Source organism: Mesorhizobium newzealandense (assembly GCF_042682145.1).
Lineage (GTDB): Bacteria > Pseudomonadota > Alphaproteobacteria > Rhizobiales > Rhizobiaceae > Mesorhizobium > Mesorhizobium newzealandense.
Genome location: NZ_JBHUGZ010000001.1, coordinates 57,672 through 169,449, shown reverse-complemented (window position 1 = coordinate 169,449; position 111,778 = coordinate 57,672). Strand labels below are relative to the sequence as shown.

Annotated in this window: 107 protein-coding genes and 5 pseudogenes (2 of these 112 only partly in view); 66 read left to right on the top strand and 46 right to left on the bottom strand. The window is 63.8% G+C overall.

The window, feature by feature from the left end:
* The 4 genes from kdgD to ACFSOZ_RS00785 all read right to left on the bottom strand — a co-directional run.
* Positions 1-782, bottom strand: the 5' portion of a protein-coding gene (kdgD, locus tag ACFSOZ_RS00800) for a 5-dehydro-4-deoxyglucarate dehydratase (RefSeq protein ID WP_379092335.1). The gene continues 151 nt to the left of window position 1, outside the view; the window shows 782 of its 933 coding nt (coding positions 1-782); the start codon lies at positions 780-782; its stop codon lies off the left edge, out of view.
* Positions 783-861: 79 nt separating this feature from the next.
* Positions 862-1,689 (bottom strand): ATP-binding cassette domain-containing protein, encoded by an 828-nt coding sequence (locus ACFSOZ_RS00795; protein WP_379092332.1) that lies wholly within the window; start codon positions 1,687-1,689, stop codon positions 862-864.
* Positions 1,686-2,759, bottom strand: a complete 1,074-nt coding sequence (locus tag ACFSOZ_RS00790) for an ABC transporter permease (RefSeq protein ID WP_379092329.1) — start codon at positions 2,757-2,759, stop codon at positions 1,686-1,688. The genes ACFSOZ_RS00795 and ACFSOZ_RS00790 overlap by 4 nt, the downstream gene beginning before the upstream one ends.
* Before the next feature lie 145 nt (positions 2,760-2,904).
* Complete coding sequence (locus tag ACFSOZ_RS00785) at positions 2,905-3,996, bottom strand: sugar ABC transporter substrate-binding protein (protein WP_379092326.1); 1,092 nt, start codon at positions 3,994-3,996, stop codon at positions 2,905-2,907.
* A gap of 185 nt (positions 3,997-4,181) precedes the next feature.
* Here ACFSOZ_RS00785 and ACFSOZ_RS00780 point away from each other — a divergent pair, with 185 nt between their 5' ends.
* Positions 4,182-5,216, top strand: coding sequence for an aldo/keto reductase (locus ACFSOZ_RS00780; RefSeq protein WP_379092324.1), 1,035 nt, complete (start codon positions 4,182-4,184; stop codon positions 5,214-5,216).
* Between the two features lie 31 nt (positions 5,217-5,247).
* Here ACFSOZ_RS00780 and ACFSOZ_RS00775 read toward each other — a convergent pair whose 3' ends face one another.
* Positions 5,248-6,117: a LysR family transcriptional regulator gene (locus ACFSOZ_RS00775; RefSeq protein WP_379092321.1), complete on the bottom strand. Its 870-nt coding sequence runs from the start codon at positions 6,115-6,117 to the stop codon at positions 5,248-5,250.
* Positions 6,118-6,350: 233 nt separating this feature from the next.
* Here ACFSOZ_RS00775 and ACFSOZ_RS00770 point away from each other — a divergent pair, with 233 nt between their 5' ends.
* Both ACFSOZ_RS00770 and ACFSOZ_RS00765 read left to right on the top strand, forming a co-directional pair.
* Complete coding sequence (locus ACFSOZ_RS00770; RefSeq protein ID WP_379092318.1) at positions 6,351-6,506, top strand: YjiS-like domain-containing protein; 156 nt, start codon at positions 6,351-6,353, stop codon at positions 6,504-6,506.
* 15 nt (positions 6,507-6,521) lie between these two features.
* The gene (locus tag ACFSOZ_RS00765; protein WP_379092315.1) at positions 6,522-7,508 is read left to right on the top strand and encodes an aldo/keto reductase; all 987 of its coding nucleotides are present in this window, start codon (positions 6,522-6,524) and stop codon (positions 7,506-7,508) included.
* Here the strand turns inward: ACFSOZ_RS00765 and ACFSOZ_RS00760 are convergent.
* Positions 7,505-8,095, bottom strand: a complete 591-nt coding sequence (locus ACFSOZ_RS00760) for an amino acid synthesis family protein (RefSeq protein ID WP_379093781.1) — start codon at positions 8,093-8,095, stop codon at positions 7,505-7,507. The genes ACFSOZ_RS00765 and ACFSOZ_RS00760 overlap by 4 nt on opposite strands.
* A 192-nt stretch (positions 8,096-8,287) precedes the next feature.
* Between ACFSOZ_RS00760 and ACFSOZ_RS00755 the strand changes: the two genes are divergently transcribed.
* From ACFSOZ_RS00755 to derI, 22 genes are all read left to right on the top strand, one after another.
* Positions 8,288-10,093 (top strand): helix-turn-helix domain-containing protein, encoded by a 1,806-nt coding sequence (locus ACFSOZ_RS00755; protein WP_379092312.1) that lies wholly within the window; start codon positions 8,288-8,290, stop codon positions 10,091-10,093.
* A gap of 190 nt (positions 10,094-10,283) precedes the next feature.
* Entirely contained in the window at positions 10,284-11,276 is a 993-nt protein-coding gene (locus ACFSOZ_RS00750) for a flavin reductase (RefSeq protein WP_379092309.1), read from the top strand.
* Complete coding sequence (locus tag ACFSOZ_RS00745; protein WP_379092306.1) at positions 11,273-12,784, top strand: aldehyde dehydrogenase; 1,512 nt, start codon at positions 11,273-11,275, stop codon at positions 12,782-12,784. Before ACFSOZ_RS00750 ends, ACFSOZ_RS00745 begins: the two co-directional genes overlap by 4 nt.
* A gap of 37 nt (positions 12,785-12,821) precedes the next feature.
* Positions 12,822-13,895 carry an LLM class flavin-dependent oxidoreductase gene (locus tag ACFSOZ_RS00740; protein WP_379092303.1) on the top strand — a complete coding sequence of 358 codons (1,074 nt, stop codon included), beginning with the start codon at positions 12,822-12,824 and terminating at the stop codon, positions 13,893-13,895.
* Complete coding sequence (locus tag ACFSOZ_RS00735; RefSeq protein WP_379092300.1) at positions 13,892-14,728, top strand: alpha/beta fold hydrolase; 837 nt, start codon at positions 13,892-13,894, stop codon at positions 14,726-14,728. The genes ACFSOZ_RS00740 and ACFSOZ_RS00735 overlap by 4 nt, the downstream gene beginning before the upstream one ends.
* The gene (locus ACFSOZ_RS00730) at positions 14,721-15,107 is read left to right on the top strand and encodes a carboxymuconolactone decarboxylase family protein (RefSeq protein ID WP_379092297.1); all 387 of its coding nucleotides are present in this window, start codon (positions 14,721-14,723) and stop codon (positions 15,105-15,107) included. The genes ACFSOZ_RS00735 and ACFSOZ_RS00730 overlap by 8 nt, the downstream gene beginning before the upstream one ends.
* Before the next feature lie 160 nt (positions 15,108-15,267).
* Entirely contained in the window at positions 15,268-16,101 is an 834-nt protein-coding gene (locus ACFSOZ_RS00725; protein ID WP_379092295.1) for a transporter substrate-binding domain-containing protein, read from the top strand.
* A 59-nt stretch (positions 16,102-16,160) separates the two neighbouring features.
* The gene (locus ACFSOZ_RS00720) at positions 16,161-17,135 is read left to right on the top strand and encodes an amino acid ABC transporter permease (RefSeq protein WP_379092292.1); all 975 of its coding nucleotides are present in this window, start codon (positions 16,161-16,163) and stop codon (positions 17,133-17,135) included.
* The gene (locus ACFSOZ_RS00715; RefSeq protein WP_379092289.1) at positions 17,132-17,875 is read left to right on the top strand and encodes an amino acid ABC transporter ATP-binding protein; all 744 of its coding nucleotides are present in this window, start codon (positions 17,132-17,134) and stop codon (positions 17,873-17,875) included. Before ACFSOZ_RS00720 ends, ACFSOZ_RS00715 begins: the two co-directional genes overlap by 4 nt.
* Before the next feature lie 471 nt (positions 17,876-18,346).
* Entirely contained in the window at positions 18,347-19,882 is a 1,536-nt protein-coding gene (locus ACFSOZ_RS00710) for an FGGY-family carbohydrate kinase (RefSeq protein WP_379092286.1), read from the top strand.
* A complete protein-coding gene (locus ACFSOZ_RS00705; RefSeq protein WP_379092283.1) occupies positions 19,879-20,655 on the top strand; it encodes a DeoR/GlpR family DNA-binding transcription regulator in 777 nt (258 codons plus the stop codon). Before ACFSOZ_RS00710 ends, ACFSOZ_RS00705 begins: the two co-directional genes overlap by 4 nt.
* Positions 20,652-22,364, top strand: a complete 1,713-nt coding sequence (locus ACFSOZ_RS00700; RefSeq protein WP_379092280.1) for a glycerol-3-phosphate dehydrogenase/oxidase — start codon at positions 20,652-20,654, stop codon at positions 22,362-22,364. The genes ACFSOZ_RS00705 and ACFSOZ_RS00700 overlap by 4 nt, the downstream gene beginning before the upstream one ends.
* Positions 22,365-22,790: 426 nt before the next feature.
* Complete coding sequence (locus ACFSOZ_RS00695) at positions 22,791-23,813, top strand: sugar-binding transcriptional regulator (RefSeq protein WP_379092277.1); 1,023 nt, start codon at positions 22,791-22,793, stop codon at positions 23,811-23,813.
* Positions 23,814-23,846: 33 nt separating this feature from the next.
* Entirely contained in the window at positions 23,847-24,503 is a 657-nt protein-coding gene (locus ACFSOZ_RS00690; RefSeq protein ID WP_379092274.1) for a DUF2291 family protein, read from the top strand.
* Positions 24,500-26,041, top strand: coding sequence for a sugar ABC transporter ATP-binding protein (locus ACFSOZ_RS00685; protein ID WP_379092271.1), 1,542 nt, complete (start codon positions 24,500-24,502; stop codon positions 26,039-26,041). The genes ACFSOZ_RS00690 and ACFSOZ_RS00685 overlap by 4 nt, the downstream gene beginning before the upstream one ends.
* 26 nt (positions 26,042-26,067) lie before the next feature.
* Complete coding sequence (locus ACFSOZ_RS00680) at positions 26,068-27,201, top strand: ABC transporter permease (protein WP_379092268.1); 1,134 nt, start codon at positions 26,068-26,070, stop codon at positions 27,199-27,201.
* 40 nt (positions 27,202-27,241) lie between these two features.
* Positions 27,242-28,183 carry a D-ribose ABC transporter substrate-binding protein gene (locus ACFSOZ_RS00675; RefSeq protein WP_378923419.1) on the top strand — a complete coding sequence of 314 codons (942 nt, stop codon included), beginning with the start codon at positions 27,242-27,244 and terminating at the stop codon, positions 28,181-28,183.
* 106 nt (positions 28,184-28,289) lie between these two features.
* Positions 28,290-29,849, top strand: coding sequence for an FGGY-family carbohydrate kinase (locus ACFSOZ_RS00670; RefSeq protein ID WP_379092266.1), 1,560 nt, complete (start codon positions 28,290-28,292; stop codon positions 29,847-29,849).
* Positions 29,846-31,363: a glycerol-3-phosphate dehydrogenase gene (locus ACFSOZ_RS00665; protein ID WP_379092263.1), complete on the top strand. Its 1,518-nt coding sequence runs from the start codon at positions 29,846-29,848 to the stop codon at positions 31,361-31,363. The genes ACFSOZ_RS00670 and ACFSOZ_RS00665 overlap by 4 nt, the downstream gene beginning before the upstream one ends.
* The gene (locus ACFSOZ_RS00660) at positions 31,363-32,301 is read left to right on the top strand and encodes a sugar phosphate isomerase/epimerase family protein (RefSeq protein WP_379092260.1); all 939 of its coding nucleotides are present in this window, start codon (positions 31,363-31,365) and stop codon (positions 32,299-32,301) included. Before ACFSOZ_RS00665 ends, ACFSOZ_RS00660 begins: the two co-directional genes overlap by 1 nt.
* 67 nt (positions 32,302-32,368) lie before the next feature.
* A complete protein-coding gene (locus ACFSOZ_RS00655) occupies positions 32,369-33,136 on the top strand; it encodes a triose-phosphate isomerase (protein WP_379092257.1) in 768 nt (255 codons plus the stop codon).
* Positions 33,137-33,169: 33 nt separating this feature from the next.
* Positions 33,170-33,607 carry a D-erythrulose-4-phosphate isomerase gene (derI, locus tag ACFSOZ_RS00650; protein ID WP_379092254.1) on the top strand — a complete coding sequence of 146 codons (438 nt, stop codon included), beginning with the start codon at positions 33,170-33,172 and terminating at the stop codon, positions 33,605-33,607.
* A 24-nt stretch (positions 33,608-33,631) separates the two neighbouring features.
* Here derI and dhaL read toward each other — a convergent pair whose 3' ends face one another.
* From dhaL to nanR, 3 genes are all read right to left on the bottom strand, one after another.
* Positions 33,632-34,273 (bottom strand): dihydroxyacetone kinase subunit DhaL, encoded by a 642-nt coding sequence (gene dhaL / locus ACFSOZ_RS00645; RefSeq protein WP_379092251.1) that lies wholly within the window; start codon positions 34,271-34,273, stop codon positions 33,632-33,634.
* A gap of 27 nt (positions 34,274-34,300) precedes the next feature.
* Entirely contained in the window at positions 34,301-35,308 is a 1,008-nt protein-coding gene (locus ACFSOZ_RS00640) for a dihydroxyacetone kinase subunit DhaK (protein WP_379092248.1), read from the bottom strand.
* Positions 35,309-35,443: 135 nt separating this feature from the next.
* Positions 35,444-36,145 carry a transcriptional regulator NanR gene (gene nanR / locus ACFSOZ_RS00635; RefSeq protein ID WP_379093778.1) on the bottom strand — a complete coding sequence of 234 codons (702 nt, stop codon included), beginning with the start codon at positions 36,143-36,145 and terminating at the stop codon, positions 35,444-35,446.
* A gap of 198 nt (positions 36,146-36,343) precedes the next feature.
* Here nanR and ACFSOZ_RS00630 point away from each other — a divergent pair, with 198 nt between their 5' ends.
* The 5 genes from ACFSOZ_RS00630 (at position 36,344) to ACFSOZ_RS00610 (ending at position 42,895) form a co-directional block, all read left to right on the top strand.
* On the top strand, positions 36,344-37,945 hold the full coding sequence (locus ACFSOZ_RS00630; protein ID WP_379092245.1) for an ABC transporter substrate-binding protein: 1,602 nt from the start codon (positions 36,344-36,346) through the stop codon (positions 37,943-37,945).
* A 94-nt stretch (positions 37,946-38,039) separates the two neighbouring features.
* Entirely contained in the window at positions 38,040-38,996 is a 957-nt protein-coding gene (locus tag ACFSOZ_RS00625; RefSeq protein ID WP_379092241.1) for an ABC transporter permease, read from the top strand.
* Entirely contained in the window at positions 38,989-39,897 is a 909-nt protein-coding gene (gene opp4C / locus ACFSOZ_RS00620) for an oligopeptide ABC transporter permease (RefSeq protein ID WP_379092237.1), read from the top strand. The genes ACFSOZ_RS00625 and opp4C overlap by 8 nt, the downstream gene beginning before the upstream one ends.
* Entirely contained in the window at positions 39,894-41,969 is a 2,076-nt protein-coding gene (locus tag ACFSOZ_RS00615; protein WP_379092234.1) for an ABC transporter ATP-binding protein, read from the top strand. Before opp4C ends, ACFSOZ_RS00615 begins: the two co-directional genes overlap by 4 nt.
* A 29-nt stretch (positions 41,970-41,998) precedes the next feature.
* On the top strand, positions 41,999-42,895 hold the full coding sequence (locus ACFSOZ_RS00610; RefSeq protein WP_379092231.1) for a dihydrodipicolinate synthase family protein: 897 nt from the start codon (positions 41,999-42,001) through the stop codon (positions 42,893-42,895).
* 43 nt (positions 42,896-42,938) lie between these two features.
* Here ACFSOZ_RS00610 and ACFSOZ_RS00605 read toward each other — a convergent pair whose 3' ends face one another.
* Together ACFSOZ_RS00605 and ACFSOZ_RS00600 are read right to left on the bottom strand one after the other, a co-directional pair.
* Positions 42,939-43,703 (bottom strand): GntR family transcriptional regulator, encoded by a 765-nt coding sequence (locus tag ACFSOZ_RS00605; RefSeq protein WP_379093775.1) that lies wholly within the window; start codon positions 43,701-43,703, stop codon positions 42,939-42,941.
* Between the two features lie 5 nt (positions 43,704-43,708).
* On the bottom strand, positions 43,709-44,749 hold the full coding sequence (locus ACFSOZ_RS00600; protein WP_379092228.1) for a Gfo/Idh/MocA family protein: 1,041 nt from the start codon (positions 44,747-44,749) through the stop codon (positions 43,709-43,711).
* 195 nt (positions 44,750-44,944) lie between these two features.
* On the opposite strand from ACFSOZ_RS00600, the gene ACFSOZ_RS00595 reads away from it, so the two are divergent.
* The 10 genes and pseudogenes from ACFSOZ_RS00595 (at position 44,945) to ACFSOZ_RS00550 (ending at position 55,217) form a co-directional block, all read left to right on the top strand.
* The gene (locus ACFSOZ_RS00595) at positions 44,945-46,204 is read left to right on the top strand and encodes an ABC transporter substrate-binding protein (protein ID WP_379092225.1); all 1,260 of its coding nucleotides are present in this window, start codon (positions 44,945-44,947) and stop codon (positions 46,202-46,204) included.
* Positions 46,205-46,303: 99 nt separating this feature from the next.
* Positions 46,304-47,191, top strand: a complete 888-nt coding sequence (locus ACFSOZ_RS00590; protein WP_379092222.1) for a carbohydrate ABC transporter permease — start codon at positions 46,304-46,306, stop codon at positions 47,189-47,191.
* Between the two features lie 8 nt (positions 47,192-47,199).
* Complete coding sequence (locus ACFSOZ_RS00585; RefSeq protein ID WP_379092220.1) at positions 47,200-48,075, top strand: carbohydrate ABC transporter permease; 876 nt, start codon at positions 47,200-47,202, stop codon at positions 48,073-48,075.
* Between the two features lie 61 nt (positions 48,076-48,136).
* On the top strand, positions 48,137-49,180 hold the full coding sequence (locus ACFSOZ_RS00580) for an SIS domain-containing protein (protein WP_379092217.1): 1,044 nt from the start codon (positions 48,137-48,139) through the stop codon (positions 49,178-49,180).
* Positions 49,180-50,109, top strand: coding sequence for an ROK family protein (locus ACFSOZ_RS00575; protein ID WP_379092214.1), 930 nt, complete (start codon positions 49,180-49,182; stop codon positions 50,107-50,109). Before ACFSOZ_RS00580 ends, ACFSOZ_RS00575 begins: the two co-directional genes overlap by 1 nt.
* A 4-nt stretch (positions 50,110-50,113) precedes the next feature.
* Entirely contained in the window at positions 50,114-51,205 is a 1,092-nt protein-coding gene (locus tag ACFSOZ_RS00570) for an ABC transporter ATP-binding protein (protein WP_379092211.1), read from the top strand.
* Positions 51,206-51,415: 210 nt separating this feature from the next.
* A pseudogene (locus ACFSOZ_RS00565) lies at positions 51,416-52,413 on the top strand (ABC transporter ATP-binding protein).
* 7 nt (positions 52,414-52,420) lie between these two features.
* Entirely contained in the window at positions 52,421-53,290 is an 870-nt protein-coding gene (locus ACFSOZ_RS00560; RefSeq protein ID WP_379092208.1) for an ABC transporter permease, read from the top strand.
* Positions 53,287-54,090, top strand: a complete 804-nt coding sequence (locus tag ACFSOZ_RS00555) for an ABC transporter permease (protein WP_379092205.1) — start codon at positions 53,287-53,289, stop codon at positions 54,088-54,090. The genes ACFSOZ_RS00560 and ACFSOZ_RS00555 overlap by 4 nt, the downstream gene beginning before the upstream one ends.
* Positions 54,091-54,170: 80 nt before the next feature.
* Positions 54,171-55,217: an extracellular solute-binding protein gene (locus ACFSOZ_RS00550; RefSeq protein ID WP_379092202.1), complete on the top strand. Its 1,047-nt coding sequence runs from the start codon at positions 54,171-54,173 to the stop codon at positions 55,215-55,217.
* Positions 55,218-55,293: 76 nt separating this feature from the next.
* On the opposite strand, the gene ACFSOZ_RS00545 is transcribed toward ACFSOZ_RS00550, so the two are convergent.
* Positions 55,294-55,995, bottom strand: coding sequence for a GntR family transcriptional regulator (locus ACFSOZ_RS00545; RefSeq protein ID WP_379092199.1), 702 nt, complete (start codon positions 55,993-55,995; stop codon positions 55,294-55,296).
* A gap of 136 nt (positions 55,996-56,131) precedes the next feature.
* On the opposite strand from ACFSOZ_RS00545, the gene ACFSOZ_RS00540 reads away from it, so the two are divergent.
* The 3 genes from ACFSOZ_RS00540 to ACFSOZ_RS00530 are packed head-to-tail and all read left to right on the top strand — an operon-like array spanning position 56,132 to position 58,857.
* On the top strand, positions 56,132-57,025 hold the full coding sequence (locus ACFSOZ_RS00540; protein WP_379092196.1) for a fumarylacetoacetate hydrolase family protein: 894 nt from the start codon (positions 56,132-56,134) through the stop codon (positions 57,023-57,025).
* Positions 57,026-57,079: 54 nt separating this feature from the next.
* On the top strand, positions 57,080-58,327 hold the full coding sequence (locus ACFSOZ_RS00535) for a metal-dependent hydrolase family protein (RefSeq protein ID WP_379092193.1): 1,248 nt from the start codon (positions 57,080-57,082) through the stop codon (positions 58,325-58,327).
* Positions 58,328-58,332: 5 nt separating this feature from the next.
* On the top strand, positions 58,333-58,857 hold the full coding sequence (locus tag ACFSOZ_RS00530; RefSeq protein WP_379092190.1) for a DUF5943 domain-containing protein: 525 nt from the start codon (positions 58,333-58,335) through the stop codon (positions 58,855-58,857).
* Between the two features lie 10 nt (positions 58,858-58,867).
* Here the strand turns inward: ACFSOZ_RS00530 and ACFSOZ_RS00525 are convergent, their stop codons facing one another.
* The gene (locus ACFSOZ_RS00525) at positions 58,868-59,203 is read right to left on the bottom strand and encodes a hypothetical protein (protein WP_379092188.1); all 336 of its coding nucleotides are present in this window, start codon (positions 59,201-59,203) and stop codon (positions 58,868-58,870) included.
* Between the two features lie 345 nt (positions 59,204-59,548).
* Between ACFSOZ_RS00525 and ACFSOZ_RS00520 the strand changes: the two genes are divergently transcribed.
* The 3 genes from ACFSOZ_RS00520 (at position 59,549) to ACFSOZ_RS00510 (ending at position 61,899) form a co-directional block, all read left to right on the top strand.
* Positions 59,549-60,979: a DHA2 family efflux MFS transporter permease subunit gene (locus ACFSOZ_RS00520; protein WP_379092185.1), complete on the top strand. Its 1,431-nt coding sequence runs from the start codon at positions 59,549-59,551 to the stop codon at positions 60,977-60,979.
* Positions 60,980-61,113: 134 nt separating this feature from the next.
* Positions 61,114-61,770 (top strand): GntR family transcriptional regulator, encoded by a 657-nt coding sequence (locus tag ACFSOZ_RS00515; RefSeq protein ID WP_379092182.1) that lies wholly within the window; start codon positions 61,114-61,116, stop codon positions 61,768-61,770.
* 3 nt (positions 61,771-61,773) lie between these two features.
* Positions 61,774-61,899, top strand: coding sequence for a hypothetical protein (locus ACFSOZ_RS00510; protein ID WP_379092179.1), 126 nt, complete (start codon positions 61,774-61,776; stop codon positions 61,897-61,899).
* Positions 61,900-61,902: 3 nt separating this feature from the next.
* On the opposite strand, the gene ACFSOZ_RS00505 is transcribed toward ACFSOZ_RS00510, so the two are convergent.
* The 8 genes from ACFSOZ_RS00505 to ACFSOZ_RS00470 form a co-directional block, all read right to left on the bottom strand.
* Positions 61,903-62,358, bottom strand: a complete 456-nt coding sequence (locus tag ACFSOZ_RS00505) for a MaoC/PaaZ C-terminal domain-containing protein (RefSeq protein WP_379093772.1) — start codon at positions 62,356-62,358, stop codon at positions 61,903-61,905.
* Complete coding sequence (locus ACFSOZ_RS00500) at positions 62,355-63,428, bottom strand: Gfo/Idh/MocA family protein (protein WP_379093769.1); 1,074 nt, start codon at positions 63,426-63,428, stop codon at positions 62,355-62,357. Before ACFSOZ_RS00500 ends, ACFSOZ_RS00505 begins: the two co-directional genes overlap by 4 nt.
* Positions 63,424-63,753, bottom strand: a complete 330-nt coding sequence (locus ACFSOZ_RS00495; protein WP_379092176.1) for an L-rhamnose mutarotase — start codon at positions 63,751-63,753, stop codon at positions 63,424-63,426. Before ACFSOZ_RS00495 ends, ACFSOZ_RS00500 begins: the two co-directional genes overlap by 5 nt.
* 8 nt (positions 63,754-63,761) lie before the next feature.
* Entirely contained in the window at positions 63,762-64,874 is a 1,113-nt protein-coding gene (locus ACFSOZ_RS00490; protein ID WP_379092173.1) for a mandelate racemase/muconate lactonizing enzyme family protein, read from the bottom strand.
* Positions 64,875-64,879: 5 nt separating this feature from the next.
* Entirely contained in the window at positions 64,880-65,977 is a 1,098-nt protein-coding gene (locus ACFSOZ_RS00485; RefSeq protein ID WP_379092170.1) for an ABC transporter ATP-binding protein, read from the bottom strand.
* Positions 65,978-65,981: 4 nt separating this feature from the next.
* A complete protein-coding gene (locus ACFSOZ_RS00480; RefSeq protein WP_095080845.1) occupies positions 65,982-66,848 on the bottom strand; it encodes a carbohydrate ABC transporter permease in 867 nt (288 codons plus the stop codon).
* A gap of 2 nt (positions 66,849-66,850) precedes the next feature.
* A complete protein-coding gene (locus ACFSOZ_RS00475) occupies positions 66,851-67,747 on the bottom strand; it encodes a carbohydrate ABC transporter permease (RefSeq protein ID WP_379092166.1) in 897 nt (298 codons plus the stop codon).
* A 164-nt stretch (positions 67,748-67,911) separates the two neighbouring features.
* Positions 67,912-69,231 (bottom strand): ABC transporter substrate-binding protein, encoded by a 1,320-nt coding sequence (locus tag ACFSOZ_RS00470; protein ID WP_379092163.1) that lies wholly within the window; start codon positions 69,229-69,231, stop codon positions 67,912-67,914.
* Positions 69,232-69,399: 168 nt separating this feature from the next.
* On the opposite strand from ACFSOZ_RS00470, the gene ACFSOZ_RS00465 reads away from it, so the two are divergent.
* Both ACFSOZ_RS00465 and ACFSOZ_RS00460 read left to right on the top strand, forming a co-directional pair.
* Positions 69,400-70,185, top strand: coding sequence for an IclR family transcriptional regulator (locus ACFSOZ_RS00465; RefSeq protein ID WP_378923386.1), 786 nt, complete (start codon positions 69,400-69,402; stop codon positions 70,183-70,185).
* A gap of 64 nt (positions 70,186-70,249) precedes the next feature.
* Positions 70,250-71,089, top strand: a complete 840-nt coding sequence (locus ACFSOZ_RS00460) for an amidohydrolase family protein (protein WP_379092160.1) — start codon at positions 70,250-70,252, stop codon at positions 71,087-71,089.
* Positions 71,090-71,099: 10 nt separating this feature from the next.
* Here the strand turns inward: ACFSOZ_RS00460 and ACFSOZ_RS00455 are convergent, their stop codons facing one another.
* The 3 genes from ACFSOZ_RS00455 to ACFSOZ_RS00445 are packed head-to-tail and all read right to left on the bottom strand — an operon-like array spanning position 71,100 to position 73,971.
* Positions 71,100-72,260: an extracellular solute-binding protein gene (locus tag ACFSOZ_RS00455; RefSeq protein WP_379092157.1), complete on the bottom strand. Its 1,161-nt coding sequence runs from the start codon at positions 72,258-72,260 to the stop codon at positions 71,100-71,102.
* Positions 72,257-73,417, bottom strand: coding sequence for a CaiB/BaiF CoA transferase family protein (locus tag ACFSOZ_RS00450; RefSeq protein ID WP_379092155.1), 1,161 nt, complete (start codon positions 73,415-73,417; stop codon positions 72,257-72,259). The genes ACFSOZ_RS00455 and ACFSOZ_RS00450 overlap by 4 nt, the downstream gene beginning before the upstream one ends.
* A gap of 2 nt (positions 73,418-73,419) precedes the next feature.
* Positions 73,420-73,971: a MaoC family dehydratase gene (locus tag ACFSOZ_RS00445; protein ID WP_379092152.1), complete on the bottom strand. Its 552-nt coding sequence runs from the start codon at positions 73,969-73,971 to the stop codon at positions 73,420-73,422.
* Positions 73,972-74,088: 117 nt separating this feature from the next.
* On the opposite strand from ACFSOZ_RS00445, the pseudogene ACFSOZ_RS00440 reads away from it, so the two are divergent.
* Positions 74,089-75,266, top strand: a pseudogene (locus ACFSOZ_RS00440) (lactonase family protein).
* 49 nt (positions 75,267-75,315) lie between these two features.
* On the opposite strand, the gene ACFSOZ_RS00435 reads toward ACFSOZ_RS00440, so the two are convergent.
* The 3 genes and pseudogenes from ACFSOZ_RS00435 to ACFSOZ_RS00425 all read right to left on the bottom strand — a co-directional run bounded on the left by ACFSOZ_RS00435 (position 75,316) and on the right by ACFSOZ_RS00425 (position 77,924).
* On the bottom strand, positions 75,316-76,317 hold the full coding sequence (locus tag ACFSOZ_RS00435; RefSeq protein WP_379092149.1) for a Tim44 domain-containing protein: 1,002 nt from the start codon (positions 76,315-76,317) through the stop codon (positions 75,316-75,318).
* Positions 76,318-76,392: 75 nt separating this feature from the next.
* Positions 76,393-76,692 (bottom strand): TFIIB-type zinc ribbon-containing protein, encoded by a 300-nt coding sequence (locus ACFSOZ_RS00430; RefSeq protein ID WP_379093766.1) that lies wholly within the window; start codon positions 76,690-76,692, stop codon positions 76,393-76,395.
* A gap of 250 nt (positions 76,693-76,942) precedes the next feature.
* Positions 76,943-77,924, bottom strand: a pseudogene (locus tag ACFSOZ_RS00425) (zinc-dependent alcohol dehydrogenase family protein).
* Between the two features lie 101 nt (positions 77,925-78,025).
* On the opposite strand from ACFSOZ_RS00425, the gene ACFSOZ_RS00420 reads away from it, so the two are divergent.
* Together ACFSOZ_RS00420 and ACFSOZ_RS00415 are read left to right on the top strand one after the other, a co-directional pair.
* Positions 78,026-78,898: a LysR family transcriptional regulator gene (locus tag ACFSOZ_RS00420; RefSeq protein ID WP_379092146.1), complete on the top strand. Its 873-nt coding sequence runs from the start codon at positions 78,026-78,028 to the stop codon at positions 78,896-78,898.
* Between the two features lie 151 nt (positions 78,899-79,049).
* On the top strand, positions 79,050-80,366 hold the full coding sequence (locus tag ACFSOZ_RS00415; RefSeq protein WP_379092143.1) for an aspartate aminotransferase family protein: 1,317 nt from the start codon (positions 79,050-79,052) through the stop codon (positions 80,364-80,366).
* 132 nt (positions 80,367-80,498) lie between these two features.
* Here the strand turns inward: ACFSOZ_RS00415 and ACFSOZ_RS00410 are convergent, their stop codons facing one another.
* From ACFSOZ_RS00410 to ACFSOZ_RS00390, 5 genes are read right to left on the bottom strand one after another with little or no spacing between them, the layout of a single operon-like run.
* Positions 80,499-81,803: an NAD(P)/FAD-dependent oxidoreductase gene (locus ACFSOZ_RS00410; protein ID WP_379092140.1), complete on the bottom strand. Its 1,305-nt coding sequence runs from the start codon at positions 81,801-81,803 to the stop codon at positions 80,499-80,501.
* Entirely contained in the window at positions 81,800-82,783 is a 984-nt protein-coding gene (locus ACFSOZ_RS00405; protein WP_379093763.1) for a branched-chain amino acid ABC transporter permease, read from the bottom strand. The genes ACFSOZ_RS00410 and ACFSOZ_RS00405 overlap by 4 nt, the downstream gene beginning before the upstream one ends.
* Positions 82,780-83,688: a branched-chain amino acid ABC transporter permease gene (locus ACFSOZ_RS00400; protein ID WP_379092137.1), complete on the bottom strand. Its 909-nt coding sequence runs from the start codon at positions 83,686-83,688 to the stop codon at positions 82,780-82,782. The genes ACFSOZ_RS00405 and ACFSOZ_RS00400 overlap by 4 nt, the downstream gene beginning before the upstream one ends.
* Positions 83,685-84,452, bottom strand: coding sequence for a branched-chain amino acid ABC transporter ATP-binding protein (locus ACFSOZ_RS00395; RefSeq protein WP_379092134.1), 768 nt, complete (start codon positions 84,450-84,452; stop codon positions 83,685-83,687). The genes ACFSOZ_RS00400 and ACFSOZ_RS00395 overlap by 4 nt, the downstream gene beginning before the upstream one ends.
* Positions 84,449-85,249: an ABC transporter ATP-binding protein gene (locus tag ACFSOZ_RS00390; RefSeq protein WP_379092131.1), complete on the bottom strand. Its 801-nt coding sequence runs from the start codon at positions 85,247-85,249 to the stop codon at positions 84,449-84,451. Before ACFSOZ_RS00390 ends, ACFSOZ_RS00395 begins: the two co-directional genes overlap by 4 nt.
* A 126-nt stretch (positions 85,250-85,375) precedes the next feature.
* Between ACFSOZ_RS00390 and ACFSOZ_RS00385 the strand changes: the two genes are divergently transcribed.
* The 7 genes and pseudogenes from ACFSOZ_RS00385 to ACFSOZ_RS00355 all read left to right on the top strand — a co-directional run bounded on the left by ACFSOZ_RS00385 (position 85,376) and on the right by ACFSOZ_RS00355 (position 91,334).
* Positions 85,376-86,110, top strand: coding sequence for a GntR family transcriptional regulator (locus ACFSOZ_RS00385; RefSeq protein ID WP_379092128.1), 735 nt, complete (start codon positions 85,376-85,378; stop codon positions 86,108-86,110).
* A complete protein-coding gene (locus ACFSOZ_RS00380; protein ID WP_379092125.1) occupies positions 86,107-86,589 on the top strand; it encodes a DUF3830 family protein in 483 nt (160 codons plus the stop codon). The genes ACFSOZ_RS00385 and ACFSOZ_RS00380 overlap by 4 nt, the downstream gene beginning before the upstream one ends.
* A gap of 1 nt (position 86,590) precedes the next feature.
* The gene (locus ACFSOZ_RS00375) at positions 86,591-86,944 is read left to right on the top strand and encodes a TIGR04076 family protein (RefSeq protein WP_379092122.1); all 354 of its coding nucleotides are present in this window, start codon (positions 86,591-86,593) and stop codon (positions 86,942-86,944) included.
* A pseudogene (locus ACFSOZ_RS00370) lies at positions 86,941-87,997 on the top strand (aldo/keto reductase). Before ACFSOZ_RS00375 ends, ACFSOZ_RS00370 begins: the two are co-directional and overlap by 4 nt.
* A complete protein-coding gene (locus tag ACFSOZ_RS00365; RefSeq protein ID WP_379092119.1) occupies positions 87,994-88,422 on the top strand; it encodes a DUF4440 domain-containing protein in 429 nt (142 codons plus the stop codon). The pseudogene ACFSOZ_RS00370 and the gene ACFSOZ_RS00365 overlap by 4 nt, the downstream one beginning before the upstream one ends.
* 107 nt (positions 88,423-88,529) lie before the next feature.
* Complete coding sequence (locus tag ACFSOZ_RS00360) at positions 88,530-89,789, top strand: ABC transporter substrate-binding protein (protein ID WP_379092116.1); 1,260 nt, start codon at positions 88,530-88,532, stop codon at positions 89,787-89,789.
* A 141-nt stretch (positions 89,790-89,930) separates the two neighbouring features.
* A complete protein-coding gene (locus ACFSOZ_RS00355) occupies positions 89,931-91,334 on the top strand; it encodes an FAD-binding oxidoreductase (RefSeq protein ID WP_379092113.1) in 1,404 nt (467 codons plus the stop codon).
* Here ACFSOZ_RS00355 and ACFSOZ_RS00350 read toward each other — a convergent pair.
* The 8 genes from ACFSOZ_RS00350 to pcaQ all read right to left on the bottom strand — a co-directional run bounded on the left by ACFSOZ_RS00350 (position 91,322) and on the right by pcaQ (position 99,567).
* On the bottom strand, positions 91,322-92,767 hold the full coding sequence (locus ACFSOZ_RS00350; protein ID WP_379092110.1) for an aldehyde dehydrogenase: 1,446 nt from the start codon (positions 92,765-92,767) through the stop codon (positions 91,322-91,324). The two genes, ACFSOZ_RS00355 and ACFSOZ_RS00350, sit on opposite strands and share 13 nt — an antisense overlap.
* Positions 92,768-92,808: 41 nt before the next feature.
* Positions 92,809-93,594, bottom strand: a complete 786-nt coding sequence (locus ACFSOZ_RS00345; RefSeq protein ID WP_379093761.1) for a coniferyl-alcohol dehydrogenase — start codon at positions 93,592-93,594, stop codon at positions 92,809-92,811.
* Between the two features lie 2 nt (positions 93,595-93,596).
* Positions 93,597-94,661 carry a branched-chain amino acid ABC transporter permease gene (locus ACFSOZ_RS00340; RefSeq protein WP_379092108.1) on the bottom strand — a complete coding sequence of 355 codons (1,065 nt, stop codon included), beginning with the start codon at positions 94,659-94,661 and terminating at the stop codon, positions 93,597-93,599.
* The gene (locus tag ACFSOZ_RS00335) at positions 94,658-95,554 is read right to left on the bottom strand and encodes a branched-chain amino acid ABC transporter permease (protein WP_379092104.1); all 897 of its coding nucleotides are present in this window, start codon (positions 95,552-95,554) and stop codon (positions 94,658-94,660) included. Before ACFSOZ_RS00335 ends, ACFSOZ_RS00340 begins: the two co-directional genes overlap by 4 nt.
* The gene (locus tag ACFSOZ_RS00330) at positions 95,551-96,279 is read right to left on the bottom strand and encodes an ABC transporter ATP-binding protein (protein WP_379092101.1); all 729 of its coding nucleotides are present in this window, start codon (positions 96,277-96,279) and stop codon (positions 95,551-95,553) included. The genes ACFSOZ_RS00335 and ACFSOZ_RS00330 overlap by 4 nt, the downstream gene beginning before the upstream one ends.
* The gene (locus tag ACFSOZ_RS00325; RefSeq protein WP_379093758.1) at positions 96,276-97,019 is read right to left on the bottom strand and encodes an ABC transporter ATP-binding protein; all 744 of its coding nucleotides are present in this window, start codon (positions 97,017-97,019) and stop codon (positions 96,276-96,278) included. The genes ACFSOZ_RS00330 and ACFSOZ_RS00325 overlap by 4 nt, the downstream gene beginning before the upstream one ends.
* 21 nt (positions 97,020-97,040) lie before the next feature.
* The gene (locus tag ACFSOZ_RS00320; protein WP_379093755.1) at positions 97,041-98,318 is read right to left on the bottom strand and encodes an ABC transporter substrate-binding protein; all 1,278 of its coding nucleotides are present in this window, start codon (positions 98,316-98,318) and stop codon (positions 97,041-97,043) included.
* Between the two features lie 331 nt (positions 98,319-98,649).
* Complete coding sequence (pcaQ, locus tag ACFSOZ_RS00315) at positions 98,650-99,567, bottom strand: pca operon transcription factor PcaQ (protein ID WP_379092098.1); 918 nt, start codon at positions 99,565-99,567, stop codon at positions 98,650-98,652.
* A 93-nt stretch (positions 99,568-99,660) separates the two neighbouring features.
* On the opposite strand from pcaQ, the gene pcaD reads away from it, so the two are divergent.
* From pcaD to pobA, 6 genes are read left to right on the top strand one after another with little or no spacing between them, the layout of a single operon-like run.
* Positions 99,661-100,470, top strand: a complete 810-nt coding sequence (gene pcaD / locus ACFSOZ_RS00310; protein WP_379092095.1) for a 3-oxoadipate enol-lactonase — start codon at positions 99,661-99,663, stop codon at positions 100,468-100,470.
* Complete coding sequence (gene pcaC / locus ACFSOZ_RS00305; RefSeq protein ID WP_379092092.1) at positions 100,463-100,870, top strand: 4-carboxymuconolactone decarboxylase; 408 nt, start codon at positions 100,463-100,465, stop codon at positions 100,868-100,870. Before pcaD ends, pcaC begins: the two co-directional genes overlap by 8 nt.
* Positions 100,860-101,615 carry a protocatechuate 3,4-dioxygenase subunit beta gene (pcaH, locus tag ACFSOZ_RS00300; RefSeq protein WP_379092089.1) on the top strand — a complete coding sequence of 252 codons (756 nt, stop codon included), beginning with the start codon at positions 100,860-100,862 and terminating at the stop codon, positions 101,613-101,615. Before pcaC ends, pcaH begins: the two co-directional genes overlap by 11 nt.
* Positions 101,615-102,229 carry a protocatechuate 3,4-dioxygenase subunit alpha gene (pcaG, locus tag ACFSOZ_RS00295; protein WP_379092086.1) on the top strand — a complete coding sequence of 205 codons (615 nt, stop codon included), beginning with the start codon at positions 101,615-101,617 and terminating at the stop codon, positions 102,227-102,229. Before pcaH ends, pcaG begins: the two co-directional genes overlap by 1 nt.
* Before the next feature lie 19 nt (positions 102,230-102,248).
* Positions 102,249-103,301 (top strand): 3-carboxy-cis,cis-muconate cycloisomerase, encoded by a 1,053-nt coding sequence (locus ACFSOZ_RS00290; RefSeq protein WP_379092083.1) that lies wholly within the window; start codon positions 102,249-102,251, stop codon positions 103,299-103,301.
* Positions 103,301-104,470 carry a 4-hydroxybenzoate 3-monooxygenase gene (gene pobA, locus ACFSOZ_RS00285; RefSeq protein ID WP_379092080.1) on the top strand — a complete coding sequence of 390 codons (1,170 nt, stop codon included), beginning with the start codon at positions 103,301-103,303 and terminating at the stop codon, positions 104,468-104,470. The genes ACFSOZ_RS00290 and pobA overlap by 1 nt, the downstream gene beginning before the upstream one ends.
* Here pobA and ACFSOZ_RS00280 read toward each other — a convergent pair.
* The 3 genes and pseudogenes from ACFSOZ_RS00280 to ACFSOZ_RS00270 form a co-directional block, all read right to left on the bottom strand.
* A complete protein-coding gene (locus tag ACFSOZ_RS00280) occupies positions 104,467-104,865 on the bottom strand; it encodes a GFA family protein (RefSeq protein WP_379092077.1) in 399 nt (132 codons plus the stop codon). The two genes, pobA and ACFSOZ_RS00280, sit on opposite strands and share 4 nt — an antisense overlap.
* Before the next feature lie 420 nt (positions 104,866-105,285).
* Positions 105,286-106,564 (bottom strand): annotated as a pseudogene (locus tag ACFSOZ_RS00275) (IS701 family transposase).
* 162 nt (positions 106,565-106,726) lie between these two features.
* On the bottom strand, positions 106,727-107,200 hold the full coding sequence (locus tag ACFSOZ_RS00270; RefSeq protein ID WP_379092075.1) for an NUDIX hydrolase: 474 nt from the start codon (positions 107,198-107,200) through the stop codon (positions 106,727-106,729).
* 192 nt (positions 107,201-107,392) lie between these two features.
* Between ACFSOZ_RS00270 and ACFSOZ_RS00265 the strand changes: the two genes are divergently transcribed.
* Positions 107,393-107,926, top strand: coding sequence for a sterol desaturase family protein (locus ACFSOZ_RS00265; RefSeq protein WP_379092072.1), 534 nt, complete (start codon positions 107,393-107,395; stop codon positions 107,924-107,926).
* A 29-nt stretch (positions 107,927-107,955) separates the two neighbouring features.
* Here ACFSOZ_RS00265 and rsgA read toward each other — a convergent pair whose 3' ends face one another.
* Positions 107,956-108,993 (bottom strand): ribosome small subunit-dependent GTPase A, encoded by a 1,038-nt coding sequence (rsgA, locus tag ACFSOZ_RS00260; protein WP_379093752.1) that lies wholly within the window; start codon positions 108,991-108,993, stop codon positions 107,956-107,958.
* Between the two features lie 174 nt (positions 108,994-109,167).
* Positions 109,168-109,485, bottom strand: a complete 318-nt coding sequence (locus ACFSOZ_RS00255; RefSeq protein WP_379092069.1) for a tetratricopeptide repeat protein — start codon at positions 109,483-109,485, stop codon at positions 109,168-109,170.
* A 353-nt stretch (positions 109,486-109,838) separates the two neighbouring features.
* Between ACFSOZ_RS00255 and ACFSOZ_RS00250 the strand changes: the two genes are divergently transcribed.
* Positions 109,839-110,873, top strand: coding sequence for a LacI family DNA-binding transcriptional regulator (locus ACFSOZ_RS00250; protein ID WP_379092066.1), 1,035 nt, complete (start codon positions 109,839-109,841; stop codon positions 110,871-110,873).
* Between the two features lie 10 nt (positions 110,874-110,883).
* Here ACFSOZ_RS00250 and ACFSOZ_RS00245 read toward each other — a convergent pair whose 3' ends face one another.
* Positions 110,884-111,778, bottom strand: partial view of an alpha/beta hydrolase gene (locus tag ACFSOZ_RS00245; protein ID WP_379092063.1) — the 3' portion only. Its footprint extends 50 nt past the window's final position; only the last 895 of its 945 coding nucleotides appear in the window; its start codon lies off the right edge, out of view; the stop codon is at positions 110,884-110,886.

Genomic DNA, 111,778 nt, shown 5'->3' with positions numbered 1-111,778 from the left:
TAGCCGGCGCGCCGGTTGCGGATGGCGAGATAGGGCAGGAAGAAGCTGCGGATGATGTCGCCGACTTCCGCCGTGCGCCCGGCCCGCAGCGCGTTGAAGAAACGCAGCGCCATCTCGGGCGCGAAATTGTAGATCGCCGACGAATAGGTCGTCATGCCGATGGCCGCGGCGGCACTGGCATGGACCTCGGCCGTCGGCATGCCACCGATGAAGATCAGGCGGTCGTCCATGCGGTAGCGCAAGGCGGTAAGCAGCTCGATGTCGCCGACGCCATCCTTCAGCCCGATCAGGTTCGGGCAGTCCTGCGCCAACCGGTCGAGCGTCTCGGGCGTCAGCACCGCATTGTCCCTGTTGTAGGCGATCACGCCGATGCCGACCGAGCGGCAGATGGCGGTCAGATGCCGGCGCAGGCCTTCCTGTTCGGACTTGACCAGGTAGGGCGGCAGCACCAGCAGGCCGTCGGCACCATTGGCCTCGGCGGCCTTGGCGAACTCGACCGCCATATGCGTGCCGTAGCCGACGCCGGCCAGCAGCGGCAGGTGATCGGGAACTTCATCCGACGCTGCCCGCACGACGCGTTTGTACTCCTCGAGCGTCAGCGAAAAGAACTCGCCCGTGCCGCCGGCGGCGAAAAGTCCGCTTGCTCCGGCAGCGCCCTGCAGTGCGACATGGTCGCGATAGCCGTCTTCGTTGAAGGCGCCGTCGTCGTGGAAAAAGGTCAGCGGAAAGGACAGCAGCCCGCGGCCAAGGGATTTGGTCAGCTCGGTGGGTGAGAACGTCAAAACGAATACTCCGTGTATGGGGCCGGCAAATGGATGGTCGGGCCGGCAATGGTTTTTGCGGCCGTGGCGTTGGGTGGGCTCATAGGATGCCCGGCCGGACTTCGGCCGCGGCGGCGTCGATCGCCTTGCGGCCGAGGCCCGACTTGACGATGCGGATCAATTCCTCCTCGCTGGTGTCGGTCGTGGACGCGTCCAGCGCGACCTCGCCAGAATGCAGGAAGTTGATGCGGTCGCAGACTTCGAAGATCTGGTTGTAATTGTGCACGATCAGGATCACCGAGACCTGACGCTGCTGGCGCAGGTTCTGGATCAGACCCAGGACATGCGCGCTTTCGCGTACGCCGAGGGCCGCCAGTGGCTCGTCGAGGACCAGGATCCTGGGCGACGAATAGATCGAGCGGGCAACGGCGATGCACTGGCGCTGTCCGCCTGACAGAAGATCGACCGTGCTGTTGACGCTGGGGATCGAGATGCCCAGCGTGTCGAGGTAGATCTGCGCCTGTTCGCGCATCTTCCTGTTGTCGAGCAGGTTCAGTCCCAGAATGCGCTTATGGTATTCGCGGCCGAGGAACATGTTGTGGAAGACGCTGAGGTCGCCGATCAGCGCGAGGTCCTGGTAGACGGTCTCGATGCCCTGGGCGCGCGCATCGCGCGGCGAGGCGAAACGCACCTCCTTGCCTTGCGAGACGATCGTCCCGGTGTCGGGCTGGTGAAAGCCGGACAGGATCTTGATCAGCGTCGACTTGCCCGCGCCATTGTCGCCGACCAGGGCCAGGACCTCGCCCTGGCGCAGCTTGATCGAGACGTCGACAAGTGCTGTGACGGCGCCGAAACTCTTGGAGATGTTGGACATTTCCAGCACCACGGGCGCGTCGGCTGCGAGCGGTGGAATGGTCTGCGTGTTCATAGGCGCCTCCTTGTGCGCAGCCGGTCGACCTGGATGCTCAGGATCATCGCTGCGATGATGGCGGCGCCCAGATAGATGTCGGAAACGGTAGCCTGGGCGCCGATCATCACCAGGCCGTTGTTGAGCGAGGCGACCACGAACGCGCCGATCAGCGCGCCGATGACGGTGCCGGAGCCGCCCAGCAGCGAGGTGCCGCCGATGACCGCGGCCGCGATCGCCTGCAAGGTAAGGAACGGGCTGCCGGCCTGCGGGTCGGCGGATGTGAACTGGGCCGTGTTGATGATGCCGGCGAACGCCGCGCAGCCGCCGGCGATCATGAAGTTGTAGATCTTCATCCGGTCGGTGCGCACGCCGATCTCGCGGGCGCCGATGATGTTGCTTCCCGTCGCGATCGTGTGCAGGCCGAAGGTGGTGCGGTTCAGCGCCAGCGCCAGCGCCAGCACGATCAGCACCGTCCACAGGAAGGGCGTGAAGGCGGTCACGCCATGCCAGGACAACAGACCATCCGACGGCTGGTAGAGGCTCTGCCCGAAGATCGCGTTGAAGGGCTGTTCGACCGGCGCCACGATCGGCTGGCTGTTGTAGATCGAGACGACGATGCCTTGCAGGAAGAACAGCATGCCGACCGTTGTGATCAGCGACGGTACGCGGAAACGCACCGTGATGATGCCGTTGATGGCGCCGACCAGCACACCGATCAACACGCCGATCACCGCACCGACCGCCAGCGGCACGCCCCAGGTGACCGACAACAGCGCCATGACATAGGGCGCGATCGAGAAGATGGCGCTCAGCGAAAGATCGATCTCGCCGGTGATCATCAGCATGACCTCGGCGGCGGCGATCAGGCCGAGCCGGCCGGTGTCGCGCAGCACGACGCTCATGAATTGCGGCGACAGGAATCCGCCATCGCTGCCGACCTGGAAATAGATGACCAGCACGATGGCGACGACGGCGATGCTGGCCTCGCGATAGCGGGAAAGCAGGATGAGCAGCCTTTCCGTCATCGTCTGCGGGATCTTGACGCCAACGGCGCTCTTCCCGGCTTTTAAGGGTTCGATTGACGGCACTCTTGTCTTCCTGTTTTCGAATTCTGGGCGAAGGGACGGATCGGCGGCGGGCGAGCCGATTGCATGGCGTGCAGCCGACGGTGTCCCCGCCCCGTCATCGGAAAATGACGTGGCGAGGGCAGGCGTTTCGCTTGGCTGAACAGTGTCAGGTCGGCTCGACGTCGCTGCGGCCTTCGAAGCGGGACTTGCCGACATAGGCGTCGACATTGTCCTTGGTCACATAGGCCTGGCTGGTGTCGCTGTTGGCCGGGCCGACGAGACCGCCCGACAGCTTGTAGAGATACATCTGCTGGACCGGCAGGAAGCCCTGCAGATAGGCCTGCTGGTCGGTGGTGAAGTTGACGTCGCCCGACTTGATGAAGTCCAGCGTCTGCGGGAACAGATCGAAGCCGGCCACCGCGCCGCCGGCTTTCACCAGGCCATATTTGTTGGAGATGAAGCCGCAGGCATAGGTGTCGGAACCGCCGGTGCCGAACATGCCCTTCACGTCCTTGTGGCTGAGATAGTAGCTCTCGACGCGCGAGATTTCCGTTGCCGGATCGGGGCCGGTGTTGACGACATCGTAGGTAACGCCGCTGCCGCTGTCCTTGATCGCCTGGATGTAGCCATCGAGGCGCGGCTGCGTGTTGAGCGAGCCGGGAACGCCGATCGACAGCATGACGTGGCCGCCCTTGGGGATCAGCTTCAGCCACTTCAGCGCCGAGTTGTAGCCCGACTGATAGAGCGGCTGGCCAACATAGGACAGCCGCTTGTTGGGACTGCCGACCGGCACGTCGGCGTTGAAGGCGACGACCGGAATGCCGGCCTGGGCGGCCATGTCGGCGGCCGCGTCGAAGGCCGTCGGATCGACCAGGCAGACGGCAATGCCGTCCGATTTCTGCGCGATCGCGGTCTGCATGGCGCTGACCATCTCGGAGACGACGTTCTTCTGCGAACCCGTCCACTGGTAGCTGCACCCGAAGGCGGCGCAGGCGTCCTGAATTCCGTAGACCGTCGGGGTGAAGAACTGGTCCAGCGTCACATGGCAGACGAAGTGGAACTTATAGGGCTTCTTCGGCAGGCCGGCCGATGAGTCCGCCGCCTTGGCGGCGCTGATACCGCCGGCCAGTCCTGCACCTGCCAATCCGCTGGCAAGGCCGGCGACACCGAGACCGAGTTTGCCGGCCAGTGCGAAAGCACTCCGCCGGCTGATGGCGGCATTCACCATCTGCATCTGATTCTTCGTTTCTTCGTCCACTTGGTTCCTCCCTCTTCGTTTTGCGGGCTTGCCCACATTTGTCATCTGGTTACATTGTTATATGACAACTTTTGTGTCAATGCTTTTTCGACACCGGTTTCACGACGGGCTTTTTGCGATCGCAACACGGTGCGGAAAGGCTGCCGCTTGGCCGGCACGATGGACAGGGATTACAGGAAGAGAAAATGGCTGAAATCGAATTCAGGGCTGTCGCGAAGAACGGCCTGAAGGTGACGACGATCGGGCTCGGCGGCACCGGGCTGGGCAACATGTACCGCGCCGTCGACACCGACGCCGCGGTCAAGACGGTGCATGCGGCCTATGACAATGGCATCCGCTATTTCGATACCGCGCCGGTCTATGGCTTTGGCGTCAGCGAGGCCCGGCTTGGGCTGGCGATCAAGTCGCTGCCGCGCGCCGACATCGTCATCTCGTCGAAGATCGGTTACGACCTCGTGCCGATCCCGCCCGAGGACCTTCAGCCGGCGCTGTGGGACCAGCCCGGTTCCTTCCGTGCCGAGTTCGACTATTCGCGCGATGCCGTGATGCGCTCGCTCGAAGGAACGCTGAAGCGCCTCGACACCGACTATGTCGACATGGTCTCCATCCACGATCCCGATGAGGCCATTCATTTCGGCCCCGGCGAGGATCCCTATGCCAGAAGCCGCTTCAGGGAAGCCATGGACGGCGCCTATCCGGCGCTCGACGATTTGCGTTCGCAAGGCGTCATCAAGGCGGTCGGAGTCGGCATCAACCAATGGCAGATGCTGTCAGACTTCGTCGTGGCGGGCGCGTTCGACTATTTCCTGCTTGCCGGCCGCTATACCTTGCTCGAGCAGGAGCCGCTGGCGGCCTTGCTGCCGCTGTGCGAACAGCGCGGCACCAGGATCATCATCGGCGGGCCCTACAATTCGGGCATCCTGGCCACGGGCGCCGTCAAGGGCGCGACCTTCAACACCAGGCTGGCGCCGGAGCCGGTGCTTGAGCGTGTCCGCCGCATCGAGGCGATCTGCATCCGTCACAAGGTTTCGCTGCCGGCGGCCGCGCTTCAGTTCCCGCTCGGCCATCCCGTCGTCTCGAGTGTCATTCCGGGCGCCCGTTCGGTCGAGGAGTTGAAGCAGAACCTGGCCTATCTGCGCGAGGATATTCCCACGGCCCTGTGGTCCGAACTCAAGGACGCCCGGCTGATTGAAATCGATGCACCCGTACCTGGAGCGTGAGGGCAACTGGCGGCCGATCGGCGCCTGAGGCTTACCGGATCGGCGTCTCGCCGCGAAACAGCGGCTGGTGCGCCCGCATCAAGGCGGCAATCCGGTCGGCGACTTTTCGCACCGGCGGCGAGTGACGTTCCTCGTGATGGGTGACGATCCATTGGTCGGTTTCGAGTTCGGGGATGGGCTGGGCGACGCGAACCAGCCGCGGATCGCTGTCACCGACGAAGCACGGAAAGATCGAAAGGCCGGCGCCGGCGGCCACCAGTTCGCGCACCGAATGGCTGTTGTTGCCGCGCACGGCGATGCGGTCGCCGTGATGGGCTTGCAGCCAGCGCGCCGAAGCAATGTTTGCGCCTTCGCCGGTGACGCCGACGAACAAGCCGGCGGCGATGCCGTTGATCAGGTGGCGTCCGGAATAGATGGCGTGGGCGACCTTGCCGCTCTGACGGCCGGCCAGCCACTGCTCGGTCGGGCGCTCGCTGCGGATGCCGATGTCGGCGGCACGGCGTCCGATGTCGACCCTGTCGGTGGTGGTGACGAACTCCACCCTTATGCCGTCATCGACCGTCCAGATCTCGCCGATATGGGCGGAAACGAAGGCCGAGGTCCATGGCCCGGCCGAGACGCGGACAATGCGGTCGGGCAGGCTTCCCTCGCGCCAGCGGGTCAGCGACTGCATTGCTGCCTCGACGTCTTCGGCGCGCCGCAGCAGTTCTTCACCGACCGGGGTCAGCCGGTAGCCGGTCTGCTGACGCACGAACAGCGGTTCGCCGATCTGCTTTTCGAGCGCGGTGACGCGTCGTCCAAGGGTGGCAGCGCTGAGCCGCGTGGTTCCCGTCGCCGCGCTCAGGCCACCCAGCCGCGCAACGTCGAGAAACAACCGCAGATCGTCCCAGTCGATATCCATTTTGCAGAAATGAAAAACTCCTTGCGACCGTGGCTGTAGCGCGAAGCGGGCATCACGCGCAAGTATGCAGGCCTTGGAGACGTTGGACGATCCTGCCTGGCGGAACGGTGACAAGCGCCTCGGCTGGCCAGGAAGCCAGTGCAATCCTTTCGATCGCGCCTGTGCTTTGTGCAGATGCTTTGCGCTTTCGACCAACCCAGGCGCGGGCCTTCTGCGCGCCAAAGGAGACGATCATGTTGGATGAACTTCGCCGCCGCTTCGCCTGCTGGCGTGCCTATCGCCAGACACTTGCGAGCTTGAGGCATGTCCCGGACAGCACGCTGGCGGATGCCGGCATTTCTCGCGAAGAGATCCGCAAGCGTGCCCGCCACGCCAGCCTGCGTCGTTGAGACCATGGAGGCGGCATGCAGATGATGGAGCTTTGGGATGGCCGCTCGGTGCCGCGCATCGGAATCGGCACCTGGGCGGCGGGCGGCGCCGCGCGCTGGGGGGATGCGGCGACCATCTATGGCGAGGTCGACGACATCAGGTCGCAAGCCGCGCTGGCGATGGCCTATGACATCGGCGCGCGGGTGTTCGACACGGCTGCCGCCTACGGCGCCGGCAATGCCGAACTGATCCTCGGGCGGGCGTTGAAGGGCAGGGACGAGGCTGTCATCGTCACCAAGGTCGGCTATTTCGGCGATCCCGAAACGCGCAAGATCGCTCCCGAGGATGCCTCTGCCGCGGCGATCCGGACATCGATCGACAAGTCGCGGCAGCGCCTGCAGCGCGATTGTATCGACGTCGCGCTGCTGCATATCAACGAGTATCCGATCGAGCGCGCCGGCGAGGCGTTCGATACGCTCGGCCAACTGCATCAGGAGGGCAAGATCGGCGGCTTCGGCTGGAGCACCGATCACCGCGATCGGCTTGCCGCCTACGCGGCGCGCGACGGTTTCGTCGCCGTGGAGAACGACTTCAATGTGTTTACCCCGGCGAACGAGCTGATGGCCGTTGCGGCGCGCGAGAACATCGTCTCGTTCAGCCGGCTGCCGTTGGCAATGGGGCTGCTCACCGGCAAATACACGCCGGCCATGAAGCTGCCTGCCGATGACGTGCGCGGCGGGAATGCCGAATGGATGGTGTTTTTCAGGGATGGCGCCGCCAACCCGCAATATCTGTCAAGGCTCGCGGCAATCCGTGACCTGCTCACCTCTGGCGGACGCACGCTTGCGCAGGGCGCGCTCGGCTGGATCCTCGCCAAATCGGCGATCGCCTTGCCGGTGCCCGGCTTCACGCGGCCCGAGCAGGTCGAGGACAATCTCGGTGCGCTGGAAAAAGGGCCGCTGCCGGCAGCGGTGATGACCGAGATCGACGCCGTGCTGAACAGTGCCGAGACCGCTTGCTAAGACCGCGAGGAGCCATTCTCCGCTTCCATTTCCGCAACATCCTGAAACCTGTCGGCGATCCGGGCGTGCACCCGCCCGCCATTGGCTGCGCCAATGGCAACCAGCACCTCGTCGGCACCCGGCGCGTCGGCGATCTGGAAATTTGCGGTGAGGAAATGCGAACGCCTGCCGTTCTCGCTCTTGTGCATCATCGGCAGTGACATCAGCGCCCCGGCAGCGTTTCGGGTGTTGCAGAATTCGAGATAGGTGGTGCCGCCAACGGCGTCTCGGAACAGATTGCCGAACCGCAGCGTGTGGATAAGCGCCGAGGCGTGTTCGATCTCGCCGTTGACGCCGACCGCTGCGGCCTTGCCGTAGGATTCGATCTCGCCCGGCGGCATCAGGGCAATCAGCCGCTGCGTGAGTTCGGCGCCGACCCTGGGGGCGACGTCGAGGATCTCGGGGCGAAGGTTTTCGACGAAGCCGCGCCCGGCCCACGGGTTCTTCAACACCGCCGCGACGACGATGATGGTGACTGGCTTGCCGGCCGCCTTTCCGCCTTCGATCAGAACCTCTTCGATGAAGGTGCAGATTTTCCTGATTTCCATTCGCTTCAACGGCCTTTCCTGCGCAGAATTCTAACGTCAGGCTAGGAAGCGTCTGGTCATGCGTCTTCCTCCGCTTCGGAGGAAAATCTGGATGTCTCGCTGTCGGAAGCAGTGTAGCTTCGCAAGGCTGCGAATTGCTTATATCCGACCTCGATGGAACAGCAGGAACAGATCGGCCAACAGGATCGGAATGTGAACCACCAGTCGCAAATCCTGTCCTTGCGGGATGCCGCCAGCCTGATCAACTCCGGCGGCGACCTCAGCACGGTGCTGCGCGATCTGGTGTTGGCCGCCTGCCGGCACGCCAAGTGGACGATGGGCTCGATCATGAGCATCGACGCACCGCATGGCCACGCCTATGTCATCGTTCGTCACGATCCGACCTTGATCCAGCGTCCGCTGCCCGACCGCTGGGAACTCGCCACCAGCCCGTCGATCATCGCCCTGCAGCGCAACGAGCCGGTCTATATCCGCGATGCGCGTGTCTCGGAGGAATTTTCCGGCTATCGCCGCGAGGCTTTCGAACGCGACTACCGCAGCGTTCTCGTGATGCCGATGAACTGCGTCGACGAGGACGGACGGCCGATGGTGCTCAGCGTCGTCTCGCGCGAGATCATGGACGTCACGGCTGACGATCTCGCCTTCATAGGCATGATCGTCCATCTCGGCGAGATCGCGGTCGAGAAACAGCACAAGCTGCGTGCGGAAAAGCGCGCGGCGGAACGGCTCCAGCAGGCTCTGCAGGCCCATACGTCGCTGCTGCAGCAGGCCTTGGCGGAAAGCTCGGTTTCCTCGCTTGCCGGCAAGATCAGCGCGCTTGTCCCCAACCCGGTGGTCGTGGTCGATTTCACGGCGAACCTGATCGTTGCCAGCCGCTCGCCGAGCGAGAAGCATTTCGACGACGCGGCCTGGCAGCTTGCCGCCAACACGACCTTGCATCGGCAGATCATGAAGGTCGCGCGGTCGGCGGTGGATCTGCCGCAGACTGAGCCCCATACTTTCTTTCTCGACGACGGCACGCGCCGTCTACACGTTGCCGCGAAGATCGAGCCCCTGAGCGTCGACGCGGAAGCCGTTGGCGCGCTGGTCATCTTCACCATGCAGCAGCCGTTCAGCCAGCTCGACCTGCTGTTGCTCGACAGCGCCAAATTCGCGCTCAGCGTCCAGATGATGCGCAGCTTCATCCGCTTCCGTTTCGAAACGCGCACGCTGACGGAGCTGTTCATGGAGGTCGTCGAGCATCGTTGGCACGACGCCGCCGACGTCATGCAGCGGGCGCAGCGGCTTGGCATCGGCCTCGCGTCACCGCAGCAGATGATCGTCATCGACTTGCCTGAAGCCGCGAAAAGCAACGCCGGACGTTCGGTCGATCCGCACCATGCCGTGATCCGGCTGCTGCAGCAGAGTTCGGTCGCGGCAGGCATCATCGTCGTCGACAACGGCCTTGTCTGTCTGATCCCGCCCGAGCTCGGCGACGACAAGGAGCGCGTCAACAACCTGCTGCGCAAGATCGCCGAGGAACTGGGCCGCTATTTCGGCCAGGAGCCGTTCGTCGTTCTGTCCGGCCTCTGCGTGAAACTCTCGGACTATCCGGCGGCATGGGACCGCTGCCGGCGCATGATCCGCATCGGCCGCTCGTTCGGCCGCACCGGCGTCTTTGCCAGCCAGGATTTCGGTCCCTTGCCGATGCTGGTCGCGGCCGCCGATGTCGAGGACGTTCGCGGCTTCGTGCAGGACAGTGTCGGCGCGATCGCCGACCACGACCGCCAGCACGGAACACCCTACATGGAGACGCTGTTCTCCTATCTGCGCGAGGGCTGCCGCAGCCAGGCCTGCGCCGATGCGATGGGCCTGCACGTGACCACCTTGCGGTACCGGCTGGCGCGCATCCAGGAACTGTTCGGCGTCAATCTCGATACGCCCGAGCGGCGCTTCGCCTTTGAACTCGCCATTCGCTTGCGCGAGGTCATCGACAGCCGCGGCTCTACGGAAAAATAGCATCGGTCCAGCTCCGCCGAGCGGACAGTTTCCGGCTTGGGAACACGACCTCTGCTGGCCGGATCGCTCGTTCCCCTCTTGCTCGCAAACACAGCAGGGTCTCCGCCGCCTGTTCCTCTCAACAGGAGGAAGAACGGCCCCGAATGAGCGGCTAACGTTTCGTGCAATCCGAAAGGGAACACGAGGCCAGATGCTGACCACCCCGCAACCGACGATCGATCCGATCGCCCTGAGAAGGGCCTTCGGAACCTTCGTGACCGGCGTGACGGTCATCACCACCCGCGACGGCGACGGCACGCCGCGCGGCATGACGGCGAACTCCTTCACCTCCGTCTCGCTTGATCCGCCGCTTCTCCTGGTTTGCGTCGGCAAGGCAGCGGCGAGCTATGCGGCGTTCAACGCGTCCGATTGCTTTGCCGTCAATTTGTTGCACGAGGGGCAGGCCGACGTCTCGGCGGTCTTCGCCTCGAAGGCTCACGACAAGTTCGGGTCCGTCAGCCATGACCGTGTCCACACCGGTGCGCCGATCCTCAACGAGTGCCTGACCTGGTTCGACTGCACCGTGCACAACCGCGTCGATGCCGGTGATCATGTCGTGCTCATCGGCGCGGTGCAGGCGTTCGGCACCAGCCCCTCGGCGCCGCTCGGCTTCTGCCGGGGCCGCTATGCATCGGTGAAGGATCCGCTGCCGCCGGGCTGGCTTGCCTCCCACAGCATGATCGTCGGCTACCTGATCGAAGCCGACGGCAACATCCTGCTGCGCTCCGACGGCAAGGGGGGCTGGGTGCTGCCGAGCGCCAAGAGCCGGAAAGCGGAAAACGAACTCAAGCTCGAAGGCGGCGATGCGCTGACGCTGCTGCCGGACGAGACGTTCCTCTATTCGGTCTTCGATGTCGCCGACAGCGATCCCGGCTACCTCATCTATCGCGCACGTCTTTCCGGCGCCTCGGCCGCCTTCACCATGCCCGCCGGGTTCCGGTTCTTTCCGCTGGCGGATCTTCCATACGAGGACATCCCAGCCGGCGAGATCCGCGCGCTGCTGCGCCGCTACAGCCGCGAACGGCGCGACGATTCCTTCAGCATCTACATGGATTCGGGCGATGGCGGCCGTCTGGCCAGGATCGAAGGCACCTCACAGCCATGGTCGCAAGGCCCCCGGGACGCGGAACAGGAAAAGCCATGAAAACGACCGTCAAATCGCTCGAGAACTCCCGCCAGACGCTGTTCATCGGCGGCAGCTTCGCCGCTCCGAAAAGCGGCCGGTATCTCCCGAGCTATGATCCGACAACCGGCGAACCCTGGTATGAACTGGCCGAGGCCGACGCATCCGATGTCGATGCCGCCGTTGCCGCCGCACGCGCCGCCTTTGCCGATCCGGCATGGCGGCGGATGACCCAGACCGACCGCGGCAAGCTTGTGCATCGGCTGGCGCAACTCGTCTTGGAGCATGCCGACGAACTGGCGCTGATCGAGACGCGCGACAATGGCAAGCTCATCAAGGAAATGCGGGCGCAGATGCGCGCCATGCCGGATTCCTACAGCTATTTCGCCGGCATGGCCGACAAGCTGCTGGGCGACACCATTCCCGTCAACAAGCTTGACATGCTCAACTTCAACCTGCGCGAGCCGCTTGGCGTCGTCGGCATGATCACGCCGTGGAATTCGCCGCTGATGCTTCTCACGGGAACGCTGGCGCCGTGCCTTGCGCTCGGCAACACCGTCGTCATCAAGCCTTCCGAGCACGCCACGGCCTCGACGCTGGCGCTCGCCGAGCTGATCATGGAAGCCGGTTTTCCGGCGGGCGTCGTCAATGTCGTGACCGGTACCGGCGCCAGCGCCGGTGAAGCGCTGACACGTCATCCCGGCGTCGCCAAGATCGTCTTCACCGGCAGCACGGCCACCGGCCGGCGCATTGCCAGCAACGCGGCGGCCAACCTGGTTCCCTGCCAGATGGAGCTTGGCGGAAAATCCCCTCACGTCGTCTTCGCCGACGTCGATATCGAACATGCCGTCAACGGCGTCGTGTCGGGCATATTCGCGGCGGCCGGCCAGAGCTGCGTCGCCGGATCGCGCTGCTTTGTCGAAGCCAGCGCCTATGACCGCTTCGTCGACGCACTGGTCGAGCGCACCAGGCGGGCCAGGGTCGGCCATCCCATGAACGACGATACGGACATCGGGCCGCTGGCGCTGTCGGCGCAGCTTGCCAAGGTCGAAGCCTATGTCGCGTCGGGCGTCCGCCAGGGCGCCAGGATCGCGGCCGGCGGCCGGCGGCCGCAATCGGCGGACCTTGGCGGCGGCTGGTATTTCGAACCGACCGTCATGGTCGATGCCCGCAACGACATGGAGTTCATGCAGGACGAGATTTTCGGACCGGTCGTCGGCGTCATCCCGTTTTCTTCGGAAGAGGAGATGACAGCACTTGCCAACGACACGCGCTATGGGCTGGCTTCCGGCATCTGGACCAAGGACATCGACCGGGCGCTGCGCTTCGCCCGCAACATCGACGCCGGAACCGTCTGGATCAACACCTATCGCGCGTCCTCCTTCATGTCGGCGAATGGCGGCTTCAAGGAAAGCGGCTACGGCCGCCGCGGCGGCTTTGACGTGATGCAGGAATTCTCGCGGCTGAAGAACGTGGTCATCGATTACTCCGGGGCCATGCAGGACCCGTTCGTCATCCGCCTGCGCTGAGCTTCATCCAAGCCGAAACATCAAACGGGACAAGAACATGAAGTTTGCAGTGTCGCTGACCATGGAGCGCTTCTCGCCGGAGACATCGATGGCGACGGTGAAGAACAATCTGCTCGAACTGGCTGGCATGGCCGACGAGGGCGGCTTCGAGACGTTGTGGACGGCGGAGCATCACACGATCGAATGCACCATTTCGCCCAATCCGCTGATGACGCTGACATGGCTGGCGCAGCACACGCAGCAGATCAGGCTTGGCACCTCGACGCTGGTGGCGCCGTACTGGAGCCCGATCCGGCTGGCCGGCGAAGCCGCGCTTTGCGACCATTTGACCGGCGGCCGGCTGGAGTTCGGCATCGCGCGCGGATCCTACCAGTATGAATTCGACCGCATGGCCGAAGGCATGCCGCAGCAGGAAGGCGTCGCCTATCTGAAGGAACTGGTGCCGGCGGTGAAGAGATTGTGGGCCGAGGACTACGCGCATGAGGGCCACTACTGGAATTTTCCACTTGCCGCCGGCGTGCCCAAGCCGCTGCAGCAGCCGCATCCGCCGATCTGGGTCGCGGCGCGCGACCCCGGCACGTTCGACTGGGCCGTCGGCATCGGCGCCAACATCCTGTCGACACCGCTTTCCGCGCCCGCCGCTGAAATCGCCGTGCTTGGCGAAAAATTCCGCAAGGCGGTCGCCGATCACCCGGAAGTGCCGCGCCCGCGTCTGATGATGCAGCGCCGCACCTGCGTCTATGAAAGGCCGGGGGAATGGGAAGTCGCCGTCCGCCACGCCATCGATTACGGGCGCGCCTTCGAGAACCTGTTCCAGAACATCGGCACGGTGAAGAACGGTTTCCCCGAAGCCGTCCCTTACGAAAGCGTCAAAGGCAAGGACAATTACAACCCCGAGAGCATTCGCAAGAACCTGATGTTCGGCACGCCCGACGAGATCATCGAGAAGCTCGAGGATTACGAGGCCGCGGGCGTCGATCAGTATTGCCTTGGGCTCACCTTCAACCTGCCGTTCGAGCTGCAGAAGAAGACGATCCGGCTGTTCGTCGACGAGGTCATGCCGCATTTCGCCGCCCGGGATCGTGCCAAGGCCGTCGCGGTGGGGCGTTGACGGCAGTGGCGGCCAATTCCTTCGTCCATGGCGACGTCACGCTCAACTACCGTGTCGACGGAAACGGCCCGCAGAAGCTGGTCTGCATTCACGGTGTCGGCTCCTATCTGGAAGCGTGGGGCGGCGTGGTCGCCCGCCTGCCGGATCAGTTCACGGTGCTGACATCAGATCTGCGTGGCCACGGCCGGTCGACGCGGATCAAGGGGCGCTACGAGATCGACGACTTCGTCCATGACACGCTGGCCTTGGCCGATCATGTCGGCTTCGCAATTTTCCATCTGGCCGGCTTTTCGCTGGGCGGCCTGATCGCCCAGCGCCTCGCGCTGACCCATCCCGACCGGCTGCGCCGGCTCGTGCTGCTGGCAACCGTCGCCGGACGCCTGCCGGAAGAGCGCCAGGCCGTTCTCGGTCGTCTTGCCGCCCTGGCCGCCAGCCAGCCGAGTGCGCACCATGCCGCGTCGCTGTCGCGCTGGCTGACCGAGGAATTTCAGCAGCGCAATCCGGATTTGATTGCCGAGTTGCGCCGCCGCGATGCCGAAAACGATCCGGCATGCTACGCCGCCGCCTACAGGGTGCTCGCCGAGACCGACTTCGGCGGCATCCTCGATCAGATCAGGGCGCCGACGCTGATCGTCACCGGCGAGGACGACCAGGGATCCAACCCGCGCATGGCGCGCCACATGCACGACCAGATCCGCGGCTCGCGGCTCGAGATACTGCCTGGATTGCGGCATTCGATCCTGGTCGAAGCGCCGGCGCGGGTCGCCGGCCTGATGGCGGATTTCCTGACCGAACACGCTGAGCAGCAGGCGGGGGCAACCAGCCATGGATAGCGACTTGCAGAAAGCCGGCGAAACGGTCCGGCGTACGGTTCTCGGCGACGATTATGTCGACCGGGCGATCGGCAATGCCAACGACTTCTCACGGCCGTTCCAGGAGATCCTCAACGAATACTGCTGGGGCACGTGCTGGACGGACGACGGGCTCGACCTCAAACAGCGCAGCCTGCTCAATCTCGGCATGCTCGCGGCGCTGGGGCGGATGCATGAATTCGGCGTGCGTTTCCGCGGTGCGATGCGAAACGGTCTCAGCGACGACGAACTCCGCGCCGCGCTGATCCAGATATCAGTCTATTGCGGCGTTCCGGCCGGCGTCGAGAGCTTTCGCGTGGCGCGCGCGGTGCGCGACGAGATGAAGGCGCAAACGCGATGATCGGGGCAGGTGGAATGCGTCCTGGCCGGAAGCTCAAGGACCGAGGTCGCGGCTTACCATCCTTCCGAGCAACCGCCACGAAAAACCTCCTCTGGCTCGCCGGAAGACGGCACCAGAAGGCTCGTCTCTAAATTAGCAAACAACAAGGGGAACTGAACTTATGAAAACATCTCTCAAACTGACGACGCTGGCGGCTTCGCTGGCCTTGGCCATCGCAGCGCTTCCCGCGCACGCCGGCGCGGTGCTGGACCGTGTCGTGGCGGCGGGCACTCTCAAGGTCGCCACCGATGCCAATTGGGCGCCGCAGTCCTTCCTCAACGCCAACAACGAGCTGGACGGCTTCGATGTCGATGTCGCCAAGGAGATCGGCAAGCGCATCGGCGTCAAGGTCGAGTTCGTGACGCCGGGCTGGGACATCATCACTGCCGGCAACTGGGTCGGTCGCTGGGACATGCATGTCGGCTCGATGACGCCGACCAAGAAGCGGGCCGAGATTTTCGATTTTCCCGCTGTCTACTACTACACCCCGGCCGCCGTCGCGGTTCACAAGGACAGCAAGGCCGCGTCCTTGAGCGATCTCGACGGCAAGGTCGTCGGCGCGACGACGACATCGACCTTCGAGGCCTATGCCAAGAAGGACCTGACGCTCGACGCCGCCGGCGCACCGCCCTTCGAGTACAAGCTCAATCCGAAAGAGGTGCACTCCTACGAGAACTCCACCACCGCACTCGACGATCTGCGGATTGGTGATGGCGTTCGGCTCGACGCCGTCGTGTCGTCGCTGCCCAGCATCCTCGATGCGGTGAAGGCCGGCTATCCGATCAAGCAGATCGGCGATCCGGTGTTTTATGAACCGCTGGCGGTCGCCATCGAACATGGCGATCCCGAATTCTCGGCCAAGATCACCGATGCGGTGAAGGCCATGAAGGCAGACGGCACGCTCAGCACGCTGTCCAAGAAGTGGTACGGGGTCGATTATTCCATCGTAAAATAATCTCGACTTTCGCTGGCGGTCTGCCGTGGCAGACCGCCAAATCATCCAAGGGACAGACGATGCTCTATCCGGATACTGTCGAAGCCGAAATTCTCGTGCACAAGCCGTGGTTTGTCGCGACGATGTTCGGCGTCGTCTTTGCGATCTTCCTTGCCTTCAACCTGACGTCGACCGGCTTTGGCGAATTGATGCGCCCGGTCATCGGCGAACCTTCGCAGAGTGGTCTCTACGGCAGGTTTGCCATTGCCTTCATCATAGCGCTTCTCTTCATCTTCAACGTCGTGCTGATCGGCTTCGCTTCGCTGCGCATCCAGATCGCCATCGTCTGGGCGGAGCTGCTGCTGCTCTTTCTGGCCTTCTTCGAGACGTTCCATCTCAGCCTGCCCTTCATCTGGCAAAAGCTGCCGTTCCTGATTTCCCAGGGCGTCGTCACGACGCTCTACGTTTCGGCGATCTCCATCATCATCGCCTCCCTGATCGCCATCCTGGGTGCGGTCGCCAAGCTGTCCACCAACGGCTTCGCCTATGCCATCGCCAGCTTCTACACCTCGTTCTTCCGCGGCCTGCCGCTTTTGATGCAGGTCTATCTGATCTATCTCGGCCTGCCGCAGCTCGGCTTCGTGGTCGGCGCCGTGCCGGCCGGCATCCTGGCGCTGTCGCTGTGCTACGGCGCCTACATGACCGAGATTTTCCGATCGGGCATCCAGAGCATCGATCGCGGCCAGTGGGAGGCGTCGCGCTCCATGGGCTTCGGCTTTTCGCTGACCATGCGCAGGATCATCCTGCCGCAGGCGCTTCCCGTGATCATTCCGCCGACCGGCAACCAGTTCATCTCGATGCTCAAGGACAGTTCGCTGGTGTCGGTCATCGGCGTCTGGGAATTGATGTTCCTCGCCCGCACGCTCGGCCAGAAGACCTTCCAGCACATGGAAATGCTGATTTCGGCCTCGGTCATCTACTGGATGCTGTCGATCTGCCTCGAGCTGATCCAGTCCCGCATCGAACGGCACTATGCCAGGAGCAAGGTGCGATGAGCGCTGAGCCGATCATCGAAGCCAAAGCCGTATCCAAATGGTATGGCAAATTCCATGCGCTGAAGGACATCAACCTGACGGTCCATAAGGGCGAGCGCATCGTCATCTGCGGGCCGTCCGGTTCCGGCAAGTCGACGCTGATCCGCTGCTTCAATCGCCTCGAAGCGCATCAGGCCGGCGACATCACCGTAAACGGCGTGCACCTCCACCCAGGGATGAAGAATGTCGCCGATGTGCGCAGCAATGTCGGCATGGTGTTCCAGCACTTCAACCTGTTTCCGCACATGACAGTGCTGATGAACTGCATGGCGGGTCCGATGTGGGTCAAGGGTGTTCCGGCAGCGGAAGCGCGCAAGACCGCCCTCCAGTTCCTCGAACGGGTGCGCATCCCCGAACAGGCGAACAAGTTCCCGGTCCAGCTGTCCGGCGGCCAGCAGCAGCGCGTCGCGATTGCGCGCAGCCTGTGCATGAAGCCGGCGGTGATGCTGTTCGACGAGCCGACGTCGGCACTCGATCCCGAAATGGTCTCGGAAGTCCTCGACACCATGACCGGCCTTGCCCGCGATGGCATGACCATGGTTTGCGTCACCCACGAAATGGGCTTTGCGCGTGCGGTGGCCGACCGCGTGATCTTCATGGATGCCGGCCAGATCGTCGAGGAAGGCAAGCCGGACAGCTTCTTCGGCAATCCCCAACATGCCCGGACAAAACTGTTTCTGAGCCAGATACTAAAACACTAGCTCTGCCGGCGATTCTGATATCACTCTCGCAAACGACTGTGCAGCTGCCGTCAGGTTTGGCGCCCGACGGTGAAATCGAAGGGCCCCTAGCTGTTCTGCCGGCTGGCTGGCCGTCCGGCCCCGGCAGCAGCGTTCATGAGTTCAGCTTGTCGGGCGAACTGAGCCCATCAATGGCATTCGCCGATCGAATGAACGACCCGAATGGGATATTTCGGGGACGAAAAAATTCAACTGAATCATAGAGTTTGAAAATTTCGCATCTTTGATCATGCTCGATTTCAACGGCACAGGTGTCATTGTCTCACATATTGACGTTAAATTAACATCGCGATATGGTTCATTCAGTCCGCAAGGTACCCGCCGCTTTGTATCGCCGTTGCCCCTCGATTGTCGTTATATCTGTCGCCCTTGCCCCAGCCTGCAGGATTGTCGTGCAGTGCGCATCGCCAGTTGCTGAAAGAGGCGGTGATCATGCCCAGTTTGCTCGGAATCGATAACGGTCTCACGGTTACCAAGGCGGTGATCTTCGATGCCGATGGCAGGCAGTTGTCGGTGGCGCGTCGCCGGGTGCCGCAGTCGATGCCCCATGCGCGCTGGGTGGAGCGCGACATGGCGGGCCTCTGGCAAGCGACCGCCGATGCAATCAAGGAAGCGATCGCCCTGTGTGGCCGCACGGCGGACGACATCAAGGCGGTGGCGGCGACCGCGCATGGCGACGGTCTCTATCTGCTCGACAAGGATCGTCGGCCGCTAGGGCCTGGCATCCTGTCGCTCGACAGCCGCGCCGGCGAGATTGTCGAAAGATGGTCGGCGGATACGGTCTTCGACGAAGCGCTCGCGCGCACGGGCCAGGCGCCACATGTCTCGGCGCCGTCGGCGCTGCTGGCATGGCTCAAGCACAACGATCCGGATCGCTATGGTCGCATCGGCCACGTGCTGGCCTGCAAGGACTGGCTTCGCTTTTGCCTGACCGGCACGATCGGCACCGATCGTACGGAGGCGAGCACGTCGTTCACCGATTACCGCACCCAGGCCTACGCGCCGGAAGCGATGCAGGTCTTCGGATTGGCCGACCTTTTCGACGCGCTGCCGCCGGTGGCGCATTCGGCCGACATCGTCGGTCACGTCACCGACGATGCCGCCGAAATGACTGGCCTTCGCAAGGGAACACCCGTCGCGTGCGGCCTGCACGACGTGACCGCCTCGGCGCTTGGCATGGGCGGCCATGAGGAGGGCGTGCTCGCCATCGTCGCCGGGACCTATTCCATCAACGAAGTCGTCTCTTCAAAACCGCGCGTCGACCGGCGCTGGTTCTGTCGCAACGCCATCGACGCGGGCCGCTGGAACAACATGGCGATCTCGCCGGCCTCGACCGCAAACTACGACTGGTTTCTCGATACCTTCTGCCGCTCGGAACAGGACAGGACAGAGGCGGATGGCGGCTCTATCCACGAACTGCTGGCGAGCGAGATCGACGCGGCGCTGAAGAAGCCTTCGACCATCCTGTTTCATCCCTATCTGTTCGGCTCCCCCCATGGTGACGTCGCCAGTGGCAGTTTTGTCGGCCTGCACGGCTGGCACAATCGCGGCGACATGCTGAAGGCGGTTCTGGAAGGCATTGTCTTCAATCACCGCACCCATGTCGAAGCCTTGCGCGAGGGCTTCGCCGTCCGCGAGATCCGCCTGACCGGCGGCGGTTCGCGCAATCCGGCTTTCGTTCAGATGTTTGCCGACGTGCTGGACGCCCCGGTCACCATCACCTCGACCGATGAGGCGGCCGCCTTGGGTGCCGCCCTTTGTGCCGGCGCCGCGGTCGGCACCTTCGCGGCGCCTCAGCAGGGCGCCAGGCAGGTCGGGATGACGGCGCGCCAGTATCAGCCGGTGCCCGCCTCCAGTGCTGTGTTCAGCGAGCGATTTTCTCTCTATTGCCGCATCGCCGAGCAGCTGAAATCGCAATGGCCTGACATCGAAAGGCTGGCGCGGCAGGACACCAGGGGGACTGCATGATCAAGGCCGACGAACGACGCGAAGAGATCGCCGACTATGTGATCAAGCTCGGCCAGGTACGCATCGACGATCTGGTCGAGCATTTCGGCGTATCGCGCATGACCATTCACCGGCATATCGACCGGCTGGCGCAGCAGGGCGTGCTGCGCAAGCTGCACGGTGCGGTGACGGTTCAGCCTTCCGGTCTCTACGAAAGCGCTTTTCGCTACCGGGTGACGGTCAACAGAGCCGAGAAGGATACGCTGGCGCGGGCGGCACTGGATTATGTCGAAGCCGGACAGGTGGTCATGCTGGACGATTCGTCGACGGCAAACGCCGTCGCCACGCTGCTGCTCGACGTCAAGCCGCTGACCGTCATCACCAACAGCGTGGCGACGGCTTCGCTGCTGACCAATGTCGACGACATCGACTTCATCTGCCTCGGCGGCAAGTACCACGGCACCTACAATGCCTATATCGGCATCGTCTGCGAGAACGCCGTGGCGCAGCTTCGCGCCAATGTGCTGATCTGTTCGGCTTCGGCCATCACCGGCAGGACCGCCTTCATCCAGGATCCGAATGTCGTGCGGGTCAAGCAGGCGATGATGGCGGCATCGGTGAAACGCATCCTGCTCGTAGACCATGCGAAATTCGACAGGATCGCACTGCATGTCTTCGACGATCTGACCAGTTTCGATGCCGTGCTGACGACCGGGGGCCTGGGCGACGCACAGGCGCAGAGCCTTGAGCGGGCCGGTGTGAAGCTGTGCGTCATCGAGACAAAGGCGTCATGAGCCCAACTGGCGGAGCAGGCGCGGAAAATGCCGCCGGGCGTCTCGCCGCCATGGCCGGGACCGGCGAGGTCGACGTCGTCATTCTTGGCGCCGGCATCAACGGAGCGGGGCTGTTTCGCGACCTGTGCGCGCAAGGCGTCAGCTGCCTGATCGTCGACAAGGCGGATTTCGGCTCGGGCACCAGCGCCGCACCATCGCGGCTCATCCATGGCGGCCTGAAATATCTCGAAACCGGCGAGTTCGGGCTGGTGGCGCAGTCGACGCTCGAACGCAACCTGCTTTTGCAGAACGCACCGCACTATGTCAGCCCGTTGCCGACCGTTATCCCGATCTTCTCCTGGAGCAAGGGCATGCTGGCGGCGCTGCAAACGCTGTTCGGCTCGACCAGCGCGCCGCGCAGCCGCGGCGCCATCCTGATCAAGATCGGCCTGATGATCTACGATTTCTATGGCTCGCGAAACCAGGTCATGCCGCGCCACCGCATGGTCGGGCGGAGGCAGGCGCTCAGTGAGATGCCGGCGCTCAACCCTTCGATCGTCGCCACCGGCACCTATTACGATGCCAAGATAAGTCATCCTGAAAGGCTGGTGCTGGAACTGATCCTCGATGGGCTGCAGGCCGATGCAGCCTCGGCCAGCACGAACTACACGGCGCTGGTGAACTCAGCCAATGGCGTGCTGACCTTTCAGCCGGAAAGCGGCGGCGCATTCTCGGTGCGGCCGAAACTGGTGGTGAATGCCGCCGGTCCCTGGATCGACGATGTCAACGCCTTGCTTGGCGCGCCGTCGAAGATGATCGGCGGCACCAAGGGCTCGCACATTCTGCTGAAGCATGACGACCTGGTGAGGAGCCTGGCCGGCCGCATGCTCTATTTCGAGGCCGATGACGGCCGCATCTGCCTTGTCTACGATTACCTCGGCCTGGCGTTGGTCGGCTCGACCGACATCAAGGCCGACAACCCGGACGAGGTTCGCTGCGAACCGGACGAAGTCGAGTATCTGCTCGAGAGTGTGCGGACCCTGCTGCCGGGCATGGCGTTCGAACGCGACCAGATCGTCTATGCCTATAGCGGCATCAGGCCGCTGCCGGCGTCGGAGACGTCGGTGCCCGGGCTGATCAGCCGCGACCATTCGGCCCCGGTCGCCGAGCCGGACCGGGACAGGCCCTTCGCGGTCATCTCACTGGTTGGTGGCAAATGGACGACGTTTCGCGGTTTCGCCGAGGAAGTCGCCAACGCGATACTCGATCGCCTGCAACGCAGCCGCAAGGTAACGACGCAATCCATGCCGATCGGCGGCGGCAAGGACTTCCCAGCCAATGCCGCGGCGCGCACGGACTGGCTGGCTCGGGCGCGGTCGCAAACAGGCAGCGAGGAACGACGTCTCGACCAATTGCTGTCGCGCTACGGAACCCGAGCCCTGGAGATCGCCAGGCACGGGCCGGATGGTGATGGCCATCTGCCGGACTCCGGCGGCTACAGCAAATCGGAGATCGACTACATCGTTCGCAGCGAGTTCGTCGAACATCTGGCCGATATCGTCTTGCGCCGCAGCACGCTCGCCATAGGCGGTACCCTGACATGCCGGGACCTGCAGGAGATTGCCGTGATCGCCGGGCGGGCGTTGGGCTGGAGCTCTGGGCGCATTGCGCAGGAAGTCGAGGCCGCTGTAGTGGAGCTCGAAGGCAGGAACCTGATGCGGCTGGACTGATCGCCCCATCGATAGTGCCAATGCCCCTTTCTTGAGGCAATCCGATCGGTTTGCCCATGGCTCAGTCGCATCCGCAAAACGTCCCAACTCACAGCCGGATTGGGATTTTTATCCCATTGGGTATATCTGATTAAAAGCAGACACTTAGCGGATAATTCGGCGGCGACGATCTTTGTGTTGCCGCCAGAGATGGCATTAAATAACATCGATTGACGTTAAATTAACATCGCCATATGATCAGCTAACATGCCCACCTGCTAATAGGCCGAGGCTGCCGATGCGCCGGCAGGGCGGGATCGGGGAGGGCGCGGCTTGTGAATTCCCGCCGTGGCTTGGAAGCCGATCCGCAGAGGGATTGACAGCGATGCAGGGATGTGAAAATTTTTGCACACAAAGATAATAATATCATCTCAGGGAGGAGATGGCTTGAAATCCGGCGGAACCGCTAACCGGGACCATGAGTCCAGTCTCGCCACGCGCGCGGCCTGGCTTCACTATGCCGGCGGTCTCACGCAGGCCCAGGTGGCCAAGCGGCTTGGCCTGACAAGCCTGAAGGCGCATCGGCTCATCACCAAGGCCAACCAGGAAGGTCTGGTCAGGGTCTTCATCGACGGCGACGTCGCCGAGTGTGTGGAACTGGAGCAGCGCCTGACCGCCGCATACGGGCTCGACTATTGCGAGGTGGTTCCGGATCTGGATCAGGAAGACCTGCCTCTCAGGGGGCTGGGCATCGCCGGCGCGCAGTTTCTGAAGCGCGAGATCGATCGTGGCGAAGACATGCTGATCGGCGTCGGCCATGGCCGCACCCTTGCCGCAAGCGTTGAATATCTGACGCGCACCGCCGCCGCCCATATCCGTTTCGTCTCGCTGCTCGGCGGCGTGACGCGCAAATTCGCGGCCAACCCGCACGATGTCATGCATCGGCTGGCCGAGCGGACCGGCGCGCAGGCCTATGTGATGCCGGTGCCCTTCGTCGCCAACACCGCCGAGGACCGTGAGGTGCTGCTTGGCCAGCGCGGCATCAGCGATGTCTTCGCTCTCGCAAGCCGGTCCGACCTGATGTTCGTCGGCATTGGGACCGCCGAACGGGAAGCCTCGCTGGTCGCAACCGGCATGATCGAGCATTCCGAAATCGACGAGGTCAAACGCGATGGCGGCGTCGGCGAGCTGCTCGCCCACTTCTTCGACGACAACGGGCGCCCGGTGGAAACGGCGCTGTCGGACAGAATCCTGGCGCTCCCGCGCGACCAATTGAAAGGTCGCAGGATCGTCGCCGTCGCCGGCGGCAAGGTGAAAGTGCGGGCGATCAAAGCGGTGCTCGAAAGCCGTTACCTGAGCGGCCTGATCACCGATGAATGCACCGCCCGCGCGCTTGTCGAACTTAGCCAATCCAATGCGGCGTCCGGCGCGCCGAAGCACCATGTGAACGGAGGATCGTCGAATGCGTGACAACGGCAAATCGGCTTTGCTGGCGGTTGCGTCATGAGCGCGAAGGCCACCACGGCGCCAACCCGTCAGTCCTCGCCTGGCCTGCGGCGGACCATCGCTGCCGCCGCGGTCCTGGTTCTGCTCGGCGCCATGGCGCTCGACACCAAGGTCGTCAGGATCGGATCCGCGGGCGACGTTCGCAGCGCCGTCTTCTCCGCGGCCGACTATGGCAAGTCGGAGTTTCCCAAGGTGCAGGCTGATGTCGAAGCACGCGCCGCCGACGCGGTGACGGTGGCGACGGCGATCGCCAAGGACAGGGCGACGGCCGAGAAGGAATACGGCGTGCCCGCCGGCGTCGGACCGGTCATCTCGGTCAAGTTCAGCGGTGTCGTCGGCGAGGGAAAATCGGGCATCTACAAGGTCGCCGTCGAGGGCGTGCCGGACACGTTGCAGGTTCGCGTGCAGACGGGGCCGGCGATCAACGGCACCGAGCTGCGCGACGCCACCGGCAAGATCACATTTGGCCAGTTCACCAATCAGATCGAATACCAGGACGCCGGCTCGGCGCTGAACAACGAGATGAAGAAGGAAGTCCTGGCAAAGGTCGATACCAGCGCCCTGACCGGCAAGACCATATCGGTGGTCGGCGCCTTCAAGCTGGTCAATCCGAAGAGTTGGCTCGTCACTCCAGTGAGGCTGGAGGTGCAATGAAACCGGCTGCCGACACCGGGCCAGCAGCAGACGACGCCGTGCTTTCGGCGCGCAACATCGTCATGTCGTATGGCGGCGTTCATGCGCTCAAGGGCGTCAATTTCGACATCCATCGCGGCAAGGTCACGACGCTATTTGGAGAGAACGGCGCCGGCAAGTCGACGCTGATGAAGATCCTGTCCGGTGTCGTCACGCCGACATCCGGCGACATCGTGCTCGACGGCAATCTCGTCAGTTTCTCCTCGTCCTCGGACGCGCGCGACCGCGGCATCTCGATCATCCACCAGGAACTCAGCCTGGCGCCGAATCTCAGCGTTCGCGACAACATCTTCATGGGCCGTGAGCTGCGCACCAGGACCGGCCTCGACTTCGCCGAGGAGTCGCGCCAGGCGCGCGCGCTGATGGCCGATCTCGAGGAAGACATCGACCCGATGACCCTGGTCGAGGATCTGCGCCTCGGCCAGCAGCAGATCGTCGAGATTGCGCGGGCGCTGTCGGTCGACTCGCGCATCCTCATCATGGACGAACCGACATCGGCGCTCAGCGCGACCGAGGTGGAGGTGCTGTTCAAGGTGATCCGCGATTTGACCAGCCGCGGCGTCTCCATCGTCTACATATCGCATCATCTCGAAGAGGCGCTGCAGATCACCGATTACGCCGTTGTCCTGCGCGACGGCGCGATAACGGCAACGGCCGAAGCCAGGGACATCGATCTCGAATGGATCGTCCGCAACATGGTCGGCGAGAACTTCGATCTCGGCTCGCCGCCGACCGGCCATGAATTCGGCGAGGTCGCGCTGTCGATCGAGGATGTCAGCGTCATAGATGCTTCGGGCTCGGGCTATTCGGTCGTCGATCACCTGTCGCTGGACGTCAGGGCGGGCGAGATCGTCTGCATCTATGGGCTGATGGGCGCCGGGCGCACGGAATTGCTGGAGGCTGTCGCCGGACGGGTGCCGATGGCGGGCGGCCGCGCGCTGCTGGAAGGCGAGGACGTCTCGGGGCTGAGCATTGCCCAGCGCATCGCCAGAGGCCTTGTGCTGGTCCCCGAGGACCGCCAGCGCGACGGGCTGGTGCAGACGATGACCGTCGGCCGCAATCTTTCGCTTGCCAGCATCGAGGCGTTTGCAAAAGGGCTGTTTCTGTCCCGCTCCAGGGAGCGAGAGCTGGTCGAAGACTCGATCCGCAAGGTGACCGTCAAGACCGCGGGCGGCAACGCCATGATCGGATCGCTGTCCGGCGGCAACCAGCAGAAAGTGGTCATCGGCAAGATGCTGACGACCAACCCAAAAGTCATCCTCCTCGACGAGCCGAGCCGCGGCATCGATGTCGGCGCCAAGGCCGAGGTCTTCCGCTTGCTGAGCGAGCGTGCCGCGCAGGGCCTGGCGGTTGTCTTCTCGACTTCCGAGGTCAACGAGTGCCTCAGCATCGCGCACCGGATCGTCGTCATGCGCCGGGGCAGGATTTCAGCAGAGTTCGGCGCCAACGCCACCAAAGAGCAGATCATGGCCGCCTCCGGCGAAGCCGTGGTCGCCTGATCACCACGAATTTCGGAGCCCCGATCATGACCGACGTCAGCCAGGCCAGAAAACAGTCCAGTCCAAGCGCGCGCGGCGAAGGCTTCGATCTCGCCAAGCTGCTGCTCGAGGGCCGGGCCTTCTTTGCCCTGATCGTCATCATCGTCGTCTTTTCGATCCTGTCGCCCTACTACCTCTCGGTGGCGAATTTCCTCACCATGGCCTCGCATGTCGCCATCTTCGGAATTCTCGCGGTCGGCATGCTGCTCGTCATCCTCAATGGCGGCATCGATCTGTCGGTGGGGTCGACGCTGGGCTTGGCCGGCGTCGTCGCCGGCTTCCTGATGCAAGGCGTGACGCTGACCTGGCTGGGCGTCGTTCTCTATCCGCCGGTCTGGGTGGTCGCGGTGATTGCCTGCATGCTCGGCGCCGGCGTCGGGCTGATCAACGGCGTGCTCATCGCGCGCTTCAAGGTTCCGGCCTTCGTCGCCACGCTGGGCGTCATGTACATGGCCCGCGGCCTGGCGCTGCTGATGACCAGCGGCCTGACCTACAACAATCTCGGCGGCAAGCCGGAACTCGGAAACACCGGCTTCGATGCGCTTGGCTTCAACCGACTGTTCGGCGTGCCTACCGGCGTGGTGGTTCTCGCGGTCATCGCGCTCATCGGCAGCGTCGTCCTGAATCGCACCGCCTTCGGGCGCTGGCTCTACGCATCAGGCGGCAACGAGCGCGCGGCCGAACTGTCCGGCGTTCCGGTCAAGTCGGTGCAGGTTTCCGTCTATGTGCTGTCAGGCATCTGTGCCGCCATCGCCGGCCTGATCCTGTCCTCGCAGCTGACCTCGGCCGGACCGACCGCCGGCACCACCTATGAACTGACGGCCATCGCGGCCGTCGTCATCGGCGGTGCGGCGCTGACCGGCGGGCGCGGCAACATCCGTGGAACCCTGCTTGGCGCCTTCGTCATCGGCTTCCTTTCCGATGGTCTGGTGATCATCGGCATCTCATCCTACTGGCAGACAGTGTTCACCGGCGCGGTCATCGTGCTCGCCGTGCTCCTCAATGCCGTTCAGTATCGCCGCCGCAGCAAGCTCCCAAGCTCGACAGGTGGCCAACCGACTTCTCAGCAACGGGGGAAGGCCGAGCCGGCCAATCCTGCCCAAGGGAAGACTGCCATGTGAACTGGCAGCAATACCGCGTAAATCATTTGGAGGAATGTACATGAAAACAATGCTGAAAAGTCTGCTTGCAGCCGCGATGGTCGTCGGGTTTACGGCCGCCGCGTCGGCCGCAGGCCTGATCTCGATCATCGTCAACGATCCGGCCAACCCCTACTGGCTGACCGAGGGCAACGTCGCCAAGGCCGAGGCCGAGAAGCTCGGCTATACGGCCAACGTCGCTGCCCACAAGGGCGACACCAACACGGAAAGCAACCTGATCGACACCGCCATCACCAACAAGTCCGTTGCGATCATCCTCGACCCGGCCAACGCCGACGGCTCCGTCGGCGCGGTGAAGAAGGCGATTGCCGCCAACATCCCGGTTTTCCTCGTCAACGCGGAGATCAACCAGGAAGGCCTCGCCAAGGGGCAGCTTGTCTCCAACAATGCTCAGGGTGCCGCTCTGGGTGCCCAGCAATGGGTGCAGGCAGTCGGTGAAAAGGGCAAATATGTCGAACTGCTCGGCGCCCCGTCGGACAACAATGCCGCCACGCGCTCGAACGGCTACGCGACTGTGCTCAGCCAGTATCCGGATCTCGAAAAGGCTGCCTCGCAGGTCGCCAACTGGGATCGTACCCAGGGCCACGACAAGATGCAGAGCATGCTGCAGGCCAATCCCGACATCATCGCCGTGATCAGCGGCAATGACGAAATGGCGCTCGGCGCGGTTGCGGCGCTGAAGGAAGCCGGCAAGCTGGCTGGTATCAAGGTCGGCGGCTTCGACGGCTCGCCTGATGCGGTTGCGGCGATCAAGTCCGGTGAACTGCAGTACACCGTGCTTCAGCCGGTGGCCATCTTCTCGGCCAAGGCCGTGCAGCAGGCCGACTCGTTCATCAAGTCGGGCGCCACAGGTGCTGCGACCGAGAAGCAGCTGTTCGATTGCCTTCTCATCACCAAGGACAATGTCGACAAGTACACCGCACCCTTCGTGCTGTCGGAATGAAACCTGCACAGGGGGTGTCCTTGCGGACACTCCCTGCCTCTTCTACGGCTTGAGACAACAAGATCGTCCTTGTGAACTGCCTTCGTAACCAACCGGAATTTGCGGCATGAAAGATCTGCTGATCGGGATCGACGCGGGAACGTCGGTGATCAAATCGGTCGCTTTCGATCTGTCCGGGCGGCAGCTCGCCATGACGTCGGTGACCAACAGCTTCGTCACGCTGGAAGGTGGCGGCGCCGAGCAGGACCTGGATCAGACCTGGCGCGACATGGCACAGACGGTTCGCGACCTGGCGACCAAAATCCCTGACCTCGCGCAACGAACCGCGGCAGTTGCCATCACCGGGCAGGGCGACGGAACCTGGCTGATCGATGGCGACGGCTTGCCGGTCTCACGCGCCTGGCTGTGGCTCGACGCCCGCGCCGGTCATCTGGTGGACGAGATGCGCGCCGATCCCCGCGATCGCACGCGGTTTGAGCTGACCGGCACGGGGCTCAATTCCTGCCAGCAGGGCGCCCAGCTTGCCTTCATGAAAAAGAACAATCCGGACATGCTGGAGCGGGCGGCGACCGCACTGCATTGCAAGGATTGGCTCTACTTCAAGATGACGGGCGAACGCGCCACCGATCCGTCCGAAGGAACTTTCACCTTCGGCGATTTTCGCTCGCGCAGCTATTCCGACGAAGTCTTCGACATCCTGGATCTGACGACGCATCGCCGCCTGTTGCCTCCGATGCTCGAAGGCACCACCGACCATCATCCGCTATCGCGATCGGCAGCGGGAGAGACCGGCCTGCTCGAAGGGACGCCTGTGGTCCTGGGCTACGTGGATATGGTCATGACAGCGCTCGGAGCCGGCCTTTATGATCCGAGTGGCAATGTCGGCTGCACGGTCATCGGCTCGACAGGCATACACACGCGCTTCGCCCGCACACCCGGCGATGTCGTGCTTAACGGCGATGGGTCCGGCTATACGATCGCCATGCCTGTGCCGGGTGCCTTTGCACAACTCCAGTCCAACATGGCGGCGACGCTCAACATAGACTGGCTGCTTGGCCTTGCGCGCGACGTGCTCACTGCCGGCGGCGCCGAGCTCTCGCGCGACGAATTGCTGAAGGCGCTCGACGTCTGGGTGGAGGGATCGGAACCGGGATCGCTGGTCTACCAGCCTTATATATCGCTCGCCGGCGAACGCGGACCATTCGTCGACCCTAATGCGCGCGCGGGCTTCATCGGCCTTTCGGTCAAGCACGGCTTCGGTGATCTGGCACGCGCCGTCCTTGAGGGGTTGGCCTTCGCCGCCCGTGATTGCTACCAGGCGATGGGCGCCGTGCCGAGTGAGATCCGGCTGTCGGGCGGGGCTGCGCGCAGCCCGTCTCTGCGTCGCATCATTGCAGCCGCGACCCGGGCGCAGGTGCGAACGAGCAGCCGCCAGGAAGCAGGCGCGGCAGGTGCCGCGATGATGGCCGCCGTCGGCCTTGGCGTCTATGGCTCCATGGAAGACTGCGCTGCCGAGTGGGTGACGCCGCTTCTCGGCGACTGCGATGCCTATGACGAGGCGCTTTCGCAAACCTACGATGCGCTCTTTCCTTCCTTCGTCGCGGCGCACCAGGCGCTTCGGCCGGTGTGGAAGGGCATGGCGCGCCGCACAGGAGCAAAGTCTTGAGCAATACAACAGATGTCGTCGATCTCTTCGTGATTGGCGGCGGCGTCAATGGAGCCGGCATAGCGCGCGATGCGGCAGGTCGCGGGCTTTCCGTCATCCTGTGCGAAAAGGATGATCTGGCGCAGGGAACCAGCTCGCGCTCGGGCAAGCTTGTGCATGGTGGCCTGCGCTATCTGGAATATTATGAATTCCGGCTGGTTCGCGAAGCGCTGATCGAACGCGAGGTGCTGCTCGAGGCGGCGCCGCATATCATCTGGCCGATGCGCTTCGTTCTTCCGCACAGCCCCGAAGACAGGCCGGCATGGCTGGTCCGGCTCGGGCTGTTTCTCTACGACCACCTTGGCGGCCGCAAACGGCTGCCGGGAACCAGGACGCTCAATCTGAGAACTGCGCCGGAAGGGGCGCCGATCAAGGACGAATTCAAGCGCGGTTTCGAATATTCCGACTGCTGGGTCGACGATGCGCGCCTGGTGGTGCTCAACGCCCTGGATGCCAGGCAGCGCGGCGCCAGGGTGCTCACGCGCACCGCCTGTGTCGCGGCACGCCGCGAAGGCGGACTGTGGTCGATCGACATGCAGGATGGCCGCACGGGTGCGATGACGAAAGTCCGCGCGCGGGCGCTGGTCAATGCGGCGGGGCCATGGGTCAACGACATCGTAAGCCGCGTCGCCGGGCAGAATTCCACCCGCAATGTTCGGCTGGTAAAGGGCAGCCATATCGTCGTGCCCAAGTTCTGGGAGGGACGGCAGGCCTATCTCATCCAGAACAGCGACAAGCGGGTGATCTTCGTCAACCCCTACGAGAACGATCTGGCGCTGATCGGCACGACCGACATTCCCTACGAAGGCAGGCCCGAGGAAGTGGCAGCCGAGGCAAACGAAGTCGAGTATCTGATCAAGGTGGTCAATCGCTACTTCAAGCGGCAGCTGACGCCACAGGACGTGGTCTACAGCTTTTCCGGTGTGCGTCCGCTCTATGACGACAATGCTGACAATCCAAGTGCTGTGACGCGCGACTATATTTTCGAACTCGACGCTCCGAATGGCGGCGCACCGCTGCTTTCGGTATTCGGCGGCAAGATCACCACCTTCCGCAAGCTGTCCGAGCATGCGCTGGAAAAAATCCAGCCGTTCTTTCCGACGATGAGGAAGGCATGGACGGCGACTGCCGCCTTGCCCGGGGGCGACCTGCCGAACGCAGACTTCGAACAGTTCCTGAGCGACCTGCACACCGAGTTTTCGTGGCTCGGCCCGTCGCTGGTGAAGCACTACGCTCGAAGCTATGGCACCCGTGCCAGACAATTGCTCGCCGGCGCACTTGGCGAGGCGGATCTCGGGCGCCGCTTCGGCCCCGATTTTTATGAACGGGAGGCAAAGTTCCTGGTCGACACCGAATGGGCCGGCACGTCAGCCGATATCCTGGAACGTCGTACCAAACATGGCCTGCATATCGATGCGGCCGAGCGGAAGGCATTCGAAGACTGGTTCGGCAACATCATGGCGACGGCAGACTGATGGCGTTCACGCTTTCCCTCAACACCAACCCGCTGGTCAATCGCTTCGCCGATCCAGACGACCTGATCGACGCAATTGCCTATGGCATCGGCATCCGCGACGTGCAGCTGACGCATGAATTCGTCAATCCGGGCTGGCCGGCGGCGACGATTGCCAAATTCCTGCGCCTGTTCAACAGCGCGCTTTCGCGGACCGGTGTCAGGGTCACCTCCGGCATGACCGGACCCTACGGCCGACTCAACCATTTCGGCCATCCGGACGCGGATGTCCGGCGCTACTATGTCGACTGGTTCAAGACCTTCGCCGATATTTCCGCCGAGCTCGGCGCTTCGGGCATGGGCACGCAGTTCGCCATATTCACCTACAAGGACTTTGATGATCCGCAGCGGCGGGCAGTGCTTCTCGAGATCGCGCTTGAATGCTGGCGCGAGGTGGCCGAACACGCCAAGGCGGCGGGCCTGACATATCTGTTCTGGGAGCCGATGTCGGTGGGCCGCGAGTTCGGCCACACGATCGAGAACTGCGTTGCCCTGCAGCGCGCCATCGATGCGGCGAAGCTGCCCATACCGATGAAGATGATGGTGGACATCGACCATGGCGACGTCACCTCGCCCAATCCTGCCGATACCGATCCCTATGCCTGGGCGAAGGCGTTTCCATTGCAATCGCCGATCATCCACATCAAGCAGTCTTCGATGAACAAGGGCGGGCACTGGCCGTTCACGGCTGCCTACAACAAGGATGGCCGCATAATTCCGCAGAGATTGCTCGACACCGTGCGGCAGGGCGGCGGAACCGACAATGAAATTTGCCTTGAACTTTCCTTCAGGGAGAGGGAACCGGTCGATCATCAGGTGATCGAGATGATCCGTGAGTCGGTGGATTTCTGGGCGCCTTACATCGACAGTGGCCGTGACAGTCTCAAGCCCCGGGCTTGAGTGAAACAGCGGCCTCATGGCCGGCACTGATGGCGGTCAGGAAAACACGCGCCGAAGGAGAAAAAGAATGACCCCATATTGGGTCGGCACGAGCTGGAAGATGAACAAGACGCTGGCGGAAGCGCTGGAGTTTGCTGATGCCCTGGCGGCATTCGTGCCCGGTTTCGATCAAGCGATACAACCTTTCGTCATTCCGCCATTCACTGCCGCGCGCCAGGTCAAGGCGGCGCTGGCCGCGACGCGCGTGAAAGTCGGCGCCCAGAACATGCATTGGGCGGACGCCGGCGCCTGGACGGGCGAAGTGTCGCCAGTGATGCTCAGGGATTGCGGGCTCGACCTGATCGAACTCGGCCATAGCGAGCGCCGCGAGCATTTCGGCGAAACGGATGTCACTGTCGGATTGAAGACGGCAGCCGCGGTCAGGCACGGCTTCGTGCCGTTGGTCTGCGTTGGCGAGACGCTGGCCGAGCGCGAAGACGGCCGCGCCGATGACGTTTTGACCGCCCAGGTTCTTGGTGCGCTGCAAGGGCTCAAGGGCGATGAATTGTCGGCGGAAATCCTCTTTGCCTACGAGCCGGTCTGGGCGATCGGCGAGAAGGGCATCCCGGCAAGCGCCGACTATGCCGACAAGCAGCAGGCGCTGATCAAGCAGGTCGCTGCAAGCCGGTTGCCGGCTGCCCCGCTCGTGCTCTATGGCGGCAGCGTCAATCCCGGCAACGCGGCCGAATTGATCGGCCAGCCGCATATTGATGGCCTGTTCATCGGCCGCTCGGCGTGGCAAGCGGAAGGCTATGTCGACATCCTGAAAAAGGCGTCGGCCGCCATCGGGCGCTGACAGTCACGACACGAAGCAAAGGAGTTCATCGCCATGAAAATCGCACTCGGAGCCGACAGCGCCGGCAAGCCGCTGCTCGACGTCATTGCCAAGCATCTCGCTACGAAGCCGGGACTGCAGGTCGTTGATCTCAGCCAGGCCGGATATTACGCCGATATCGCCGCCAAGGTCGGCCACGAAATTCTGGACGGCAGCTACGACCGGGCCATCCTGTTCTGCGGCACCGGCATTGGCGTCAGCATATCCGCCAACAAAGTGCCCGGCATTCGCGCCGCATTGACCCACGACACCTATTCCGCCGAGCGCGCCGCCAAGTCCAACAACGCCCAGATCATCACCATGGGCGCCCGCGTCATCGGTCCCGAACTGGCGAAATCGATCGCCGACGCATGGCTGGCCTCGGAGTTCGATCCGAATGGTCCCTCCGCCGCGAACGTTCAGGCCATCGACAAGCTCGACAGCAAGCGCTGAAGGCGTCGGGACTGACGGGTTGAACTAGACGGTCAAGGCGTCCCGCATCGCCTCGATCACGGTCACGGCGGACGCGGCGCCTGGATCCATATGGCCAAGCGAGCGTTCGCCGAGGCGGGAGGCCCGGCCTTTGCTGGCGATCATCGCCTTGGTCGCTTCCGCGCCTGCCTTTGCCGCGTGCGCGGCAGCCTCGAGACTGCCGGCCAGACCCTTGCCGGAAGCCAGCGCCTCGCCCGCCGCCTGTGCTGCCGGCGCCCATGCGTCCATCATCGTCTTTTCGCCTGGCTCGGCCTTGCCCCGATCCTGAATGCCCCTGGCCATGGCCTGGAACATTGCGACCGCGTCGGCGTCGTCAAGCGTTGCCTTGCCCTTGACGGCTGCCGCGCCGCGCATGAACGCGGTGGCATAGAGCGGACCCGAGGAGGCGCCGACGGCATTCAGGAACGATTTCGCCGCCGCGTTGAGTAATGTGGTCGGATCGGTGGACCCGGTATCCAGCGCCGCGACCGCGTCGCGTGCGGCGGAAAATCCCAGATCCATCGCAATGCCGTGGTCGGCATCGCCGATCACCCCGTCGAGCGCGCAAAGCCGGTCCCTGTCGGCTGACATGGCGTCTGCGATGGCCCCGAACATGCTGGCAAGGCGGGCACTGTCGATTGTCGTCATGTTCTTGTCCCTTGCCGCAGAGCAGGTTTAGCCAGCGCGAAACATGGCGCAGTCGCAGGGGTGGTCCAGCATCGTCTGCAACTCGCCGTCGAGTTGGTGCAGCGTGATCGAGGCGCCGGCCATTTCAAGCGAGGTGCAGTAATTGCCGACCCAGGTCGCGTGAATTGACACACCGATATCGTCGAGCCTCTGCTTCACCCGCCGGTTCATGATGTAGAGCTCCATCAGCGGCGTCGAGCCGAGCGAATTGACGAGCACGGCGACCTTGTCGCCGCGCGCCGGCGCCATCTCATCCAGGATCTTGTCCAGCATCTCATCGGTGATTTCGTCGGCCGTCTTCAGCTTTTCGCGGGCGATTCCGGGCTCGCCATGGATGCCCATGCCGATCTCCATCTCGTCCGGCCCGATCTCGAAATTCGGCCGGCGGGTCTGTGGCAGCGAACAGGGCGACAGCGCGACGCCCATGGTGAAGGTATGGTCGTTGGCCTTCCCGGCGATACGCTCGCATTCGTCGAACGACAGCATCCGGTCGCAGGCGGCACCGGCCGCCTTGAAGATGAAGAAATTGCCGGCGACGCCGCGTCGCTTGTGCCGCTGGTCACGCGGTGCGGAGGCGACATCGTCGGTGCTCAGCACCGTGCGCACCTCGATGTCGTCCATCGCCGCCATCTCGGCGGCCATGTCGAAATTCATCACGTCGCCGGCATAGTTGCCGTACATGAACAGAACGCCGGCGCCGCCGCTGGCCGCCTTGGCGCATTCGAGGATCGGATCGGGCGGCGGCGAGGCGAAGACGTTGCCGATGGCCGCCGCATCGGCCAGCCCCTTGCCGACGAAGCCGAGGAAGCTCGGCTCGTGGCCCGAGCCGCCGCCGATGACGAGGCCTACCTTGCCCTGGCGCGGTCCGTCGCGCGCGACGACCGAGCGTGGGCTGCCGTCCAGGCTTTTGAGATGGCGGGGATGCGCGACCAGGATGCCTTCCAGCATCTCGTCGACGGCGCGGTTGCCGTCATTGATGATCTTTTTGGTCTGCACCGGCAGCCTCCCGATTTCGATATTTTTGCAGATAATACCGGGTGTTATCGGGATTTCCACCCGGCTGCGAGCATTTCACGCTCTGAGGTGTGCTCGCGCCGCCACCGTTGACCAGCCATGCCTGGACGGACGCGTCTAGTCGGGCTTCGCCAGACCCGGATTGAACTTGCGCCGGGCGTTTTCCAGATGCTCGCGCATCGCTTGCCCGGCCGCTTCCGGATCGTGCCGCTCGATGGCTTCGAACACGTTTTGGTGGCCAGCAAAACTCCTGCGGTTTTCGACTTCGGTGTTGGCCATGTGGATGCGCTGGTTGATCAGCCACTCCACTAGCGCTTCGTGCGCGGCAAGGAAGATCGGATTGCCAGGGATTGCGGTCAGCACGCGGTGAAACGCGACATCGGTGACCGCGAAGGCGCGGGCGCGGGGAATGGCACGCTCGTTTTCTGCAAGTGCGGCGGCAAGTGCCTCGATCTGCTCGCGCGTCGCCACCTCGGCGGCATGGCGCGCTATCGAGACTTCGAGAAACAGCCGCAGCTGCTCGAAATGGCCGATGCCGTCGGGTTGGTCCATCAACAGATGCGCCGTGCCCGTCAGCTGCTCCAGCATGTTGCGCGGCGTTGGCCGCGTCACCTTCGGCCGCTCGCCGCTGTTGATGCGCACCAGGCCCATCTTCTCCAGCGCAAACAGCGCCTCGCGCACCGAGGGGCGGCCGACATCGAACATCGACATCAGGTCGCGTTCGGACGGCAGCGAGGCGCCAACCGGATAAACCTCGTCCCGGATCATCTCCTCCAGGCGGAGGCGGACTTCATCGGACAATTTTTTTCGAACCGGCATATTGTGCATGGTCTACCTTTTAAGCTATTAGACCAGTCGCCGCAACTGAGGATTTGCGGGACCGACGGGTTGGAGGAGGCCGCCGCTGGCTGATTGCGCGGCGGTCGGCGCGACAGGCGAGTGCCTGGCGCGGAAATCGGCCTGGAGCAGGGCATCGCCCCGATTTCGGCCTGCGGAAAGCAACGGGAGGAGAATTCCATGAGACGACTGTTGATGAGCCTTGTGCCTGTTCTGGCGCTGATGTTTGCCTCGGGCCTCGCCAAGGCCGCCGATGGCGGCACGTTCCGCTCGGCCATGCGCACCGGCTGCATCGAGATGGGCACGCTGCACACCACCTGCGGCCACCGACTCGACGAGACCGTGCTGCAGGGGCTCGTCCACATCAAATGGACGGGCGACGGCGTACAGCCGATGCTGGCCGAGAGCTGGAAGACGCCCGACGGCGGCAAGACCTATGTCTTCAGCCTGCGCCATGGCGTCAAATGGCATGACGGCACCCCCTTCACCGCCAACGACGTGGTGTTCAGCCTCAATCTCTACGCCAATCCGAAGGTCAACTCGCCGTGGTCGCAGAAGCTCTCGGCCGTGGCCGGATACAAGGCGTTCCAGGATGGCTCGGCCTCCTCGCTTGTGGGGGTCAAGGCGCTTGACGACATGACAGTCCAGGTTGAACTCGACAGCGCCAAGCCGCTCTGGGTGCAATTGCAGCTTATCGCCATCAGCATCTTCCCCGAACACATTCTGGGCAAGGTTGCGCCCGGCGATATCAAGGGCAACGCCTTCTGGGTCAACCGCGTCGGCACCGGCCCGTTCATCTGGAAGAAATACGAGAGCGACCAGTATGTCGAGGTCGACCGCAATCCCGACTATTTCCTCGGCGCGCCCAAGCTCGACCGCATCATCTACCAGATCTACAAGGACGTGCCGCCGATCATCGCCGCACTCGAGACGCAGGAGGTCGACGCCATGTCCTATGAGGGCGGCGGCGTGCCGATCTCCGAGCTCGCCCGCCTGCAGAAACTCGACTACCTGACGGTGCTGCCGAAATTCTCCGCCGGCCTGCCGACCTACCTGCAGTTCAACCTGGAGAACAAGCGCTTCGCCGACGTGCGGGTGCGCCAGGCAATGCTCTACGCCATCGACCGCAGGGCCATCATCGAGACCGTCAAGCAGGGCGCCGGCGAATTGTCGAACACACTGTTCCCGCAGGACTGGGCGCGCGCCAAGGACCTCGAGCCCTACGACTACAATCCCGACAAGGCCAGGCAATTGCTTTCCGAAGCGGGCTGGGACGGCAGCCAGCCGGTCGATTTCATCTACTATTATTCCGACCAGATGAACGTCGACACCGTCACCGCCATCCAGAGCTATCTGGCCGCTGTCGGCGTCAACATCCAGCCGCGCCTGCTCGATCCGGCGGCGATCAACCAGACCTATGCCGACGGCAGCTTCCAGATGGGCTTTTTCGCCAATGGCATGGGGCTCGACCCCTCGCTCGGCTCGCCGGTCGTCGTCTGCGGCGCAAAACCTCTCAGCATGGGGTACTGCAATCCCAAGGTCGACGAACTCTTCAACAAGGGGCTGGAATCGGCCGATCGGGCCGTGCGCGCCGAGAGCTATCAGGAAGCCTCGCGCATCCTCAACAAGGAGCTGCCCAAGGCCTGGCTGTGGAACGAGGTGCGGCCGTTGGCTTTCAACAACCACATCGTCGGCCTGGCGCAGCACTTCAAGGAGCAGCCGCTCGTGATCTTCAACCACCCGGTCTACAACGAAGTCGAGAAGTGGGAAGTGGCGAAATAGTCGTTCGAAAGATCCTCGTTCAACGATCGTGGGGCTCCGCCGGAGCCTCATGATCCACCACCTCAAGAGCTTTCTTCAGCCATAGGAGAAGCCGATGCTAAGCTATCTCCTGCGAAAACTGCTGCTCAGCATTCCGGTGCTGTTCGGCGTCACCGTGATCGTCTTCGCCATCGCCCACGCCATGCCGGGCGATGCCGTGCTGGCGATGATCACGGCGGAGGCGCCGTCGAGCGAAGCGCTGATCGCGATGCGGCGTGGCGAGCTCGGCCTCGACCAGCCGCTCTACATCCAGTACCTCAACTGGATCGGCCAGATCCTGCACGGCAATCTCGGCCGCTCCTTCGTCAATGGCCGCAGCGTCGGCGAGATCATCGGTGAGCGGCTGCCGATGACGCTCGAGCTGATGGGTGTGGCGCTGCTCGTCGCCTTCCTCGTCGGCACCACGCTGGGGGTGATCTCGGCGCTCAGGCAATACCGGCTGACCGACTATTCGCTGACGCTTGGCGGCTTTGTCGGCGTGTCGATCCCGGATTTCTTCATGGGGCTGCTGCTCGTCTATGTCTTTGCGCTGGAATTGCGCTGGCTGCCGTCATCGGGCATTTCGACCGCCGGCGACAGTTTCTCGCTCGTCGACAATCTCAGGCATCTGATCTTGCCGGCCGCCGCACTCGCTTTGTTCCGCGCCGCGATCTTCATGCGCTATGCCCGGGCCGGCATGCTCGAAGTGCTCAACAAGGACTATATGCGCACCGCCAAGGCCAAGGGCTTGCGGCCGAGTACGATCACGCTGCGCCACGGCTTACGCAACGCGCTGATCCCGCTGGTCACCGTCTTCGGTCTCGCTTTGCCGACGCTGTTCGGCGGCTCGGTGGTGATCGAGACGATCTTCCAGTGGCCGGGCATCGGCCTGATGTTCATCGACGCGGTGGTGAACCGGGATAGCCCGGTCATCATGGGCTATGTGCTGATCACCGCCATCATCGTCATGCTGGCCAACCTCGCGATCGACCTTGCCTACAGCGTGCTCGACCCGCGGGTGAGCTATGACTGACGCCACCGTCGCCGATGTACCTGTTGCCTCCGGCGCCTCGCGTGGCCTGTGGGGCGAGGCGGCGCGCCGTTTCCTCAACCACCGCCTGGCGACGCTCGGGCTGGTCATGCTCGCCATCATCGTGCTCGCCTGCGTGCTGGCGCCGTTGATCGCGCATTACGGCCCCAACGACATCGACCTGCGCGGCCGCAATCAGCCGCCTGGAGGCGTCCATTGGCTGGGCACCGACGGCACCGGCCGCGACATCTTTGCCCGTATCCTCTATGGCGGACGCATCTCGCTGTCGGTCGGCTTCATCGCGGTGGCGATCTCGGCGGCCATAGGCATCTTCGTCGGCGCGGTCGCCGGCTATTTCGGCGGCAAGGTCGATCTCCTGCTGATGGGCCTGATCGACATGGTGCTGACCTTTCCGCGCCTGGTCATCATCATCGCTTTCGTCGCCGTGGTCGGACCCAGCATCTTCAACACCATGGTGGTCATCGGCCTGCTCAGCTGGCCGTCGATCGCCCGATTGACGCGCGGCGAGATCCTTTCGCTGCGCAACCAGGAATTCGTGCTTGCCGCGCGCTCGCTCGGCACCTCGCCCTCGGTCATCATCCTCGAGCACATCCTGCCCAATGTGCTGAGCCCGATCCTGGTGGCGATCACGCTCGACGTCGCCACCGTGATCCTGCTCGAGGCCTCGCTGTCCTTCCTCGGCCTCGGCGCGCAGGCGCCGGCGGCCAGCTGGGGCAACATGCTGCGCGACGCGCGGACGCTGTCGATCCTGGAGAGCCAGCCCTGGATGTGGATCCCGCCCGGCGCGATGATTGCGATTGCCGTGCTCAGCATCAATTTCGTTGGCGATGGCCTGCGGGACGCGCTCGACCCACAGCATATCATGGGCGGGGGCGCGAAATGATGGGCGTGGATGTGCTAGCCGGTCGCAAGCCAACGACAGCGCCGGGGCAGGGACCCGTGCTCGAGGTGCAAGGGTTGAGCGTCGAGTTCGGCCCAAAAGGCCGCTCGGTCTATGCCGTCAACGACGTCTCGTTCCAGCTTGCCGAAGGCGAGTCGCTGGCCATCGTCGGCGAAAGCGGCTCCGGCAAGTCGGTCACCGCGCAGACGCTGATGGGTCTGATCCGCAAGCCGCCCGGCCGGGTCACCGCCGGCCGCGCGCTCTATCGCGGCCGCGACCTTCTGGCCATGCCCGATAGCGAATTGCGCCAGATCCGCGGCCGCGACATCGCGATGATCTTCCAGGATCCGATGTCGTCGCTGAACCCGGTGCTGACCATCGGCCTGCAACTGACCGAGGCGCTGCGCGAACATCAAGGCCTGAGCCAGCCGCAAGCCGAACGCCAGGCGCTCGACATGCTCGACCTGGTCGGCATCGCCAACGCGCCGCAGCGCATGCGCGCCTTTCCGCACCAATTCTCCGGCGGCCAGTTGCAGCGCATCGGCATCGCCATGGCGCTGGTCTGCAAGCCGTCGATTCTGATCGCCGACGAGCCGACGACGGCGCTCGACGTCACCATCCAGGCGCAGATCGTCGAACTGGTCGCGCGCCTGCAAAAACAGCTCGGCATGGCGATCATCTGGATCAGCCATGACCTCAGCCTGGTCGCCGGCTTCGTCGATCGCGTCGCGGTGATGTATGCCGGCTCGATCGTCGAATGCGCGCCGGTCAACGAGCTGTTTTCGAAGACGACGCACCCCTATACGATCGGCCTGTTGAACTCGATTCCGTCGCTGACGGCGGCAAACACCAGGCTGGTGCCGATCAAGGGCGCGCCGCCCAACGTCACACTGGCGCCGACCTTTTGCGCCTTCGCGCCGCGCTGCGACCATGCCGAGGCGCGTTGCCGCGAGGCAAAGCCGCCGCTGGAAACGGTCGGCGCCGGCCACACCACCGCATGCTGGCGCTGGCGGCAGGTGGAGCGATTGCCGCGCAGGGCGGCAGCCGCTGCAGACAAGCTTGCCGTAGCCGCACAAAAGCAAGAACCGCTGCTCGTCGTTTCCGACCTCAAGGTGCATTTCCCCATCCGGCGCGGTGTGCTCAGGCGGCAGGTTGGCGCGGTGCACGCCGTCGACGGGGTGAGCTTCGAGGTGCTGCGCGGCGAGACGCTGGCGCTGGTCGGTGAAAGCGGTTGCGGCAAGTCGACGACCGGCCGCGCGGTGCTCGGCCTCGAGCGTCCGAGCGCCGGCAGCATCCTGTTCGAGGGCAGGGACTATGCCGGTGCAACAGGCGAGCAGCTCAAGCAGCGCCAGCGCGACATGCAGATGGTTTTCCAGAACCCGTTCGGCTCGCTCAACCCGCGCATGACCGTCGGCCGCATCGTCGGCGAGGGGCTGCGCGCCCAGAAGATCGGCACGCGCGCCTCGCGCGATGTGCGTGTCAGCGAATTGCTGGCGCTGGTCGGCTTGCGGGAAGCGCTGCGCAACCGCTACCCGTTCGAGCTCTCCGGCGGCCAGCGCCAGCGCGTCGGCATTGCCCGTGCGCTGGTCGCCAATCCGAAATTCATCATTGCCGACGAGCCGATCTCGGCGCTCGACGTCTCCATCCAGGCGCAGATCGTCAACCTGCTCGACGATCTCAAGGCGCGCCTCGGGCTGACCTACCTGTTCATCGGCCACGACCTGTCGATGATCCGCTACCTCAGCGACCGCGTCGCGGTGATGTATCTCGGCCGGATCGTCGAGACCGGCACCACCGCGGTGGTGTTCGGCAGCCCGCTGCATCCCTATACGCGCGCGCTGCTGTCGGCGATCCCGGTGCCCGATCCCAAAGCCGGCGGAACACGCCGGCGCATCGTGCTGGGCGGCGCGGTGCCCGATCCGTCGAAGCCACCGCCCGGCTGCCATTTCCATCCGCGCTGCCCGATGGCGACGGAAATCTGCACCAAGGTGGAGCCGCCGGTCCGCGATTTCGGCTCGCCCGTTTCCGGCCAGCATCTCGTCGCTTGCCACCATGCCGGCGAGGCCACCCTTTGACACTCCTGGAAAGACCGAGGATCCCCAAAATGACCAAGGAATTGGCGGGCATGTATGCCGCCTTGATGACCGGACTGAGCGATGCCGGCGAGTTCGATCCGCAGCGCCAGCGCAACATCAACGACTATGTCCTGCGCCAGGGTCTGGCCGGGCTCTATGTCGGTGGCAGCAGCGGCGAATCCGGTCTGCTGACGGTGGACGAATTGCTGGCTCAGCAAGAGGTGGTGTTCGCCGGCGCGGCAAGCACCGGCACCAGGCTGATCGCCCATGTCGGCATGCCGAACCTGCGCGATTCCATCCGCCTGGCGCGGCAGGCCCAAAAGCTCGGCTATCACGCGCTGTCTGCGCTGCCGCCGCATTCCTATCCGTTCTCAGACGAGGAAGTTTTTGGCTACTACCAGGCGCTGGCGGCGGCGACGGAATTGCCGCTGATCGTCTACGAGATCCCCTTGCGCACCGGCCGGCCGCTACCGCTCGACTTGCTGGTCCGGCTGCTCGATCTCGGCAATGTCGTAGGCATCAAATACACCTCCACCGACTTGTTCAAATATTCGCTGCTGCGCAAGCGGCAGCCGCAAAAGCTGTTCTACTACGGCTTCGACGAGATCTACGCCGCCGCCGGCATGCTCGGCACCGATGGCGGCATCGGCACCACCTACAATCTGCTCGGCAGGCTCTACGTGGCGGTGGACCAGGCGATCCGCGCCGGCGACCTGGAACGGGCGAAAACGCTGCAGATGGTATCGCAGGACTTCGTCGAGGTGCTGCTGGAAACCGGCGTTCTGCCGGGCATGAAAGCGGCTTTCCGCGTCATCGGCGTCGATTGCGGCCCGACCCGCGCCCCGATGGCGCCGGCTGTTGCCGACGCCGAGGACCGGATGCGCGCGGTTCTTGCTCGCCCGGCGGTGAAAGAATGGCTGGCGTGAGCTGAGCCAGCGTTAACGGTGATGGTCCCGGAGAAGTCTTGGGCTAGCCGGGACCGCGGCCCGAGGACCTGCTTGTCCGTGAAAACGACGTGCGGAGGCGATAGCGGTCGCCGGCATATCGGATCGTTGAGGAGAGCAGCGGCCGGCCGGCCGCATCGACGATGAGCTGGCGCATCACCAGGGTCGATTTGCCGACGTCGATGTCGAGATGACGCGCCAGTACAGGATCCGCGCCGCGCGCCTCGATCGTCGTTTCGGCGCGGGCCAGGTCGACGCCGGCATCGATCAGCAAGCCGAACAGCGACGCGGTTCGAAAGTCGATCCCGCTGAGATCGGGAACGAGAGCGAGGGCGAAGAACGAGGTGTCGACGGCGACCGGAACCTGGTCGAGGCGCCGGATCCTCTCCAGGTGGAAGAGCGTCGCGCCGGGCGCGATCGAAAGCTCTTCGGCCTCGTCCAGCGAAGCAGGCGCTTCCGCGGCGCGCAACACGTCGGAGGAGGGTGTCAGGCCGAGGCGCTTCGCGGTTTCACTGAACGATTCCAGCGTGTTGGGAAACTCCTTCGGGACCTTGGCCGAGACGTACCAGCCGCGCCCGTGCGAAGGCGTCAGCACACCTTCCTCGACAAGGCTTTGCAGCGCCCTGCGTAAGGTTACCCTGCTGATCGACATGCGCGTGAACAGGTCGCGCTCGGCCGGCAGGCGCGCGCCCGAGGCAAGCTTGCCGGTGGCGATCTCCTGCCGGATCGCATCGGCCGCTTGCCGCCAGAGCGGTTCGGGTCCGTCCGACTGCAGTGGCGAGCCCTCCATCTCAGTCACCCATCCGCCTTCACCTTCTCCCAGACGCCGGTTCGCATCGAACGGTAGCAGGCGTCAATTACCCGGTTGACGATGACGCCGTCCTCGAAGGTTTCCAGTGGCGTTGTCCCCGCCGCGAAGTGTTCCACAAAATGCCGCATCTGTTGTGAAAAACCGTAGGCCCGGGTTTCCTCGGGCACCGGATAGACCCAGCCAGTCTCGGAATCGGCCTTTTCGACCAGATAACCCACCGGCTTTTCGATGAAGCCCCAGACCGGACCGACCGAAGTATCGGTGACGATGCGCCCGGCCGAGCCGACCAGTTCGTGGCGAAGCTGCATGCCGCCTTTCTCGATCCATGACGATTCGATCGTGGCGAGCTGGCCGCCGGTGAATTTCAACAGCGCGATCGCGGTGTCTTCTCCGGTCGTCTTGTCGCCGTGGACCAGCGTTGCGCCCCACGCCATCACCTCGGTGATCAGATTGTCCTTGCCGAAGAAGTGGCGCGCGCTTTCGACAGTGTGGCAGCCCATGTCGAGCAGGGCGCCACCACCGGCGAGCTCGGCGTTCCAGAAATGCGGCGCATGCGGCCCCGAATGCGCTTCGCGAGCGCGCATGGTGAGGAGATTGCCGATGCCGCCCGCCTGGATCATCTGGTGGGCCTTGGCGATGTTGGGGGAAAACACGGCGCATTCGGCATAGCCGTGCCAGATGCCGGCGCGCTGGACGATGTCGAGGATTTCCTGCGCTTCCTTGCCCGTGCGTGCCAACGGCTTGGTGCAGATGACGGCCTTGCCGTGCCCAGCGGCAATCCCGACGGCTTCGAGATGGATCTCGTTGGGCAGCGCGATCACCACGAGCTCGACAGCCGGATCGGCGCAAAGGGCGTCGATATCCCTGTGGGCGGTAACCTTTGGACCCCATTTTTTCGCGAAGGCTTCCGCGCGTTCGAAACTGCGAGACGAGCAGGCGACGAGCTCGGCGTTGCGCACGTCGAGCAGCGAGTCCGCATAGGTCTCGGCGATGAAGCCCGAGCCCAGAATTCCAACTCCAATCATCAAGTCCTCCCAAATCCAGACCGTGTGCCCTGTCTGTTTGCCGTGCCCGTTCGGGACGCGAGGCCATTCAACAGGAAAAGACAACACAATACCACTTGTCACAACATGTATCAGTAGGTATGGTCCCAGGCAACAGTGCAAAATCGTGAATCCACACGAGGCACCATCTTGAGGGAGAGCAGGAAAATGCGTTCCATGCGTGTATCGATCCCGCTGGCGGCAACGCTTGGCGTGATGTTTTCAGGTGGCGTAGGCGCCGCTTTTGCAGACCCGGTCACCATCACCTTGAACAGCTGGCGCACCGAGGATATCGCGGTCTGGCAGGACACCATCCTGCCCGCCTTCGAAGCCAAGCATCCCGACATCAAGGTCGAGTTCGCGCCGATCAACACCAATGAATACAACGCTGCGGTCCAGTCGCAGATCGAAGGCGGCGCCGGCGGCGACCTGATCACCTGCCGCCCCTTCGACGTGAACCGCGAATGGATCAAGCGCGGCTATTTCGAACCGCTGGAAGGGCTGCCGGGCCTGGAAAACTTCGACAAAACGTCTCGTGCAGCGTGGTCGGGCGCCGACGACAAGGCCTACTGTCTGCCCGTCGCCGCGGTACTCGCCGGCTTCTACTACAACGCCGACATCTTCAAGGAACTGGGCCTCAAGGTGCCGACCACCAGCGCCGAGTTCATCGATGTCCTGCAGGCGATCAAGAAGGACGGCCGCTATACGCCGCTGGCTTACGGCTCGGCCGAATCCTGGCAACTCGCCTATAACGGCCTCTACAGCATCGGCCCGGCCTATTGGAAAGGCGAGGAGGGCCGGCTCGGCCTGATCGACGGCAAGAAGAAACTGACCGACCCCGAATTCGTCGATGCCATTGCAGCGTTCGAAGCCTGGAAGCCGTTCCTGCCCGCCGGCCAGGAGAGCCTGAACTATGCCGACATGACGCAGCTGTTTACGCTCGGCAAGGCGGCAATCCTCCCCGACGGCTCGTGGGACATCAACCAGGCGACCTCGACCGGCCTCAATGTCGGCGTGTTCGGTCCGCCGGTGCCGAAGGCCGGCGACCAGCGCTACCTGCAGGAAATGCCGGACATGGGCATCGGCATCAATGCCAAGAGCACCCACAAGGAAGCTGCCAAGACCTTCCTCGACTGGGTTGCCGGGCCTGAATTCCAGGAACTCTACGTCAACGCCGCGCCTGGCTTCTTTGCCATGAGCAGCAAGCCGGTCACCTACAAGAACAAGCTGGCGCAGGATTTCGCCGACCTGAAGAAAGGTGCTGAGCTGACGCCGCGGCTGGCGCTGGATCGTTTGAGCGCCGGCACGCCGCCTCTCGACGACGAGACCTGGCGCTTGCTGCAGGTGATGTTCACCAAGTCGGACGTCACCCCGCAGCAGGTCGCGACCGAGCTTCAGGCCGGACTCGCCTCCTGGTACGGGCCGCAGAAGAAGTAACCTGGGAACGCCTCGCGCATGCCTTGCCAGCCGGCGAGGCATGCGCGAAGCCTCCGGGCACGCCGCGCATCCATGCCGGCGTGAACATGAGGTCTTCAGTTGATATCTCCCGCTGCCGCCCACAGAAACCTGTTGCTGTTCGTGCTGCCGGCTCTGGCCGTCTATCTGGTCTTTGCCGTGCTGCCGCTGGCGACCTCGATCGTGATGAGCTTCTTCCAGACCAATGGCGCCTCCGGTGACACCTTTGTCGGCCTCGCCAATTACCAGCGCCTGTTCACTCATCCGACGATCAGCGCCCGCTTCTGGAATGCGCTTCTGAACAACATGCAGTATTTCGCCATCCATCTGATTGTCGAAGTGCCGATGGGGCTGCTGCTGGCGGCGTTGCTGACGTCGGGAAAACTGGCGCGGTCGGAAGGCATCTACCGCACGCTGCTGTTCATACCGGCGACGCTGTCGGTGGTCATCGTCGGCTTTGTCTGGCGCCTGATTATCAATCCGCTCTGGGGGCTGGTCGGCTTTCCGCTGCTGGGCACGGAATCGACCGCACTCACCACCATCTCGCTGATGTCGGTCTGGCAGTATTTCGGCATCCCGATGGTCTTCCTCTACAGCGCCCTCCTGGCGGTTCCCAACGAGCTTGTCGAAGCCGCCAACATCGATGGCGCCGGCGGCTGGACGACGTTTTGGAAGATCAAGTTTCCGCTGATCGCGCCGCAGTTCGGCCTGATCGCGATCCTCACTTACATCTGGACGTTCAACGGCTTCGACCTGGTGTTCGCGCTCAACGGATCGGCACCCGGGCCGAACTACAGCACCGATATTCTCGGCACCTATTTCTACCGCACCTTCTTCGGTTCGAGCGGGCAGCTTGCCGATCTCGACCTTGGTGCTGCGGTCGCAACGGTCATCTTCCTCACGGTTCTCTTGGTGACAGCAGCCTATTTCTGGCTGATCCAGCGCCGCCTGAAGTCATACTCGGTCTAGGGGCGAACATGAGCGCCCCGGACCTCACCATCCCCGTTGCCCGCCGTCGCCAGGATCGCGAACCCTGGACGGTCGAGCGCATCATCGTGCACGCGCTGCTGATCCTCTTCGTCGTACTGGCAATCGGGCCGGTGCTGATCGTCATCATCAATTCGCTGAAGACGACGCCGGCGATCTTCGGCGGCCCGTTCGACCTGCCGACGGCCAAGACGTTCAGCCTCGAAGGCTACAAGCGGGTCTTCACCCGTGGCAATTTCATCGTCAACTACCGCAACAGCCTGATCGTCACGGTGACGACGATCGTGCTGACGGTGGTCCTGTCGACGCTCGCCGCCTTCGCCCTGGTCGAATACCGTGTGCGGGTCGCATCGCTGCTCGGCGGCCTGTTCGTGCTCGGCATCATGCTGCCGATCCGGCTCGGCACCATCCCGCTCATCCAGATGATGCTCGCCTGGAAGCTAATGGATACGCTGGCGGCGCTCATCCTCGTCTACACCGCCATGAGCATCCCGATCGCGGTGACGCTGATGGTCACCTATTTCCGCACGGTGCCTACCGATCTCAAGGAGGCGGCCCGCATGGATGGGGCGAGTGAGCTGCGCACCTTCTGGATCGTGCTGCCGCTGGTTCGACCGGGCCTCGCCGCGGTGGCCGCGCTGACCATGCTGCCGGTCTGGAACGACCTCTGGTTCCCGCTGATCCTGGCTCCGAGCCGGCAGAACCAGACGGTGACGCTCGGCGTGCAGCAATTCGTCGGCCAGTTCATGAACGACTATCCGGCACTTCTCGCCGCGCTGACGCTTGGCGCTGTGCCGCTCGTCCTGCTGTTCACCCTGTTCTCGCGGCAATTCATCAGCGGCCTCAGCAAGGGCTACAGCAAATAACCAGACGTCCCGAGGACGGATTTTCGCAAGACCTCCAATTTCGAACTGATGGAACATCAAGATGCAGATAGGCACTTACATCCGCCAGCAGCCCGCGACCCTGACCGGTCTGCCCGCCGCCATCGGCGCGGATCTCGACCGGTTCGCCAGCCTGCGCCAGAAGCCGGAGCGGATCGTGCTGCTCGGCACCGGCTCGTCGATGAATGCCCTTCTGGCCGGCGCCGAGGCGCTGGAGGAGGGCACCGGGGCGTCTGTGATCGCCAAGGAGCCGGAAGCTTTCCTGCGTCTGCCGCCCAGGGCATCGGACCAGCGCACGCTGGTTCTGGCCGCCTCGCAGTCCGGCATGAGCATCACCACCATCGAAGCGGTGCGCCTGTCCGTGGCGCGCGGTTTTCCAACGCTGGTCATTACCGGTGAGGAGGGCAGCCTCATTACCGAGGCCGGTGCCGAGGTGATCGTCATGCCGATCGGCCCGGAGACGGTCGGCCCCAAGACCATGGGCTACACGGCCACCGTCATTTCGGTGCTGGCGGTTGCCGCCAAGCTCGCCAACAAGACGGTCGATCTGTCCGGACTGCTCGCGCAACTGGAGCAGACGGCGGAAACCGGTCTGGCCGCTGCAAAGGACCTGATCGCCCGCTTCGGCGTCCCCGATTACATACTGGTCGCCGGACAGGCGACGCATCTCGGCACAGCGCTCGAGGCGTCGCTCAAGATCGCCGAGATCAGCGGCGTGCCGACCGCTGCCTTCGACACCGAAGAAGCCTTGCATGGCCATGTCTATGGCACGACGGACAACAGCCTGGTGATCGCCATCGCGCAGACCGCGACAGAAGCGAAGGTCGCCGCCAACCTTGGCGAGGCGCTGGCCGAACTCGGGCCGCGAACGGTGGTCCTCAATCTCTCCGGCCACCCGACCCGCTTCGATCTCGATGTCAGCTGGCCGACGGCGCCGGAGCAGCAATGGCTCGCCGGTTGCTGGGCGCCGATGCCGCTGCAATGGTATGGCTGCGAGCTGGCGATCGCGCGCGGCATCGATCCGGACAAGATGATCTATCCCAACCTCGGACGCCGGCTCAACGTGCGCATCCGCAAGGAGGCCTGATGGTAACCGCGATCGGAATCGACATTGGCGGCAGCCTGGTCAAGCTCGGCGCCGTCGATGGTTCGGGCAAGGTGCTGGCGCGCGGCACTGTCCCGGTGCATCGGGACATCGAGTTCCCGGATTTCGTCCATCTGGTCACCAGGGCTACCGAGGATCTGACGCGGCAGTTTCCGGACATCGCGGCCATCGGCATTGGTGTGCCGGGCACGCCAAATTTCGAGACCGGAATGCTGAACGGCCGCTGCCCGGCGATCCCGGCGCTGTTGAAGGGTTCGCTGTCGAAGATGTTCGGCATTCGCTTTGGCGTCCCGGCCATCGTCCGCAACGATGCCGTCTGCGCCACCCATGGCGAGATGCGCCACGGTGCCGGACGTCCCTTCTCCCGCTTTGCGCTGCTCACGCTCGGTACTGGCATCGGCGGCGCCATGGTCATCGACCGCAAGGTCATCGACGGCCCGGACGGGCTGCCGCCGCAGCTCGGCTGCATCTCGCTCGATCCGGCCCGCACCGACATTGCCGACCCGGTGCCGGGCATGGTCGAGAACCTGGCCAGCGCCCGCGCGCTGGTCAACCGCTATCGCCAGCTCAAGCCGGACACCGACGCCACCAACGCCGAGGCGGTCTGCGATCTTGCCAAGCAGGGCGAGCCGATCGCGCTGCAGGTTGTCGACGAAGTGGCACGCTGGCTCGGCCAGATGATCGGCATCATGTCGAACATGCTCAACATCGAGGCGGCGATCATCGGCGGCGGCCTGGCGCTTGCCGGTCCGTTCTTCACCGACCGCATTGCCCGCAATGTCAGGGATTTCGTGCTGCTCAAGCCCGGCCGCCCGCCGGTGATTGTGGCGGTGGAGCATGGCAACGACGCCGGCGTGATTGGTGCTGCGGCGCTCGCGCTCGACATGTTCGCGCCGACGGCAAAGGAATAGCGCCATGGCGGATGTAGAACTGAGGCAGGTTTCCAAGAGCTTCCAGAATCTGAAGGTCGTGCACGATATCGATCTCGAAATCGCCGAGGGCGAATTCGTTGTCCTCGTCGGGCCGTCCGGCTGCGGCAAGTCGACGACGTTGCGCATGGTGGCGGGACTGGACAGGCCGAGCGGCGGCGAGATCCATATCGGCGGCCGGCTGGTCACCAACGTCCAGGCCAGGGATCGCGATATCGCGATGGTCTTCCAGAGCTACGCGCTCTATCCGCAGATGACCGTCGCGCAGAACATGGCTTTCGGCCTGCGCATTCGCAAGGTGCCGGACGGTGAGGTGACGCAGCGCATCGCCCGTGTCGCCGACATCCTAGATCTCAGCGAACTCCTGCAGCGCAAGCCGCACCAGCTGTCCGGCGGTCAGCGCCAGCGCGTTGCGATGGGCCGCGCCATGGTGCGCCAGCCGAAAGTCTTCCTGTTCGACGAGCCGCTCTCCAACCTCGATGCCAAGCTCAGGGTGAAGATGCGCGCCGAGATCAAGAAGCTGCACCAGATGGTCGCCACCACGACGGTCTACGTCACCCATGACCAGGTCGAGGCGATGACGCTGGCCGACCGTGTCGTGGTGATGAACAAGGGGCGCATCGAGCAGATCGGCCCGCCCAACGATCTCTACCATGAGCCGGCCAGCCGCTTCGTCGCCGGCTTCATCGGCAGTCCCGGCATGAACTTTTTCAAGTGCCGCCTGGAAGCGCGCGGCGACCGGCTCGCGGTCGTGCTGACGGATGACACGGCGCTCGCCGTCCCGGCTGCCCGTACCGCACGTTATGCCAGCCATGTCGGGCGCGAACTCGAATTCGGCCTGCGTCCCGAGCATATCACCGAGCAGCGGGAGCGGCCCGACGTCGTCGACATCAAGGCGCCGGTCGAGGTGGTCGAGCCGATGGGCATGGAGACGCTGCTGCACGTGCTGATCGCCGGCGCGGAGGCGACGGCGCGCATCGATCCGGTTTCGACACCGAAGCCCGGCGAGGTGGCGACGCTCTCGCTCGGCATGGCCCATATGCACCTGCTCGATCCCGACAGCGGCAAGGTGCTCTGAACGCCACCGGCGTATCGCCACGACATGCGAAGGCGTCGGCGCGGAGGATTGCCGGGTCCCTGCCACACTTTCGCGTGTCAGAAAGCAAAAACAATATATTATTTGTTGACAAATATAATTTTGGAGCGAATTTTTAGGCGCGGTTCTGAACAGCCGCGATGGCCTTCGACACGCCCGGCCATCTCATCGAGTCCCAGGAATTTGCCGGTCATGATCGACATCCAAAGCGTGTCAAAATCCTTCGTGACCAGGGACGCCGGTCCGGTTCACGCGCTGAACGAGGTCAGCCTCGAAATCTACGACAATGAGTTCTTCACGCTGCTCGGGCCCTCGGGCTGCGGCAAGACGACCCTGTTGCGCCTGATCGCCGGCTTCGAGGCGCCGAGCTCGGGCGCCATCCGGATCGCCGGCAGCGACGTCGCCGCTCTGCCGCCGCAGAAGCGGCCGGTCAACACGGTGTTCCAGAGCTACGCGCTGTTCCCGCACATGAGCGTCGCCGAGAACGTCGCGTTCGGGCTGGAAATGCAGAACGCAACGAAATCGCTGATCGACGAGCGGGTCCGGGAGGCGTTGGAAATGGTTCGGCTCGAGGGCTTTGCCACGCGCCGCCCGGCGCAATTGTCGGGCGGCCAGCAGCAGCGCGTCGCGGTGGCGCGGGCGCTGGCTCCCAAGCCCAGCGTGCTTCTGCTCGACGAGCCGCTGTCGGCCCTCGACCTCAAATTGCGCAAGGGCATGCAGAGCGAATTGAAGCGCCTGCAGCGCGAAACCGGCATCACCTTCGTGCTGGCACCCACGACCAGGAGGAGGCACTGGCCATGTCGGACCGGATCGCAGTGATGCGCAGTGGCGACGTGCTGCAGGTCGGCACGCCGCGGGACATCTACGACAACCCGCAGGACCGGTTCGTCGCCGACTTCATCGGCGAGTCCAATCTGCTGCCGGGTGCAGCCCTTGGCCGCGACCCGGCGAAGACGATCGTCGTCCGCCCCGAACACATCGTCGTGTCGCCGGCTTCGGATGGCGCCAGGGGCCACGCCAGGGGAGCGGTTTCAGCCATCACCTTCCTCGGCTCCGACACGCTCTATGAGATTGTCTTGGAAGAGGGAGCAAGGCTGCATTCGCGCTCGCGCGGCGGTTCGGCGCTGGCGACAGGCGACAGGGTCGTCGTCGACTGGGCCCGCGACGTCGAACGCGAACTGGCGAACTGAGGCGGGGATGGGTCCGAACCGCACCTATCTGCTGATTGCCCCCGCCATGCTGGTCATCGGCATCTTCATGGTGCTGCCGCTCTTCCTGGCGGTCGGCTATTCCTTCATGACCGCCAACCCCTATGGCGGCGTCACCGCGCCTGCGACATTCGACGCCTATCTCCAGTTTCTCTACCAGCGCGACTTCGACGACAGCCTGATGTTCTCGCCGAGCTATGCACTGATCATCCTGCGCTCGACCTATCTGGCCATTGCCACGACCGGTATCTGCCTTGTGCTCGGGCTGCCGGTCGCCTGGTACATCGTCTGCCAGACGCCGGAGCGCCGGCGGATCCTGCTGTTCGCCGTCACGCTGCCGTTCTGGATCAACACGCTGATCCGCACCTATTGCTGGATCCTCATCCTGCGCGACGAGGGCCTGGCGAACGGCGCCCTGCGCCATGCCGGCATCATCTCCCATCCGCTGCCGCTGCTCTACAATGACGGGTCGATCCTGCTCGGCCTCGTTTACACCTTCCTGCCCTTCATGGTGCTGCCGATCTATTCGACGCTGGAGCGCATCGACCCCAGGCTGATCGAGGCCGCGCACGATCTCTACGCCAGCCGCGCCGCCGTCTTCCGCCGCATCGTCTGGCCGCTGGCGAGACCCGGCGCGCTGGCCGGCGCCACGCTTGTCTTTGCGCCGGCGCTGGGGTCGTTCCTGGCGCCCGACCTGCTCGGCGGCGGCAAGAAGCTGCTGATCGGCAGCCTGATCCAGATGCAGTTCACCTCGTCACGCAACTGGCCGTTTGGGGCCGCACTCTCGACCGTCGTGACGGTGGTCGTGCTGACCGTCTTCGTCATCCGTTCGCGCAAGGCTCAGGAGGAGCGGCGATGAATGGCGCGAAACCCTTCGACTGGCGGCACACCCCCGGCCTGTCGGCCTACACTGCTCTGATATTCGTGTTCTTCTATGCGCCGCTGCTGATCCTGGTGATCTATGCCTTCAACTCGAGCCGGCTGGTCACCGTCTGGGCCGGTTTCAGCTTCAAATGGTTCGTGGCGGTCGCCAACAATGGCTCGATCCGCGACGCTGCCTTCAACAGCGTCACCATCGCGATCGTCGCCACCATCGCCTCGACGGCCATCGCCACGGCCGGCGCGCTGGCGTTGGAGCGCGGCCGCCTGCGCTTCGGACGCAGCGCCGCAACGGCGCTGATCGCAATGCCGCTGGTGGTGCCGGAGATCGTCGTGGCGATCACCACGTTGATCTTCTTCTCCGGGCTCGGCATGCATCACGGGCTCATCAACCTGATGATCGCCCACACCGTCTTCTGCATCCCGTTCGCGCTGCTGCCGATCCAGGCACGGCTGCGCGACATGGGCGGCACGCTGGAGGAAGCCGGCCGCGACCTCTATGCCGACGAGTGGCGGCTGTTTCGCCGCGTCACGCTGCCCTTGCTGGTCCCGGCAATCTCGGCCGGCGCCATCATGGCCGTCGTCGTCTCGCTCGATGATTTCCTGATCTCGATGATGGTGTCGAGCGCCGGATCAACCACCTTGCCGGTCTACATCTACGGCATGATGCGGCTTGGCGTGACGCCCGAGGTCAACGCCATCTCCACCATCCTTCTTGCCGTTTCCATCGTCTTCGTCGCGGCGGCCCTGCTCGTCGGACGGCGCAACAGATTTGCCTGAACCATGATCCCGAAAAGTGGAAGCCGGTTTTCGGAAAAGATCATGGTCACAACAAGAAACAAAACCAGAGGAGAACGACCGTGACCAAATGGAAAGAAGGACTTTCGGGAATAGCCCTGGCCGCCGCCACAATGGGGGCAATCACCACCACCGCGCTCGCCGATTCCGGCGAACTGCACATCTACAACTGGACCGACTACACGTCGGACGAAATGATCAAGAAGTTCGAGGCGGAGACCGGAATCAAGGTCACCATCGACACCTATGATTCAAACGAGACCGCGCTCGCCAAGCTGAGTTCGGGCGCCGCCGGCTACGATGTGATGATCATCAGCAACGACTTCGTGCCGATCTTCGTCAAGCAGAAGCTGTTCCAGGAAGTCGATGCGGCGGCGATGCCAAATTTCAAGAACGTCGATCCGAAATGGCAGCACCGCTCCTGGGATCCGGATGCGAAATACACCGTGCCATGGGTGTGGGGCACCACGTCCTATTCGGTCGACACCGCCGTCTACAAGGGGCCGACCGACAGCCTGAAGCCGCTGTTCGATCCACCGGCTGAACTCAAGGGCAAGGTCGGCATGTTCGGCTCGCCGACCGAGGTGATGTCGCTTGCGCTTGTCTATCTCGGCAAGGACCAGTGCAACAGCAATCCGGCGGACCTCAAGGAACTCGATGCCTTGCTCGAGGCGCAAAAGCCCTTCGTCAAGGTCTACAATTCCGATGGCATCGTCGAGCGCCAGGTCGCCGGCGAAACAGTCATGCACGAGCAGTGGTCGGGCAAGGCGCTGGCGACACGGCAGCAGAAGTCGACGGTCAAGTATGTCTATCCCAAGGAAGGCGTTGTCGGCTGGATGGACAATGTAGCCGTGCCCTCGACGGCGCCGAATGTCGAGAACGCCAAGAAGTTCCTCAACTTCCTGATGGACCCGCAAAACATCGCGTTGCAGCAGAAATACACCGGCTACCAGAGTGCGATCGCTGGATCGAACAAATATCTGGCGGCGGATATTGGCGGCTCGCCGGAGTTCAACCCGCCGGCCGACCTGAAAATCTCGTTTGCACCGTCATGCGACGAGAAGGCGATCCGCGCCTATGACCGGATCTGGACCAATCTGCGCCAGTAGGCCTGTGACGCGAAACGCCGCCCGTTTTTACGGGCGGCGTTTTTACAGCCTGTCCGAGGAACTCGAAAATGAAACGCTATGCCCGCACAATCGTCTTGCGCGCCGGCAGGTCGTCGGCTTCGGCGGCCAGCAGGATGTCGGTGGTCACCGCCAGATGTGCCGCCAGCAGTTCGGCTGCCTTCTCGGCGTTGCGGTCGAGCACCGCATTGGCGAGGTCCTGATGTTCCTTGCTGATGTTGCGGGCATTGGGCGCCAACGAGACCGAACGGCGGCGGTAGCGCTCGCTCTGGTCGTAAAGCTGGTCGCGCAGCCGCAGCAGCCAGCGGCTGTCGCAGCCGCCGACCAGGGCCTTGTGGAAAGCAGCATGCGCGGTCGCCCATTCGTCGCTCGAATGCACCGGATCATCCGGTGTGTGCTCGGGTGTGCGCGACAGCCGGTGCAGGGCGGCGACCAGCTGCGATTCCCAGGCGACGTCGCCAACTTCGATGGCGCGGCGGATGCACAGCGTCTCGATCTGGATGCGTGTCTTGGTGAGGTCGAGCAGGTCCTCGGCCGAGATCGGCGCGGCGCGGAAGCCGCGCTGCGGTTCGGCCACGACGAGACCCTCGGAGGTCAGCCGCGACAGCGCCTCGCGGATGGCGCCCAGGCTGACGGAAAGCCTGTCGCACAGTTCCTGCACCTTGAGCCGGCTGCCCGGCGCAATCCGGCACGACAGAAGCTCGGCACGCAGATCCTCATACGCGCCCTGGGTGAGATTGATCGAGCCTTCCCTAGCCATTGGTTCGCCCGCGGCCGAATCTGTCCATCGAATGCCCTCCATACATCATCTCAGGCAGGAATCAGAATGCAAAATAATATATTCTATGTTGACAGATATATAATTTCTGAACAAAGTCCAGCCATCACAAGCGAGGATGTGGCTAGTGCGATTTGCAGCCTATAATTCGCCGCGGGGATCCGGACTGGCAATCGCATTGCCGGAAGGTGAGTTCCGCGGCATCGATGAAAGCGATGCGATGTTCCCCGGACGGTTGGAGGACCTGATCGCCGAAGGCGCGCAGGCGCTGCAGGCGGCGGGCGAGCGGCTGGCCAGCGGACGGCGGATCGATCCTCAATCGGTCGAATGGCTGCCGCCGATATCGGCGCCGGGCAAGATCATCTGCGTCGGCCTTAACTATGTCGACCATTCGATCGAGAGCGGCTTCGTGCCGCCGACCTATCCGACTTTGTTCGCCCGCTTCTCGACCAGCCTGATCGGGCATGGCGCGGCCATCCGCCGTCCGGAGGCCTCGATCCAGCTCGACTACGAGGGCGAGATGGTCGCGATCATCGGCAAGGCCGGCCGCCACATCGCCCCCGGCCAGGCGCTGAGCCACGTCGCCGGCTACTCCATCTTCAACGACGCCTCGATCCGCGACTTCCAGACCAAGTCGCCGCAATGGACCGTCGGCAAGAATTTCGACGGCACCGGCTCCTTCGGACCGATCTTCGTGACCGCGGACGAGCTGCCGCCGGGCGGCAAGGGGCTGCGCATCCAGACACGCCTCAACGGCCAGGTCGTCCAGAACGCCTCGACCAGCGACATGATCTTCGACGTCGCGTCGCTGATCTCGATCATCAGCGAAGCGATCACGCTCGAGCCGGGCGACATCCTCGTCACCGGCACGCCGTCCGGTGTCGGCATGGCGCGCAAGCCGCAGCTGTTCATGAAGCATGGCGACGTCTGCGAAGTGGAGCTGGAAGACGTCGGTATCCTGTCCAATGTCGTTGCCGACGACGTCATATCGGCACAAGCCGTCAACCAATAACCCCGCCAACTCCGAAAGGGCGATGTCATGACAAGAGTGATGTTTCGAAATGCCATGATCTGGGATGGAACCGGCGCCGATGCCTTTCCAGCCGATCTGCTGGTCGAGAATGGCCGCATCAGCAGCATCGCCCGGACGCCTGGGCAATTGTCCGGCGAGGGGGCGGCCACCGTCGAGTGCCGGGGCATGACGCTGATGCCGGGCCTTGTCGAAGGCCATGCCCACATCTCCTTCGGCGGTGCGATCAAGGATTCCGACCTCGGCTTGATCCCGCCCGAGGAGCATCTCCTGCTCACCATGCGCAATGCCAAGACGTTGCTCGATCATGGCTTCACCAGCGCCTACAGCGCCGCGACCTCGAAGCTCAGACTGGACATCGTCATCCGCAACGAAATCAATGCCGGCCGCCTGCCAGGCCCGCGCATGCGCGCCGGCAGCCCGGAAATCACGGTCACCGGCGGCCTCGGCGATGAGCGCCAGCAGCATATGTATCACGAGAGCTTCGGCATGATCGCCGACGGCGTCGAGGAGATCACCAAGGCGGTGCGCCTGTGCTGCCGCGAAGGCGCCGACAACATCAAGATCAACATTTCGGGCGACGATCTGAGCCCGGCGGCGCATGGCGGCCTGACCGTGATGAGCGAGGCCGAGGTGATGACGGCGGTGTCGGTCGCGCGCGACTTCGGCAAGAAGATCAACTGCCATGCCCGCGCCGCCGGTTCGGTGAAGCGTGCTGTGAAGTGCGGCGTCGACGTCATCTACCACTGCGAATCCGCCGACGAGGAAGCGCTCGACGCGCTGGAATCGGCCAAGCACCGCATCTTCGTCGGCCCCGCCATCGGCATCATCTACGGCACACTCTATGAGGGCGAGCCCTTCGGTTTCACCCACGAGATGGCGGTCAAGTTCGGCATGCAGCGCATCCTCGACGACAGCCGCAAGGTCTACACCGAACTGCGCAAGCGCGGCGTGAGGGCGCTGATCGGCGGCGATTACGGCTTCGCGCAGACGCCGCAAGGCACCAATGCGCGCGACCTCAAGCACTTCGTCGACCTGCTCGGCTATTCGCCGAGCGAGGCGCTGCAATGCGGCACGCGGCTCGGCGGTCAGGTGATGGGCCTCGGCGACGAGCTCGGCATGGTCAAGGAAGGCTTCATCGCCGACCTGCTGCTGGTCAATGGCGACCCGCTAAAGGACCTCGACATGATGGTGCACGAGAAGAACCTCGTCGTCATCATGAAGGACGGCGAGCTCTACAAGGACCAGTCGGCACCGGTCGCCGCGCAGCGTCAAGCGGCCTAGGCATCATGCAGCCCGCGGTTCCGATCGATGTCGACGAGACGAGCGGCATCTGGCGGACCGACGGGCTGCCCATGGTCTACCTGCCCAGGCACTTCCTGGTGAACAACCATCTCGCGGTCGAGGCAGCGCTTGGCCGCGACGCCTACCGCGCCGTCCTGCGCGCGGCGACGGCGAAATCCGCCATCGAATGGTGCGAGGCGCAGGTGCAGGGCAAAGGCCTCGATCCTGAGGCGACGTTCCGCCACTATTTCCAGCGCCTGTCGCAGCGCGGCTGGGGCCAGTTCTCGATCGAAGTGCTGGATGTCGCCAGCCGCCGTGGCAGGATCAGCCTGAGAAACTCGATCTTCGCCCTGGAGGCCGGGCAGGGGGTTGGCCAGTGCGTCTGCTACATGTTCGAGGGCTTTGTCACCGGCGCCTTCTCGTTCCTGCTCGGTCTTGCCGCACCGACGGAAGTCGAGTGCGAGGAGACACATTGCGCCTGTGATGGCCGGCACGACCATTGCCGGTTCGATTTCGCGGCAAGGCCCTAGCCGACCACCGCTACAGACCGTGGGGGCCGCAGAAGCCAAGCGTCCACTGGATGGTTCCGCAATAGTCGCCCGTGTAGCCGTCGTAACTGCCGTAACCATTATAGTAGCCGTCTACCCAGCCACTGTCTCCTCCCCATTCGTCGCCGGTCCAACCGCCACCGGCCAAACCGCCGCGACGCTCATGTCCGCTGCGAACAGCGTGTCGATGCGCGCCACCGTGATGGGCCGCGGCGTGGTGGACAATATGGTGCCTGACGACCGCGGCATCGGCGGTGGTGGTCAATGACGTCGCGCTCGTGGCCAACGCCAGCACGATGGAGCCGATGAATACGATTTGCCTTTTCATGAGGATGTCTCCTGTTGATGCGAGACATAGATGGGGAAGAAAACGACCTCTTGCTCGACACGATCCTTCACGAAATCGGGACGGCGTTCGCCGAAACACAAATGCACCGGAAATGCAGGTGTCTTCGGACGACGCCGTCCTGACGCTTGACAGTTCACGGTCAAGATTTGTTGACCTCCAACAAGGCAGAAATGGCTACCGCTTCCCGGTGTGTCGGATCATAAGACAGGCCGCACGATCGGGTCGCGACTGACCGGTCGCATGAGATGATCGTTGCTTCGAAGCGGATGTGCCGACGTTCGCCAAAGCACATAAGCCGCCTGCATTACGGAATTGGCCACAGCTTTGGAACAGCCTCTATTTGCCACCGAGCGCGACCCGAGGCTGAGACTGATCATTCCGATAATCGTCGCCATCGCCTTTCTGATGGAGCAGCTCGATTCCACCATCATCACCACCGCGATTCCGGCCATCGCGCGCAGCCTCGACACGACACCAGTCAGGCTGAACCTGGCGATCACCACCTACATTCTGACGCTGGCCGTGTTCATTCCCGTCAGCGGCTGGTTCGCGGACAGGTTCGGCGCACGACGCGTCTTCGCGCTGGCGCTTTTCACCTTCACCCTTGGCTCCGCGCTGTGCGGCATGGCCAACAGTTTCGGCATGCTGTTGGCGATGCGCGCGCTGCAGGGGTTGGGCGGCGCCATGATGACGCCTGTCGGGCGGCTGATCCTGCTGCGCAGCTTTCCGCGCAGCAGGCTGATCACCGCCATGACCTACATGACCTTGCCGGCCATCATGGGACCTGTCATCGGGCCGCTGCTCGGCGGCCTGTTGACCACCTATGCCTCGTGGCGATGGATATTCTATGTCAACGTGCCGTTCGGCTGCCTTGGCATTCTGGCCGCGCTGCGCTTCGTCGACGATTTCCATGAGGAAGCGGTGCAACGTTTCGACTTCGCCGGATTCCTGATGGTGGGATGTGGCGTCGCGCTGCTGCAATTCGGGCTGGAGAGCATCGGCCGGCCAATCATCCCTGTCTCGGCGACGGTGCTGGTGCTGGCCGCGGCGGTCCTGCTGCTGCTTGCCTTCGGTCGCTACGCACGCCGGGTCGTCGCGCCGGCAGTCGACCTGACGCTGTTTCGATTTCGCTCGTTCTGGGTCGGCACGCTCGCCGGCGGCCTGTGCCGTGTCGGCCTCAACGGCGTGCCGTTCCTGTTGCCGCTGATGCTGCAGGTCGGCTTCGGCATGAGCCCGGTCACCTCCGGCTCGCTGACATTCGTCGGCAGCTTCGGCGCCTTGCTCATCCGGCCGCTGCTGTCGCCGCTGCTGCGGCGCTTCGGCTTCAATGTCGTGCTGATCGGCAGCGCGCTTGTCGGCTCCGCCGCCGTGGGCGGCTTCGCCCTGATCGGCGCCGATACGCCGCACTGGATGATCGGCCTCTACGTCTTTGTGTTCGGCATCATCCGGTCGGCGCAGTTCATGACCTCCAACACGCTGTCCTATGCCGACCTGCCGGCCGACAAGCTCAGCCGCGCCACCAGCCTCGGCGGCGTCCTGCAGCAGCTCAGCGTTTCGCTCGGCGTTTCAATCGCCGCCATGGTGCTGGGTCTGGTTGCAGGGGAAACCCACATCGTGACACCGGAGCGCTTCCATCAGGTGTTCCTGCTGACCGCGATCATTCCGCTGCTGTCCATCCCCGGCTTCCTGTACCTGCGCGCCGAGGACGGCCTGCAGGTGAGCGGCCACGTTAGGGCAGGCAATTCCCGCAAATGAGGCGGCTGCGACGTGACGCAGTCCGGCTTCAGGCGCGTATACGAGCATACTTATATCCATGCCGGGTGCCTTCGGTTAGGCTGAGCGATGCGTGAAATGGGGAGCATCGGTTGCGAGGATTTGCGGAAAGCGTGATGCAGGGGCCGCGGACCGTGGCCGAGCAGGTCGCCAATGTCCTGCGCGAGGCGATTGCCAATGGCACGATAAAGGCAGGCACTCCGCTTCGCCAGGACGAACTGGCCGAGCAGTTCGGCTTCAGCCGGATGCCCATTCGCGATGCCCTTCGCCAGCTGGAAGCCGAGGGTATCGTTTCCATTCACCCGACAAAGGGCGCCCATGTCGCCCGGATGGACAGCGCCGAGATCAGTGAAATCTACGCGCTGCGCGAGCTGCTCGAAAGCGAGGCGCTCCGGCTCTCAGTACCCGGCCTCGCCGGCACGAAGCTCGATGAGGCGGAACAGGTGCTCGACCAGATCGACGCGGAACGCAATGTCGGCCGATGGGGCGCGCTGAACCGGGCCTTTCATCTGGCTCTCTACGATGCCTGCGGCAACCGGCGATTGCTCGGCCTGATCGAGGCGCATCACAACGCGGCCGACCGCTATGTCCGTATCCTGCTGTCGAACCTGGACCATCGCAACCGCTCGCAGGCGGAGCACCGCGACCTGCTGGCCGCATGCCGGCGGCGCGACGGCGGCAGGGCCGCAAGCATTCTGACGCAGCATCTTCGCGAAGGTGGCGAGACGCTCGTCAGCGCGATAGAGGGAGATGGCCTGTCGCGAAAATCCTAGGGTTTGTTTAAGGTGTGGTGCAGTGGCGGTGCCGCACTCACCATGATCCTGGTGGCGGCGCCGCTGGTGCTGCTGCTCGGGCTGGAGCGCTTGACCGCGCGCGCCACCGGCTCATGGGAGTTGGTCTGAATTTCAGCTCTGAACTGGCTTGCGTTCGACGATGTAGATGTGGTCGGCCGCCAGCACCACCTCGCCGCGCTGGTTGATCACCTCGCAGCGCTCGATCACCCGCCCCGAACCCGGCCGCTTGGGATCGTCTTCCTTGGCCGCGATGGTGGTGCGCGTGCGGATCGTGTCGCCGATGAACACCGGCTTGATGAAGCGCAGCCGGTCGTAGCCATAGGAAAAGGCGACGGGGTTGACGATGGTTGCCGTCAATCCGACGCCGACCGAGAACACCAGCGTGCCATGCGCGATGCGCTGGCCGAACGGCGTCGTCTTCATGAATTCGGCGTCCATGTGATGCGGGAAGAAATCGCCGGTGTGGCCGGCATGGACGACAAAGTCGGTCTCGGTGATGGTGCGGCCGCTGGTTATGCGCGAAGCGCCGATCTCGTAGTCCTCGAAATACTGGATCTGTTCCATCAGGGTCTTTCCGCGATCGGTGTCGCCGGTGCCGCGCTCGACTGATAGGCGGCTTCGACCAGCGCCATGGTGTACCACGCATCTTCGACCGGACTGATCAGCTTCGCGTCTTCTCCGGCCGCAAAACGTTGGACATTGGCCATGCGGCCGACAAAGGCATCGGGAAACCACTGGCCGGCCAGCGGCACCGCGACCCAATCGGTCCCACCTTTCGGATAAATTTCCAGCACATCCGGCTCGCCACGCGGATAGTCGAGATTGAGGCCGAGCTTGAGATAGGCCGCTCCCTCGGTGCCGCAGATGCGGAACTCGCAGGCCTGGTGCCGGCGCCCAAATTTGTGATCGTGATTGATCGACAGCGCGCAGCGCACGGTGTCGCCATAGTCGAGAATGGCGCTGGTACGCGTCTGCGCCACCTTGTGGTTGGGATGGCCGAGCGTCTTGGCGTGCACGCCCTGTGGGTCGCCGAGCAATTGTCGGATCAGGTCGAGATAGTGGATCGAATGCATGGCGATCTCGACGCGTGGCGCCTTGAGCAGGAACTCCCACAGCTCCCACGGCGTCGCCAAAGCCAGCCAGGCGTCGAAGTCGACGATCTCGCCGAGCCAGCCCTTGCCGATGGCATCCTTGAGCGCCAGCATCATCGGCGCGAAGCGCAGCTGGAAGTTCACCGCCGCTTGCAGGTTCTTGGCACGGCAGATTTCGAGGATCTTGCTTGCCTCGGCAAGGTTGCTGCCCATCGGCTTCTGTATCAGCGCCACCGCGCCGTCGGGCAATGCGTCAAGCACATCGGCATGCCGGGAGGGCGGCGTCGCGAGGTCGAAGATCGCGCCCTCGACGGCGGCAGCCTCCTCGGCCGAGCGATAGGCCGTCACACCCCATTGGTTGGCCAGCTTTTCAGCACGAGCATGATCGGGATCGTAAAGCCCGGCGACCGGAAAGCCGGCCTTCCTGTAGGCCGGGAAATGCGCGTCGCCGACGATCGACCCGGCGCCGAAGGTGACGATCGGCCGGGGCGCCGAGGGTCTGGGCCATGACTGGGCGAGTGAGGCTGGGTCGAAGCCGCCTTCAATCATGATGGAAGACCTCGTCCATGGCTGCCCACCATTCGCCGTCCCCGCGGGTCGCCAGCGGCTCCTGGCAAGGCATGCAGACCGCCCACCATTCCTGCGTCTTGGGGTCGGCCGCCATACTGGCCATGTCGGCCGCATAGTCGGTGCCGTGGTATTCGAAGGTGCTGAACAGCAGGTTCTCGGGCCGCTTCAGGTAGATCGAATAGTTCTTGATGTTGCAGGCCGAGATCATGGTCAGCACGTCAGGCCAGACGGCGGCATGAAGGCAAACATACTCCACGACCTTTTCCGGCTTCAGCCCCAGAACCATCCCCATCCGCTGCATGCCGTCTCCTATCTGGTGATCGCCGTAGTGAATTCGGCGATGCTCATGGCCTTGACCGCATCCCAGTCCCAATCGATGCCGATGCCCGGTTCGTCTGGCGCCAGCGCCTGGCCATCCTCGATGCGCATGTGCTTGCCGGTCAACTGGTCGAGCTGTGGAATGTACTCGACATAGCGGCCGTTCTGAACAGCGCAGGTCAGGCTGACATGCAGTTCCATCAGGAAATGCGGGCAGACCGGGATGTCGAAGGCTTCCGCCGCGTGGGCGATCTTCAGCCAGGGCGTGATGCCGCCGATACGGCCGACATCGACCTGGACGATCGAGCAGGCGCCTTTCTGCATGTATTCGCGGAAATGCCGGATGGAGTAGAGCGACTCACCGATGGCGATCGGCGTCGGCGTCGAGTTCGACAACCGCACATGTCCGTCGATATCGTCGGCCGGCAGCGGCTCCTCGATCCAGGCGAGATCGAGCTCGCGCAGCCTGGCCGCGCGCCGGATCGCCTCGTCGACCGAGAACCCCTGATTGGCGTCGGTCATGATCTCGTAGCCGTCGCCGACTGCCTTGCGCACCGCCGACAGGCGGGCGAGATCCTCTGACCCGTGCGGCTTGCCGATCTTAACCTTCGAGCCGCGAAAACCCTTGGCCTTGGCGGCCAGCGCATCGTCGACCAGCGCCTGCGTCTCGATGTGCAGCCAGCCGCCTTCGGTCGTGTAGAGCGGGCAGCGGTCCTTGGCGCCGCCGGCCAGTTTCCACAGCGGCAGGTTCTGTTTCTTCGCCCGCAGATCCCACAGCGCGGTGTCGATCGCGGCGATCGCGATGGCTGTGATCGCACCGATCGTCGTGGCATGCGTGGCGAATTCGAGATCGTGCCAGATCGCCTCGATCATGTCGGCGTCGCGACCGATCAGGCGCGGCGCCAGATGGTCGGACAGCAGTCGCATCACAGACGAGCCGCCGGTGCCGATCGTGTAGCTGTAGCCGGTGCCGACCGCGCCGTCGGAATCGGTGATCGTCACGATCGGCGTTTCCTGGCTGACGAAACTCTGGATCGCATCGGTACGCTTGACCTTGGGCACAAGGTCCACCATCCGCAGTTCGACTTTCTCGATTCTGGCCATATCCGTCAGCTCCGCAATGTCTTCCCGGTGTCGGCGGCAAACAGATGGGCCTGCGACATGTCGAGGCTCATGCCGATCCGCTCGCCCGACCGCAGTTGCCTCGGGTTCAGCATGCGCGACACCCAGTCCGTGTCGTTGAATTCGACGAAGACGAGCGTCTCGTTGCCGAGCGGTTCGGTCACCGTGATCGGCAGTTCGATCTGGTGGACGTCAGCAACGCCACCGGAACTGATGCCATGTCCGGTCGGATAGATGTCGTCTGGCCGCAGCCCGAACACCACTCTGTCGCCGGTGGCGACGTTGGCCTTGAACTGGCCGGGCAGCGGCAGCTTTTCACCGCTGGCGAAAACCATCTGGCCGTTGTCGATCGTCGCCTCATGCAGGTTCATCGGCGGCGAGCCGATGAAGCCGGCGACGAAGCGCGTCGCCGGCCGCCGGAAGACCTCGTCGGGCGTGCCGACCTGTTCGATGTGGCCGTCGCGCATGATGACGATGCGGTCGGCAAGCGTCATCGCTTCGACCTGGTCATGCGTGACGTAGATCACCGTCGACTGCACCTTGGCATGCAGTTTCTTGATCTCGGTGCGCATCTGCGTGCGCAGTTTGGCATCGAGATTGGAAAGCGGCTCGTCGAACAGAAAGACGTCGGGATCGCGCACGATGGCGCGGCCCATGGCGACGCGCTGGCGCTGGCCGCCGGACAGTTGTGAGGGGCGGCGGTCGAGCAGCGTATCGAGGCCGAGGATGGCCGAAGCCTCGGCGACGCGGCGCTCCATGTCCTCCTTGGCGGCACCGGCGATCTTCAGCGAGAAACCGAGATTTTCGCGCACCGTCATATGCGGATAGAGCGCGTAGGACTGGAACACCATCGAGATGTTGCGTGAGCGCGGCGGCAGGTCGTTGACGACGCGGCCGCCGATTTCGATCGAGCCGGCGCTGATCTCTTCCAGTCCGGCGATCATGCGCAGCGTCGTCGACTTGCCGCAGCCGGAGGGGCCGACCAGCGCAATGAATTCGCGGTCGGCGATATCGAGATCGATGCCATGCACGATCCCGATATTGCCGTAGCGTTTTGTCAGCTTGGTGAGGGAAACGGTTGCCATGGGATCAGCCTTTCACCGCGCCGGAGGTCAGGCCGCCGACAAGGTGTTTCTGGACGATGTAGGTGAGGGTGAGCGCCGGAATGATCATCACCACGGCGAGCGCGCACATGCCGCGCCAGTCGATGGTGAACTCGGCCGTGTAGTCGAGCAGGCCGACCGGCAGCGTCTTGGCGCTCACCGAGCGGGTCAGCTGCGAGGCCAGTGCGAATTCGTTCCAGCAGGTCAGGAACGCGAAGATCGCGGCGGAAGCGATGCCCGGCCCGGCGAGCGGGAACTCGACCTGCCAGAACGCCTGCCAGCGCGTGCAGCCGTCGATCTGCGCCGCTTCCGCGAGGTCCTTCGGCACCTGACGGAAGAAGCCGTCGATGAGCCAGATCGTGAACGGCACGTTTAGCGCGACATAGGCAAGGATTAGTCCGAAATGCGTATCGATGATGCCCAGCCGCACATAGAGGAAGAACAGCGGCAGCGACAGCGCGATGCCCGGCACGGTGCGCGTCAGCATCAGGCCGAGGAAGACGCTCGATTTGCCGCGGAAGCGGTAGCGCGCAAAGGCGTAGCCGCCGGCCATTCCGATGGCCACCGCAATGATCGTCGACGTCACCGAGATGATCAGCGAGTTGCGGAAATACTCGATCACCGGGATGCCGCCCTTGCCGATGCCGCTGAACATCGCGACATAGGCGTCGAACGATATCTCCTGCGGGATCCACACCGGCGGCTTGGCCATGATCTCGACCGTTGGCCGCAGCGACGAGAGGACGATCCACAGACCAGGCAGGCAGATCGTCAGCATCGCCAGGAACAGGCCGATGCGATAGACGATGCCCGTGAGCCGGCGCTTCAGGCGGGCGGAGGAATTCTCGTCCATTCTCACCACTCAGCACCGATCTGCGCGCGCGCCGCGGCAAGCTTGTTGAAGAAATAGACGGTGAAGGCGATCGACAGCAGGATCGAGAAATAGGCCATGGCGTTGGCCATGCCCATGCGCCCATCGCTATAGGCGGTGCGCGCCACCAGCGTCCAAAGCAGCTCGGTGCGGCCCGCCGGCCCGCCATCGGTCATGATCTTGACGATGTCGTAGGCGCGCGCGACGTCGAGCGAGCGGATGGTCATGGCGATATAGGCGAAGGGCATGACGAACGGCCACGTCACATAGCGGAATGTCTGCCACGGCGTGCAGCCATCGACGCGCGCCGCCTCGATCGGCTCCTTGGGCATGGCCAGCAGCCCGGCGAGGATCAGGATGGCGAAGATCGCCGTCGACGACCATATCTCGGCGATCGAGATGGCAATGAAGGCGAGATGGCTTTCGATCAGCCACGGTATGGCATCCTGCGTGATGCCGAGCGACTGCAGGGCATTGTTCACCAGGCCGATATTGTCGTTGAACATGAATTTGAACTGGAAACCGACGAGGATCGGCGAGAACATCATCGGAAACATCATCAGCGTGCGCAGGATGCGCTGGCCGCGCGTCGCCTTCTCGACCAGCATGGCGAGGCCGAGGCCGAGCAGCATCTCGAGATTGAGCGCGATGGTCAGCAGCAGAACCGTGCGGCCGAACGCCCACCAGAAATCCGTGTTCGACAGGATCGAAAGATAGTTCCTGATGCCGATGAAGACGTAAAATGTCTCGGGCCGCGTCAGACGGAACGGCGTGAAACTGGAATAGAGCGACAAAAGCAGCGGCACGACGACCACCGCTGCCAGCACGATCATTGCCGGAAGCAGCAGCAGGAATGGCGCGGATGGCTTGAAGCCCTTCATCGGGATCCTGTGAGATGTTGCATTCGACTATCGGTGCCTCTTCTTCGTCGAGGCCCGTGCCGGAGAGCGGAACGGCTGTCGTGGATCGACCAAGCGCTCCCGCCCCGGCAAGGCGCGATCGCCTCCCCCATTGCTGATGGGGGAGGCCGTCTTGGGAGCCGCTTCTAGAGCTTGCCGGCGTCTTGGAGGATCTGCGTCGCCTTGGCGGCGGCTTCGTCCAGTGCCTGCTTGGAGGTCTTGTCTCCGAGGATCGCCGCCTGTAGCTCGGGGTAGACCGCGTTCGAGATTTCGATCCATTCAGGCGTCTGCGGCACGGCGAAGGCGTGCTTGGCCTCTTCCTGGAAAGCGGCAAGAACCTCCTTCTTGTAGGGATCGTTTGCTGCTTGCTGGAGATCCCAGTCCCACACCGCGGTGCGGGTCGGCAGCGGACCCGCGGCGGCCTCGAGCTTCTGGCTGTCCTCGTTGGTCAGCCACCACACCAGGGAAGCCGCGGCCTCCTTGTTGGGGCAGTTCTCGGTGACCGAGAAGCCGTGGAAGCCGGACCAACCGGTGCGCTTGCCGGAAGAACCCTTCGGCGCAACCTTGACGCCGACATTGCCGGCGACCTTCGACGACTTCGGATCGTTGAAGAAGCCGGCCCAGCCCGGCCAGTCGAGATTGATGGCGACGGTGCCGGAAGCAAAGCCCTGGCCGAGATCGTCCCACAAATAGTTGGTCGTCCCGGCCGGCACTGCCTTCGCCTTATAGAGGTTGACGAACCAGTCGAGCGCCCTGATGCCGGCCTCGGAGTTGAAGACCGGCTTGCCGTCCTTGTCCAGATATTCGCCGCCTTCGGCGACCACCATCTCGTAGAAGCGGCCGTTGATCGCCTCTTCCTTGCCGGCGAACTGCGTGCCGTAGAAATTCGGCGGGTTGGCGAAGAACTCGGCCTGGTCGGTGACTTCCTTCCAGGTGTCCGGCGGCACCAGGTCATAGCCGTATTTCGCCTTGAACTTGGTCTTGTTGTCGGCGTTCTCGTACAGGCTCTTCTGGTAGTAGAGCGCCGAAACGTCGAACTGCGCGCGCGGCAGCATCTCCAGCTTGCCGTCGATGGTCGCCGCCTTGATCGTCGAAGGCACGAAGGCGTCGATCTCTTCCTTGGGCAACAGCTTGCTGAGATCGGTGTAGAGGCTCGTATATTGCGGCGCGAACGACGAATGGTTCCAGCCGACGCACCAGTTGGTGCTGCCCGAGGCGATGTCGGACTTGAGCTCCTTGTCGATGTCGAAGCCGTTCTTCTTGGTCAGGATGTTGACCTTGGCGCCGGTCAGCTTCTCCCATTCGGGGATGCGCTCGTAGAGCTTTTCGTATTGCTGGCCACCGATCAGCTTGGCGTCGATGGTGACGCCTTCGAACTTGCCGGGCAGGTCGCCGGCAAGGGCAGTGCCTGCACCGAATGCAAGCAACAATGCGCCGGCGGACACGCCGGAAAGCAGTCTGTTCATTGGTATCCTCCCTTGGTGCGCCTCAGCGGCGACCGCAACCCGTCTGATGACAAGAAGTGCTACATTCATATACAAACAAAACATTCATGGATACGTCAAGGCGAAATTTGTTTCCGTCGACCGCATTCCTGCGTATATGAAGAATCGAATTCACTGGAGAGATGAGCCATGGACGACAGCGAAGACGAGCGCTATCGCGCGCCGGCGCTCGACAAGGGGCTCGACATCCTCGAACTGCTGGCCGGCGTCGACGGCGGCCTGACGCAGGCCGAAATCGCCAAGAAACTCGACCGCAGCCCGAACGAGTTCTACCGCATGCTGGACCGGCTGGTGCGGCGCGGCTACGTCACCAGGCTGGATGGCGACCGCTATTCGCTGACGCTGAAGCTCTTCGGCCTGGCGCAACTGCACGCCCCGGTGCGGCGGCTGGTTTCCTATGCCACACCGCTGATGCGCGAACTCGCCGAGACGTCGCAGCAGGCCAACCAACTCGTTGTTTTTGATCGCGGTTCCGCCGTCGTGATCGGTCAGCAGGAGGCGCCGAATTACTGGGGCATCTCGATCCGGGTCGGCTCCCACATCAGCCTGTTCGACACCGGCTCGGGACATGTTTTGCTGGCCTTCCGTTCGCAGGAAGAGCGGCAGATGATGATTTCCGAACATGTCCGCAGCACCGACAAGACGGCGCAATCGGCCGAGTTCTTCGCCCGGCTCGACCAGATCCGCGACCGTGGCTACGAGATGATGGCCTCAATGCAGACCGCCGGTGTCTTCAACCTGTCGGCGCCGGTGCGCAGTTCCGATGGCAAGGCGATCGCGGCGCTGTCGATTCCCTACATCACCGTTGTCAACGCGCCCTCCGCGCCTGACATCACCAGGACCATCGAACTGCTGCTGGTCACGGCCGAAAAGCTGTCGCACCTGGCCGGATCGGCCGTCGGCTCATCCACGTAAATTCTTATTTGAATGAAGAATTCCTCTGTGAGATGATTTGAAAAAGCCCGGAGGAGGGGCCACCATGATCATCGACACCCATCTGCATCTCATCGATCGTTCGGTGCTGCGCTATCCCTGGCTTGCCGGTGTGCCGGCACTCGACCGCGATTTTTCCTACGACGAATACGCCGTGGCGGCGCACCGCGTCGGCGTCGAACGCGTGCTGCATATGGAGGTCGATGTCGATCCCGCCGACATCGAGGCCGAGACCACGCGTGTCGAGGGACTGTCGCGGCAGCCCGGCAGCATGCTGGCCGGAGTGATCGCATCCTGCCGGCCGGAAGAGGCAGATTTTGCAGCCTATCTCGAACGGCAGCGAACAAATCCCTTCGTCAAAGGGTTCCGCCGCGTCCTCCATGTCGTGCCCGACGATCTCTCGGAAGGCGCGCTGTTTCGTGACAACATCAAGCGGCTTGGCGGCACCGGCCTGACTTTCGATCTCGTCGTGCTGCCGCACCAGATTCCCAAGGCGATCGCACTTGCCGACCTGGCGCCCGACGTCCAATTCGTCCTCGACCATTGCGGCGTCCCCGACATCAAGGGCAATGGCGAGCATCCATGGCGCGAACACATGAGCGAGATTGCGCGGCGTCCGAACGTGATGGCCAAGATTTCCGGTGTCGTTGCCTATGCCGACCCCGGCAGCTGGACGGCTGATACGCTGCGGCCCTATGTCGAACACACCATCGGTGCGTTCGGCTGGGACGGCGTCGTCTGGGGCAGCGACTGGCCGGTCTGCACGCTCGGCGGCGGCCTGTCGACCTGGGTGGCGGCGACCCATGCGCTGCTTGCCGGTTCCAGCGTCGATGAACGCGACAGGCTGTTGTCCGCGAATGCCCGCAAGCTGTGGCGGCTCGACTAGCCGAGCCTGTTCACGCTCCACCTGCAGCACCGGGCGCCGGAAAACTCTCCCGGAACAGGCGATTGAGATCGGCAACAACCTGGGCGGCCTGGTGCCCGGAGATCATGCCGCAAACGATGCGATCGGACGCCGCCTGCTGGAACGCCATATAGCCGTCATGGCGCGGCCGCACCCATGCACCTTCAAGCGTCGCGCGCGTATTGCTGTAGAAGTTGCCAGTCGCGGCGTTGACCGCCCGATCTTCCCAGGCCGCAGCATGGCCGGGTTGACCGCCCACGGCGGCATAGGGACCTCGCTGGACATCGCCGCTGGCGATCCAATGGGCGAAGTCAATCGCGGCATCTTTCGCCTTGGAAAAGGCTGACACCGCTATGCCGGTGCCTCCAAGTGCCGAACCGACAGGGCCTGTGGAACCGATCATCGGAATATCGGTGAAGGCTAGGCGATGCGCGCGAAAGCCCGCTACCGCATAGGAGACGTAGCCATAGATTAGCGGCGTGCAGACGATCCTGGAATCCGGGGCCGCCATGCGTTCAAAAACGGCGATCGGATCCATCTCGAAGCAGGCTGGGTCGACTAGCGCCGCGATCTCGCACATCGTTTCGAAGACTTCGCATCCGATCTCGATGTCAATGAGATCGCGGGACGGATCGGCGGCGCAGGGATGGCCGAGATTGCCGGCCAACGTGTAAAACGTCATCAGGGAATGGGGCGGCCGCAACGGCAACAGCACGCGTCCTTGCCGGGCGAGATCGAGCACGTCGCTCCAGTGCGATGGCGGTGCACCGAGCGCATCCGGCCGCCATGCCTGGACTTGGCTGGCCGCATCGATCGGGAAGGCCCATTGCCGACCTTGCCAACTGTAGCTCGGATAGGATTGGCCGACGCTGCCCGAGGCAAGCGCCGCGCGTTCCGCCTCGCGGCCGGCGACATCCAGCGGCTCAAGGCAGCCCTCCGCCGTGATCTGACCGACATGCGGATGGTCGATGACGATGAGGTCATAGGTCCGCGCCAGTTCCTCGACCGGGAAGGACTCGAAATCCTGCAGTGAGCGCTTGTCCCATTCGATCGCAACGCCGGTCTTCTGCTTCCATAGGGACGAGCAGGCGACCATCGGATCGTAGCCACGCGGATGGCTCCAGGTCATGCCCCTGAGGGTGGGCACGCTCACAGCCCGAACTCCTCGCGGATTGCCGCGCTGTGCTCGCCGATGCGCGGCGCTGCCCGGTCGACCTTGGCCCTGATACCATCGACCCTGAGCGGCGAACTCGTGGTCAGGATCGACACGTCGTCCTCGCGCGTCACCGTCTGCAGCATGTCGAGCGACTGAAACCCCTCGCTTGCCAGCATTTCCGGCCAGGTCAGCACCTTGGCGCACCAGATATCGGCCGGCTCGAGGATATCAAGCCACTCGTCAATGGTCCTGGTGGCGATCCTTTGCGCGATGATCGCCTTGATGTCGTCGCGCGCGGTGAACCACGATGCCGGTTTGTCGCGATAGGGCGCCAGTTCGCTGAGCGACAGCAGGTCGGCCAGTTTGGGGATCGGCGTCATGGCGATAGCGAGATAGCCGTCCTTGGCCGGATAGACGCCATAGGGCGCCGACAGATAGGCGTGCGCGCTGCGGAAGTTGGAGCGCCTGGGCAAGCGGCGGCCATCATTGAGATGCGTGGTCAGCACCTCGAACTGGAAATCGACAAGCGCTTCCAGCAGGCTGGTTTCGATATGGCTTCCCTGGCCAGTGATGCCGCGCCGCACCAGCGCCGCCAGGATGCCTTGCGCGCAGGCCGCGCCCGCCAGCATGTCGCCGATGGCAAGGCCGAACGGTACCGGCCCCTGGTCCTCGTCGCCGTTCAGCCACATCACGCCGGAGCGCGACTGGGCCAGCAGATCCTGGCCCGGCCGCTTGACCCATGGGCCGTCCTCGCCATAGCCGCTGATCGAGGCATAGACGAGCCGCGGGTTGATCTTGCGGACGGCCTCGTAATCGAGACCCAGCCGCTCGATGACGCCCGGCCGGAAATTCTGGATCAGTACGTCGGCCTTGGCCAGAAGAGCCCGCAACGCCTTGAGGTCATCCTCGTTCTTGAGGTCGATAGCAAAACTTTCCTTGGCCCGGTTGATGGCATGGAAGATGGTGGAATCGCCGCCGATCTCGGTATCGCTGAGGTAGAGCCGGCGCGACAGGTCGCCGCCATCCGGACGCTCGATCTTGATGACGCGGGCGCCGAGATCGAGCAGCCTGAGCGAGCAATAAGGCCCGGACAGGAACTGGCTCAGGTCGACGACGACGAGACTGGCGAGTGGCAATTCGGCTGCTGCCGGCATCGCTATTTCTCCGTCTTGCCGACAAAGTCGGCCGGGTTGCGGTACTTCACCGTCTGCAGATGTTCGCAATAGAGAACGAGCTCGCCTTCGCCCTTGAACACCTCGTAGCTGGCGCGGATCAGCCCCATCTCCTTGTAGCGGGGCTTCTTGTCCAGGTTGGAGCGGATCGAATAGATCGTGTCACCAATGAAGACAGGCTTTATGAAACGGAGTTTGTCGTAGCCATAGGAAAAGGCGTTGATGCAATTGGTGGCGACCAGCCCGAGACCGGCCGAAAAGACGAAGGCGCCGGCGATCAGCCGCTTGCCGAAAATGCCTTCGGTCTCGGCAAACATCTGGTCCTGCACATAGGGGTGGATGTCGAGCACCAAAGTGTTGAAAAGGTGGCTGTCGCCTTCCGCCATGGTGCGCCGCAGCGAGCGGATTTTCTGGCCGACGGGCCAGTCCTCGTAGAACCAGTTTTCGGCGTTCCACACCGGCAGGGCGGCGTGTTCTTCAGGCATATTGTTGGGATACGTCGAGGCGACGCCGACAGTGGGCGCGAAGTCGTTCATGGCTGGATCCGCCAGCCGTGCGCGAGGTACGGCACGACTGTCTGAACACGCATCAAAGCGCCTGAAAGCACGACGTCTCCTCCCGCCAATCTTCTTTTGTAAATAGTATTTTCACATATGGGGTTGCGTTGCAAGCGTGAACAGGCGAAATTTTGGCGGTTCCGCGCGCCGAAGCGCTGGCGGGCAGGGGAAGAAATCATGCGCAATGCCTGTCTGGTCTTTGTCGGCAGCCTGAACCGTGAGGCGCCCTATTTTCAGGGCGCGCGCGGCGTCGGTCTCGGTGTCTACAGCTTCGACGAAACGACGCTTGAAGTGCAAAAACTGGCCGAGACCAATGACGTCGACAATCCGACATTCCTGTCGGTGACGCCGCACGGCACACACGTCTATGCCAATTCGGAAGTCTTCACCTGGCGCGAGGGAACCGTCTGCGCCTACAGCTTCGATCGCGCTTCGGCCGCGCTTACCTATTTGAACAAGCAGCCTTCGCTGGGCAGCATCACCGCGCACAACACCATCACCGCGACGGGACGAAGCTGCTGGTCGCCAATTACGGCATGGGCGAGGGCGGCCCGGACCGCGCGGTGGCGGTCTATGGCTTCGAGAAGAACGGCGCACTGTCGGCGCGGCTGGCCAGCGTTTCACATAAAGGCACGGGCCCCAACGCGGCACGTCAGGAACGCTCGCACGCCCACAGCGTCACCGAAACCATCGCTGGGGGAACAGCCATCGTCGCCGACCTCGGCATCGACCGGCTGGTGTCCTACCGGATCGGGCGCGATGGCAGCTTGAGCAAATCAGCCGAATCCACTTTGCCGCCAGGCGCTGGTCCGCGCCATCTCGCCTTGCACCCGAACGGTCGCTTCGTCTTTGTCATGAACGAGCTGGATTCGACGGTTCTGTCGATGGCGCTGGACGAAGCCAGCGGCAAGCTCACGATCATCGATGCCAGGCCGGCGGTGCCGGCGCAGGCGCGCGACAGCAACCACTGCGCCGATATCCAGATCTCGCCGGACGGCCGTTTTGTCTACGGCTCCAACCGTGGCCACGACAGCGTGGTCATCATGGCGGTCGACCAGCAGACCGGTAGGCTGAGCCTTGTCGGCTATGTGCCTTGCGGCGGTGCGACACCGCGCAACCTGGCGCTGACGCCGTCAGGTGGTCACCTGTTCTCGGCCAACCAGAATGCCGACCGCATCTCGATCTTTGCCCGCGACGCCGAAAGCGGCATGCTGGCCGACACCGGACAGGCCATCGAGATCGGCACGCCGATGTGTGTCAAGATCGTGCGTTGAGCGCGCGCAACTGATCTGCCTCGAAGCCTCGGACAAAACCGACCGGGGCTCAAGCCTGTTGTATTGCCGACAGCTTCCAGTTCGAGCCACTCTCACGCATGAATGTCCACAGCTCGGTCGTCTCTGTCGGATGATCATCGTCGCCCTCGACGACCTTGCCGCTGGCCCGTTCGCGCGTCACGTCACGAGACTCGTAGCGCAATGCGGCCGTGGCGTAGTCGCGGTCATCCTCGCGCCAACTTTCGGCGATGTCGGCCTGCAGCAAGGTGACGTCCGTTACCTCGTTCCTGAGACCTTTCTGGGCATTTTCGGCCAGCTCTTCGGACAGATAGGACACCATCTCAGGCGTCACCGCCCGGCGCAGAGCGGCATGGTCTTCGCGCCCGAATGCTTCCTGGACATCGGTTAACAGCTGCTGGAATGCGTCGAGGTCGGTCTGGGCCAGCGTGATCTCCTCAGAACCGGTGGCCGGGGAGCCTCCATCCGAACTGCCGCCAAAGCCGGGAATTGTGAAGGAGCGTTGAGTGTCCGTCTGCGGCTCTGCCGTTGCGCGGTTCTCAAATCTCGAAACTTGGGCATTGGAAGCTTGGGCATTGCCGGCACCGGCGAGGGCAGGACCACGCGCGGACTGCGACCGGAAGAAGCGAATAGCCAGCATGATTGCGCCACCTATGAGCAGGGCCTGAAGCAAGAAACCGAACATGCCGGCCAAGCCGCCGAAGCCCTGGCCCACGAGCAGGCCGATCAGGCCGCCGAGCAGCAGGCCGCGCATCATTGTTCCACCGAAGCCGCTCATGAAGCCGGGCCGCTGCAGGCCGGCCTGCGGTTGCCGGGCCGCAGTGTTCACGCCGGTGTTGGGCGTCATCGAACGCTCGACCGGTGCAGTCGGCGCTGGTGCGGTTCTGGTCGGCGGTGCCGCTTGGAACGTACGCGTGCCACGGCTGCCGAAACTGCCGCCGCGGCGAGCCTCGGCATGATCCATCGCGACCATCGAGAATGCAAGGAACAGGCCTGCAAAGAGGGCGGCAAATCGGCTCGTGCGAGAAATCATCGGGGATGAACCTTTATCGATGTGGTTTCGGAAAATTTCAGCAATCGCCGGCCCGGGTAACCGGGCGTCATGCGGTCAATCGAACAACTCTTCGAAGAATGATTTCTTCCGCTTCGGATAGCGGTGACCCTGCGAACGGGAATAATCGCCGCCGCCGCCCTGGCCATGTTGCGGCTGGGTGAACGCTGCCGGCTGTGGCTGCGGCGCGGGCGCCGCTTCCCTGCCGGAACGCTCGATTATCTTGTCGAGTTCGCCTCGATCAAGCCAGACGCCGCGGCACTGCGGACAGTAATCGATCTCGATACCCTGGCGTTCGCTCATTACGAGCGCGACGCGGCAGGAGGGGCAAACCAAACCAAGGAGGGAAGATGTCATGCGGGGCTCCGAACCGAAAAGGAATGAGCCCGCTTGACCGAAAAGGATGGAAACGGGCCCGTTATAGCGGTCCGACATCACAATCGCCAAAAGCGACAGTCAGAGGGGCCCGGCCCGCACCAGACAATTAGGAACGCAGAGCCGCGCCTTCAAGGGTGATGTTGCCTGCAAGAATGATTTGTTCGCCATCGCAGGCTTCGGTCATGTCTGAGCGTGGCGGTCCGGTGCCTGAACTGATGACGGGGGTTGCTCAGACCGTAACGACGATCTTGCCGAACTGCTCGTTCGATTCCAGATAGCGATGCGCCTCGACGATCTGGTCGAACGGGAAGGTTCTGTCGATGATCGGCTTCAGCGCTCGGGCCTCCAGGCCTTCGAGGATGAATGCCTTTGCGGCTTCCAGCTTCGCAGGATCGCCGGTGATCTCGTGGACGAGGTAGCCGCGCAGCGTCAGCGTCTTGGCCAGTACGGCGGACAGCGGGAACGGCGTCGGCTCGCGGCTCAAGCCACCATACTCGATGAGAATGCCGCCCGGTGACATCGCCGATGTCAGCGGCTCGAAGATCGGCCCGCCGATCGGATCGAGCACGACACGCACGCCCTGCGGCCCGGCGATCTCGTTCAGCCGTGTGGCCAGATGCTCCTCCGCCAAAACCACGACAAAAGCCGCGCCGGCATCAAGCAGGGCCTGCCTCTTCGCCGATGTTCGCGTCACCGCAGTCGCGGTCGCACCAACCCTGTTGGCGACCTGGATCGCGGCAAGCCCGACACTGCTTGATGCAGCGGTGATGACGACAGCATCTCCGGCGTGCAGCCTGGCGATATCGATCAGCGCTCCATAGGCGGTGAGATATTGCATCCATGTGGCCGCCGCCGTTGGCCAGTCGAGCGACGAAGGGTGCTTGACCACGAGCCGGGCGGGATAGGTCGCCATAGGCGGGCCAGCGGATCATCGACTGCGGCGGGATGACACTGACGCTGTCGCCTGGCGCAAAGTCCTTCACGCCTTTGCCAACCGCCTCGATGATACCAGCCGCTTCGAGGCCGAGCCTTGAGGGCAGCGTCGGGGTCTCGATATAGGCGCCCGCGCGCAACAACGCCTCGGCGCGATTGAGGCCGAGCGCCTTGACGCGGATTTGAATTTCGCCTGGACCCGGCCGGGGAAGCTCGACGTCCTCGATACGGAGAACCTCGGGTCCACCATGCTGGTGAAAGCGAACTACACGTGCCATTCGGAAACTCCAAATTACCTGAACCGAATGAGCTATGCAGCCAGGAATCCCGGCGATAAATGGCTGTACAGACAGAACAGCAGAAACCAGGAGTTCCGAATATGGATCGGCTTGAGAGCATGGCCGTGTTCGTCAGGGCGGTCGACCTTGGCTCGTTCGCGGCCGCGGCGATCGCGCTCGATCTGTCCGGGCCGATGGTCGGCAAGCATGTGCGGTTTCTCGAGGAGCGGCTGGGCGTGCGGCTGCTCAACCGGACCACGCGCCGGCAGAGCCTGACCGACTTCGGACGTGCCTACTATGAACGCTGCCGGATCGTGCTGGCCGAAGCCGATGCCGCCGACGCGCTCGCCGCCGACCAGTTTTCAGAACCACGGGGGAAACTGCGCGTCACCATGCCGGCGCATTTCGGCCGCCACTGCGTGACCCCCGTGCTGCTGCGACTGGCACGGCAATATCCGATGCTCGAACTCGATCTGTCGCTCAGCGACCGCTTCGCCATCCGCACCGGTGTCCTGGACGACAAGGCTGGGGTGATCGCGCGTCGCGTCGCCCGGCAGGGCATGGTCGTCTGCGCGGCGCCCACTTATCTCCAACGCCATGGCGAACCGCGGCGGATCGAGGATCTCGCCAACCACCATGCCATCGTCTACCGCCGGCTTGGCCAGATCGTTCAGCCGTGGCTGTTTGCGCGCGAGGGACAAGCAGCGCAGGAGATCGTGCCGGCCGGCAGGCTGCGGCTCGACGATCTCGATGCCATCGCCGATGCTGCGGTCGAAGGCATGGGCCTTGCGTGGCTGCCCTACTGGCTGGTTCGCGAGCGCATCCAGGCCGGCGCGCTGGTGGCGCTGCTGCCGCATGAGCCGCGATATCTCTACGACTGTTACGCGCTTTGGCTGCAGACGCCGCATCTGCCGTTGAAGGTGCGGCTGGCCGTCGATGCACTGGCGGCTGCCTTGCCGAAATCGATGGGCTGACGGCAAGCGTCGCCGTCGGACGTCTGCGCGGCTCAGGCTTTTTCCGCTACAGTTTGCAGTAAGGTGTTACCGGTGCGATGACGCCGAAATCCCTTGACGATCTCATAGCCGATGCCGTCGGCTATTTCTCGACCATTCCAATCCGGAGTAGATGCTCGTGTCTCAGTCCTCGCCTGCAAATGCCTTTGCCGATGCCAGCACTTCGGCACAGCAGCGCGCCCTGCTCGAGCGCCGCGCCAGGCTGCTTGGGCCGACCTATCGCGCCTTCTACCGCAACCCGATCCATCTGGTGCGCGGCAGCGGCGTCTGGCTCTACGATGCCCAGGGCCGGAAATTCCTCGACGCCTACAACAATGTCGCCTCAATCGGCCACTGCCATCCGCGCGTCGTAGAGGCGCTGTCGGGGCAGGCCGCCACGCTGAACACCCATACACGCTATCTCAGCGAGATCATCCTCGACTACGCGGAGAAACTTCTCGGCACGTGTCCGCCCCATCTCGGCCACGCCATGTTCACCTGTACCGGCAGCGAGGCCAATGACCTCGCCATTCGCATCGCCCAGCATTCCAGCGGTGGCACCGGGGTGATCATCACCGACTTCGCCTATCACGGCGCCACGATCGCGACGGCGCAATTGTCGCCGGCCGCGGTTGGGACGAAAGCCGTGCCCGCACATCACCGCACTGTCGCAGCGCCGGACACGTTCCGCGACCGTGGCCGCGCCGGGCGCGATTTTGCCAAGAATGTCGCCGCCGCCATTGAAGACATGCGGGCGGGCAATATCCGTCCGGCGGCTCTGCTTCTCGACTCGGCCTTTTCCAGCGACGGCATTTTCTTTCCCGATGCGGCGGTGATGCGCGAGGCGGCGGATCACGTCAGAAGAGCCGGCGGCATCGTCATTGCCGATGAGGTCCAGTCCGGCTTTGGCCGGCTCGGCCAGGGCATGTGGGGTTTCGCCAACTATGGCATCGAGCCTGACATCATCACGATGGGCAAGCCGATCGGCGATGGGCATCCGATGGGCGCGGTGATCGTGCGGCCGCAGCTTGTCGCCTCCTTCGGCTCGAACACCGGCTATTTCAACACGTTTGGCGGCAATCCGGTTGCGGCCGCCGTCGGCATCGCCGTTCTCGAGGTGATCGAGGGCGAGGGGCTGATCGAGAATGCGCGCATGGTTGGCGCCTATACGGCTGACCTGCTGCGCACGCTGAAGACCCGGCACGGCATGGTTGCCGATGTCAGGCACAACGGCCTTTATTTCGGCGTCGAGTTGATGGCGGAGGGCGACGAGGCACTGGCCGCCACCAAGACATCGGCGGTTGTCGAAGCCATGCGCGAAGACGGTGTGCTGATCTCCTCCTGCGGTCCACGCCGCAATGTGCTGAAGATCAGGCCGCCTCTGCCTTTTGCCAGGGACAATGCCGAGCAACTGGCCGAGACGCTCGATCGCGCGCTGTCGAACTGGTGATCGAACGCCATCGAGGCGGGCGACGCCAGGGCCTATCTCACGCTAAACGAGGCCTTCCACTTCGCCATTTACCAGCATGCCGGCGCGCCGGCATGCTCAGCGTGATTCCCTGCACGACCAGTCGTGATTGACCTATCTCGTCTCGTCCAACTGGTCGCGCAGCATGCTCCAGCCGAGCAGCATATTGGGCGCATGCCGAAGCAAGCCATGGAACGGGATCGGTGCCGGCAGCGCGAACGGTAGCGGCAGATCACGGGCATCGGTTCCAGCAGCCCAGTCCGCCAGCACCTTGCCCATTGCCGTCGTCATGGCAATGCCGCGCCCGTTGCAGGCGCGACCGGCGACGAGCCCCGGCCCAAGGTCCAGGAGGTGCGGCAGGAAATCCGGCTCGACCGCGGCCATTCCCGACCAGCCATAGGCAAGCGGCGGCAGGTCAGGCAGATCGAGATGCCGGCCAAGCCGTCGCCAGATCGCCTGCGGTACGCGTGTCTCGGCGCCGGCGCCAAGGATATGCATGCCGCCGCTGATCAGCCGGTTCTCGGCGTCGAAGCGGAAGGTGAAGAGATTGCGCCTGGTGTCGCCGACGCCTTGCCCGCCGGGCAAGAGACGCGCGCGGATTTCGCGCGGCAGTGGCGCGGTGGCGATCTGGAAAACCCTCAGCGGAAAATAGGTTCGTTGCAGCAACGGATTGAGCGACCTGCCATAGGCGTTGGTGGCGATCAGCACCTTGCCGGCGCGTACCGAGCCCGATGGCGTTTTCAACGCCCAGCCATCCGCCGTGCGATCGACCGAGGTGACGCGCGTCTGTTCGAAGATACGCGCGCCGGCCTTCTCGGCCGCATCGGCCAGCCCACGCGCGTATTCGACCGGATTGAGCACGCCGCCCGAACGGTCCATCCAGCCGCCGACATAGCCCTTGGCACCGGTCAGTGCTTCGACCTCCTGCCGGTTCAAGGTGACGGCCGGCCGGCCGCGCTGCGCCCATTGCCCGGCGCGGGATTTGACCTTCTCGAACGCGGCGGGCGAATGCGCCGGCTGGATCCAGCCGCTCTGCACGGCATCGCAATCGATGCCGTGCCGGCGGATCAGACCGAAGACCAGATCGGCGCTGCCGGCAGCGAAATCGATCAGCCTTTCGCCACGCTCGGGTCCGAGATGGGCCAGTATGTTGACCGGGTCCATCTTGGCGAAGTTCGGCACGATGAAGCCGGCATTCCTGCCGGTCGCGCCCCAGGCGATGATCTCGGCTTCGAGAACGGCAACGGAGAGACCTTTGCCGGTGGCGTGCAGCGCTGTCGATAGGCCGGAAAAGCCGCCGCCGACAATGGCGAGATCGACATCAAGCCCGCCTTGCAACGCCGGCCGGTCACGGCGGTTGCGGCTGATGGCATGCCAGAGCGAAGCGCCATGCGCCTCCTGCCTGACCACGGCATTCATGACTGGGAATTGCTCTTGGCCGCAGCGATCTTCGCCCGCTTGCCAAACCATGGCCGCCGCGGCCTGTCGCCGAACAAGCCGTTCGGTCGGATCAGCAGGATGACGCAGAGCATGACGCCGATGGCGGCGATCTGCAGGGCGGCAGCGCGGGCCTGTTGTTCCGGCGGAAACAGCACGCTGGTCAACGTGCCCGATCCGGCCCAAATCGCCCAGACCAGGATGCTGCCGATGACGGCGCCGAGATTGCTGCCCGAGCCGCCGACGATCAGCATCACCCAGACCTGGAAGGTCAGGATCGGCAGGTAATTGTCCGGCGCGATGAAGCCGGTGAAATGCGCCTGCAGCGCGCCGGCCAGCGCCATGATTGCGCCACCGACAGCAAAGGCCTGGACGCGATAGAAACGCGCGCTCTTGCCCAGAGAGATCGCCGCCCGCTCATCCTCGCGCAGCGCCTTCAGCACCCGCCCCCAAGGGCTGCGCGACAGGTGCTCCAAGGCGAGATAGGCAACCAGCGTCACCACCGAGACGACGGCAAGGTTGGACAGGTTGAACAGCAGCGGTGTCTCGGCGAGGCTGCCGAAGGGGCGCGGGATGAAGCCGATGCCGAACGGGCCGCCGGTCAGCCTCTGCGCGTTGAGCGCGACCAGTTGCACGACGACGGCGACACCGAAGGTGGTGATTGCCAGATAGTCGGATCTGAGCCGCAGTGTCGCCATGCCGGTCAGTGCTGCGGCGATGCCGCCGACGACCATGGCGCCGAGCCAGCCGATAAGGATCGGCAGGCCGAAGCCGCCGAGCCGCGCGGCATCGTCAGGGGTGGTCAGCAGCGCCGAGGTGTAGGCGCCGATGGCGACGAAGCCGGCGAGGCCGACATTGAACAGGCCGGTCAGTCCCCATTGCAGATTGAGCCCCAGCGTGACCAGCGAAAAGATCAGCGCGGTGGTCAGGAAGAAGGCGCCGTAGCCGAGCAGATCCATCAGCGTTCCCTCACACCAAACAGGCCGATCGGCCGCACGAACAGCACCGCCATCAGGATGATGAAGGAGACGGCGGCGCGCCATTCGGCACCGATCAGCTGCACCGCGCCGGCCTCGGCGAGCCCGATGATCAGGCCACCGAGCACGGCGCCGGGAATGCTGCCGATGCCGCCGAGAATGGCGGCGGCAAACATCGGCAGCAGCATGTCGAAGCCCATGAACGGGCGGATCTGCACCAGAATGCCGATCATCACGCCGGCGACGCAGGCCAGCGCCCCACCAATGACCCAGGTGACGCGCACCACACTGGCGACGTCGATGCCGACGATGCGGGCCAGTGCCGCGTTCTGACTCAGGGCCTGCATCGAGCGGCCGGTTTGCGTGCGCGTCATCAACAGATGCACACCGAGCACCAGCACAGCGGTCAGCAGCAACAAGGCGATCTGGTCGGGCGTGATGCGGATGCCGAAGCCGACCGGCATAGCGATCTGGATCGCCCGGCTGAAATAGGTCGGCCGCGAGGTGAAGGTGAATTCGAGCAGGCTCCTCAGCGCCATCGAGGCACCGAAGCTCGCCATAACCACGATGATCGCCTGGCCCTGCGAGCGCAGCCGCGCGAACAGCACCTTGTCGAGCAGCAATGCCAGCAACGCGGTGAATGCCATGCCGACGATCAGTGCGACAATCAGCGGCCAGCCGAAGGACAACGGCGCGATCGGCGCAACCTTGCCGAAAGTCGCGCCGATGGCGCTGACGACGGCCAGCGTCGCATAGGTGCCCCAGGCCATGAAGTCGCCATGGGCGAAGTTGGAGAAGCGCAGGATCGAATAGGTGAGCGTCACGCCGATGGCGCCGAGGCCGATCATCGAGCCGGTCAAAAGTCCGTCGACGATAAATTGCAGGCTCATGCCGCGTCTCCCTTCCCAGCGCGCGACGTTTCTGCCGCCTTGAGGGGGCGCTGCCCAAGATAGAGTTCGGCAACCACCGGGTCGTTCCACAGTTCTGAAGCGACGCCCTCGTGCCGGTCCTTGCCTTCGACCAGCACATAGGCGCGGTCGCCGATGGCGAGCGCTGCCTTGGCGTTCTGTTCGACCAGCAGGATGGTGACGCCGGACTTGCGGATGCCGGCCAGCATCTCGAACACCATCGACACGAATTTCGGCGACAGGCCGGCCGACGGCTCGTCCAGCACCAGCACCTTGGGATGGACGATCAGCGCCCGCGCGACGGCGAGCATCTGCCGCTGGCCGCCCGACAGGTTGCCGGCGGCGGTGCGGCGCTGGCGGACGAGGTCGGGGAAGGCGGCGTACATCTCCTCGATGCGGGCAGGGATTTCGCGCCGCTCGAGGATGCCGCAGGCAACCTTGAGATTGTCTTCGACCGACATCAGCGGGAAGATGTTTTCGGTCTGCGGCACGAAGGCAAGACCGAGACGCACCATGGTGTGGGCCGGTGCGGCAGTGATGTCCTTGCCGTCCAGAAACACCTTGCCGCCGGTGATCGGGACGAGGCCGGCGATCGCCTTGATGAAGCTCGACTTGCCGGCGCCATTAGGGCCGAGCACGACGACGATCTCGCCCTTGCCGACGGTGATCGAGGCGCCGCGCACGATCGGTACGCCCGGCTCGTAGCCGGCCTCGAGATTACGGACATCGAGAACGGTCTCGCTCATGCTGTGCCTCCGAGATAGGCCTCGATGACGCGCGGGTCGCGGGCGACCTGTTCCGCCGTGCCTTCGCTGAGCAACTGGCCGCTGGCCATGACGAGGACGCGATGGCAGAGCCGCGTCACCATGTCGATGTTGTGCTCGATCAGCAGGAAGGTGATGCCGCGCGCGTTGATGTCGCGGATGCGGTCGATGATGACTTCGAGCAGCGTCGCGTTGACGCCGGCTGCCGGCTCGTCGAGCAGGATGATCGCCGGATCGGCCATCATGACGCGGGCGAGTTCGAGCAGCTTGCGCTGGCCGCCGGAAAGCACGCGCGCCGGCTCATGCGCAAGGTGAGTGAGGGTGACGAGCTCCAGCAAATCGAGCGCCTTGGTCCTGGCGGCTCTCTCCTGCGCCGCTACCCGCCATGGCGTGACGAAGTTGGCGAGCAGTCTTTCGCCGGCCTGACCCTGCGCCGCCAGCATGATGTTTTCGATCAGCGTCAGATTGGGCAGCGGGCGTGGGATCTGGAAGGTGCGGCCGAGGCCACGGCCGATGCGCAGATGCGCGGCTTCACCCGAAACGCGCGAGCCGTTGAGAAGGATCTCGCCGCTGGTCGGCAGGATGCTGCCGGCGAGCAGATCGAACATCGTCGTCTTGCCGGCGCCATTCGGCCCGATCAGGCCGAGGATTTCTCCCGCCCTGACATCAAACGAGACATCGTTGACTGCGACGAGGCCGCCGAACCGCCTGACGACGTTCCTTGCCGTCAGAACCGCCGCACGGGTCTCCTGCCCCTGCTGTTCCGCTGCCTCGCTCATCAAACCCTCTGGCCGAAGACGATCGTCGACGTCTCCTGATTTTTGATTTGTGATCACACTTGCTTTGATCACGCTATTCGGCTTTAATTTCCTCTGCAAGCCGAAAACCGCCAAGAACGGAAATCCATGCAAAAGGCTGCCATCGAAAAGAACAATGAGGCGATCGCGGCGCAGCTTGCGCCGGTCGGCCGCGAAACCGTGCAGGATCGCGTCTATTCGGAATTGCGGCGCGCCCTGATCGGCGGCCTGTTCGAGCCGAGCCAGGTGCTGACCATCCGTGGGCTCGCCGATGCGCTGGTCACGTCGACCATGCCGGTGCGCGAGGCGCTCGGCCGGCTGATCACGGAAAAGGCGCTGGAGGCGCTGCCTAACCGTTCGGTGCGGGTGCCGCCGATCACGCTGGAGCGCCTCGACGATCTCTTGCGTGCCCGCATCCTGATCGAAGGCGAGGCCATCGCGCTGGCCGCCGCACGCATGGGGCCGCGCCAGATCGCCACCATCGAAACCATTCTCGGCGAATGGGACGAGATGCGGGCGCTGAAGCACAAGAAGGATGTCGATCGCGAAGTGACGCTCAACCAGAGCTTTCACTTCGAGATCTACCACTCCTGCGGCTCGGCCGTGCTGATCCCGATGATAGAGAGCCTGTGGCTGCAATCGGGCCCCTGCATCCGTGTCGCCATCTATGCCTTCTCGGAAGCCGGCGAGGTCGACACCGCCCAGTATCACCGGCGCATCGTCACCGCGCTGGCCACGCAGGATGCGCAGGCAGCGCGGGAATCGCTGGTTGCCGACATCAGCCGCCCCTTCACCTTCCTGCGCAACAAGCTGCAATCCGCCGCCGCGAAAGACCAGACATGACCGCCATCAGGATCACCGAGCCGCGCTCAAAGCTATCCGTGACGGCGCTGTTGCTGCCCGAGAAGGCGCCGGAGAACGCGGCCTTCCTCTCGGCATATCTTAGGGTGCCACGCGTCGTCCCGGGCATCCATGCGATGTGGACGGGGCCGGAAATCTCCTGTCCGGTTCCCGCTGCCGATCTCGAGGGGCAGGCCTATGCCAGGCCCTTGCCGGCCGAGAACGCGACGCTGACACCGCAGCCGGGCGACATCGTACTGTCCTATGTGCCGCCGCGCATGTGGGGTGGCAATCCCAATGCGATCTTCGACATCGGTCTCTATTACGGGCAGGGCGCGCGGCTCTTGTTCCCGATCGGCTGGCTCGCTGGCAGTGTGGTGGCGCAAGTGCGCGCCGAAGAGCGCGACCGGTTCGCCGCCGCTTGCGGCGTGATCCGCCGCAATGGCGCCTGCGACGTCACCTTCAGCCTGGTGGAGGCCTGAAATGGCCGACGACAGTTTCGAGCTCTTCGATCTTCGCGTCGAGGCGGTCATCCCGGAGGGCAAGCCGATCTATTGCGGCGCCAAGGCCGGCGACTATTTCGAGCTGAAAGGCGAGATGCTGTCGATGCCGGCCGGTCAGGGTTTTTCGATCTATTCGATATCGGCCGTGTTGCCCCTGCTGGCCGCCAAGCAGCGCCCCACCCACCCGAATGACTGGATGACCTCGGACGCCGAGATCGCTTGTCCCGATCCCCATTGCGGCAGCCGGCTGAGGATCGTCAGAGGGGCCAAGCGGCTGTTCAGCCATGCCGAGACCACGGCCGTGCCGCTGCCGAAGGAGAACGACGACAAATGAGTGCCAAGACCTTCGAACTCGGCCCCGGCTACACGATCTCGCGCGTCATTCGCGGCGGCTGGCAACTGGCCGGCGGGCATGGCGCCATCGACCGCCAGCAGGCGGTGGCCGACCTGATCGCCACCTTCGATGCCGGCATCTGGACCTATGATTGCGCCGACATCTACACCGGCGTCGAGGAGCTGATCGGTGCCGCGCGTCTGCGGCTGGCCAGCGAGCGCGGCCTCGACGTTGCCGCCAGGATGAAAGTGCACACCAAGCTGGTGCCCGACCTCGAACGGCTGGCAGGCATCAGCCGCGACTACATCAGGGGCATCGTCGACCAGTCGCTGCGCCGGCTGAAGACCGAGCGGCTCGATCTCGTACAGTTCCACTGGTGGGACTATGCGCAGCCTCGCTATGTCGAGGCGATGGGCTGGCTGAACGAGCTTCGGCTTGAGGGCAAGGTGCGCAATCTCGGCACCACCAATTTCGACACGCCGCGGCTGGCCGAAATCCTCGCTGCCGGCATCCCGCTGGTCAGCCAGCAACTGCAATATTCGGTGCTCGACCAGCGGCCGGGCAACAGCCTTGCCGCACTTGCCGCGAAAAAACGGCGTCAGCTTCCTTTGCTACGGATCCGTCGCCGGCGGCTTCCTCAGCGACAGATGGCTTGGTGTGGCCGAGCCAGCCACGCCGCTCGAAAACCGCTCGCTGGTCAAATACAAGCTGATCATCGATGACTTTGGCGGCTGGGACCTGTTCCAGCAACTGCTCCAGGCCCTGAAGGCCGTCGGCGACCGCCACGGCGTCGACATCGCCACCATCGCCAGTGCCTGGGTGCTCGAACAGCCGCAAGTGGCGGCCGTCATCGTCGGCGCCCGCAACCAGGCGCATGCCATTGCCAACGCCGGCATCATGGAGGTTGCGCTCGATGCCGAGGACCGGGCGCGGATCGCCACCGTCATCGCGCAGGGCACCAGTCTCGAAGGGGATGTCTACACGCTGGAGCGCGACCGCCACGGCCGCCACGGCTCGATCATGCATTACAATCTGAACGCGGGGAAACAATGAGCGGCGAGCCCTCTCTCTTTTCACGCGCCAGCGCCGAAGTCGTCGACCTGCATCGCTTCTTCGTCGACTGGTTCGTCGCCGCGCGGGCCAACACAGTGGACTTCAATCGCTTCGAGCGTGTCATGGGCGAAGGCTTCGCCATGGTCGCGCCGGACGGCCAGACCCTCGATCGCGACGCAGTCGTCGATCATGTCCGCACCAGCCGCGCCACTTGCGACGACGGCTTCACCATCTCGATCGAGGACATCCAGCCCGGCTGGCAGAACGCCGACACGATCGTCATCCTCTACATCGAGGCGCAGCTGCGCGGCGGCAAACACAGCCGCCGCCAATCCAGTGCCGTTTTCACCACCAGTTCATCGGCGCCCAACGGCGTCCTATGGCGACATCTGCATGAAACCTGGCTGCAGGTGCCGGAAGGCTGAACAGGCCAGAGCATCGGACCAAAAAGTGCGAAGCGGTTTTTGGGCAAATCCGATGCTTGAACAAAGACACAAGTAATCCAGTTCGTGTAGCTCAAAGGGGAACAACAATGAGAAAGACGATACTCCAACTCACCACCGCGCTCGCTCTCGTGACGATGGCAGGTGCCGCGCAAGCCGCCGATTGCAAGATCACCGTCGGCCTCGTCATGGAACTGACCGGACCGGCGGGCGAATATGGCCAGGCCGGCGCCAAGTCGGTCGAGATGGCCTTCCGCGACATCAACGCCGCTGGCGGCGTGCGCGGCTGCGATCTCGCGACCGACACGCGCGATAGCCAGAGCCAGGGCAACATCGCGGTCGACGCCGCGACCCAGCTCGTGCAGGTCAAGAAGGTGCCGGTCATCATCGGCGGCATCATCTCGTCGGTGTCGATCCCGATCCTGACCTCGGTCACGGCACCGGCAAAGATCGTCCAGGTGTCGCCGGCTTCGTCCTCGCCGACGCTGACGGCGCTCGGCCGCGACGGCAAGACCAATGGCATCTTCTTCCGCACCATCACCTCGGATGCGCTGCAGGGCGTCGCCGCCGCCAAATACGCCGTCGACAAGGGCTTCAAGAAGCTGTCGATCATCCATGTCAACAACGACTTCGGCGTCAACATGGTGGCCGAGTTCTCGCGCGCCTACAAAGCGCTCGGCGGCACCATCGTCTCCGACACGCCCTACAACGAAAAGCAGTCGAGCTACGCTTCGGAAGTGACGGCGGCGATGGCCGGCGAACCGGACGGGCTCTACCTCGTCAGCACCCCCGTCGACGGCGCAACGGTTGCCCGCACCTGGATTTCGCAAGGCGGCGTGCAGAAATTCCTGCTCAATGACGGCATGAACAGCCCGGACTTCATCGAGTCTGTCGGCGCCGATTATCTGAAGGAAGCCTATGGCACGTCGTCGGGCACCAGCCCGACCGCCTCGACGGAGTATTTTACCAAGAACTACAAGGAATTCTCCGGCATCGAGCCATCCAATCCGGCGGCCGACCGTTCCTATGATGCCGGCGCCATCGTCGGGCTGGCCATCGCCATTGCCGGCTCCGAGGATCCGGCCAAGATCAAGGATGCGATGTACAAGGCGGTCGACCCAGCCGGTGCGCCGATCTTTGCCGGCAAGGACGAGTTCGCCAAGGCACTCGGCCTGATCAAGGACGGCAAGCCGATCCGCTACGAAGGGGTCATCGGCCCGGTCGCCTTCGACAAATATGGCGACGTTACCGGCCCGTTCCGGTTGTGGAAAATCGTCGACGGCAAGGTGACGACCGACGGTGAAATGACCACCGACGACGTCAACGCGCTGCAGGCCAAACTTCAGTAAGACGGCCCTGTTGTCCGGCGTCGATCCATCGTGATCGACGCCGGGCGGCGGCCTGTCCCACATTGTCCAAGGAGGATCATGCGGACGATATCGCCTGCACGGAGGATTTGACCGGCAGGCGATCGTGACTAGGATTGGCCGATGTCGCCTGAAACCCAAAAGCTTCTATCTGCTCTCGACGGTCGGCTGGGCGCGGGCAGTGTGCTCGCCGGCTCCGACGTTGACCAGCGTTATCGCGACGATCCCGACGGCAAGCTTGGCGCTCTCCCGGAAGCGGTGCTGCGCCCGCGCGACACCGATGGTGTCGCGGCAGCACTCGCCGCATGCAACCGCCTCGGTCAGCCGATTGTCGTGCAGGGTGGGCGTACCGGGCTGACGGGTGCCGCGCGTGTGCAGCCGGGCGAGGTCGTGCTGTCGCTAGAGCGCATGACCGGCCTTGCCGTTCCGGATCGCCAGGCTGCCAGCATCGTCGCCGAAGCGGGCACAACGCTGCAGGCGGTGCAGGAAGCAGCCGACGGCGCTGGGCTGATGTTCGGCGTCGATATCGGCGCGCGTGGTTCGGCCACGATTGGCGGCAATGTCGCCACCAATGCCGGCGGCATCCGCGTGCTGCGCTATGGCATGTACCGGGCGCAGGTGCTGGGGCTGGAAGCCGTGCTTGCCGATGGCAGCGTGCTGACATCGCTGAAAGGTCTGCCCAAGGACAATTCCGGCTACGACCTCAGCCAGCTCTTCATCGGCTCGGAAGGGACGCTCGGCGTCGTCACACGTGCCGCGCTCCGGCTGCATCCGAAGCCGGTTTCCGAGGTGAACGCCTTCTGCGCGCTGTCTTCGCTTGACGCGGCGATCGCCCTGCTTGGGCTGCTCCGGCAAAAGCTCGGCCCACTCTTGTCAGCCTATGAGGTCAACTTCGCGCCGCTCTATGACGCCATGGTCGCCAGCATGGACATGCCGGCGCCGCTGCCGGCGGGTTCATCCGTCTACGTGCTGGCCGAGATCCAGGGCAGCGAACCCGAACGCGACGGCGAGCGCTTCGCCGAGGTCTTGATGCAGGCGGTCGAGGATGGCGTGGTCGACGACGTCGTCGTCTCGCAGTCACCGCGCGAGGTCCGGGCGCTGTGGGCCGTGCGCGAGGACGCCAATCGCGTCCTGTTTTCGATCAAGGGTCTGGTCGGGGTGGACATCAGCATCCCGCTGATGCGGATGGGAGCTTTCCTGCGGGACGCGGATGCTGCCATCCATGCCATGGATCCCGGCGCCGACATCTATGTCTTCGGTCATCTCGGCGACGGCAACCTGCACTACCAGGTTCGCACGGTCGATCCGGCGGCGGCATACGACATCGTCTATCGCGGAGTGGCGGCAGCCGGCGGCGGCGTTTCGGCCGAACATGGCATCGGCCTCGACAAGAAGAAGTGGCTGCATCTGGTCCGCAGCGATGCCGAGATCGCTGCGATGCGACGGCTGAAGGCAGCCCTTGACCCCAGAAACATCCTCAATCCGGGACGGGTCTTCGACCTTGGCCCATCGGTTCAGAACGGATAGTGCTGGCCTGGATCCTCGATCGTCACCCAGCGTAAATCGGTGAACTCAGCGATCGATGCCTTTCCGCCGAAGCGGCCATAGCCCGAGCCCTTGACGCCGCCGAACGGCATCTGCGCCTCGTCGCCGACGGTCGGGCCATTGATGTGGCAGATGCCGGCTTCGATGCGCGCGGCCACCGCCATCGCACGCTTGATGTCGCGGCTGAACACGGCTGACGACAGGCCGTATTCGGTGTCGTTGGCGACACGCACGGCCTCATCCTCACCCTTCACCCGGATCACCGGCTTGACCGGCCCGAAGGATTCTTCGGCATAGACGCGCATGGCCGGTGTGACATGGTCGCGCAACGTTGCTTCCACCACGGTACCGCTGCGCTTGCCACCGGCCACCAGCCTGGCGCCCTTGGCGACGGCATCAGTTATGAGTTCCTCCATCTTGTCGGCCGCCTGGCTGGTGATCAGCGAGCCCAGCACGACATGGCCGCGCGGGTCGCCGGCCGGCAGCTGCGACGCGCGGGCCGCCAGCTTGGAAACGAATTCATCGGCGACCTTCTCGTCGACGATCAGCCGTTCGGTCGACATGCAGATCTGACCCTGATGCATGAAGGCGCCGAAGGTGGCGGCGTTGACCGCCGCATCGATGTCGGCGTCGTCCAGCACCAGCAGCGGTGCCTTGCCGCCGAGTTCGAGCAGCGCCGGCTTCAGGTGCCGGCCGGCGAGTTCGGCGATGATTCTGCCGACCTTGGTCGAGCCGGTGAAGTTGACGCGCTTGACCGAGGGATGCGCGACCAGTGCCTCGACAATGCCGGCAGCGTCCTTCGGATCGTTGGTGACGACATTGATGACGCCCTTCGGCAGGCCGGCCTCGACCAGCACCTGGCCGATCAGCCGGTGCGTGCCGGGGCACATTTCGGATGCCTTCAGCACCACCGTGTTGCCACAAGCGATCGGCATCGCGATGGCGCGTGTGCCGAGAATGACCGGCGCGTTCCACGGCGCGATGCCGAGGCACACACCGGCCGGCTGGCGGATCGCCATGGCCAGCGTACCTGGCTTGTCGGAGGGGATGATCTCGCCCGAAATCTGTGTCGTCATCGCCGCCGCTTCGCGCAGCATGTTGGCCGCCAGCATGACGTTGAAGCCGGCCCAGGGTCCCGTTGCGCCGGTTTCTTCCATCATCAGCCTGGTGAACTCGCCGACCTTCGATGCCATGACGTCAGCCGCCTTGCTCAGCAAGGCGCGGCGCTCACCCGGCCCGGTCTTCGACCACGCCGGAAAGGCGGCTGCGGCGGCTTCGACCGCGGCATTGGCATCGGCAACGCTGGCCGCTGCCGCGCGCGTGGCCAGCCTGCCGGTGAACGGATCCATGCGCTCGTAGGACGCTGCGCCTGAGGCAGCCCGTTCGTCGCCGTCGATCAGAAGTCCGATATCCATGACTGTCTCCATCGCTCCCCGTGGAGCGTATTATTTTTGGGTTAGAATTCGAACATTTCGGCGTTGATCGATGCTTCGAGGCCACCATCGACCGGCACGTTGGCGCCGTTGATCCAGCGGGCGCCGTCCGAACACAGGAACAGCACCACCGGCGCGATATCGCCCGCGGTGCCGGCGCGTCCGACCCTGGCAATGTCGCTGTCGACACGGGCGTCGCCGAGCACGGTGCGGAACTGTTTCAGGATCGGCGTTTCGACCGGGCCGGGGCTCACCGCGTTAACACGGATGCCGCGGCGCTTGAACAGGTCCTGATGCGCCGCGCGGAAAGTCCACAAGAGCAGCAGTTCCTTGGAGACGGGATAGCCTTCCTCGTTCCTGACCGCGTGGTCGCAGACCACCTCGGCGACATCCGGAAAACCTTCGATGCCGACCATCGAGGCGGCGCGGTTGAGATTGGCGCGCCAGCCATAGCCGGCGATCGAGGCGACGTTGACGATGGCGCCGCCTTCGCGAAGTCTCGGCGCGAGACCTTCCGAAAGCGCCCGCAGCCCGAAGAAGTTGACGGCCAGCGTCGATGCCGCGCCGGTGCTGCCGGACAGGCCGGCGACATTGCAGAGCGCGTCGATGCGTTGCGGCAGGCGCGCGATGAGATCATCGACGCCGGCCTTGGTGGAGATGTCGGCCTTGACGAAACTGCCAACCGCCGCAGCCGGCTCACGCACATCGACGCCGATCACATCGGCACCGAGCTGGCCGGCGAGTTCCGCCGTGCGCGCGCCGATGCCGGAGGCGACACCGGTGATAAGGATGGTCTTGCCGAAGAGCATGGTCACGCCTTTTCCTGATGCATCGTGGTTTGTTGTGGCGAAGGCGTCGCCTCGCCATCGGCGGTGTCCGCGGCGAGCCTGACGCGATAACCGACCGGCAGCAGGCGCAGGCCAAAACGCTCCTCGATCGTCCCCCACAGGCCGCGCGGCAGGAAGAGCGAGAACAGCACGGCCGTGGCGCCGAGGCCGACCAGATACCAGACGCCGGTGCCGCCGAACCAGGTTTCGATGAGGAAGAACACCAGCGCGCCCAATATGGCGCCCTCGAAGGTGCCGATGCCGCCGACCAGCACCATGAAGATCATGTAGGCGGTCCATTGCACGTTGAAGTAGGTTTTCGGCTGGAAGGTGATCGAGGTCGCCAGCCATAGCGCGCCGGCAATGCCGATGCCGAAGGCGGCAAGCACGAACAGCAGCCGCTTGGTGCCGGTGACGCGCACGCCGACCGAGGCTGCGGCATCCTCATTGTCCCGGATCGCGCGAATCGCGGCGCCCGTGCTGCCGCGCAGCAGGCCAAACAGGATGGCGAGCAGCGCGGTCATCGAGGCCAGTGCCAGCCAGTAGATCGTCGCCCGCCTAGTGCCGGAATCATAGACATTGAGCGAGATCAGCGACGTGCCGGTTTCGCCCTGCACCAGCCGGTCGAGATTGACCAAGAGATGCGTCAACGCTGCGATCACCCACATGCCGATGGCGAACTCGCCGTTCCTGAGCCGCAGCATGAACAGCGACAGCGGGATAGACACCACGCCGACGACTATTCCCGAAGCGAACAACGCCAGGAACGGGTTGAGGCCGGCATCGGCCAGCCGGATGGCAAAATAGGCGCCGAGCCCGAAGAACACCTGCTGCCCGACCGAGACCAGGCCGCCGAAGCCGGCCAGCGCATTCCACATCGCCGCCAGGATCACATAGATGAACAGCGCCGTCATCCGGTCGACCGCGCCGGCCGACAGGACCTGCGGTGCGATCGCGAGCAGCGCGATGATGACGGCGACGGCAATGGCGGCGATCCGCGACGTCGCTGTACCGCGCTCGATGACAGACATGGGGGCGGATGCGCTCATGACGTCTCCCTGGACGGCAGGCGCAACAGGCCGCGCAGGCCGAGGCCGGACGCGGACAGCCGCACGAACAGCACGACGAGGAAGACAGCGTGGCCGCCGATCAGAAACCCTTGCGGATGCACTTGCGCGCCGAGCGTCTGCGCAAGTGCCAGCACGATGCCGCCGATCAGCGTTCCCCACAGCGAACCGGCGCCGCCGATCACCGCCGCCTCGAAGGCGAACAGCAATTGCGGCGCGCCGGCATAGGGATCGAAGGTGGCGCGCATGCCCAGGAACGCGCCGGCAAGACCAACCGTGACCATGGCGATGGCGGCGGCAATGGCATTGGCGCGGCGTGCGTCGACACCGACCAGGCCGGCGGTGTCGGGGTCTTCCGACGTGGCGCGGATCGAGCGGCCAAGCCTGGTGCGGGTGAGGAACAGCTGCAGCCCGCCAAGCAGGATCACGGCGGTGACGAACATGATCACCGCGAGCTTACCGACATAGATGCTGCCCGGCCATTCCCAGGAGTCATAGGACAAGCTGCCGATGTAGGGCGCCAGCGAACGGGTGTCGGCGCCGAACTGCTCGAACAGCAGATTGTCGATGACGATGGCGAGGCCGAACGTCGTCAGGATCGGCAGCAGGGCTCCGCCGCGCGCGCTGCGGTCGAGCAGGAAGCGCTGCAGCGCCCAGCCGATCGCTGCCATCAAGGGCAGCACGATGATCAGACCGACAAAGGGCGAGATGTGGAACCGCGAGGCCAGCCACCACAGCGCATAGGCAGAGAACACCGCAAGGCTGCCATGGGCGAGGTTGATGATGCGCATCACCGAAAACATGAACGACAGGCCGCATGCGATCAGCGCGTAGTAGCCGCCGAGAAGGATGCCCTGGATGATCTGGTTGCTCATGCGGGAACGCTCCCGGTGCTTTTCCGGTGCAGGCCGAAATAGGCTTTCGTCACCTCGTCGCGCGAAACCTCCTTGCTCGGCCCTTCGAGCGCGACACGCCCTTCGAGCATGCAGATGACCCTGTCAGATACCGCGAGCGCCCTGTTGAGGTCCTGCTCGACCAGGATGATCGTCGTGCCCGAAGCGATCAACCCTTGCAGCGCCGCGTAGACACGATCGACGATCAGCGGTGACAGGCCGAGCGAAACCTCGTCGAGCAGCAGCACGTCCGGACTGCTCATCAAAGCGCGGCCGATCGCCGTCGCCTGCTGCTCGCCTCCCGAAAGGTGGCCCGTCCTGGCATGGCGGCGCGGCTTCAAATTGGGGAACATCTCCAGCACCTTGTCGACGCTCCTGTCGCCCGACCGGCCGGCAGTCTTGCCGAGCAGAAGGTTCTCCTCGACCGTCATCTGCACGAACAGTTTTCGCCCTTCCGGCACCAGCGCGATGCCCATGCCGACGCGCCTGTGCGACGGCACGTTGGTGAGATCGGCGCCGTCCAGCAGCACGCGGCCGGCAGCCGGTTGATGCGCACCGGCGATCGCCCGGAGCAGCGTCGTCTTGCCGGCGCCGTTTGCGCCGACCAGCGCCAGCGTCTCGCCGCGTTCGATGGTGAAGCTGACGCCACGCACCGCCTGCAGCAGGCCATGCCGGACAACCAGGTTCTCGACCGAAAGCAGGCTCATTTCGGGCCTCCGCCGAGATAGGCGCGAACGACCTCGGGGTCGGCCATCACCGTTTGCGGCTCGCCGTCGGCGATGATCTTGCCGGCGTCCATGCAGATCAGCCGCTCGGCCACCTGCAGCAGGATATGCACGATGTGCTCGATCCAGACGATGCCGATCTTGCGCCGGCGCAATTCCTTGATCGTGTCGACCAGTTCGCCGGCTTCGCCATCGGTCAATCCGCCGCCGATCTCGTCCAGCAACAACAGCGTCGGTCTTGCGGCGAGCGCCCGCGCCAGTTCCAGCCGTTTGCGGTCCAGCAGCCCGAGCGTTTCGGCGCGCCGGTTGGCAACGCCCAGCATGCCGCACAGTTTCAGCGAGCCGAGTGCTTCCTCATAGGCCTCGTCGCGGCCGAGGCCGGCGCCATGCGAGGCGGCGACGAAGACATTCTCGAAGGTGGTCATGCCGCTGAACGGTTTGGGCACCTGGTGCGTGCGCACCAGGCCGAGCCGGCAGCGTTGCGTCGCCGACAGCGGCGTCACATCGCCGCCCTTGAAGCTGACCGTGCCTGAGCTCGGTGGAAAAGCCCCGGCCAGCACGCTGAGCAGCGTCGTCTTGCCGGCACCGTTCGGGCCGACGATGCCGACCGCCTCGTCAGCCGCCATGGTGAAATCGACGGCATCCAGCACAACGAGCGCGCCGAAGCGCTTGTGGATACCGGCGGCTGCGAGGATCGCCTGTTGTTGCGGTTGGGTCACCAGGCGATCCTCGTCAGCGGTCCATCAGCCGTTGTAAGGCAGAAGCTTGGCTTCGACGGGTACTTTCGGGTCCGTGGCGTTTTCGGTCACCACATAGTCGAGCGGGAACTTGCTGCCTTCCTTGGCGGCCACCCACTGGGTGCCGATGATCGGGCCGGGCGAGACGTTGGCCACCGGGCCGCTGGTGAAGTCGACCTTGCCGATCATCGTCTCGGTCTTGAGCGTGCTCAGCGCCTTGGCCACTGCCGCCTTGTCCTTGGTGTCGCTGCTTGCCTTCAGCGCCTCGAAGCCAGCGTCGAGCAACGACATCGAGGCGCCGAGCTGCTGCGTCCACTGCTTGCCGCTCGCCGCCTCATAGCCGTCGGCCAGTTCGGCGCCCGAAACGCCAGTCAGCGGCGACTTGTACGGGAAGGCCTTGTGCCAATAGGCGGCGCTCGAAATCTTCATGCCGAGATCGCCGAGCGCCTCGATGTCGGACGGGAACAGCCCGGTCTTGGCGACCTGGCAGATCTTGATCTGCTTGATCAGGCCTTGCTGTGCCGCCTGGCGCCAGAACGCGGCGAAATCCGGCGGGATCGGGAAGGAATTGAAGATCTCGACGCCTTCCTGCTTGAACAGCGCGATCTGCGAGGAATAGTCGGTGGTTCCGGTTTCATAGGCGCCGGGATCGACGATGGTGAAGCCTTGCTTGGCCAGCAGCGGCGCCAAATGGGCGCGGATGGCGTTGCCGTCGGCGTCGTTCGGATACATGACGCCGACCTTCTTGTTGGTCTCGATCAGGTTCCATTGCGAGATGTAGGTCTTGAAGAACTCGCCGACGCCGAAGCCAAAATGATAGGTCCATTTGAACGGCGAGGGCGCGCCGGGCTTGGCGCCACGGCCGAAATACCAGGCTTCCCAGGGCATCACTGTCGATAGGCACGGCACGCCGGCGGCTTCGCAGGCGTCGGCCACTGGATTGATCACCTCGGGCGTCGACACCGCCAGCATCAGGTCGATGGCCTGGTTGTTGATCAGATCCTTGGCCAACTGACCGGCGCGTGACGGATCGGATTGCGTGTCCTGGTCGAGGATTTCGACGCTGTATTTCTTGCCGCCGATGTCGAGGCCGCCGGCCAGCGCCTTGCGGGCCAGATCGAGCACATAGCCGTCGGTCTGGCCGAAACCGGCAAGCGGACCGGTGCGCGGGCTGACGAAGCCGACCTTGAGCGTGTCGCCGGCTTGCGCAAAGGCGCTGCGGCCGCCAAGCGTGAGCGCCGCGCCGCCGGCGATCGACGTGGCGATGAACTGGCGTCGCGACATACCTGGAATGGTGGATCTGCTGGCGTGGGTCATCTGTTCCTCCCTCTGTGGTGGCGCATTGCGGCAACCACCGGTTCGTTCAACGCTTGAGACGGTGATCCACCGCCACCTTTCCCAGCCAAACATCGATGGCCGCATGGCTGTTCGCCCTGATCTGGCAAGGCTGCAGCGCGGTGTGGCCGATGGCGACGAATGGCACGATTTTTGATCCTCCATCGTCACAGTGCACTACGGGTTTGGTTCGGTAAAATGATATTTTGCGGTGTTTCATTAACCCCGGGGTTAGGAAACCGCGCAGCCGAAACGACGTCCGGTTGGAAGTTCCGCGTCGTCAGCTGCCTTGCGTTGCCGCCTCGCGGATGGTCTGCAGCAGGATGGAGAAGGCCGGCGAGGGTGCTGTGTCCGTGCGCATCGTCAGGCCGACCGGCCCCTTGGTCTCCTCGGTGTTGACCGGCAAGGCGACGAAGGCGCCACTGCCGAGTTCGTTGGCGACGACGCCGGCCGAAATGATCCAGACGGCGTTGCTCTGCCGCAGGAAGGCGCGGCCGAAGGAATCCGAGACGGTTTCGATCTCGGTTGCCGGTGCCGTCATGCCGTTGGTGATGAACAGCCGGTCGACGAAGGGGCGGATGACCGATTCCCGTGTCGGCATCAGCATCGGGAATTCGTCGAGCCGTGCGAACACATCCTGATCCGGATCAAGCAGCGGATGTCCCGACCGCACCACGAACAGCACCTGTTCGGAATAGAGGTGCTCGAAGAAGAAACCGGTCATGTTCTCCGGCGCCGCCAGGCGTCCGACAACGAGATCGAGCGCGCCGGTGCGCAATTGTTCGAGCAGCACCGCGTTCTCGCCGGTGACGATCTTGATCGCCGCACCGGTGCCCTCCCTGAGAAACAGGGTCATGGCAAGTGGCATCACCCGCGCCGAGACCGTCGGCAGCGCGCCGATGCGGATCGGATGACGGTTGATCGCCCCGTTCTGCCGGACGGAATCGACGCCTTGCTTGAGCGCCGTGATCGCCGTGCCGGCATGGCGAAGGAAGATCTCGCCGATGCGCGTCAGCCTGATGCCGCGGCCGTCGCGTTCGACCACCGCCACGCCGAGCGCCTCTTCCAGTTCGCGCAATGTCTTGGTCACCGCCGGCGGGCTGACATGCAGAAGATCGGCAGCTCTCGCCACGCTTCCCTGCCGTGCGACTTCCAGGAATGCCTGCAGGTGACGGAAGCGGATGCGGCCTTCGGACATGGATTTGATAACCCCTGAGTTAATGAAGTGGCGCAAAATATCATTTTACCGAACCAAATGCCTTGTGCAATGTGGAGATGGAGGACCGAAATCGTGCCATTCGTCACCATTGGCGGCATCACGCTGCACCACCGTCGCATCGAGGCGAACGGCAGGGCACGCCCGGTCGTGTTCATCAATTCGCTCGGCACCGACTTCCGGATCTGGGACCATGTCCTGTCGATCCTGGACGGGGAAATGCCCTTGCTGGTCTATGACAAGCGCGGCCACGGGCTCTCCGATATCGGCGACATCAGGTCGATCGACGATCATGTCGACGATCTCTGCGCGCTCATCGATCATTTTGGGCTGGGCAAGGTCGTGCTGTGCGGCCTGTCGGTCGGCGGCATGATCGCGCAAGGATTTTATATCAGGCGCCCTGAAATGGTCGAGGGCCTGATCCTGTGCGACACAGCCCACAAGATCGGCACGACGGACAGCTGGAATACGCGCATCGCGACAGTCGAAAGCAAGGGCATCCAGGCCATTGCCGATGGCGTGCTCAAAGTGTGGTTCACCCCCGCCTTCCATTCGGCGCGTTTGGCCGAGTTGGACGGCTATTGGAACATGATGACCCGGCAAGCGCTTGCCGGTTACATCGGGACTTGCGCGGCAGTGCGCGACGCGGATTTCACCGACGCCGCACGCCGCATCGCGGTGCCGACGCTTTGCATTGCCGGCGACCAGGACGGCTCGACGCCTCCCGACCTTGTCCGCTCGCTGGCCGCTCTCATTCCCGGCGCGCGCTTCGAGATCATCCGCGACGCCGGACACATTCCTTGTGTCGAACAGCCCGAGGCGCTGGTCGCCCTGATCCGCAATTTTGTCGCATCGCTTGCCCCTGGAGCAGAAACCCATGGATGAAGTCCCCGGCAACGCCGCCAGATATCTCACGGGCCTCGCGGTGCGGCGGTCCGTGCTCGGCGACCAGCATGTCGACCGGGCCGAGATTGCCGCCACCGATTTCGACCAGCCTTTCCAGGAACTGATCACCGAGGCAGCCTGGGGAACGGTGTGGGCACGACCGGGCTTCACCAAGCGCGAGCGCTCGATCGTCACGCTGGCGCTGCTGGCCGCACTCGGCCATGATGAGGAGGTCGCCATGCATGTGCGCGCCACCGTCAACACCGGTGCTTCGCGCGACGATATCTGCGAAGCGTTCCTGCATGTCGCCATCTATGCCGGCGTGCCGGCCGCCAACCGTGCCTTCAAGATCGCCAAGGACGTGTTTTCGGAAATGGACGGAGCCAGGAATGCCCGCTGAGTCCGGCTCGAACCGGAGGCCCGAGACCGGCGCCTTCTTCCAGCGCGACCGGACCTGGCATCCGCCGGCGCTGACGCCGAACTACAAGACCTCCGTGCTGCGCTCGCCGCAGAAGGCGCCGCTCGCCTTCGACAACACGCTGTCGGAAATATCCGGTCCGGTCTTCGGTCACGCCATGCTCGGCGAACTCGACGCCGACCTGATCCACAATTTCGCCAGACCTGGCGAGAGTGCCATCGGCGAGCGCATCATCGTCTATGGGCGGGTGGTTGACGAACGCGGCGTTGGCGTGCCCGGCGCGCTGCTCGAATTCTGGCAGGCCAATGCCGGCGGCCGCTATCGCCACAAGAAGGACGGCTATCTGGCGCCGCTCGACCCGAACTTTGGCGGCTGCGGCCGCGCCATCACTGGTGAGGATGGTGGCTATGCCTTTCGCACCGTCAAGCCCGGTCCTTATCCCTGGCCGAACGGTCCGAACGACTGGCGGCCCTCGCACATCCATTTTTCGGTCTTCGGCCATGGCTTTGCCCAGCGGCTGATCACGCAGATGTATTTCGAGGGCGACCCGCTGATCTGGCACTGCCCCATTGCGCGCGGCATCCCTGACAAGGCAGCCATCGAAACGCTGATCGCCACGCTCGACATGCAGGCGACGATCCCTTTCGACGCGCGCGCCTACAAGTTCGACATCGTGCTGCGAGGGCGCCGCTCGTCGCTGTTCGAAAACAGGCTGGAGGGCAATTGATGGCCCAGTCGCACGACAGGCTCAGGGAAAGCCCCTCGCAGACCGCCGGACCCTACGTCCATATCGGGCTGACGCCCAATTTCTGCGGCATCGGCGGCGTCTATCCGACCGACCTCGGTGCGGCCATGGTCAACGACAAGACCAGGGGCGAGCGCATCGGCCTGCGCATCCGGGTGCTCGACGGCACCGGTACGCCGCTGAAGGACGCGCTGATCGAGATCTGGCAGGCGGATGCGGACGGGCTTTACAATTCGCCGGCGGAATTGCGCGGCGCTGCCGATCCGAACTTTTTCGGCTGGGGCCGCTGCCCGACCGACATGGACACCGGCCTGTGCACCTTCGAGACGATCAAGCCGGGCCGCGTGCCATCCAGGGATGGCCGCCTGATGGCGCCGCACATCACGCTCTGGATCGTCGCCCGCGGCATCAATCTCGGTCTGCACACGAGGCTCTATTTTTCCGACGAGGAAAAGGCCAATGCCGAGGATCCGATCCTGGCGCGCATCGAGCACCGCATTCGCGTGCCGACGCTGATCGCCGAGCGCACCGGCGATATTTATGTCTTCGACGTCCATCTCCAGGGGGAGAAGGAAACGGTCTTCTTCGACAGCTGATGCTCTGGAGACCCGCGACATGACTGTATCGCCCTTCGACCATCCATTGCTCTCCGCGTTTCTCGGCGACGAGGAAGCGAGCCGGCATTTTTCCGTCGAGGCGGAAATCGAAGCGATGCTGGCCTTCGAGCGTGCGCTGGCCGAAGTAGAGGCGGAAAACGGGATCATCACCAAAGATGCGGCGGCGGCGATCGTGGCGGGGCTTGGCACGTTCCGGCCCGACACCGCTTTGCTGCGGGCCGGTGTCGCCAGGGACGGCGTCATGGTGGCGGAACTGGTGCGCCAGATTAGGGCGGCTGTCGGCGAACCGCATGGTGCCTCCGTCCATTTCGGCGCGACCAGTCAGGATGTCATCGACACTGGCCTGATGCTCCGGCTGAAATCCGTCGTCGAGCATCTCGGCCTGTTGTTGACCGAGACCATCATGCGCCTCGCCTCGCTCGAAGAGCGCTTCGGGGACAGGGCGCTGACCGGGATGACGCGCATGCAGAAGGCGATTCCGATCAAAGTGGCGGATCGTGTCATGGCGTGGCGGGCGCCGCTGCAGCGACACCAGGAGAGGCTGTCGGAACAGTCGAGGCGCCTGCTGGTGGTGCAGTTCGGCGGTGCCGCCGGCACGCTGGAAAAGTTGGATAACAAGGGGCCGGCGGTACGCGCCGCACTTGCGGCAAAGCTCGGCCTTGCCGATGCGCCGCAATGGCAGAGCCAGCGCGACGCGCTCGCCGATTTTGCCGGCTGGCTGTCGCTGGTTTCTGGCAGCCTCGGCAAGTTCGGCCAAGACATTACGCTGATGGCGCAAGGCGCAACCGACATCGCGCTTTCGGGCGGTGGCGGCTCGTCGGCCATGCCGCACAAGCAGAACCCGGTGAAGGCCGAGGCCCTGGCGGCGCTTGCCCGCTTCAACGCCGCGCAGCTTTCCGGCATGCATCAGGCGCTGGTGCATGAGCAGGAGCGGTCGGGCGCGGCCTGGACGCTGGAATGGCTGCTGCTGCCGCAGATGGTGGTGGCGACAGCCGCATCGCTGCGCCTTGCCGCCGAACTGGCCGGACAGATCGAAAGTCTCGGGCATTGATGCGCACACAGGTTCTCATTGTCGGGTCCGGACCGTCCGGCCTGCTGCTCGGCCAGCTTCTCAGCACGATCGGCGTCGAGACGGTCATTCTGGAGCGCTCGAGCCGCGACCACGTGCTTGGCCGCGTGCGCGCCGGCGTGCTTGAACAAGGCACCGTCGAACTGCTGGAGGAAGCGGGCGCCGCGGCACGGCTGCACGCCGAGGGGCTGCCGCATTCCGGCATCTCGCTCGCCTTCGACGGACGCCTGCACCGCATCGACCTCGAGGCGCTGACGGGAAGGCATGTCACCGTCTATGGCCAGACCGAAGTGACGCATGATTTGATGGACAAGCGCGATGCGGCAGGACTGACCACGATCTACGAGGCGGCGAACGTTACGCTGCACGATTTCGACGGCGAGGCGCCTTTTGCCACCTATGACAAGGACGGCGTCACGCATCGCATCGACTGCGACTTCATCGCCGGCTGCGATGGCTACCACGGTGTCAGCCGCAGATCCGTGCCGGAGCGCGCGCTGAAAACCTTCGAGCGCCACTATCCGTTCGGGTGGCTCGGCGTGCTGGCCGAAGTGCCGCCGGCCGATCACGAACTGGTCTACGCCAATCACGAGCGGGGTTTTGCGCTGTGCTCGATGCGTTCGACGCACCGCAGCCGCTACTATGTGCAGTGCCCAGAGGGCGACCGTGTCGAGGCGTGGTCCGACGACCGCTTCTGGGACGAATTGCGCCGCCGCCTGCCGGAGCAGACGGCAGCAGGCGTCGTCACCGGTCCATCGTTCGAGAAGTCGATTGCGCCGCTGCGCTCCTTCGTTGCCGAGCCGCTGCGTTTCGGCCGGCTGTTTCTGGTCGGGGACGCCGCCCATATCGTGCCACCGACCGGCGCCAAGGGCCTCAATCTCGCCGCCAGCGATGTGCGTTATCTCTTCGCCGGTTTGCGCGATTTCTACGTTGAGAAATCGCATGCCGGCATCGACGCCTATTCGGGCAAGGCGCTGGCACGGGTCTGGAAGGCGGTGCGCTTTTCCTGGTGGATGACGACGATGCTGCATCGCTTTCCCGACACCGGCGATTTCGGTCAGCGCATCCAGGAGGCCGAGCTCGACTACCTCGTACACTCGCGAGCCGCGTCGACCGCGCTCGCCGAGAACTATGTCGGCCTGCCTTACTAGTTTTTCGTATAGTCAGGCCCAAACCGTGTCGGCAGGCCGTCGGCGAGTTTCAACCAAGGGAGCTTCTCCTCAAAAGCGACATGCAGCGTGGGTGCAAATTTTTCCGGCTCCTCCATCGCTGCGGCAAAAAAATGCATGACACCGGACATGTTCTTTGAGCGGAAGGACAGCGGCGAGCCACATTTATCGCAAAATGTTCTTTCCACACCGGGAGAAGAGTTGAATACCTTCGGTGACTCGCCCAGCCATCGCCATTGGCTGTCAAAGACGCCAATGTAGGTGGTCATCGGCGCAGAACATTGCCGCCGACAACTTTCACAATGACAGCTCACGCATGCTTGTGCCGGGCCATCGACTTCAAAAGCAATAGCGCCACATAAGCAACGACCACGCATGCAAATTCTCCTTGAGTCAACTGACCTGACCAATACTTTGTACCGGGCGTAGTGAGAGAGTCGCCATGAGATGCGCCGAACTGGCGCTCAATTGCGACATTCGGCGCTAGCGATTGTTCTCGCGTGCGCGAGGAGTTGTTTCCAAGCTGCATTTACTACCGCCTTGGTGGCAATATCGAAATGTTCGTAGAGTTTCTCCGCCGGGGCGCTGGCGCCAAGGCCCGTCATACCGATGAAAGCGCCAGCGGCGCCTTCTTGTCGAGCATGGCCTTGGCGGCCATCAGATTGTCGCTTCGCTTTTATGAGTCCGCAGCCTAACACTACTTTGGCAGTTTAGGTTTGAGGGCGTGTGCGAGCAGCTTCTGACAGTGAGGACATCTGCGGGGTGGCGACCGCGTGAAGAGGTCGAGAATGGCTTGTCTAACAGCTGGCATGCTCGGTTGTGGCGGTGGTCCGCCGACTCTTTTTTTTCCGTCCCGCTGCTTTGAGGCGGCGGGCTTGGAGAAAGGCGTAGGCGATCATGGTCATCAAGGCGTGTCGATGTAATCCAGTCCATGATCGACCTTCGAAGTGGTCGAGGCCGAGTTCCTCCTTCAATTGCTGATGTGCCTGCTCACAGACCCACCTGGCCTTGATCGTGGCGGCGAGCATCTTGAGGCTCGCATCGGCCGGTAGGTTCGACACATAGTATTTTTGCTCACCAGTCGAGCGGCGTTCGCCGACGAGCCAGACCTCGTCGCCTGGCATGCATTGCATGCGATTGTCGAGCATCCGGTGCTTATGACCATCCGCAACGCGGACACGGCGAGCCGCAAACAAACATGTCAGCCGACCTTTAGTGCCGCGCCGCCAGCTTATCTTGTGCCATCTCTCACCAGACAGCATCACCTCGGCAGAGACCGGCGGCTGGTCCGGGATGTGATATTGGCGGCGCCTGCCGGTGGTCGCGACCGGGAAGATCAGATCAACATCGGCCGGATAGACGTTTTGGCGCCGCGATAGTCCTACCGCCCACAGCAGACCGCGCTCACTCAAAGCCTGACGAAAAGAGCTGCTCGACCCGTAGCCCGCGTCGGCAAGCACACAGCCGAAACGCGCGCCGGAGGCGATGACACGATCGATCTCTTCGATGGCGATCTCCGGCTTTGTCAGAGCGACCTGTCGATCCTTCGGGACGCGCGCCCGCATCATCCGCTCGGGATCATTCGTCCAGGTGTCGGGCAGGAAGAGCCGAAGGCCCACCATCACCGGCACTTCGCGCGAGGCCAGGGTCACCGACACCAGTGACTGGCAATTGGACGTCTTGCCAAGCGACGAAGCGTATTGAGGCGCGACACCAACCGAATGTTGTCCCTTCTTCGGTAACGCTGTGTCGTCGATGACGAGAAAACCCGCCTCATCGCCGACCAGGCGATCTGCCTCCTTCAGCAGGGCGGCCTCGAGCGGAGCGCTGTCCCAAACCCCTGCCGCGACGAAATGATGAAGCTGATCGTAGCCGACATCGCCAGTGCGCGCGGCCATCGGTTGTACGCTCTTACGGTCGCCCGGCCCGATCAGACCAGCAATGTACAGCGGACACATCCGGCGCCGAGCTGGATGCGAAAGACCTGCCAAAAACGGTTGAAGCCAGTGCTCGAGATCGGCTTGCCAGTCCACATCCATTGATCGGCCCTCCACAAGCCGACCTCCCATGAATCACGCAAACTCTCTCTTGGGAATTCCAAAAACGCGCCCGCTGCTAAAAATCTGCCAAAGTAGTGCTAATGCATGTCGCCCAAAAGTGGTCCCGGTTTTGGACAACGACATGCATGAAAACAAAGCCTTGAAGCGCGGCGCGCTTTAAGGGCCGCACCGCCGGCGATCATTGTCCCGCGTCTTGCTGTCTGGCGAAGTCCGACAGCATTGGGCGCTGCCCTGCAAGGACCTTGACGGCGGCCTCGGGCAAGGTGAACCAGCCCGCCCTGTCGACCTCCGGGAACTTCTTCATGGATCCCGACCTTGGCGGCCATTCCATGGTGAAAGTGTTGCTCTTGATGGCGGCCACATCGATGTCGATACGCGCCTCGACAGACCAGGTCATAACGATCTTTCCGCCCGGTTGCCTGTAGTCGCCGAGCCGCGCGAAGGGACCATCGACCTTGATGCCGAGCTCTTCCTCGGTCTCGCGTTGCGCTGCCGTCAACGCGTCCTCGTTCTCACCGACGAGACCCTTCGGTATCGACCACGCGCCGTCGTCCTTCTTCGCCCAGAACGGTCCGCCTGGATGAACCAGCAGCACCCGAAGACTGCCCTCGGCTTGACGGTAGATCAGCAACCCCGCACTGCGTTTTGCCATTTTTTAATGTCCGTTTGTGAATCTGGTTGCGAAGGCGGCGGTCTATCGATTCTCCATGGATCATGGCTGCCGACCTTGCGCCAGATGATTGCGACGCTATGTCAGGTGCGGCTGCATTGCTCCTCGTCAGCGAGTCCGGCAATCTGACACCATCGCTTGTTTGGCGGCTCGAAGGCTAGATAGGGCGTGACGATGCAACTTGGTCTCATCGGCTACTACAGCGACTTCGTGGTGTATCCGCTGGTGATCGCCGTGCTGGCAGTGGCCGGGCTGATCGAGGCCGGCGAAGACAACGCGCCGGGCTGGATAGTCACTGTCGTCGCCTGTCTCGTCCTCTGGACGCTGACCGAATACGTCCTGCACCGGTTCGTGCTTCACCACATTCCCTACATCAAGGACCTGCACGATCGTCACCATATCGAGGAGCGCAGTTCGGTGGGCACGCCGACCTGGCTCAGCCTCGGGGTGCATGCGCTGGTCGCGTTTTTCCCGGTATGGATGGTTTCAGGTTTCGCAGCCGCAAGCGCGGTCAGTTGCGGGCTGATGCTGGGGTACCTCTGGTACATCAGCATCCACCACATGATCCATCACTGGCATCCCACCCATCCGAGCTATCTCTACACCCTCAAGCGCCGCCACGCGCTGCATCATCATGCCGACGAAACGATCAATTTCGGCGTGACGTCGGCGTTCTGGGATCGCGTTTTCGGCACGGCTCGGCTCTGAAACCAGGGCGCTTGCTCAGTCCTGACCGCTCAACGCCTTTTTCCGCGACCGCTGGGTGATTTGGCTCCGCGAGGGCCGCTCTGAACGGGCGTGTTGTTCTGGTTTTCGTCGGACAGTTTTCGCCAGCGGGCAAGACGTTCCGGATCGAGCGTACCAGCCTTCAAGGCAGCCTGCACCGCACAGCCCGGCTCATGCACGTGCGTGCAGTCACGGAACTTGCAGAGCGGCGCGAGCTCGGTGATTTCGGCAAACAGCGTGTCGATGCCGTAGGCGACGTCGCTGACCTGCAGCGTTCGCATTCCCGGCGTGTCGATCACCCAGCCGCCACCGGCGATGGCGTGCAACGATCGCGACGTGGTGGTGTGGCGTCCCTTGGCGTCGTGTTCGCGGATGTCTCCGGTCTGCTGCGGCAAGTGCTGTGCCGATCCGGCCAGCGTGTTGACCAGCGTCGATTTGCCGACGCCGGAAGAGCCGACCAGCGCGACCGTCTGGCCCGCGCCGCACCAGGCAGCCAAGGCGGTTGCGGCATCTGATGTGCGGGGGTTCAGCGTCACCACCGCCAATCCACGCTGCAGCGCCGCAGCCTGCCTCTCATACGTCTCGGCGTCAGCGACGGTATCGGCCTTGGTCAGCAGGATCACCGGCGTCGTCCCAGCCTCGTTGGCCAGCGCCAGATAGCGCTCGAGCCGGGCGGGATTGAAGTCGGCATTGCATGAGGTGACGATGAACAGCGTGTCGACATTGGCCGCGGCAAGCTGCGGCACCCTGCCACCCTGGGTGCGGCGTTCCAGCACCGTCTTGCGGGTCAGGCGGCGCTGCACAAGGCTGTCATGCGCATCGACGAGCACCCAGTCGCCGACGGCATAGTCGCCGGTGTTCGCCTGCGCCGGCAGCGTCAGGTCGATTGGCCCTGCCTGAGACAGGCCGGTCAGGCGGTCGCGATGGACCGTGGCGATCCGTGTCGGGACGAGATTGGCTTCGCCGGGCTCGAGCTGGCCGCCGAAAAAATCCGTCCAGCCCAGACTGGCAAGAGATGGCGTGGAGCGCTCCGTCACGGCTTTGACCAAGGGTACGGCGTCGCAGACATCGGACAGTATCCCTGGCGGGTGGGGCGCGAACGGGGCGGGGGCGATTGCCCAGCCGTGTATGGGCGGCATGGCGGCATTTGGCAAGGCGGGCCTTGCCGAACGCGCCTCGACGTCCTGGGCGAGTTCACTGCCCAAGTGCGCGTCCACGGCACGTCACCACTTAGGAAAATCGACCTTCGCTATCTTATTTCTAACATGGCACTTAGCCGGGTCTGATGCGTCATAAATCTCGCGGGCTTGCTGAAATAGCCGTTCAGCCTCCTCGTGAATCCCGAGTTTCGCCTCTATACCGGCAAGGGCGCGTGTGATTTTTGCCGTTTCGGGAGAGACTTGACCGTATGTCAAAATCGACAGTGCAAGCGCTTCCTTCGCGCGCGGCTTCCAAAAAGCTTCGCCTCCTCCGTCCATCAGGGAGTGAGCCATACCGGACGTCAAGGTCCGAATTCTCTTTTGTGCTTCGTCCCGATCCATACTCGACCTTCCCCTGGGCAGTATGAAGGGTGAACATTCGCTGGTCGTCAATCCCGCCGGATAAGCTCACGCCGCATGTCATCAGGTCTTTCGGCGCGCTTCGGCGTCGACCATGTGGGATGGCTTTGCCATGGCCTCGCCCGGCGGCCGGGTATTTTCTCGAAGCCTACGTCGCCAGTTTTTAGGGCGTCAATAAATAATTTGACGCTCGTAAGGTTTTTGCGTTGTATTGGAAACTGTGAAAATTGACTGAATAAGTTCGGCCAAGCATTGCCGCTTCCGGACAACGGCCGCATGACTGGTGACGGCCGATCGTTTCGGTCGGCGATCGCGGCAAGAGGATCGGGAAGTCGATGGCGGAGAAGACGCACCGCACGATGGATGACTTCGCCCGGGCATGTGGCGTGTCCCGGCCGACGCTGTCGAAGTATTTTGACGATCCGGCGAGCGTGAAGCCGGGGACACGCGCCCGCATCGAAGCGGCGTTGCGTTCCTCGGACTATCAGCCGAACCTTTTCGCCCGCAATCTCAACCGCAAACGCACGCGCAACATCGGCATCGTCGTGCCGACGATCACCGATCCGTTCTATGCCGAGATGGTCAGCCGCATTGAATTTCGCTGCCGCGACGAGGGCTATTGGCCGATCGTCATTTCCTCGCATGGCTCGCAGAAGCTGGAGGCAGAGTCGGTCAGGACGCTGCTGTCACTGAAGGTCGCCGGCGCGATCATCGCTCCGTTGGGCCTGGCCTCCGATCGGAGTGTTTTCGACAAACTCGGACAGGACATTCCGATCGTCTATTTCGACACCTATATCGAGGACGACACGCCTTTCGTCGGCAACGACAACCATCAGAGCACGTCGACCATGGTCGACTATCTCAACCGGTCCGGAGAACCGCCTGTCTATGTCGACATTCCGCATGTCAACCACAACTCGGGTGAGCGGCTGCAAAGCTACATCGCGACGATGCAAGCCGCCGGTTTGGAACCCGTCGTCATCGACGCGGCGCGTGACTATACCTGGGACTTCGAGCGCATCGGCCATGAATGGATGGAAAGGACGCTCGATGTTGGCGGTCTGCCCGGCCGCACGATTCTGTGTGCCAATGATCGTCTTGCCTTTGGCGTGATGGCGGCCGCGTTCTCGCGCGGACTGAAGATCGGCCGCAGACCCGACAGCGATCTGCGTGTTGCCGCGCATGACGATCATCCTTTGAGCCGCTACACCTGTCCGGCACTGACCACCATGGCGCAGGATTTCGCCGCCATGGCCGGCCGCAGCGTCGAGATCCTGCTCGCCTTGCTGGACGAGGCCGACCCGCCAAAGCAGGACCTGGCGCGCACGGTCAAGCTCGGTGCGACCCTGGTGATGCGTCAGTCGGCCTGAGCGTACAGCGTCAGCGACCTTTCTCGAATTGGCGCCAGGCGGCCACCGCCTCGGCAACCGCTTGCCGCGCGGCGCGGATATGGCGTCCCATCGAGACGAAGCCATGGATCTGGCCCGGCCATCGCCGCAGGATCAGCGGGACGCCTGCGGCTTGCAGCCGCGCTGCATAGGCTGCGCCTTCGTCGGCAAGGATGTCGCAGCCGGCAAGTGCTACGAAAGCCGGCGCGACGCCGGCGAGATCGGGCGCCAGCAAAGGCGAGACGCGCCAGTCGACGATGTCGTCAGGCGTTCGCACATAGTGGTCGCGGAACCAGGCCATGGTGGTTGCCGTAAGCCCGAAGCCGTCGCCGAAACGCCGGTAGCTGTCGGCCATCTGCTGCGCATCGGTGTTGGGATAGATCAGGATCTGCGCGGCAAGCGATGGCGCCAGCCCGTCGCGGGCAAGCAGCGCCAGAACGGCGGCGAGATTGCCGCCGGCGCTGTCGCCGGCGACGCCGAGGCGGGACGGGTCGATGCCGAGATCGGCGGCGTTCTCCGCCATGAAGCGCAGTGCCGCCAGACAATCCTCCAGCCCGGCAGGAAATTTGTGTTCCGGTGCCAGGCGATAGTCGGGACAGACAATGATGGCGTCACCGAGATTGGCCAGCCAGCGGCAGATCTCGTCATGAGAATCGAGATTGCCCACGACCCAGCCGCCGCCATGCAGATAGAGCAGCGCCGGCGCCCCGCTTTGCGGCGCACTGACGCCGCGATGGACGCGGATCGTCACGGACCCGTTCGGCCCGTCGATCTGCTGTTCCGAGGTCGCAGCAACGGGGTCGTACTCGCCTTGTTGCGTCGGGAACGAAGCGTTGTAGGCGGCGCGCGCCGCCGCCACGCTGCCGGTCTCGAACGGCTCGCCGCCT

What these genes read in the sequence shown, in the direction of transcription:
- ACFSOZ_RS00795 (WP_379092332.1), bottom strand. Translation starts at nt 1,689, where the DNA reads ATGAACACGCAGACCATTCCACCGCTCGCAGCCGACGCGCCCGTGGTG.
- ACFSOZ_RS00780 (WP_379092324.1), top strand. Translation starts at nt 4,182, where the DNA reads ATGGCTGAAATCGAATTCAGGGCTGTCGCGAAGAACGGCCTGAAGGTG.
- ACFSOZ_RS00775 (WP_379092321.1), bottom strand. Translation starts at nt 6,117, where the DNA reads ATGGATATCGACTGGGACGATCTGCGGTTGTTTCTCGACGTTGCGCGG.
- ACFSOZ_RS00770 (WP_379092318.1), top strand. Translation starts at nt 6,351, where the DNA reads ATGTTGGATGAACTTCGCCGCCGCTTCGCCTGCTGGCGTGCCTATCGC.
- ACFSOZ_RS00765 (WP_379092315.1), top strand. Translation starts at nt 6,522, where the DNA reads ATGCAGATGATGGAGCTTTGGGATGGCCGCTCGGTGCCGCGCATCGGA.
- ACFSOZ_RS00760 (WP_379093781.1), bottom strand. Translation starts at nt 8,095, where the DNA reads ATGGAAATCAGGAAAATCTGCACCTTCATCGAAGAGGTTCTGATCGAA.
- ACFSOZ_RS00750 (WP_379092309.1), top strand. Translation starts at nt 10,284, where the DNA reads ATGCTGACCACCCCGCAACCGACGATCGATCCGATCGCCCTGAGAAGG.
- ACFSOZ_RS00745 (WP_379092306.1), top strand. Translation starts at nt 11,273, where the DNA reads ATGAAAACGACCGTCAAATCGCTCGAGAACTCCCGCCAGACGCTGTTC.
- ACFSOZ_RS00740 (WP_379092303.1), top strand. Translation starts at nt 12,822, where the DNA reads ATGAAGTTTGCAGTGTCGCTGACCATGGAGCGCTTCTCGCCGGAGACA.
- ACFSOZ_RS00730 (WP_379092297.1), top strand. Translation starts at nt 14,721, where the DNA reads ATGGATAGCGACTTGCAGAAAGCCGGCGAAACGGTCCGGCGTACGGTT.
- ACFSOZ_RS00725 (WP_379092295.1), top strand. Translation starts at nt 15,268, where the DNA reads ATGAAAACATCTCTCAAACTGACGACGCTGGCGGCTTCGCTGGCCTTG.
- ACFSOZ_RS00720 (WP_379092292.1), top strand. Translation starts at nt 16,161, where the DNA reads ATGCTCTATCCGGATACTGTCGAAGCCGAAATTCTCGTGCACAAGCCG.
- ACFSOZ_RS00715 (WP_379092289.1), top strand. Translation starts at nt 17,132, where the DNA reads ATGAGCGCTGAGCCGATCATCGAAGCCAAAGCCGTATCCAAATGGTAT.
- ACFSOZ_RS00710 (WP_379092286.1), top strand. Translation starts at nt 18,347, where the DNA reads ATGCCCAGTTTGCTCGGAATCGATAACGGTCTCACGGTTACCAAGGCG.
- ACFSOZ_RS00705 (WP_379092283.1), top strand. Translation starts at nt 19,879, where the DNA reads ATGATCAAGGCCGACGAACGACGCGAAGAGATCGCCGACTATGTGATC.
- ACFSOZ_RS00700 (WP_379092280.1), top strand. Translation starts at nt 20,652, where the DNA reads ATGAGCCCAACTGGCGGAGCAGGCGCGGAAAATGCCGCCGGGCGTCTC.
- ACFSOZ_RS00690 (WP_379092274.1), top strand. Translation starts at nt 23,847, where the DNA reads ATGAGCGCGAAGGCCACCACGGCGCCAACCCGTCAGTCCTCGCCTGGC.
- ACFSOZ_RS00685 (WP_379092271.1), top strand. Translation starts at nt 24,500, where the DNA reads ATGAAACCGGCTGCCGACACCGGGCCAGCAGCAGACGACGCCGTGCTT.
- ACFSOZ_RS00680 (WP_379092268.1), top strand. Translation starts at nt 26,068, where the DNA reads ATGACCGACGTCAGCCAGGCCAGAAAACAGTCCAGTCCAAGCGCGCGC.
- ACFSOZ_RS00675 (WP_378923419.1), top strand. Translation starts at nt 27,242, where the DNA reads ATGAAAACAATGCTGAAAAGTCTGCTTGCAGCCGCGATGGTCGTCGGG.
- ACFSOZ_RS00670 (WP_379092266.1), top strand. Translation starts at nt 28,290, where the DNA reads ATGAAAGATCTGCTGATCGGGATCGACGCGGGAACGTCGGTGATCAAA.
- ACFSOZ_RS00660 (WP_379092260.1), top strand. Translation starts at nt 31,363, where the DNA reads ATGGCGTTCACGCTTTCCCTCAACACCAACCCGCTGGTCAATCGCTTC.
- ACFSOZ_RS00655 (WP_379092257.1), top strand. Translation starts at nt 32,369, where the DNA reads ATGACCCCATATTGGGTCGGCACGAGCTGGAAGATGAACAAGACGCTG.
- derI (WP_379092254.1), top strand. Translation starts at nt 33,170, where the DNA reads ATGAAAATCGCACTCGGAGCCGACAGCGCCGGCAAGCCGCTGCTCGAC.
- dhaL (WP_379092251.1), bottom strand. Translation starts at nt 34,273, where the DNA reads ATGACGACAATCGACAGTGCCCGCCTTGCCAGCATGTTCGGGGCCATC.
- nanR (WP_379093778.1), bottom strand. Translation starts at nt 36,145, where the DNA reads ATGCCGGTTCGAAAAAAATTGTCCGATGAAGTCCGCCTCCGCCTGGAG.
- ACFSOZ_RS00630 (WP_379092245.1), top strand. Translation starts at nt 36,344, where the DNA reads ATGAGACGACTGTTGATGAGCCTTGTGCCTGTTCTGGCGCTGATGTTT.
- ACFSOZ_RS00625 (WP_379092241.1), top strand. Translation starts at nt 38,040, where the DNA reads ATGCTAAGCTATCTCCTGCGAAAACTGCTGCTCAGCATTCCGGTGCTG.
- opp4C (WP_379092237.1), top strand. Translation starts at nt 38,989, where the DNA reads ATGACTGACGCCACCGTCGCCGATGTACCTGTTGCCTCCGGCGCCTCG.
- ACFSOZ_RS00615 (WP_379092234.1), top strand. Translation starts at nt 39,894, where the DNA reads ATGATGGGCGTGGATGTGCTAGCCGGTCGCAAGCCAACGACAGCGCCG.
- ACFSOZ_RS00610 (WP_379092231.1), top strand. Translation starts at nt 41,999, where the DNA reads ATGACCAAGGAATTGGCGGGCATGTATGCCGCCTTGATGACCGGACTG.
- ACFSOZ_RS00605 (WP_379093775.1), bottom strand. Translation starts at nt 43,703, where the DNA reads ATGGAGGGCTCGCCACTGCAGTCGGACGGACCCGAACCGCTCTGGCGG.
- ACFSOZ_RS00600 (WP_379092228.1), bottom strand. Translation starts at nt 44,749, where the DNA reads ATGATTGGAGTTGGAATTCTGGGCTCGGGCTTCATCGCCGAGACCTAT.
- ACFSOZ_RS00595 (WP_379092225.1), top strand. Translation starts at nt 44,945, where the DNA reads ATGCGTGTATCGATCCCGCTGGCGGCAACGCTTGGCGTGATGTTTTCA.
- ACFSOZ_RS00585 (WP_379092220.1), top strand. Translation starts at nt 47,200, where the DNA reads ATGAGCGCCCCGGACCTCACCATCCCCGTTGCCCGCCGTCGCCAGGAT.
- ACFSOZ_RS00580 (WP_379092217.1), top strand. Translation starts at nt 48,137, where the DNA reads ATGCAGATAGGCACTTACATCCGCCAGCAGCCCGCGACCCTGACCGGT.
- ACFSOZ_RS00575 (WP_379092214.1), top strand. Translation starts at nt 49,180, where the DNA reads ATGGTAACCGCGATCGGAATCGACATTGGCGGCAGCCTGGTCAAGCTC.
- ACFSOZ_RS00570 (WP_379092211.1), top strand. Translation starts at nt 50,114, where the DNA reads ATGGCGGATGTAGAACTGAGGCAGGTTTCCAAGAGCTTCCAGAATCTG.
- ACFSOZ_RS00560 (WP_379092208.1), top strand. Translation starts at nt 52,421, where the DNA reads ATGGGTCCGAACCGCACCTATCTGCTGATTGCCCCCGCCATGCTGGTC.
- ACFSOZ_RS00555 (WP_379092205.1), top strand. Translation starts at nt 53,287, where the DNA reads ATGAATGGCGCGAAACCCTTCGACTGGCGGCACACCCCCGGCCTGTCG.
- ACFSOZ_RS00545 (WP_379092199.1), bottom strand. Translation starts at nt 55,995, where the DNA reads ATGGCTAGGGAAGGCTCGATCAATCTCACCCAGGGCGCGTATGAGGAT.
- ACFSOZ_RS00540 (WP_379092196.1), top strand. Translation starts at nt 56,132, where the DNA reads ATGTGGCTAGTGCGATTTGCAGCCTATAATTCGCCGCGGGGATCCGGA.
- ACFSOZ_RS00535 (WP_379092193.1), top strand. Translation starts at nt 57,080, where the DNA reads ATGATCTGGGATGGAACCGGCGCCGATGCCTTTCCAGCCGATCTGCTG.
- ACFSOZ_RS00530 (WP_379092190.1), top strand. Translation starts at nt 58,333, where the DNA reads ATGCAGCCCGCGGTTCCGATCGATGTCGACGAGACGAGCGGCATCTGG.
- ACFSOZ_RS00525 (WP_379092188.1), bottom strand. Translation starts at nt 59,203, where the DNA reads ATGAAAAGGCAAATCGTATTCATCGGCTCCATCGTGCTGGCGTTGGCC.
- ACFSOZ_RS00515 (WP_379092182.1), top strand. Translation starts at nt 61,114, where the DNA reads ATGCAGGGGCCGCGGACCGTGGCCGAGCAGGTCGCCAATGTCCTGCGC.
- ACFSOZ_RS00495 (WP_379092176.1), bottom strand. Translation starts at nt 63,753, where the DNA reads ATGCAGCGGATGGGGATGGTTCTGGGGCTGAAGCCGGAAAAGGTCGTG.
- ACFSOZ_RS00490 (WP_379092173.1), bottom strand. Translation starts at nt 64,874, where the DNA reads ATGGCCAGAATCGAGAAAGTCGAACTGCGGATGGTGGACCTTGTGCCC.
- ACFSOZ_RS00485 (WP_379092170.1), bottom strand. Translation starts at nt 65,977, where the DNA reads ATGGCAACCGTTTCCCTCACCAAGCTGACAAAACGCTACGGCAATATC.
- ACFSOZ_RS00480 (WP_095080845.1), bottom strand. Translation starts at nt 66,848, where the DNA reads ATGGACGAGAATTCCTCCGCCCGCCTGAAGCGCCGGCTCACGGGCATC.
- ACFSOZ_RS00475 (WP_379092166.1), bottom strand. Translation starts at nt 67,747, where the DNA reads ATGAAGGGCTTCAAGCCATCCGCGCCATTCCTGCTGCTGCTTCCGGCA.
- ACFSOZ_RS00470 (WP_379092163.1), bottom strand. Translation starts at nt 69,231, where the DNA reads ATGAACAGACTGCTTTCCGGCGTGTCCGCCGGCGCATTGTTGCTTGCA.
- ACFSOZ_RS00465 (WP_378923386.1), top strand. Translation starts at nt 69,400, where the DNA reads ATGGACGACAGCGAAGACGAGCGCTATCGCGCGCCGGCGCTCGACAAG.
- ACFSOZ_RS00460 (WP_379092160.1), top strand. Translation starts at nt 70,250, where the DNA reads ATGATCATCGACACCCATCTGCATCTCATCGATCGTTCGGTGCTGCGC.
- ACFSOZ_RS00450 (WP_379092155.1), bottom strand. Translation starts at nt 73,417, where the DNA reads ATGCCGGCAGCAGCCGAATTGCCACTCGCCAGTCTCGTCGTCGTCGAC.
- ACFSOZ_RS00445 (WP_379092152.1), bottom strand. Translation starts at nt 73,971, where the DNA reads ATGAACGACTTCGCGCCCACTGTCGGCGTCGCCTCGACGTATCCCAAC.
- ACFSOZ_RS00435 (WP_379092149.1), bottom strand. Translation starts at nt 76,317, where the DNA reads ATGATTTCTCGCACGAGCCGATTTGCCGCCCTCTTTGCAGGCCTGTTC.
- ACFSOZ_RS00430 (WP_379093766.1), bottom strand. Translation starts at nt 76,692, where the DNA reads ATGACATCTTCCCTCCTTGGTTTGGTTTGCCCCTCCTGCCGCGTCGCG.
- ACFSOZ_RS00420 (WP_379092146.1), top strand. Translation starts at nt 78,026, where the DNA reads ATGGATCGGCTTGAGAGCATGGCCGTGTTCGTCAGGGCGGTCGACCTT.
- ACFSOZ_RS00415 (WP_379092143.1), top strand. Translation starts at nt 79,050, where the DNA reads ATGCTCGTGTCTCAGTCCTCGCCTGCAAATGCCTTTGCCGATGCCAGC.
- ACFSOZ_RS00410 (WP_379092140.1), bottom strand. Translation starts at nt 81,803, where the DNA reads ATGAATGCCGTGGTCAGGCAGGAGGCGCATGGCGCTTCGCTCTGGCAT.
- ACFSOZ_RS00400 (WP_379092137.1), bottom strand. Translation starts at nt 83,688, where the DNA reads ATGAGCCTGCAATTTATCGTCGACGGACTTTTGACCGGCTCGATGATC.
- ACFSOZ_RS00395 (WP_379092134.1), bottom strand. Translation starts at nt 84,452, where the DNA reads ATGAGCGAGACCGTTCTCGATGTCCGTAATCTCGAGGCCGGCTACGAG.
- ACFSOZ_RS00390 (WP_379092131.1), bottom strand. Translation starts at nt 85,249, where the DNA reads ATGAGCGAGGCAGCGGAACAGCAGGGGCAGGAGACCCGTGCGGCGGTT.
- ACFSOZ_RS00385 (WP_379092128.1), top strand. Translation starts at nt 85,376, where the DNA reads ATGCAAAAGGCTGCCATCGAAAAGAACAATGAGGCGATCGCGGCGCAG.
- ACFSOZ_RS00380 (WP_379092125.1), top strand. Translation starts at nt 86,107, where the DNA reads ATGACCGCCATCAGGATCACCGAGCCGCGCTCAAAGCTATCCGTGACG.
- ACFSOZ_RS00375 (WP_379092122.1), top strand. Translation starts at nt 86,591, where the DNA reads ATGGCCGACGACAGTTTCGAGCTCTTCGATCTTCGCGTCGAGGCGGTC.
- ACFSOZ_RS00365 (WP_379092119.1), top strand. Translation starts at nt 87,994, where the DNA reads ATGAGCGGCGAGCCCTCTCTCTTTTCACGCGCCAGCGCCGAAGTCGTC.
- ACFSOZ_RS00360 (WP_379092116.1), top strand. Translation starts at nt 88,530, where the DNA reads ATGAGAAAGACGATACTCCAACTCACCACCGCGCTCGCTCTCGTGACG.
- ACFSOZ_RS00355 (WP_379092113.1), top strand. Translation starts at nt 89,931, where the DNA reads ATGTCGCCTGAAACCCAAAAGCTTCTATCTGCTCTCGACGGTCGGCTG.
- ACFSOZ_RS00350 (WP_379092110.1), bottom strand. Translation starts at nt 92,767, where the DNA reads ATGGATATCGGACTTCTGATCGACGGCGACGAACGGGCTGCCTCAGGC.
- ACFSOZ_RS00345 (WP_379093761.1), bottom strand. Translation starts at nt 93,594, where the DNA reads ATGCTCTTCGGCAAGACCATCCTTATCACCGGTGTCGCCTCCGGCATC.
- ACFSOZ_RS00340 (WP_379092108.1), bottom strand. Translation starts at nt 94,661, where the DNA reads ATGAGCGCATCCGCCCCCATGTCTGTCATCGAGCGCGGTACAGCGACG.
- ACFSOZ_RS00335 (WP_379092104.1), bottom strand. Translation starts at nt 95,554, where the DNA reads ATGAGCAACCAGATCATCCAGGGCATCCTTCTCGGCGGCTACTACGCG.
- ACFSOZ_RS00330 (WP_379092101.1), bottom strand. Translation starts at nt 96,279, where the DNA reads ATGAGCCTGCTTTCGGTCGAGAACCTGGTTGTCCGGCATGGCCTGCTG.
- ACFSOZ_RS00320 (WP_379093755.1), bottom strand. Translation starts at nt 98,318, where the DNA reads ATGTCGCGACGCCAGTTCATCGCCACGTCGATCGCCGGCGGCGCGGCG.
- pcaQ (WP_379092098.1), bottom strand. Translation starts at nt 99,567, where the DNA reads ATGTCCGAAGGCCGCATCCGCTTCCGTCACCTGCAGGCATTCCTGGAA.
- pcaC (WP_379092092.1), top strand. Translation starts at nt 100,463, where the DNA reads ATGGATGAAGTCCCCGGCAACGCCGCCAGATATCTCACGGGCCTCGCG.
- pcaH (WP_379092089.1), top strand. Translation starts at nt 100,860, where the DNA reads ATGCCCGCTGAGTCCGGCTCGAACCGGAGGCCCGAGACCGGCGCCTTC.
- pcaG (WP_379092086.1), top strand. Translation starts at nt 101,615, where the DNA reads ATGGCCCAGTCGCACGACAGGCTCAGGGAAAGCCCCTCGCAGACCGCC.
- ACFSOZ_RS00290 (WP_379092083.1), top strand. Translation starts at nt 102,249, where the DNA reads ATGACTGTATCGCCCTTCGACCATCCATTGCTCTCCGCGTTTCTCGGC.
- pobA (WP_379092080.1), top strand. Translation starts at nt 103,301, where the DNA reads ATGCGCACACAGGTTCTCATTGTCGGGTCCGGACCGTCCGGCCTGCTG.
- ACFSOZ_RS00280 (WP_379092077.1), bottom strand. Translation starts at nt 104,865, where the DNA reads ATGCGTGGTCGTTGCTTATGTGGCGCTATTGCTTTTGAAGTCGATGGC.
- ACFSOZ_RS00270 (WP_379092075.1), bottom strand. Translation starts at nt 107,200, where the DNA reads ATGGCAAAACGCAGTGCGGGGTTGCTGATCTACCGTCAAGCCGAGGGC.
- ACFSOZ_RS00265 (WP_379092072.1), top strand. Translation starts at nt 107,393, where the DNA reads ATGCAACTTGGTCTCATCGGCTACTACAGCGACTTCGTGGTGTATCCG.
- ACFSOZ_RS00255 (WP_379092069.1), bottom strand. Translation starts at nt 109,485, where the DNA reads ATGGATCGGGACGAAGCACAAAAGAGAATTCGGACCTTGACGTCCGGT.
- ACFSOZ_RS00250 (WP_379092066.1), top strand. Translation starts at nt 109,839, where the DNA reads ATGGCGGAGAAGACGCACCGCACGATGGATGACTTCGCCCGGGCATGT.